We start from the raw sequence: 115343 nt of genomic DNA on the forward strand, positions 1-115343 counted from the left end.
AAGGCGAGCCGGGCGCGGCAGGTGCGCTGGACGATGTAATAGCTCGTCGCGATCAGCACGTTACCGCCGAACGCGAAGATCACCGCCGATGTGTGAAGCGGGCGCAGCCGTCCGAAAGTGGTGAATTCGAAGCCGAGATTGAGCGCCGGAAAGGCCAGTTGCAGGGCGATGAACAGCCCCGCGAAAAAACCGACAACGCCCCAGAAAACGGTGGCCAGGATGCCCCAGCGGACGGGATCGTCATCATATTTGCCCTGATCCTCGGGCATTTTCAGCAAACCGCGCGCGATGCCCGCATAGTCGGCGTGGCGCATGGTGAGCACCGCCAGCAGCAAGGCGACGGCGCAGACGATGCCCATATGGACGGCAAAGCCGAAGTCCACCGCCATCAGCATGGCCGCGAACGCCGCCAGCGCGAGCGCGAACCACCCGCCCGTCCTGAAAACCAGTCTTTCCATGGTCATTCCCCATCAAAGGCTGTGCGGTGCCCTCTCGGACGGGCGCCGCCCCCTTGCGATGTCCTCTGTCAAAGCAGGGGTGCGGGGTCTTTACGGGATAATCCTTAGGCGGTTTGTCCGGGGGCGGAGCGCCGTCCTGAACCTGTTCGGCATGACGGCCGAGGCAATGGTTCTCCGGCTTCTTCTGCTGGAAAACAGCTATCGGGCCCGCAGGCTTGCAGGATCGGGCGGGGTCGTGAAAAAGGCTCCCGTACATGAAGCACGGGAGCCTTGAAGGGCGTAGCGCGAGGCCAGGAAGGTCAGCTTCCCTCCGCCATGTTTTCCAGCCGGCGGGCATCGCGGACGCATACGCCGCGCCGGCCTTCCAGCGCGATGACGCCACGCCGCTTGAGGTCGGTCATCTGCCGCGACACCGTTTCGATGGTGAGGCCAAGGACATCGGCGATCTGCTGGCGGGAAAGAGGCAGGTCGATCACGCCGTTTCCGTCGGCGGGCAGTCGCCGGGCCATGTCGAGCAGGAAGGTCGCCACCTTCTCCCGCGCATTCTTGCGGCCCAGCAGCAGCATCCATGCCCGCGTGCGGTCCAGATCGTTGAGCGTGCGTTGCAGCAGCCGATGCTCGAGCCGGGAATGTTCGCGCGCGAAATTGTCGAAGGCGGCGCGGGGATAAAGGCACAGCCGCGCATCGGTGAGGGCGGTCACGCTGTGCGGCGTGCGCGCGCCGAAAGGACGGCCGATGAAGTCGGAGGCATAGACGACGCCCACAATCTGTTCGCGGCCATCCCCGGTGGAGGTGGACAGTTTCAGCGTGCCCTCGATGACATTGGCGACCAGGGTGGAACTGTCCCCTTCCCACATCACGGTTTGCCCCGCTTGCAGGTGGACCCTGCGTCCGATGCGGCTCAGCGCCGCGCGATCCTCGCACGCCAGATCGGCGCAGATCGCATTGCCGCGCACTTCGCAGCGGTCGCAGCCATGGCTTGCGCAGTCGCGGGCCGGCTTGGTCATGGCCATCATGATGTCGGCGTCGCCTCGCGCGTTTTTCGCTCGATCAATTTGCAGGGTCATGCGCGCTGCATGCCGGTCCGCGCGGGACAGACCTATCCGTAATGATCCCTATGCGGAGCGGCCGGGCTACTCCAGCCCCGCGTGGAAAGCGATGCGCAGCGCTTCGGCCAGGCTCTTCACGTCCAGCTTCTGCATCAGGTTGGCGCGGTGGATCTCCACCGTGCGCGGGCTGATGCCCAGATCATAGGCGATCGTCTTGTTGGGCAGCCCTTCGACCAGGCCGTTCAGCACATCGCGTTCCCGGTCGGTCAGCACATTGAGCCGCGATCGCGCTTCGTCCGCCCGGGCATTCGCGCCGCGATCGGAAAGGGACTGCTGGCGCGCCGATTCCAGGCAGCGGATGAGAACGGTCTTTTCGAACGGCTTTTCGATGAAATCGGCCGCGCCCGCCTTCATCGCCTGCACCGCCATGTCGATGTCGCCATGGCCCGTCATGATGACGACCGGCAGCATGATGCCCTGCGCCCGCAATTCGCGCTGCACCGCCAGCCCGTCAATATCGGGCATCCGCACGTCCAGCAGCACGCATCCGGGCGCCAGGCCGGGGGCTTCCTTGAGGAAGGGCGCGCCGCCTTCGAACAATTGCACCGCATAGCCGCTGGTTTTCAGCATGAAGGACAGCGAGCGCCGGATCGCCTCGTCATCGTCCACGACATAGATGGGATAGGGTTCGCTCATCCTGTTTCCGCCCCTGCTCAGTCCGCGCTGTCCAATGTGAAGTGAAAGGCCGTTCCGCCCCATGGGGACGGCGTTGCCCAGATGCGTCCGCCATGCCCTTCGATGATCGTCTGGCTAATGGAGAGGCCCAGTCCCATGCCCGACGCCTTCGTCGTCGCGAACGGCATGAAGAGCGTGCGCGACATATCGGGGTCCAGCCCCGGCCCGCTGTCGGCGATGACGACCTCCACCCGGCCTTCGTCGGCGGGGGCGGCGGAAAGGCGCAGGATGCGGACGGGGGAATCGGCCATCGCCTCCACGGCGTTCTTGGTCAGGTTGATGACGACCTGCTGCAACTGCACGCGGTTGACCAGCACCTTGTCCACCGCCTTGTCGACGCTGATGTCCATGTCGATGCCGCGGCTGTCCATGCCGATGAAGGCCAGCGCCGCGCCTTCGGCCAGGAGGCCGCGCAGCGGTTCGGGCTGGCGCATCGTTTCGCCGCGTTTGATGAACTCCCGCAACGACCGGATGATTTCTCCCGCGCGAAGCGCCTGCGCCGCGCTTTCGGCCATCGCCTCGCGCAGCATCTCGCGATCCACCGGCCCGTCCATGTCCAGCAGGTCGCGTCCCGCCTCCAGATAATTGGCGATGGCGGTCAGCGGCTGGTTGAGTTCATGGGCGAGGGTCGAGGCCAATGTCCCCATCGCCGTGACGCGGGAGGCATGGGCCAGTTCGGCCTGCAAATCCGCGACGCGCCGTTCGGCCTGCTGTCGTTCGGTCAGGTCGCGGATGAAGCCGGTGAACAGGCGCCTGCGCCCGTCATGGACTTCGCCCACGGACAGTTCGATGGGAAAGGTCGACCCGTCCCGCCGCCGCGCGCTGGTCAGGCGGCCGATGCCGATGATGCGCTTTTCGCCGGTCTTGAGATAGCGGTCGATATAGCCGTCATGCCTTTCCCGGTCGGGAGAGGGCATCAGCATCGAGATATTCTCGCCCAGAACGTCGCTTTCGGCATATTGGAACATGCGCTGGGCCGCGGCGCTGAAGGATATGATATGGCCGGCCATGTCGATCACGATCAGCGCGTCGGGCACCGTCGCCAGGATCGATCCCAGCAACGCCTGTTCCAGGCTATGCTCGCGCGCGCTCAAGCCTTCGGTTTCGTCGTCCGTGACAGCCATCATGCCTTCATGCCGTTTCCCGCCCATGCCAGCAAGACCGGCAAGATGTCCCATGCGTCGGATACCCTCCCATGGCTATGCTCGCGCGCGGGGCCGGGCCATCCGGGATAGTCCGTATAGCCTTTTCCGTCGGGGAATCGGATGGGAGGGGGATGACGTGGACGACGATACGCCTTGAACTTGCCCGCACTCCCGCGTTTCCCAGAGGATCAGCCGCCCGCAGCTATGTGCTGCGCTTGCCGCTCACTGGGGATGGCGTGGTGGACGAGAAGGAATATCGCAGTCATCCCGAACTCGCGACCGTGCGGCGGTTCTGGCCGAACGAGCCGGACAAGCGCGGGAGCCTGTTGCGCACCGCCGAAGGATGGGTGCTTTCCTATGAACCCGGCGAGGAGGATGACGAACGGATATTCCGGCTCGATAGCCATCCGATCCTGCCCGGCAGCTATCTGACCCTGACGGAAGCGGATGGCGAGCGGCTGCCCTTCATGGTGAAGGCCCTGGCCGCGATGTGAAGCGGCCGGGCGCGGCAAACAAGATGGCATAACGCACGCTTCTGGAGAGGGAAGGCGCCTATCCGCGCCTTCCCCGCCCTGTTCTCAGAATTTCATCCCGAGGCCGACGCCGAACACCAGCGGGTCGAGATGCAGCTTCACCCGCTGGACGCCGGCCGCCGTGGTCGACAGGCGCGCGGTGGTGTCGATGTCCAGATATTTGACATCCAGGTTCAGGAAGACCTTGTCGGTCAGGTCGATGTCCACGCCCGCCTGCGCGGCCCAGCCGAAACTGTCGGACATGCGGACCTTCGTCGCCCCCACCGCGCCCTCCAGAGCGTTCGATGCCTTTTCATCGTAGAACAGCGTATAGTTGATCCCCGCGCCGACATAGGGGCGCAGATGGCCCGCGGGCAGGAAATGATATTGGGCCGTCAGCGTCGGCGGCAGCACCCAGGTGGAAGCGAGCTTGCCGATGCCGCCGGTGGTGCCGGTCCGTCCGCTCGCGCTATGTTTGGTGGTCGCGGCGATCAGCTCGAAGCCGATATGGTCGCTTGCCATATAGGTGAAGTCGATTTCCGGCGTCACGGCATTGTCCACCTTCGCCTTTTCGCCGGGGAAGGCGGGCAGGATGCTGCCGCTCTTTTCATTGGGCGCGACCATGATGCCGCGCACCCTGATCAGCACATCGCCTTGCGCCGCCTGAGCGGGAATCGCGAACAGGGCGCTGGCGGCCGCCGCGCCGAGCAGGATCGTCTTGATGGTCATCGGAATGTCTCCGTCCCTTTTGTTGTCGGTGACGCTCCTTTGCCGCGATGCGACGGCGCGGGCATTGAGTGTGCTCAAGGGAAAAATTGACCTGCCTCAATGTGCGCTGGCGGGCGTCATGCGATGGCGCGCGCATGTGGACCTATCACCATGACCTGCTCGCCCGGCCCGTGCCGCGCTACACCAGCTATCCCACCGCCGCGCAATTCCATGACGGGGTGGGCGCCGACCATCTCGCCGCCCGGCTGGAAGCGCTGGACAGGGAAGAGGACATGTCGCTCTATATCCACATCCCCTATTGTCATGACATCTGCTGGTATTGCGGCTGCAATACGGGCGCGGCGAACCGGTCCCAGCGGCTTGTGGCCTATGTCATGGCGCTGGAGCAGGAAATCGCCGCGATGGCGCAACGGCTGGGCGGTCGGGGCAGGGTGCGGCGCATAGCCTTTGGCGGAGGCAGTCCCAATTCCCTGCCGCTGGTCGATTTCATCCGCCTGTTGCAGCAGATATTGCTGTGCTTCGACGCGCACCAGGCGGAAATCTCGGTGGAACTGGACCCGCGACGGCTGGACGGCCAGTGGATTTCCGCGATGGGGGCCGTGGGGGTGGATCGCGTCAATCTGGGCGTGCAGACCTTCGCCCCGCATGTGCAGACCCGTATCGGCCGCGTCCAGCCGCTCGACATGGTGGAGCGTGCGGTGGAGCAGCTGCACGGCGCGGGCATCGCGACGGGCTTCGACCTCATGTACGGACTGCCGGGCCAAGGCCTCGACGATCTGGCTGCGACGATCGAGGCCGGCATCCGGCTGAATCCCGCGCGCGTGGCCTTGTTCGGCTATGCCCATATGCCCCATCTCCTGCCCCGCCAGCGGCGCATCGACGTCAGCGGCATGCCGGACATCGCTGCACGGTTCGACATGGCGGCGACGGGATACCGGATGCTGACGGAGGCGGGCTATGTGGCGGTCGGTTTCGACCATTTCGCGCGGCCCGGGGACGGCCTTGCCCTGGCGCTCGGCGAAGGGCGGTTGCGGCGCAATTTCCAGGGCTTCACCGATGATCCGGCGGAGGTGCTGATCGGTCTGGGCGCCAGCGCCATCAGCCAGTTTCCCGATCTGATCGTCCAGAATGAGAAGCGGGCCGGCATCTGGCGCCAACTGGTGGAGGACGAGAAACTGTCCGCCGTGCGCGGGACGGTGAGGACCGCCGACGACCGGGAACGAGGCCGCATCATCGAAGCCCTCCTGTGCCGGGGCGAAGCGGATGCCGGGCTTTGTCCGATGCCCGACCTGTCGCGATTCGAGGAACTGGGATTGGTGGAGGTGGCGCAGAAGCGCATGGCACTGACGCCGCAGGCGCTTCCCTATGCCCGCAGCATCGCGGCTTGTTTCGACGCCTGGCTGCAACCGGCGGAAAAGCGGTTCAGCCATGCGGTATAGCGCATGGCTGGCGGCAGCGGCGCTTTGTCTGAAATTGCCGCCGGTATATGCGCCGGACCACGCCGTTCCGGCTGCTTTCGCCTGCGGTTCCTTGCCGGTGGGCTGGGTGCCGCCGTGGCAGCGGAAACCCACCATGCCCTCCCGCACCGATGTGTCCTGCCACCTTATGCCGTGCGACAGGAAAAAGCCCGGCGTCAAAGCAGGACGCGGCCCGTTTCCCGCCTGAACCCCGCGCCATATTGGCCGTTGCATCCGCCCGGCGGATCGCCCTAATGCGGAGGATCAGGTTCCTTCGGGGGTGATGATCGCCCGGAGGGAAAGATCATTCTTTCAGCAGGCTATCCTTGTTCATGCCCATCCTTCCGCAGTCCAGCATCGACCGGCGCAGCCTGATCCGGGGAACGGCGGCCCTGACCGGCGCGCTGGCGCTGGCGCGCGCCTTTCCGGCATGGGCGCGCAGCGGCACGGTGGGAGGCACCGTCGCGCCGGACGTGCTGAGCGGCGACCTGATCCGCCTGACGGTGGGCGAGAGCCATTTCGCGACCGGCGGGCGATCGGCCCATGCGGTGACGGTGAACGGCGTGCTGCCCGCGCCGCTCATCCGCCTCAAGGAAGGGCAGAATGTCCGTCTGGCCGTCACCAACAGGCTGAAGGAAGATACGTCGATCCACTGGCATGGCCTGATCCTGCCCTTCCAGATGGATGGCGTGCCGGGGGTGAGCTTTCCCGGCATCCGGCCCGGCGAAACCTTCACCTATGAATTTCCGGTGCGGCAGGCGGGCACCTATTGGTATCACAGCCATTCGGGGATGCAGGAGGCGATGGGTCATTATGGGCCCATCGTCATCGATCCGGCTGGCCCCGACCCCGTGCGGAGCGATCGCGAGCATGTGGTCGTGCTGTCCGACTGGAGCCCGGTTCATCCGCATGTGCTGTTGAAACGTCTCAAGCAGATGGGCGGCTATTTCAACATGCAGAAGCAGACGCTGGCCGGCCTGCTCGCGGGGAAGGACCAGAGCGCGAAGGAACGCCTCCAGTGGGGGGCGATGCGGATGGACCCCACCGATATTTCGGACGTGACGGGCGCCACCTACAGCTTTCTGGTGAACGGCCACGGCACGGCGGAGAACTGGACCGGCCTGTTTACGCCGGGCGAGCGTGTGAGGTTCCGTATCATCAACGCTTCGGCGATGACCAATTTCAATGTCCGCCTGCCGGGGCTGCCGATGACGGTGGTCCAGTGCGACGGGCAGGATGTGCAGCCGGTCGACACCGACGAGTTCCAGATCGGCATCGCGGAGACCTATGACGTCATCGTCCAGCCCGGCGAGGCGAAGCCCTATGCGCTGGTGGCGGAGGCGATCGACCGCTCTGGCCTCGTCCGCGCGACGCTCGCCCCGCGCATCGGCATGGCGGCGGAAGTGCCCGCGCTTCGCGAGCGTCCGCTGCTGGGCATGAAGGATATGGGCATGGACATGCCGGATATGCCCATGCCGGATATGCATGGCGGCCATGACGGGGCGATGGGCGGCCATTCGATGAAGATGCGGGACAAGTCGGCCGCGCCCCAGGTGAAGATGGGGCCGGGGGTCGCCACCCTTTCGCCCATGCCCGTCGACCGGATCGCCGACCGTCCGACGGGCCTTGAGGATGTGGGGCATCGGGTGCTGACCTATGCCGACCTCAAATCCCTCACGCCCAATCCGGACCAGCGGACGCCCACGCGCTCGCTCGACATCCACCTGACCGCCAACATGGAACGCTATATGTGGTCCTTCGACGGGGTGAAGCTGTCCGACGGGGCGGAACCCATCGCCTTCCGTCATGGGGAGCGGGTGCGGGTGACCCTCATCAACGACACGATGATGCCGCATCCCATCCACCTGCACGGCCATTTCTTCGAACTGGTGACGGGGGCGGGCGGCCACCATCCGCGCAAGCATACGGTGAACGTGCTGCCGGGAGGAAAGCTGAGTTTCGACCTCACCGCCGATGCCCTCGGCGATTGGGCGTTCCATTGCCATATGCTGATGCACATGCACTCCGGCATGATGCGGGTCGTGACGGTGCGGCATGAGGGGGAGGGGGCATGAAAATGCTTGCGTCCGCCGCGGCATTGGTTTTCGCTTTCGCGCCGCCGGCCCTGCTGGCGCAGGACAGTCACGGCCAGATGGACCACGGCCAGATGGACCACGGCCAGATGGACCACGGCCAGATGGACCACGGCCAGATGGACCACGGCCAGATGGACCACGGCCAGATGGACCACGGCCAGATGGACCACGGCCAGATGGACCACGGCCAGATGGACCACGGCCAGATGGACCACGGCCAGATGGACCACGGCCAGATGGACCACGGGCCGGGGCAGGATCATCCGGCCCATCCCATGCCTGCCCCGCCTCCCTCGTCCAGCCATCCGCATGCCGGACATGGGGCGGGCGTTCCCGTGGACGCGATCCCGAAAGGAAGCGCGCCCATGCCGCCCGCCGATCATGCCGCCGAAGCCTATTACGATCGCGCCGACATGCAGCGCGCCCGTGCGGCGATGCTGCGGGAAAGCGGCGGGATGGTCTTTTCCCAGTTCATGCTGGACCGGATGGAATATCAGGCGCGCAAGGGGGCGGACGGCTATCACTGGGAAGGAGAGGGCTGGATCGGCGGCGACATCAACCGCTTCGCCTTCAAGAGCGAGGGGGAAGGGGAAATCGGCGGCCCGCTGGAGCGCGCGGAGATGCAGGCCCTCTACAGCCGCGCCATTGGTCCATGGTTCAACCTGGAGGCCGGCATACGTCATGACATCCGCCCGCAACCACAGCGAACCTATGCGGTTATCGGGTTGGAAGGATTGGCGCCTTATTGGTTCGAGATCGGCGTGCAGGCTTTTCTTTCCGACAAGGGCGACGCCCATCTTCGGCTGGAAGGAAGTTACGACCAGCGCATCACCCAGCGGGTGATCCTGCAACCTGCGGCCAAAGTGAATATCGCGGCGCAGGATGTCCCGGAACTGGGTATCGGATCGGGCTTTTCCGACATCGAACTGGGCTTGCGCCTGCGCTATGAATTCGCCCGCGAATTCGCGCCCTATATCGGCATCAACTGGGAACGCAAACTGGGCGACAGCGCCGCCTATGCACGGGCCGGGGGAGAGCGGGTGTCGTCAACCAGCATGGTCATGGGGGTGCGGTTCTGGTTTTGACGATGGCGCGCAGGAGCCGCTGGGGAAACCGTTCATGCCCGGGAGCAGGTCCATGACGGGACATGCCTGATGCAGGGTGCAGGCGTTTGCATCAGTCGCTCTTCCGGTCTCGTCCGTTCCCCACATCCTTACGCGCCTCGCCCTTGCTGGTCCGCTGAGCGACAGCGCGCGCGCCTGCCAGCACGGGACCGCAGGCGGCCGATCTGGCGTCGCCCACATCCACGAATGCAAGCAGCCCCACCAAAGGGGCGGCCACGGTGGCGAGGCCCAGGCCAGCGCCTGCCCGGCCGAGCAGCTGGGGGCTGATAACCTGTAGCGACGGATCGGCGAAATGCCCGCCGATGCCCACGGGCGATTGGCCGGAGAAAAGGCTGAACTTCTTTCCATCGGCGCGGATGGCGATGTCGATGGCCTCCGTGTCGAAGCGGAAACCGCCCCGGCCCGTGACGACATTCTTGCTCGTGTCGATCAGGATCGGATCGGTCGTGGCGATGCCGTTGCGCACGGTGAAGGCGACAAGCCCGCAGTTGACCTCGATCGGCTTTTTCAGCTTGCCCTGGAACATCTTGGAGATGAAGGTCCCGATGTCCAGCTCCGAAAGCTGCGCGTTCCGCGTCCACACGGTCCCCTGCGGCATGACGAAGGCGATCCGTCCGGAGGATGTCGCGAGCGAATCGTGGATGGTGTCGCCCCGGCCATCCAGCCTGATGCGTCCATGGATCGTGCCGGTGGTGCCGGAATCCGCCACGCCATATCCCGCGAGCAGGCGGCCCATCGGCGTCGAGGCGAGGCGGATGTCATAACGGATCGCCGATGGTCGCGGGCGCGTGTCGAAGACGAGGTCGGATATCACGTCGCCGCGCGCCATCGAGAAAGTGAGCGGCGAAAGCTCCAGTCGGCCGTTTTCGAGAGCGAGCTTCATGGCGATATTCGACACCGGCACATTCTTCGAGCGCACCATGGCGATCTTCCAGTCGAGACCGGCATCGAAGCTCTGCATCGTTGCGACCGGCAATTCCGCGTCGGGCAGCACGCGGCGCGCGCTTGCGCCGGTGGCGGCCGCGGCGGCCACGGCGCCTTTCGCGGCAACGATGTCGGGGTTGTAACCGATGAAGGGCGCGGCATCGATGATGTCGAGCCGTCGTGTCGTCAGCGCCGCGTCGATGCGCAGGCGCCCGGCGTTCCTGATGGTGAAGCGACCGGCAAGATCGGATTGCCCGAAGCTGCCCGTCATGCCGGTGAAACGATAGACCTCTCCATCCTTCACCAGCCGGGCATCGAGCGCATAGCGGCGCGTGTGCGGAATGGCGACGCCGATCACGGCCAACAGGTCGGACAGGTCGCGGCCTTGCGCGCGGACTTGCAGCGGAACGCCTTCAAACTCCGTCAGGGTGGGAAGGGTTCCTGCGACATCGATCACGTTCCGGGCCGTGGAGGCGCGCAGGGCGAGCTTGTTCTCGCCTCCGCTGACGCTCGCATCGGGTGAAAGCAGGCGCGCGGCGACCCGGAACGGCGTGTCGCGGAACCGGCCGTCGCCATGAACGCCGATCGTGCGCCCGATCCGCGCATCGCTCGATGTAACCGGGGCGATCCGGAGATGGGCGAGCAAGGGCGTCTTGGGATCGACATAGCGGACCACCAGGCCTGAAACGTTGGCGCGGCCTATGCGCGGCAGTTCGAACGGCTTGCCTGCCGTCCCGTCGCCGAAGGTCCATGTATTGCGTTCACGCCGGGCGTCCCACTCCAGGTCCGCCTTTCCTTCCACCAGATGCAGCGTATGGAAACGCTTGCGACCGAAAATCAGGGAGAAGGGGGCGATGTACGCTTCGATACGCTTTGCGCTGAAGAGGCTGGCCTGCTTCGCCCATCGGGGATTGGAGACATCGAGGTCTTCAGCCACGAATTTGACGCGCAGCGGAGCGAAATAGAGCTGGAAGTCGCCACCCACGCGGACCGTGCGCTCCGTGATCGAACTGGCGATGCTTTCGAATGGATGCTTGAGAAAACGGCCTTTGGTGATGAAGAGGATCAGCCAAATCGCCACCACCACACCCAGAAAGATCAGGATGGCATTGCGCAGGCCATGAAGACGCCGCCGATGGCGGGAGGCCGCCGGATCAGCATCCCGACGGGCGGTTGTCATGGTTGCGTCCATAATCATGCCAATCGCATGAGACGGGCTTTGGTTTCAAAAGCGGGTTTGTCTCCGAGGCGGCTGCCGAGCGGCGGTCCGGCACGATCCATGGCCGTTCCGGATCGTCATTCCATGACTGCGCGCGCCATGTCGGTTTGCTGGCTGGCGAAGTGGATTGTGAGAGCCGGCGCGTCCCGCCAACCCCATGAACGGGATTGGCGGGACATGCCGCTTCAGAAACGCGCGCTCAGGCTGACCCAATAGCTGCGCGCCTTGTCCTTGTTATTATAATGATCGATATAGGTGGGCGTGTATTCGCCATTGACCGGATCGCCGAAGTCGACGTCATAGGCGCGGAAATCGCGGTTCAGCAGGTTGTTCACGCGCGCGCCCAGGGTCAGGTGATCGTTGAGCCGATATTGCGCGCCCAGGTTCAGCACCTGATAGCTCTTGTAGTAGAGGTGGTTGCCGTTCGTATCGAGGCCGCGATAGCGCCGCGATCGGTGTTCGGCCGAAAGCTGCGCCGACAGGCCATCCATGACCTGCCAGTCCAGCGTGGCGTTCGCCATATGCTTCGCCGTCTGGGTCAGGGGCTGGCCCGCTGATGCGCCCGTCAACTGCTTGCTGTCGGTATAGGTGTAGTTGGCCCGGATCGAGAGGCCGGGGAAGAACTGGTAGCGGCCCGCGATTTCGGCGCCCTTGATGCGCGCCTTGTCGACGTTGATCGGCACGCTGATCGTGCGGCCCAGGCCCAGAACCGCCCAATAGTCGCCCAGGTTGGCGCAGGGCCGCACGAAATTGGTGATGGCGCAAGGCTCGACGATGGTGGAGTCGATCTTGTCCTTGAACTTGTTGTGGAACAGCGTGACGTTGATGCCGCTGTCCGGCGTCGGGTTCCAGTAGAGCGCCACCTCGCTGTTGACGCTGGTTTCCGGCTTCAGGTCGGGATTGCCGATGAACGGACTGGTCCCCTGTCCGCCGAAGCCGCGAATGCCGTCGTAAAGATCGGTGGTCTTGGGCGTCTTGTAGCCCGTGCTGACCCCGCCCTTCAGCGTCAGGGTCGGATTGATCTCGAAATTGGCATAGATGCGCGGGCTGAAATGGCCGCCGAACAGATTATGATGGTCATAGCGCAGGCCGCCAGTGACGGTCAGCCCTTCGACGATAGTCCAGTTGTCCTCGGCAAAGAGCGACCAGATCTTGTGATCCTGCACGGCTTCGGTGCCGCCGGTGGAGGCTTCGAGGCCGAAAACGCCATCGTCGAGCTTGCCGTCTATATATTGGCCGCCGATCACGAGATGATGCCGCCCGGCGAGATTTTCGAGCGGAATGTCGAGCCGCGCGTCGAGCGTATATTGCGCGCTCTCCAGCTTGCGGAGCGGACGCGGCAGAAAGGTTTCCGCGGCGATTTCGCGGCGTTCCGCGGTCGTCAGGCCCGCATAGTCGCCCGTCCCGTTCCACATCTGCTGAAGGAGCAGGCGCTCGGCGACCGAAAAGGGCATGGTGCGGCCCTTATTGTTGGTCTTCACATAGGCGAGCGAGACGAAGCTGCGCCCGAAGCCCCAATCGCCATTGTGGGTGATCGCCCAGTTCAGGCGGTCGAAAACCTGATTGTCGGTATAGCCCACGCGCGGCTGCACCACGCCGCCGCTCGCGCGCCAGATGCTTTCGATGCCGTCGAGCGTACCCAGCGGATAGGTGATGACGCCCGTGTCGGGATCGACGATGGGCGTGTTGTCATAGACCTGCTTCGAATAGTCGATGTCGAAGATGAAGCTGTGGTCGGGCGACGGGGTGAAGCTGATCGATCCGCCATAGCTGCGGTTGGTGTTCTTCACCGTCTTGCCGCCGCCGCCAAAGCCCAGCCCGCGCACATGCGACACGCCCGCCGGATCGACCACCGGCGCGAAATCGGGTTCGGACGGATAGCGCTTGTAATAGGAACCGCGCAGCTTCAGGCCGATGAGGCCGGGAACCAGCGGACCGCCGACATTGGCGTCGAAGGTCATGTCGTCGCCGAAATCGCTGTCCTCCTGGATGCTGCGGCCAAAGGTGGCCGACCCGCTCCAGCGATCCGGCACCTTCTTGGTGATGATGTTGATGACCCCGCCCAGTGCGTCGGCGCCATAAAGGGTCGAGGCGGGACCGCGAATGACCTCGATCCGTTCGATCGAATCGAGCGGCGGGATATGGTTGAACTGGTTGCCGCCAAAGCTGTTCGGATAGATGTCGCCATGGTTGTTCTGGCGGCGGCCGTCGATCATGACGAGCGTATAGTCGGACCCCATGCCGCGAATGCTGATCGTCCGTTGTCCCGTCTTGTCGGAGGTTTCGCCGACATCGACGCCCTCTATGTCGCGAACCGCGTCTATCAGGGTCATATAGGGGCGCTGGCGCAGTTCTTCCTCGGTCACGACGGTGATGCTGGCGGGCGCGTCGGTGATCTTCTGCTCGAAGCCCGCGGCGGTGACGACGATGGAACTGGACTGGCTTTCCGCCTCGCTTGCCGATGCCGGAGCGGCGAAAAGGGCGGCGAGCACGGACAGGGCCGCGCCCTGGCCCAGACGGAGCTTGCGAGTGCGAACGACTCTGGTCATTGTAATCCCCCACTATTGCGAATAATTAGCAATTGAATGTCGGGGCGCGGCCTGATGCCAATCGGGCATCCGGTCAATCGAATCAGAGGCAGGAGCAAAGATTTGTTACAATCCGCGACAAGGGACCGATCCGCGTCGGCAAGGCGGGCTCCGCCGGCGGCGCCTCATATCGTCATTGTCGAGGACGATGCGGGCGTTCGCACGCTGCTGGCCCGCATCCTACGCGAATGCGGTTATCATGTGACGGGCGCCGCCGACAGCCGCGAACTGGAAGCTGCCATGGGCGAGCGGCAGGTCGATCTGATCCTGCTCGACATCATGCTGCCGGGCAGGAACGGCCTCGACATCTGCCGCGCCGTCCGGGAACGCAGCCGGGTTCCGATCATCATGATCAGCGCGCGGGGGCAGGAAAGCGACCGGGTGGCGGGTCTGGACCTGGGGGCCGACGATTATATCGCCAAGCCTTTCGGTCGCGCGGAAGTCCTGGCGCGGGTGCGCGCGATGCTCCGCCGGGCCAGCGATCCGCATGTGCCGCTCGACATTCCGATCCCGGCACAATTCGATTTTGCGGGCTGGCGCTACCATGCGCGGCGTTGCGAACTGATTTCGCCGACGGGGGCCGAAGTCGCTCTCACGGCGGCGGAGCATGACCTGTTGCTGGTGCTGCTGCGCCACCCGCAGCGGATGATCGGCCGCGAGCGTCTGATCGAAATGACGCGCAGCCGCATAGCCACGCCGACCGATCGCAGCATCGACGTGCTGATCAGCCGCCTGCGCCGCAAATTGGGAGACGGCCGGCAATCGCGGTCGATCATCCGCACGATACGCGGGGTCGGCTATATGTTCGCGGCTGACGTGCACGTCACTTGAGGATGGGGCGCCTAAGGATGCGGCCCCTGCGTTCGATCGGGATGGTCGGGCGGATCGCGCTGGTCGTGGCGGCGGCGGTCCTGCTGGAGCTATGCGGCAATATCGCCCTGCATCGCTGGCAGGAAGCCGAACTGGTGCCGGCCAGCCAGATCCGGCGGATTTCCGCTCGGCTGGTGGAAGCCGAACGCGCGGCGATCGTCCATCATCCGCGCGACCGGGGCCGGACGATGCACGAACTGGCAGGCGACGGCATGACGCTCAATTGGGTGGCGCGAACCGTCATCACCGACTTCGGCGCCTACACCACCCGGCTCGGCCAGTTGCGCGAGGCGATGATCGGCGGCGAGCCGGGCCTTGCCGCGCGGGAATTGCGGCTGACGCTGATTCCCTCCGCCGAGCCGGGGAAACGCGATCTTCTGGGTGCGCGGCAACTTGTCGACGGGTCTTTCGTGACGTTCCGCATCGGCCCCTATCTCGACGCGCCGCCGCACCCGGCCACGGTCGTCGCGATGCATCTGCTGCTGACGTTGGGCGTGCTGCTGATCGCCGTGCTCATGGTCCGGGCGCTGGTACAGCCGCTCCGCAACCTTGCGGAGGCGGCGGACGCGACCGGGCATGGCCGCAAGGGATCGTTCCGGATCGAAGGGCCGCCCGAAGTCCGGCGCGTCGCCGCTGCCTTTTCGGCCATGCAGGCCCGGCTCGTTCAGACGATGGAGGATCATACCCAATCGCTGATCTCCGTGTCGCATGACTTGCGCACGCCGATCCAGCGCCTGCATCTGCGCGCCGCGCTGATCGACGATCCCGAAGCGCGGGAGGCGCTGGCGGTGGACCTGGGGGAAATGGAGCATTTCATCGAATCGACCCTCTCCTATTTCCGCAGCGGCGACGAGGAACCGCTCCGGCGGATCGATCTGGCGGCCATCGCGATGACGGCGGTGGACACCGCGTCGGATCTGGGCGCGGACATCCGCTACGAAGGGCCCGATGCGTTCGAGACCATGGCGCGACCGCTGGCGATGAAGCGGGTCATCGCGAACCTGATCGACAATGCCCGCCGCCATGCGGACCGGATCGTCCTGACGCTCCGGTCCGTGGATCATGGCGGCTTCGAGATGGACGTGGACGACGATGGCCCCGGCATCCCCGCCGATTTGCGGGCGGAGGCGGTCCTGCCATTCCGGCGGCTGGAGCAGGCGCCGGGGCAGGGGCATGGCGGCGCGGGCCTGGGCCTGGCCGCCGTCGACCGCGCGATGGCGGCCATGGGCGGAAGGCTGATCCTGACGGACAGTCCGCTCGGGGGCCTGAAGGCGCGGCTTGTCGTGCAGGCAAGCTGAGGCGTCGGCGGGCGGGGAAAGCCGCTCGCTGCGCCCGCAAACGGCCTTCAGTACAGGTTCGACTTATAATCCTTTTCCAACCCCTTGCGCATCAACCCCGGCACCGACATGACCGCCCCGGCCAGTCTTGCGCCCAGACCCTTGTCCCGATTGAGTTTGACGTGCGCGACGAACATCGCCGCCGGATCGATCCGTTCCGCTTTCTGTCCCATGGGCCACAACCGCGCCCGCGCGAGCGCGCCGCTCTCCCGCAGGTCCAGCGCGGCGCCATCGACCCGGACCGCGAGCAGGGGCGTTTTGCCCTGCACGGCAAAGCGAGCCCGCGTTTCCGCATCCGCAGTCAGGCTCGCGGTGCCGGAAAGGGTCGCGACGCGGGTCGATCCGGGCAGCAGCAGGGTCATCGCAATGCGAGGCTGGGAAAGGATGTTGCGAAAGCTGTCGACGCGCCGGTTGCCCGGCCGGTCGGCGAACCATAACGTTCCTTCTTCGACCCGCGCCATGAGGCCAGCCGGATCGCCCTTGGGACTGAGATCCGCCCGTCCTTGCTTATCGACGGTCGCGAGCGCCATGAAGCGACTGGCTGCCACGAAGGTCGCCGCATCCTCCGGCGGACCGGCGATCGGTTCGGCTTCCCAAAAGGCCGATCGGATCAACGCCTTGGCGCAGTGGACATAGCACTCCTCCACCGCGACATGGACCTGATCCGCGTCCACATGCGCGACCCGTCCATTGACGCGCAGCGTTTCCCCGATCCCCGGCGCGAGGAACAGGGAGCCGAAACCCCTGCCCGGCTTCAGGCCTTCCGCATCGTCCATGGCGATCAGCGGGATGTGCAGCATGGCCCGGTCCCCTCCGGCAAAGCCTGGACCGCCACCGGCCATCGTCACGCGCGCCCCCCGTCCATCGCCCATGGAAATGAATGCGAAAGGAGAGGCGGACAGCCAGCGCAGGGCGCTTTCGTCCAGATGGTCGATCACCTTGAGATGAATGGCTGGCGGTGTCCGGCCGACGATCGCCTCCAGCGCGGCAGTCGTATCGACTGGGCTCGTCATTCCGCCTGCCATCCGCGTCCTATCACGGCCGCAACGATCGGCGATGGATCATGTGTGGTCGGGGCGGGGCCGGCCCATCTGCGAACCAGATGCCGCGGCTCGATGCGCGTCGCGAGAAATGTCATGCCCAGTCTCCTCTGATCGCGGTCGGATGACGTAGCGATGCGTTTCGCCCTATTGCACCTGGGGTTATATTGATAACAATAATGACTTGCAATATAAGTTGGTAAACGATAGCGGCGCGCTGAATTTTCCAAGAGGGGTGTATATGAGACTCGGATATTGGGGGGCGTCCTTGATGGCATTGGCGATGCCGATGGTTTCCACGATGGCGGCCGCCGCCGAAGCGGATTCATCGAGCGCGACGGCGCCGGCGGAAGACGATCGCAAGGCGACGATCATCGTCAACGGCCAGTCGACCTCCCTTGCCTCGGTCAGCGGCACCAAGACTCAGGCGCCGCTGATCGAAACGCCGCAGAGCATCACGATCATCGACAGGGAAGAACTGGTCCTGCGCAACGCGCTGTCGATCAACCAGGCGCTGACCTATGTCGCGGGCGTCGGTCCCAACCAGCGGGGGAATGTCGCCGTCCGCTATGACCAACTGACGATACGCGGCTTCTCTCCCGCGAGCTTTCTCGACGGCATGCGGCTCCAAGGGGGCGTCTATTCCTCGCCGCAGATCGACTTCCATCGCATCGAAAGCGTCGATGTCATCAAGGGGCCGGCCTCCGTTCTCTACGGCAATTCCACGCCGGGCGGTCTTGTCAACATGACGAGCAAGGTTCCGCGGGCCGAAGCGGGCGGCTCGGTGGAAGTGGCGGCGGGCAATTTCTCCCTGCTGCGCGGCGCGGTGGACAGCACCGGGCCGATCGACAGCCAGGGCCGCTTTCTCTATCGCATCGTCGGCGGCGCGGAAAAGAGCGACGGTTTCGTCGATTATGTCAAGAATGAGCGTTATTATATCAGCCCGATGGTCAGCTTCGTCCCTGACGAGGCGACTTCCCTGACGCTGATCGCCGCCTACCAGCGCGATCCCAAGGGCGGTTCCTATGGTTCGGTGCCGCCCATCGGCTCGGCCGTGCCCAATCCCAACGGCAAGATCCGCTGGGCATTCTACGATGGCGAACCGGGCTATGAGGCGTTCGACCGCAAGCAATATTCCTTGTCCGCCCTGTTCCGCCGCGACTTCAACGAGGTGGTCCGCTATCGCGCCAATGCGCGCTACATCAAGGTGAAGCAGCATTACCGCTCGGTCTACAATTCCAGCATGCTGCCGGACCTGCGGACGATCGAACGCGGCGGGGGCGGGTCTGACGAGGTGTTCCAGACCTTCACCATCGACAATAATATCGCGGCGACATTTGCGACCGGCCCGTTTGAGCATCAGTTGCTGGTAGGTCTCGACTTCCTCCATAATGAGGGCACGGGCTATCAGCGCTTCGTGCGCGGGGCCGCCAATGGCATCCCCAATCTGGACATCTATGAGCCGGTCTACGGGGTCGTCATTCCCGACGTGCTTGCGGGCGTGCCGCCGACCGACAGCCGCCGCAACCAGACCGGCCTATACGCGCAGGATCAGGTGCATCTGGGCGGCCTCAATCTGATCGGCAGCATCCGCAAGGACTGGTATTGGCAGCGGTCGACCACTTCGGGCGTCAGCACGACCATGGAACAGTCCAAGACGACCTATCGGGCGGGTGCGCTATACGCGTTTGAATTCGGCCTTTCGCCCTATTTCAGCTATTCGACCTCGTTCGAACCGCAAAGCGGCACGACCGTGACGGGCAAGCCTTTCGTGCCCGCCACCGGACGACAATATGAGGCGGGCCTGAAGTTCCAGCCGCCCGGCACCGACACGATCCTCACCCTGTCCGTCTATGACCTGGCGCGCCAGAACGTGCCCGTTTCCGATCCTGACAATCCGGGCTATTCCATTCAGGTGGGCGAGACCGGGACAAGGGGCATCGAACTGGAAGGGCGCGGATCGATCCGCCCCGGCCTGGAGTTCAGCCTTGCGGGCACCTACATGGATTCCGAGTTGAAACGCGGCAATCCGCCTTCCACGACCGTCATCAACGGCGCGCAGCAATCGGGCGTCACGGGCACCAGGCCGCTCGCCATTCCGTCATGGACCGCTTCGTCCTTCCTCTCCTACGACCTGACGAAGAATGAGGCGATCGCCGGTCCTCTTGGCGGGCTGACCATCGGCGCGGGCATACGCTATGTCGGTGGATCGGACGGCATCTATACGCTGGCGACCAATACGACGCCCGCCACGACGCTGACCCGGTTCCGCACCCGGGGCTATACGCTGGTCGACGCCGTGCTGGGTTATGATCTGGGCCGTCTGGACGGCGGGATGGAGGGGTTCAACCTGATGGTCAACGCCAGCAACCTGTTCGACAAGCGGCATGTGACCAGTTGCCTTTCCACCAACTGGTGCTGGTTCGGCGCGCCGCGCACGGTCGTCGCCTCTCTCCGTTATAAATGGTGATGGGATGAAACCGGGACGCATGAGCAGGCTGGCCGTATGGGGACGGATCGTGACCGCCGTCCCCCTGGGCTATGCGGCGACCAGCCTCCTGGTGATGGCGCTCGCGCGCCTGATTCCGGGTGACCGCGCGCAGGCGACCGTGCTGGCGACGCTGCTGTCTTTCGCCATCTATGCCGCGCTGATCGTCTATGTCTTCGCGGCCTCCAGCGCGCGCAAGGCATTTGCGGTCACGCTCGCCCTCGCGGTTCTGGGCGGCGGCATCGCATGGCTTTCCATCTCCACCGGAGGCCGCTTGTGAACGCCGGGTTCCGCCAATCGCAATCCTCGCTCCACACATGGTCCGGCCTGATCGTCGGCTGGGTCCTGTTCACGATCTTCCTCATGGGAACGGTCAGCTACTGGCGGGAGGACATCGATCGCTGGATGCGGCCCGAACTTGCGGGCGGCGAGCAGCCCGAGCAGGTCGTCGCGGGCGCGGTCGCCTATCTGCGCGACAAGGCGCCCGACGCGAAAAGCTGGTTCATATCCGTGCCGGGCAAGCATGAGACGGGCGCCACGCTGTTCTGGCAGCCCCGCCCGGTCGAGGGGCAGCCGCCCAGGCGCGGCCGCCGCGACACGCGGGCGCTGGTGGGCGCCGACGGCCAGCCGATCCACGCGCGCGACACGCGCGGCGGCGAGTTCTTCTATCGCTTTCATTTCGACCTGCATTATGTGCCGGTGATCTGGGCGCGCTGGTTCGTCGGATTCTGCGCGATGGCGATGCTGGTCGCGATCATATCCGGCGTCATCACCCACAAGAAGATCTTCAAGGACTTCTTCACCTTCCGCCGGGGAAAAGGGCAGAGGACCTGGCTCGACGGACACAATGCGACGGCGGTGCTCGCCCTGCCGTTCCATCTGATGATCACCTATACCGGGCTGGTCACGCTGATGACGCTCTACATGCCATGGGCGGCGGTGGCCAATTACAGCCAGACCGACAAATTGTTCGATGCGCTTTTCCCGTCGGCCGGGGAGGTCGTCCGCGCCGAAAAGCCCGCCCCGCTGGTCGATCTGGCGCCGCTGATGCGCGACGCGCGCGCGCGCTGGGGCGGACGCGATATCGGCGCGATCCGGGTCGCCGAGCCCGGCGACGCCGCCGCGCGCGTCACTATCACCGCGAGCCAGAATGACGGCATTTCCGTGCGAAAGCCCAGCATTGCCTACTCCGGAGTGACCGGCCGCATGATCTGGCAGTCCTATGGGGCGAAAGGGGCGGCCGAGGCAGCCGGCGTCATGATCGGCCTGCATGCGGGCCGTTATGCGTCCGACCTGCTGCGCTGGCTTTATTTCCTGAGCGGCATCGGCGGGACGGTGATGGTTGGAAGCGGCCTTGTGCTGTGGACCGTCAAGCGCCGGGAGAAGCTGTCCGATCCGATGCGCCCGCATTTCGGGTTCCGGCTGGTCGAGCGGCTGAACATCGGCTTTGTCGCGGGCCTCCCTCTGGCGATGACGGGCTATCTCTGGGCGAACCGCCTGCTGCCCGTGCATATGGCGGGCCGCGCGGACTGGGAAATCCATGCGATGTTCATTGTCTGGGGCATCGCCCTGCTGGCGGGCTTCCTGCGACCGGCCAAGCGGGCCTGGGTGGAACTGTTCGCCTTGGCAGGCGTGGCGTTGATCGCGTTGCCGGTGCATGACCTGATCGGCAGCCGGGGGGTGATCGCCAGCGTCATCGAAGGGGACATGCGGATGGTCGCGATGAATCTCACCTTGCTGCTGCTGGGCGGCGCGTTCCTGACGATGGCGCGGAAGGTGCACCGCCACCAGCCCAAGGCGAAGCGGGCGCGCAAGGCCCCGAGATCGCCCGAAGTCATCACGATGCTGGAGGCGGCCGAATGACTTTCCTCGCGTTTCTCGCTGCCTGCGCGGCCTTTGCGTCGCTGGCGCTCTCGATGGAAAAGCATCATCAGGATCTGTTGAAAAAACGGCCCTCGCGGCGCGATCGCCGCACATTCCGCATCGCGGGTTGGGCCGGGCTGGCCCTGTCCTATGGGTTGACGGTCATGCCCTGGGGTGCCGCGACGGGCAGCATCCTGTGGTTCGGCTTGCTTTCCCTCGCCGCCGCCATGATCCTTCTGTTCCTGAGCCAGCGATCCTCCCGCGCAAAATAGCGGCACGGCAAGCCTTGGCGGCCCCTGCTTCGGCAATGTCGAAGCAGGGGCCAGTGATCCGTCAGGCTCAGAACTCCCGGGAAAGCGTCAGGCGCCAGTTGCGGGGATTGCCCGGCGTCACGCGATCGAACCCGCCGGTATCGGGCCAGTAGCGCTTGTCGAAGATGTTGGCGACGGTCAGTTGCGCGCCCCAGCCGCTCCATTTGTAGGAAAGCCCGGCATCGACCAGCGTATAAGCCGGCAGCCACAGCAGGACCGATCCATCCGGCCGCGTCGAATAGCTGTCGCCGTTCCGCTTGCTGTTATATGTGACGCCCAATGTGGCGCCCAGGCCGGTCAGCGGTCCGCTCTGTACCGCATATTGGGCGAATGCGCCGATATTGTGCTTGGGCACGTTGGCCAGAGGCGTGCCGATCGTGAAGACATTGTCCTTGGTCACCTTTGCGTCGACATAGGTGTAGGCCAGGCTGAGGCTGAAGCCGTCGATCGGCCGCCACTGCATTTCCGCCTCTATTCCCCGTGCGCGCTGTTCGCCGGACACGACCACGAAGTCGAGATAGATCGGGTCCTGCGTCGCGACATTCTGGCGGGTGAGTTGATAGATGGCGAGGCTACCGCTCAGCGGCACGCCCTCCGGCGCGAACTTGACGCCCAGTTCGATATTTTTGCCACGCTCGGGCGGGATGGGGCCGCCGATGGGGTTGCCATCGCCATCGAATCCCACCACCTGCTGGCTGCCCAGTTGCGGCAGGAAGGATTTCGACCAGCTGGCATAAGCATTGACGCCGGGGACGAGTTCCACCGTGGCGCCGATACGGGGGCTGAACGCGCTGTCCTTTTGGCTGGGCGCCACCGCCCAGTCATAGCGGCCGCCCAGCGTCAATGTGACCCGATCGCCGAACTTTATATGGTCCTGAAGATAGATGCCGGTTTGATGCCCTTTACGGCTGCCGGGCGCTCCCTGGACGAAACGGGTGTCCAGAATGGCGTCATAATCGGGATGGGCGATGTTCAGCGGGAAGTGCGTGGATTCATAGTCGCCCGCGCTGAAATATGTCCCCCGGTTCTGGCGATAATCGACGCCGCCCAGCCATTCATGCGTGATGCCGCCGGTCTGGAACGCGCCTTTCAACCGGCTGTCGACCGCGAAATCCTTGTCGTTGGCGCGGTAGGGGCCATAGAACATGCGGCCGATCCTGTCAGTGGGCGCGTCCGAATAATTGCCGTTGGCGTCGACGAACCCCGCAGCGAACATCCAGCGGTTCCAATATTCCTTGCGGCGGGTGTAGCGCAGCGTCTGCGAGAAGGCGAGCGCATCGCTGAAGCGATGATCGAAGACATAGCCGATCTGGACGCGATTGCGATTGTTGACGACGCGCTGGCGGCCGGCGTTGTTGATGCCGAAATCTTCCGGAATATCCACCACGCCGGGCAGGACGGTGCCATAAGCGGGAAGCGGCGAGATCGGATTGTCATGGTCGCGCTGATAGCGTCCCAGGACGGTCAGCGATGTATCGGGACCGGCCCGCCAGGTGATGGCGGGCGCGACGAAAATCCGGTTGATCCCGGCGTTGCGCACGAAGCTGTCGGCATCGCGATAGGTCAGGTTCAGCCGCCCGAGCAAGGTGCCGGCACTATTGAGCGGCGCGTTCGCATCGACCGTGCCCTCCACAAGATCCCAGGAGCCGGTCGAGATGTTCGCCTTGAGAAAGGCATCGTCACGCGGCCGCTTGCTGACGAGGTTGATGAGGCCGCCAAGCGGCGCCTGTCCGAAAAGCATCGACGCCGGACCTTTGAGCACCTCGATCTGTTCAAGCGCGGAAAGTTCCTGATTGAAGCCGACGCCGGCCTCGTTGACCAGTCCGTCGAGATAGACGCTGCCATAGGCGGCGTCGAAACCCCGGATCGTATAGGCATCGTAAAAGCCGTAGGTCGTGCTGCGCGATACCCCGGCAACGGTGCGCAGCGCTTCGGAAAGACGCGTGACCCCGCGCGCCTCGATGTCCTCGGAGGAAACGACCGAGATCGCCTGCGGTGTTTCGATCAGCGGAACGTCGGATTTGCCCGCGACGATCGATTCCTTGAGGTGGACGCCCGTCACGATGATGTCCGAGCGATCGTTCGCGTCGGTTTTCTCGGCATGGGCGGGCGCGGCGGCGGCAGCCATCGCGGTCAACGACAGGCCGGTCAGAAGAAATGCTCTCATCAATGATCCCCCAATATTTTGAGGGGCGCCTATATATAATGATAATAAATTTCAATAGCGACTTTTTGTTTCAGGATGGATCGCGCACGGATCATGACGAAACGCTTCCGGCAGGGCTGTCTCGCGCCCTTCTCAGTCGGCCTTATCGACCCGTGGAAGGCGGGGATTGCCTGTTCGTCTCTTGGTGAATCCAGCCGCCGCCGAGCCCCTGTTGGAGGGATATGGACGCCGCCAGACGATCTCCCTGCGCCTGGGCGAGTCGTCCACGCGCTGCATAAAGCGTCCGCTGCGCATCGAGGCTGGCGATGATCTCGTCCACTCCCGCGCGATAGCGGGCCTCGGCCGCGTCCGCCGCTCGGGAGGCCTCGCGAACCTGCGATTCCAAAGCCGCGATCGAGCGCTCCAGGCTCTCCATCGCCTTGAGGTCGCGCTCCACCTCCGAAAGCGCCAGAAGGATGGTCTTGCGGTAAGCGCCTTCGCGCTCGATCCGTACGCCCTCGGCCGTGTCGCGTTCGCCCGCGAGGCGGCCATGGTCGAGGATCGGCTGGGTCAGGCCGGCCAGAAGATTGTAGAAGGCCGCGCTGGGGCCTGTCCCGCCTTCGACGCCGCGTGCCGCCGTCAGTGATATACCGGGCAGCATGGCCGCGCGCGCCGCGCGAACATCCGCGCTGGCGGCGGCGAGCGTTGCCTCGGCCGAGGCGATGTCGGGGCGGCGGAGCAACAGTTCCGAGGGCAGGCCGGGGGAGACGGCAGGCAGGCGGGCCATGGCGGCCAATCCGTAGCCTGCGACGGCGAAGCTCCGCGCCGGCTGGCCGGCCAGCAGGGCCAGCGCCGCAAGATATTCTCCTTCCGCTTGACCGAGCGCGGCGAGATCGGCCTCTTCGCCTGCAACCAGCGCCCGTTGCGCGGCCAGATCGCCCGCCAGCGCCAATCCCAGCCGGTCCATCGCCTCCACCCGCGCCAGCAGGCGGCGTGCCGCCTCCAGGTTGAGACGGCCGATGGCCTGTCGCTCACGCACGGTCATGAGGGCTGCGTAATGGCGCGCGACATCGCCGATCACCATGAGCCGCGCCGCTTCATGATCGAGGCGCGAGGCGATCAGCGAGAAACGCGCCGCATTGCGTCCCGCCCGATAGCGTCCCCAAAGATCGGCTTCATAGGCGAACGAAAGCTGCGCGCCCCGGCGTTCCATCACGACTGCCGAACTGCCGTCGCTCCGCTGGGCCGAGGCATCGAACCCCACGGCGGGAAGAAGGAGGGCACCGGCGCTCCGCGCGCGGCCTCGCGCCTGCTCGATCCGGCCCAGCGCCATGGCAAGGTCCATATTGGCCCGCTGCGCCTCCGCCACCAGCCGGTCGAGTTCGGCGCTGCCATAGGCGCGCCACCACTCCTCCCGCGGCCAACGTGCCTCGCTTTCGCCGAGCGGCGCATTGTCCTGCGCCATGACCGTCATCGGCGACAGGCGGCTGTCGTCCGCCTGCGATCCGGCGCATCCCGGCAGAAGCCCGGTGAGCGCGATCAAGGTGGCGAAGCGCCGGGTTTGTAATAAAGGGCGTAATTGTCCGCGCAAAACGATCGTTCCGCTTGCCTGAATGGAAATGTCCATTATTGCTAATGAAAATCATTTCGTAAATGGGGTTTCAGTGGCGGATTCGGAACGGGACGGTGTTACGGCGCGCTGGCGGCCGGAGCGATGGCGGGTCGTGCTGGGCGTCGCCGCGCTGCTGGCGATCACGGCTGGTCTATGGTGGTTCGGGCGCGCGGATGGCGAGGGGGAGGGCGGTCCGCCCGCCGCCGCCGTCCGCGTCGAGGCGGCCCGCTCCGGTCCTTTGGACGTGGAGCTCAAGGCGCTGGGCACCGTCACGCCGCTGGCGAGCGTGACGGTCCGCAGCCGGGTCGAAGGCGAACTGATTCGGGTGCATTTCCGCGAAGGGCAGCAGGTGAGCCGCGGCCAACTCCTCGCCGAGATCGATCCGCGCCCCTACCGCGCCAGTCTCGCGCAGGCGGCGGGCGAACGTCGGCAGAGCGAGGCCCAACTCATTCAGGCTCGGCGGGAACTGGCGCAGCACCGCCAACTCGCCCGCGAAGGTTTCACGACCCAGACCAAGCTGGATCAACAGGAAGCGCTGGTCGGGCAATATGGCGGCGCGATCGCGGCGAGCGACGGCCGCATCGCCGACGCACGGCTGCAACTGGAATATGCCAGCATCCGCGCGCCGATCGCCGGGCGCATCGGCCTGCGCGGGGTCGACGCCGGAAATCTGGTGCGAGCAGGCGACACCACCGAGATCGCCACGATCACGCAGATGCAGCCGATCTCGGTCATCTTCACCGTTCCTGAAGTCCAGATCGATGTGCTGCGCGAGGCGATGCGGAGTGGGGCGCTCGCTGTCGAAGCCTGGGATCGCGGCGAACGCGCGCTGCTGGCGAGCGGCAAGCTGGAGACGATCGACAACCGCATCGATCCGGGTTCGGGCACGCTTCGCCTGCGCGGTACGTTCGCCAATGGCGATGAGCGGCTGTTTCCCAATCAGTTCGTCAATGTCCGGCTGAAGCTGCGGACTATCGCCGATGCGGTGACCGTCGCGGCGGCGGCAGTGCAGCAGGGCACGAAAGGGCCGTTCGTCTATATCGTGGACAAGGATGGCCTGGCCCGTCGCCGGGACATCGCCCCCGGCGCGAGCGATGGCGAGCGGACGCAGGTGCTGCGCGGCGTCAGGCCGGGCGAGCGCGTCGTGCTGGAAGGTTTCGACCGCGTGAAGGATGGCGGCAAGGTGGACATCGTGGCCGCTTCGGCCGGGACGCCGGCCGCAAAATGATGGTCCGGGCATGAACATTTCGCGCGGTTTCATCCTGCGCCCGGTCGCCACCGGGCTGCTCATGGCGGCATTGCTGCTGTCAGGCCTGATCGCCTGGCGCCTGTTGCCCGTCGCGGCGCTGCCGCAGGTCGATTATCCGGTGATTCAGGTTTTTACCTTCTATCCCGGCGCTAGCCCCGACGTTTCCTCGAGCGCCGTCACCGCGCCCCTTGAGCGCCGCTTCGGGCAGATTCCGGGGTTGCGGCAAATGTCCTCGACCAGTTCGGGCGGGGCGTCGGTCATCACAATGCAGTTCGCACTGGAAGTGCCGATGAGCATCGCCGAACAGGAGGTGCAGGCCGCCATCGCCGCCTCCGCGACGCTGCTGCCGGACGACCTGCCGACACCTCCGGTCTATCGCAAGGTGAACCCCGCCGACGTGCCGATCATGACGCTGGCGGTCAGTTCCTCCGCGCTGCCTCTTCCCGATGTGTACGACATGGTGGACACGCGCGTGGCGCAAAAGCTTTCTCAGACGCCGGGCGTCGGCATGGTCAGCCTGGCTGGCGGCCAGCGCCCGGCCGTGCGCTTGCAGGTCGATCCGGCCGCGCTCGCCGCCAGAGGCCTTGTCATGGAGGACGTGCGCGAGGCGATCGGCGCCGCCTCGGTCAACCAGCCCAAGGGCAGTTTCGACAGTCCCACCCGTTCGATCATGATGGACGCCAATGACCAGCTTTCCTCGGCGGAGGAATATCGTTCGCTGGTGATCGGCTGGTCCAACGGCGCGCCTTTGACACTGGGCGAGGTGGCGCGGGTCGAAAACGGGGCCGAGGATCGCCGCCTTGCCGCATGGTCGGGGCCGGTGCCTGCCGTGCTCGTCAATATCCAGCGCCAGCCGGGCGCCAATGTGATCGAGGTGGTCGACCGCGTGCGCGCGACGTTGCCCGCGCTCACCGCCGGGCTGCCGGCTTCGGTCAAGGTCGATATCCTGACCGACCGTACCGAAACCATCCGCGCCTCGGTCCGTGGCGTGCAGATCGAGATGGTCTTCGCCATCGGCCTGGTGGTGCTGGTCACCTTCCTGTTCCTGCGCAACCTGCCCGCGACCATCATCCCCGGCGTGGCGGTGCCGCTTTCGTTGGTCGGCACGTTCGGCGTCATGTATCTGCTGGGCTTCAGCCTCAACAATCTGACGCTGATGGCGCTGACCATCGCGACCGGCTTCGTCGTCGACGACGCCATCGTCATGCTGGAGAATATCGCCCGCCATCTGGAAAAGGGCGAAAGCCCCATGCAGGCCGCGCTCAAGGGGGCGGGGGAGATCGGCTTCACGCTCGTTTCGCTGACCGTCAGCCTAATCGCGGTGTTGATCCCGCTGCTGTTCATGGGCGATGTCGTCGGACGGCTGTTCCGCGAGTTCGCGGTCACGCTGGCGGTGGCCATTGGCATATCACTGCTGGTGTCGCTGACGCTGACGCCGATGATGTGCGCGCGCATGTTGACGCCCCATGCCGCGCCGGAACGCAAGGGGCTGCTCGACCGCGTGGTGGAACGCTATGCAGGCCTGCTCGACAGGGCGTTGGAGCGTCAGCCATTGATGCTGGGCCTGATGCTCGGCACGCTGGCCCTGACCGCGCTGCTTTATATCGTGGTGCCCAAGGGCTTCTTTCCGGTGCAGGACGCGGGCGCGATCCAGATCGTGACGCAGGCGCCGGAGGATGTGTCCTTCGCCGCCATGGCCGAGCGCCAGCAAAAGCTGGTCGATACCATCCGCGCCGATCCCGCCGTGGCCACGGTGTCCTCCTTCATCGGCGTGGATGCCAGCAACGCCACGCTCAACAGCGGCCGGATGCTGGTGAACCTGAAGCCCTATGGCGAGCGCCCCGGCGCGCTCGACGTGATCGACCGGATTGCGGCGGAAGCGTCCCGCATCTCCGGCATTCGCGCCTATATGCAGCCGGTCCAGGAGCTCAATGTCGACGATCAGGTGAGCCGTACGCAATATCGCTTCAGCCTTTCGTCGCCCGACGCCCGGCAGCTTGCCGAATGGACGCCCCGTCTGGTCGAGCGGCTGCGCGCGCGGGAGGAACTGGCCGACGTCAGCGACGATCTTCAGGCGGGCGGGTTGCAGGCGCATGTCGAGATCGATCGGGCGGCCGCCAGCCGGCTGGGCATCAACGCCGCCGACATCAACGCCGCGCTCTACAACGCCTTCGGCCAGCGCCAGATCACCACGCTTTTCACCCAGGCCAACCAGTATCGCGTCGTGATCGAGGCCGACCCGCGCCTGCAACAGGGGCCCGAGGACCTTGGCCGGATATTCGTGAAGGCGGCGGACGGCACGCCGGTCCCGCTGGCGGGTCTCGTCCGGGTCGACATGCGCCCGGTTCCTCTGGTGCTGAGCCGCATCGGCCAGTTTCCGGCGGTGGCGGTTTCCTTCAATCTTGCCCAGGGCGCATCGCTGAGCAGTGCGGTTTCCGCCATCGACGCCGTTTGGGCGGAGCTTGGCGCCCCGCCATCGGTCACGCTCGTCTATCAGGGCGCGGCGCGGGCTTTCGAGGCGTCGCTCGACAGCACGCTCCTGCTGATCCTGGCGGCGGTGGTCGTCATGTATCTGATCCTCGGCATGCTCTATGAAAGCACCGTCCATCCGGTGACGATCCTCTCCACCCTGCCTTCGGCCACGGTCGGCGCGCTGCTGGCCTTGCTGATCGCGCGCGAGCCGCTGGACCTGATCGCGGTGATCGGGATCATCCTGCTGATCGGCCTCGTCAAGAAGAACGGCATCATGATGGTCGACTTCGCGCTGGAGGCGCAGCGGCGCGAGGGACTGTCCCCGCGTGAGGCGATCCGCCGCGCGGCGCTGCTGCGCTTCCGCCCGATCCTGATGACGACGCTGGCCGCCTTGTTCGGCGCATTGCCGCTGATGTTCGCGCAGGGCGCGGGGGCCGAACTGCGCCATCCGCTCGGCCTCGTCATGGTGGGCGGACTGATCGTCAGCCAGATGCTGACGCTGTTCACCACGCCGGTCGTCTATCTCTGGTTCGACCGCATGGCGCAACGGTCGCGCCGCAGGTCGACCGATCCCCGTCCGGCGCTGTGATCGCGCGCTTCTTCATCGCGCGGCCGGTAGCGGCCGCGCTGCTTGCCGTCGCGATGATGCTGACGGGCTTGCTCGCATGGCGTCTCCTGCCCACCGCGCCCCTGCCGGAGGTCGATTTCCCCGCCATCGCGGTGGAAGCCAGCCTGCCTGGCGCCAATCCGCGCACCATGGCGGCGGCGGTGGCGGTGCCGCTGCAACGCTCGCTCGGCAGCATCGCCGGTGTGCGGCTGATGGAGGCCACCAGCGGGCAGGGCACGGTGGAGATCGTCATGATCTTCGAACTGGGCCGCGACATCAACGACGCCGCGCGCGACGTGCAGGCGGCGATCAACGCGGCGCGCGGCCAGTTGCCGTCGGGCATGCCGTCCGAGCCGGTCTATCGCAAGCTCAACCCCAGCCAGGCGCCCATCATGGCGCTGGCGCTGTCGTCCGACACATTGCCGCCTGAACGGCTTTATGACGACGCCTCCGCCATATTGGCGCAGAAATTGTCGCAGGTGCCGGGCGTGGGCGAGGTTTCGCTGGGCGGAGCCTCTCTGCCCGCGATGCGCGTGCAGCTCAACCCGCATGCGCTGGCCGCGCACGGCATCGCGCTCGACGAAGTGCGGCAGGCGATCGCCAATGCCAATGCGCTGACGCCGCTGGGTGCGACGGAGCGTGAGGGGAGAAGCTGGCAGATCGGCAGCAACGCGCAGCTTAGGCAGGTAGCCGACTATGAAATGCTGGTGGTTGCCCGCCGCGCCAACGGGCTGGTCCGCCTCGCCGACGTGGCGACGGTGAGCGAGTCCACCGAGAACCGTTATGCGATGGGCTTTCACAATGACCGCCCGGCGGTGCTGCTCACCGTGCGCCGCCAGCCCGGAGCCAATATCGTCGCGACCATCGACGCGATCCGGGAAGATTTGCCCGCGCTGCGCGCCCTGCTTCCCGCCGAGGCGCGGCTGGAAGTCGTGCTTGACCGCTCGCCCGGCATCCGCGCGACGATCCGGGAGGCGCAGCTTGCGCTCGCGCTTTCGGTGGGGCTGGTCATCCTCGTCGTCGGTCTGTTCCTGCGGCGCTGGCGCGCGGCGGTGATCCCCAGCCTTGCCATCCCCGTCGCCCTTGTCACCAGCTTCGCGGCAATGTGGGCGCTGGGGTTCAGCCTCAACAACCTCTCCCTCACCGCGCTGATCGTGGCCGCCGGGCTGGTGGTCGACGACGCCATCGTCATCCTCGAAAACATCTCCCGCCATATCGAGGCCGGCCTCTCTCCCCGTCGCGCCGCGCTGCGCGGCACACGGGAAGTGGGCTTCACGCTCATCGCCATGAACCTGTCGCTGCTGGTCGTCTTCGTCGCGATCCTGTTCATGGGCGGAGTCATCACGCTCCTGTTCCGCGAATTTTCGCTGACGCTGGCGGCGGCGATGCTGATCTCGCTCCTCGTGTCCCTCACCCTGACGCCCGCGCTCTGCGCGCGGCTGTTGAAGCCGGGAAGCGGGGATGCGCGTCCGGGCGGCTTCCCCGCGAAGGTCGCCGCCTTCTACGAGCGCACGCTGGACGCAGCGCTGCGGCACCGCCGGATCACATTGGGCCTGCTGGTAGCGGTGACGGCGATCAATGTCGGCCTCTATATCGTCATTCCCAAGGGTTTTCTGCCGGAACAGGATACCGGCCAGCTCACGGCCTTCGCGCGCGGGGACGACGGCATGTCGTTTCAGCTCATGCAGCCCAAGATCGAGACCTATCGCCGCTATCTGCTGGCCGATCCGGCGGTCGCCGATGTCGTTGGCCAGGCGGGCGGCGATACCGGCATCAACAACGCCCTCATGCTGGTCCGGCTGAAGCCGATGGCGGAAAGACGCGAGACCGTCGGCGCCGTGCTCGCGCGTCTGCGCGCGGGCATGCCCAAGGTGCCGGGCGGCGTGCTGTGGGTGAACGTCGATCAGGATATCCAGCTTGAGCCGCCGGGCCAGCAGGGCCAGGAATATGAACTGCATCTGCTGTCGCCGAAGCTGGAAGGCCTGAAGGACTGGCAGCGCAAGGCTGCGGCCGCCCTGGAGAAGCTGCCGGAGCTGACCGATGTCGATGGTCGCGCCGGCGGCGGCAACCTTCAGATCGACCTCGATATCGATCGCGATGCGGCGACGCGGCTGGGCATCGACATGCGGACGGTCACCAGCGTTCTGAACAACAGTTTCAGCCAAAGGCAGATCGCGACGATCTATGGCGACCTCAACCAGTATCGGGTGATCCTGGAACTGGAGCCGCGCTATACGTCCGATCCCGGCGTGCTCGATCTGGTGCAGGTGATCGCCAAGGATGGACGCAGGGTGCCGCTGGCCGCCTTCACCTCCCGGACGCAGAGCCTAGCGGATGATTGGGTTCCCCATCGCGACCAGTTCGCCGCGCGGCGCGTCACCTTTTCGCTGGCGCAGGGCGTATCGCTGGAAAAGGCGAGCGCCGCGATCGACCGGGCCTTGGCGCCGCTGATGTTTCCCACCGACGTGCAGGCGAAGCTGTCCGGGGAACTGGATCTCGCCGGAAGCAACAGCCGCAACCAGCCGCTGCTGCTGCTCGGCGTGGTGCTGGCCGTCTATATCGTGCTCGGCATCCTCTATGAAAGCCTGGCGCATCCGCTGACGATCCTTTCCACCCTGCCATCGGCCGGAGTGGGGGCCTTTCTGGCCCTGTGGCTGACGGGGTTCGAGTTTTCGCTGATCGCGCTGCTCGGCCTGTTCCTGTTGATCGGCATGGTGATGAAGAATGCGATCCTGATGATCGACTTCGCCCTGGCCCGGCAACGCAAGGAGGGGCTGGAACCGTTGGAGGCGATCCGCCAGGCAGCCCGGCTGCGCCTGCGGCCGATCCTGATGACCAACATGGCGGCGATCCTCGGCGCGGTGCCGCTGGTGCTGGGCGTGGGAGAGGGCGCGGAGATGCGCCAACCGCTCGGCATTTGCATTGTAGGCGGTTTGCTCGTGAGCCAGATCCTGACGCTCTATACCACGCCTGTCGTCTATGTCGCCATCGACGCGCTGCAATCGTTTGTCAGGCAGTGGAAGCCATTCCCCATCCAGCCGATCGAGGCCGGTTCGTAAGTGACGCCGCCGTGGTCCGATGCCCCCTGATCCCGAAGCGGTAGCTTGAGGGTTCCAACCACAGCGGAGCCAGCCTAAAGCGGTCGGTTCAATGACGAGACGACACCGTTCGCATGATATGAGGAGCAGGCATATTGACCGGGGAAGGCGGAAACGATGATTTCTGGCTTGATGGCGAGACCAAGGTCGCGGAATCGCCGGGCGATCATGGGGAGGAGACACGATTGTGGCTTCGCCTGCTGACCTGCTCCACCCTGGTCGAGACGGAGGTGCGCCGCCGTTTGCGGGACGAATTCGGCTTTACTCTCCCGCGCTTCGATTTGCTGGCGCAGCTGGAACGCGCGCATGACGGGATGGTGCTGGGGGAGATTTCCAAGCGCATGATGGTTTCACCCGGAAACCTGACGGCTCTTGTGGAGCGGTTGGTCGAAAGCGGTCATGTCACGCGATCGCCTTCGACCGAAGACCGGCGGGTGCAGATCGTCGCGCTGACCCCCTATGGCCGCGACGCGTTCCGGAGCATGGCGGAACGGCACGGAGAATGGATCGGCGATTTCTTTGGCGATCTGTCGACACGCGACAGGCAGCGTTTGATCACGGCCCTCGGCAAGCTGAAACAATCGGTGCGCAAGGCGCTCGCCAATAGAGGATGAACGATTCGGCGCTGCCAATACCCCCATTTTGTTCTGGGCAATTGTGATGGGCGGCTCATCGTCCGTAATGAATATCGACGGAAAATCAGGTGCTTGAAAGTATGTGGCGCCCGGCTCGATGGGCAGGTATGAGGGCAAAATAACTTTAAGCTTGAAATATTATTGAGTGCGGTTCACGTTAAGGCATCGGGTCTGATTTCGCCGCAAGGGGTGGCCCATCAACCGTAAGGAGCGAACTCCCATGCGCATCGTCTGCGTCGGCGGCGGCCCTGCCGGACTCTATTTTGCGTTGTTGATGAAGCGTCAGCATCCCGATCATCACATTACCGTCGTGGAGCGTAACCGCCCTTTCGATACGTTCGGATGGGGCGTGGTATTTTCGGACGCGACGATGGTGTCGATGCGCGAATGGGATCCGCAAACGGCCCGGACCATCGAAGATGCCTTCAATCATTGGGATGACATCGAACTTGTCTTCAAGGGCCGCAAGATCAGAACCACCGGTCACGGCTTTGTCGGAATCGGACGCAAGAAACTGTTGAACATTTTGCAGGAGCGGTGCCTTGAGCTCGGGGTCGAACTGGTGTTCGAGCATGAGGTGCAAAGCGACGATGAATTTCCGGACGCCGACCTGATCATTGCTTCGGACGGCGTCAACTCAAGGCTGCGCGAAAGATATTCGGATATCTTCCAGCCCGATATGCAGATGCGCCCCAATCGCTATATCTGGCTCGGCACCGACAAGCAGTTCGAAGCCTTTACTTTCGACTTCCGCAGGACCGATCATGGCTGGTTCCAGGCGCATATCTACCGTTTCGACGCCAACACGTCGACGTTCATCGTCGAGACCACCGATGAGGTTTTCAAGGCGCATGGGCTGGATGCGATGGATCAGGACGAGTCCATCGCTTTTTGCGAAAAGCTGTTTGCCGAGACTCTGGACGGTCACCGCCTCATGACCAACGCGCGCCACCTTCGCGGCTCGGCATGGCTGAATTTTGGCCGGCTGATCTGCGGGAAGTGGAGCCATTTCAACGGCCGCAACCATGTCGTCCTGATGGGCGACACCGCACATACCGCGCATTTCGCGATCGGTTCGGGAACCAAGCTGGCCATTGACGATGCCATCGAATTGACGCGTCAGTTCGACATAGCCGGCCATCAGGCGGACAAAATCCCCCAGGTGCTCGACGCCTATGAGGAGGTGCGGCGCGTGGACGTGGCCCGCATCCAGAATGCGGCGCGCAATGCCATGGAGTGGTTCGAGGTGGTCGGCGAACGCTATGCCGACCAGTTGGAGCCGGAGCAGTTCATGTATTCCATGCTGACCCGGTCCCAGCGTATCAGCCATGAGAATCTGCGCCTGCGCGACAAGGATTGGCTGGAAGGCTATGAACGGTGGTTCGCGCGCCGGTCAGGAGTCGAGGTGACGGCCAATGACGCCGTGCCGCCTCCCATGTTCACGCCCTATCAGGTGCGTGGATTGACGTTGCATAACCGCATCATGATGTCGCCCATGGCGATGTATTCGGCCAAGGACGGCTTGCCGGACGATTTTCATCTGGTCCATCTCGGTTCGCGCGCGATGGGCGGGGCGGCCCTTGTCTTTCCCGAGATGACCTGCGTGTCGCCGGACGCGCGCATCACGCCGGGGTGCCTGGGTCTCTGGAACGACGAGCAGGCGGCAGCCTTCCAACGCATCGTTGATTTCGTCCATGACGAGACGCCGGCCAAGATCGGCGTGCAATTAGGTCATGCCGGACGAAAGGGCGCGACCAGGCTGGCCTGGGAGGGTATCGACGAGCCGCTGGAGGCCGGGGCGTGGCCGCTCATTTCGGCGTCGGCGATTCCTTATCTGAAGCATTCGGCCGTGCCGCGGGCCATGACGCGCGAGGATATGGATCGAGTCATCGCCGATTTTATCTCCGCGACGGAGCGCGCGGCCGCGATCGGCTTCGATATACTGGAACTGCATGCCGCGCATGGCTATCTCCTGTCCAGCTTCCTGTCGCCGCTCACCAATCTGCGCGACGACGAATATGGCGGTGACCATGAAGCGCGCGCCCGCTTCCCGCTGGAAGTTTTCCGGGCGGTTCGAGCAGCATGGCCGGAAGATCGGCCTATTTCCGTTCGTCTGTCCACCCATGACTGGTCCGACGGCGGCAACACGCCGGAGGATGCGGCCATATTCGCCAGAATGTTCAAGGAGGCGGGAGCGGATTTGATCGACTGCTCGTCCGGGCAGGTGGTGAAGGAAGAAAAGCCGGTCTATGGACGCCTGTTCCAGACCCCGTTTTCCGACAAGATCCGCAATGAGATTGCCGTCCCGACGATCGCCGTCGGTGCGATTTCGGAAGCGGATCACGCCAATTCCATCATAGCCGCCGGTCGGGCCGATCTTTGCGCGGTCGCGCGGCCGCATTTGGCCGATCCGGCGTTCGTCATCCACGAGGCGGCGAAAGTCCATTATCAAGGACAGCAATGGCCAAAACAATATCTTTCCGCACGTTACCAATATGAAAGCAACCTGGCCCGCGCCGAGGCGCAGGCTTTCGGGAAGCCGCGATGACACGGGGACGGCACGCGCTTGTCGTGGGGGCGGGGAGCGGCATCGGCCGAACAGTCGCCAAGCGGCTGGCGAACGAAGGGCATGTCGTTTCGCTTGCCGGTCGTCGCGCGGCTCCGTTGGAGACGGTGGCGTCGGAGATCGCGTCGGAAGGCGGCGAGGCGTTTGTCCTTGCCGACTTCGATGTAGCCGATGACGGGTCCGCGCTGGGCGATGGTATCGACCGCGCCGTCGCGCATTTTGGCGAGATCGCCGTGCTGATCAATTCTGCCGGAGAGGCTCCATCAGCGCCGTTCGAGAAGACAAGCCTGGAGGTGTGGAACCATGTGATCGGTCTCAACCTCACCGGGACCTTCCTGACGATCCAGGCGGCTTTGCCTTCGCTTCTGCGAGCCGGTAATGGCCGCATCGTCAACATTGCCAGCACGGCAGGCCTGATCGGTTATCCATATGTGGCGGCTTACTGCGCTTCCAAGCACGGCGTGGTCGGGCTGACAAGGGCGCTGGCGTTGGAACTCGCGCGGACGGATGTTACGGTGAACGCCGTTTGCCCGGGGTTCACGGACACGCCACTGCTGGAAAATGCGGTCGAGACCATCACCGGCAAGACCGGACGGACGACCGATGAGGCGCGCGCCAGCCTCGCCCGCAGCAATCCTCAGGGTCGACTGGTATCAGCGGAAGAAGTGGCGGACACGGTGCTCTGGCTTGTGGGCACGCAGGCGACAGCCATCACGGGACAGGCGATCGCGGTGGCCGGCGGCGAGGTCATGGTCGGCTGACGGGTTGATCGCGGGGCGAGGAATGCCCCTCGCCACGAGACGGGAATGGGAAGACGATGAGCAACGCGATGCAGGACAAGAAGCGCCCGTTCAAGGGATATCAGGCAACGCATTTTCGGTTCGAGACCGACGAGGATGGTCGTGTCGCCACCATCACGCTCGATCGGCCGCAGAAGAAAAACCCGCTCACTTTCGAGAGCTATGAGGAACTGGGCGATCTGTTCCGGGCGCTCCACAAGGCGAGCGACGTGCGGGCCGTTGTGATAACCGGCGCGGAAGATAATTTCTCGTCGGGCGGTGACGTCTTCGACATCATCGAGCCGCTGACCAACATGAAGATGCCGGACCTTCTGGCCTTCACGCGAATGACCGGCGATCTGGTGCGACAGATTCGCGCCTGCCCGCAGCCGATCATTGCCGCGGTCGACGGTATTTGCGCCGGTGCCGGCGCCATTCTGGCGATGGCCGCCGACTATCGTCTGGCAACACCAGAGGCGAAGACGGCGTTCCTGTTCACGCGGGTCGGGCTCGCAGGAGCGGATATGGGGGCTTGCGGCATCCTCCCGCGCATCATCGGGCAGGGCCGCGCCGCCGAACTGCTCTTCACGGGCCGGGTGTTGACGGCGACGGAAGGCCATGCGTGGGGGTTCTACAATGCGCTGCATGAGCGCGCGGCGCTGCTAGGCGAAGCACAGGATTTCGCGCGCAGCCTCGCCGACGGACCTTGGTTCGCCCATTCGATGACGAAGAAGATGCTGGATCAGGAATGGTCGATGGGCATCGAGGAAATCATAGAGTCGGAGGCTCAGGCGCAGGCGATCTGCATGGTGACGGGTGATTTCCGTCGCGCCTTCGACGCGTTCGCCGCCAAGTCCAGACCCGTGTTCGAGGGAAATTGAGCCGTGGCCCCCTATAACCACGCGGGACAGGGCCTGTCCCGCGAACATCTGGAGTGGCCGTTCCTGGCGCATGAGCATCGGGAACTCGCCCAGGCACTCGATGCATTCGTCGCCGGCAATGGCCTTGGCGAAATCGATCATCATGATGCGGAGGCGGCCACCAAAGGCCTGGTCGCCCGGCTGGGCGCCGCCGGTTTCCTGCGCCATTGCGTGCCCGCAGCCTATGGGGGAGCCTGGGAGGAGATCGACAGCCGCGCACTGTGCGTGGTTCGCGAAACGCTCGCCTATCATGACGGGCTGGCCGATTTCGCCTTCGCGATGCAGGGTCTCGGGACTGGCGCGATCAGTCTCTCTGGTCCGCAGGAGCTCAAGGTTCGCATCCTGCCGAAGATCGCGTCGGGCGAACTGATTTCGGCTTTCGCGCTGACCGAGCCGGAGGCGGGATCGGATGTCGCGGCGATGTCGACCGCGGCGCGGCGCGATGGCGATGATTATGTGCTGGAGGGCGAAAAGACCTTCATTTCGAATGGCGGTATCGCCGATGTCTACACCGTCTTCGCGCGCACGGGTGAAGGAGAAGGCACGCGGGGCATCTCGGCGTTCGTGGTCTATGCCGACACGCCCGGTTTCGTGATCGCGGAACGGATCGACACCATGGCGCCCCATCCCCTGGCCCGCATTCGCTTCGAAGGCGTGCGTGTGCCCGCCACGCAGATGCTGGGATCGCCCGGCGAGGGCTTCAAGATCGCCATGCGGACACTGGATATCTTCCGTCCTTCGGTGGCGGCCGCGGCGCTTGGCTTTGCGCGGCGCGCGCTGGATGAAGCCGTGGGTCATGCGAGATCGAGGCGGATGTTCGGCGGAACGCTGGCAGATTTGCCGACGGCGCAGAGCATATTGGGCGACATGGCCACGGCGATCGACGCGGCATCGCTGCTGACCATGCGCACCGCATGGCGGCGCGATGTGCAGAAGCTGCCGACGACTCGCGAGGCGGCCATGGCGAAGCTGACAGCCACCGAGAACGCGCAATGGGTGATCGATCAGGCGCTCCAGTTGTTCGGCGGGCGCGGCGTGCGCGTGGGCGAAATCCCGGAACGCCTCTATCGCGAGATTCGCGCATTGCGTATCTATGAGGGCGCCACCGAGGTCCAGAAACTGATCATCGGACGCGAGCTCATGAAGGCTGCGGCAAGGTAGGAAAAAGAGAATGCATGAGATGAAAGCGCATTTCGATTGGCAGGACCCGTTCGGACTCGACGCGCAACTGAGCGATGAAGAGCGCATGGTGCGTGATACCGCCCAGGCCTTTGCGCGGGACAGGCTGTTGCCGCGCGTGCAGGAGGCCTTCCGGCATGAGAAGACGGACCCGGCCATTTTCGCCGAGATGGGCGAGTTGGGGCTGCTTGGTCCCACGGTTTCGGCGGAATATGGCGGCGCGGGGCTGAACTATGTTTCCTATGGCCTGATCGCGCGCGAGATCGAGCGTATCGATTCGGGATACCGTTCGATGATGAGCGTGCAATCGTCGCTGGTGATCGTGCCGATCTACACATTCGGAACCGAAGAGCAGAAGCGGAAATATCTGCCTGGCCTCATCGCCGGGACCAAGATCGGCTGCTTCGGTCTGACTGAACCGGACCATGGATCGGACCCCGGCTCCATGGTGACGCGGGCGCGCAAGGTCGATGGGGGTTACCTGCTGACGGGATCGAAGACCTGGATATCGAATTCGCCGATCGCGGATGTGTTCATCGTCTGGGCGAAGACCGAAGATGGCAAGATTCGGGGCTTCATCCTGGAGAAGGGATGGAGCGGGCTGTCCGCTCCCGCGATCCACGGCAAGGTCGGTTTGCGCGCCTCCATCACCGGCCAGGTGGTCATGGACGACGTTTTTGTGCCGGAAGAAAATATGCTGCCGGACGTAACGGGTCTGAAAGGTCCGTTTACCTGCCTTAACTCCGCGCGCTACGGCATCGCCTGGGGGGCCCTGGGCGCGGCGGAATCCTGTTACGAAACGGCACGGCAATATGTGCTGGATCGCAAGCAGTTTGGCCGCCCGCTTGCCGCCAACCAACTCATCCAGAAGAAACTGGCCGACATACTGACCGAAATTTCGCTCGGTCTCCAAGGCTGCCTGCGCCTCGGCCGGCTGAAGGACGAGGGGCATCCGCCGGTTGAGTTGACCTCGATCCTGAAGCGCAATTCCTGCGGCAAGGCTCTGGAGATTGCCCGCGTCGCTCGTGACATGCTCGGCGGCAACGGGATTTCCGACGAGTTTCCGATCGCGCGTCATCTCGTCAATCTCGAGGTCGTCAATACCTATGAAGGGACGCATGACGTGCATGCCTTGATCCTTGGCCGCGCCATCACCGGCATCCCCGCTTTCGCCAACTGAAGCTCGATATGGCTTTCGCGCCGGTCGGCCATTGTGTTCCCGGGGCCTGCGATCCTTCGAATATCGCCTGTCTCCCGCTCTATCTGGCGGCCATGCGCGTGGCCGTCCCGGAAGATTTCCTTGCTTCGCCTGGCGCATTCGTGCGCCGCGCGGCAATCCTGTCAGGAGAATGAAGATGCATAAGACCCTGCTGCCGGAAGGCTGGAGCCAGCCCAAGGGCTATGCCAACGGCGTGGCGGCGAACAAGGGCCAGACCATCTATGTCGGCGGCCAGATCGGCTGGAATGGACAGTGTAAATTCGAGGCGCGGGATTTGCCCGGGCAGGTGCGTCAGGCGCTCGAAAACATCGTCGCCATTCTGGCCGAGGCGGGAGCCGGTCCGGAGCATATCACGACGATGACCTGGTACGTGCTTGACCGGAAAGCCTATTCATCGTCCCTCAAGGAGATTGGTGCGGCATATAGAGAGGTGATCGGCCGCAACTTTCCGGCCATGGCCGTGGTGGAAATTTCCGGTTTGGTCGAGGACGAGGCGCTGGTCGAGATCCAGGCGGTTGCGGTCATTCCCGAGTAAAAGCGACAGGCCGGTTTCCTCCGACTGGCCTGCCGGTTTTGTGGATGCCGAGATAAGATACTGAAGAGCGAGGAACCAAAGGAAGACCCTGCACAACCTGTCGCCTGTGCCGCAGCCACTGCGCGGCACACTGGCCACGATTCCCGCGAACGTCTCGGACCCGAATATTGGGCCGGGACATCGTCAGAACCTCGGCCTGTCCATGAACGTGCCGCGTTCCTTCACGATTTTCGCAACATTCGGTTGCTAAGACGAGCGATGCTCTTTCGCCGCACGATGGTCGTCAGGGTGTGATGGCAGCGGGCGGCCTCCGGATTGACGGCTTTGGCCTCCATCACCCTTCCGGCTGGCGCGGACCTGCCACGCAGTGAAGCGGTGGCGCTCAGTTCGATGCTGGCGTTCACGATCGATCTCACCATTTTGATCTGGCTATTCGCCGAATGGAAAGAGGCCCGCATCTGTATCGTGCCCTCGGCTGATGGCCTCGCTTCCCGGGGGCGTCCGGCGGGGGCAACTGGCGAGCGCGGCCAACCTCTATCGAGTGCTCAGCGGAGGCGTCGATACCCGCGAAGCCTTCCGGCGTGAAGGAGCATTCGCGGACCCGTAATGATGGCGATAGGAATCGTTACGAAAGAACAACTTTATGAAATGGCATCCCCGTTTCGCGTATCTACCCAAATCACCGGGAACCATCTGTTTGAAACTGCGTTGCTGACTCCAATAATATCTAGAAATCCCCTGAATCTGAAGTGTTTCATGGGGCAGGGAAATAGCAAGAGGGGAAGGATATATGAGTATCCGGGGCAGACTGACTTCCACCACCGCTTTCTTCACTATCATGGGATTGCCGGCTTCTGCGCTGATCTTTGCCACGCCGGCTTATGCAAATTGCGTAACATCGGGATCCACGACGACTTGCGATACATCCGCACCTGATCCTTATACGAGCAGGGTTGGCTCCGGACGTACGGATAATGGCCGCATCGTGAACGTCGGCGCCGGAGCAACGATCAGCACGAACAACAACAACGCCATCAGCGTAGGCAGCAATGCCCAGATCACCATCGACGGGACGGTGACCAATATAGCCAATAATGGCGGCGGCTCCGGCACGTTCGGCATGGGCAACAATTCGATCGAATTTCTGAACAACACCACGCTCACCATCTCGGAAACCGGCCGGGTCATAGCGACGGGGTCATCGGGCAATTCGGAAGCGATCAATCCCGCCGGTTTCGGCAACAGCATCATCAACCGCGGCCTCATCCAGGCGACCAACAGCAATGCCATCTGGTTTGAGGATCAGGTCACCGGATCGAAGAACGTCATCGACAATTACGGCACGATAGAGCGTGTCGGCGGCGGGTCCGTGATGGGCAGCACGCGTGGCGCAGGCATCACCTTCTACAATCGCACCGGCGCGCAGATCATCGGCAGCCTTTCCTTCGGAGCGGGCGGCGACGACCTTATTTTCGAAGCGGGTTCCAGTGTCACCGGCAGCATCAATGGCGGCGGCGGCACCAACAATCTGACGCTGCAAGGCGCGGCGGGAAATAATGACGTCCTTTCCGGTAACATCACCAATTTCTCGACTTTGACAAAGGACGGCGAGGGCAAGTGGACATTGCCCGGCAGTCTTTCCGGATTCACCATCGTGACGGTCAATGACGGCACATTGGCGCTGACCGGCAACAACAGCAATTATACCGGCAACCTCATCATCAATCCCGACGGCACATTGGAAGCGCGGGCGCAGAGCCTGCCGACGAAGGTTCCGGCCTCCAGCAATCTCAACAATGTGCAGAATGACGGGCTCCTGCGCTTCGTTCAAACGGACGATGGCGCTTATGTCGGACAGATCACCGGAACCGGCGCGGTCGAGAAGACGGGGAGCGGGGTTCTGACGCTCGCGCCTTCGGTAGGAGCGGGTAACCTGTTTTCCGGCGGATTGCTGTTCAAGGAAGGCACGGTCGCGGTCGGTGCTGACAATGCGCTGGGAGCTGCGGGCGGCAGCCTGACTTTCGACGGAGGCGTGCTGCGGCTGACCGACAGCTTCGATATCGGTGCCGCGCGCGCCATCACGCTGGACGCGGGCGGCGGCACGATCGACATGGTGGCCGGCGTCACGTCTACCTTGAGTCAGGTCATGACCGGCTCCGGCGCATTGACCAAGGATGGCGCGGGCACCTTGATCCTGACCGGCCAGAACGCTTTCGCGGGCGGGACCTCCATCGCGAATGGCACGCTGCAACTGGGAGACGGGGGAACATCGGGGTCGGTGTTGGGGGATATCGCCAATGACGGCGTTCTGTCCTTCAACCGTTCCGATGACGTGACTTTCGGCAATGTGATTTCAGGCTCTGGTAGCGTCGAGCAGAACGGGAGCGGCAAGACGATCTTCACCGCCGCCAACAGCTATAGCGGCGGCACGACGATCTCCGCGGGCGTTCTGCAACTCGGCAATGGCGGCGCCAGCGGCAGCATCACCGGCGAAATCCTGAACAATGCCTCGCTCATCGTCGACCGCAGCGACACCTATGCGTTGGGCGGCGAGATTTCCGGCAGCGGCACCTTTGACCAGAACGGAACGGGCGTCACGGTCCTGACCGGCGCGAACAGCTATGCCGGCGCGACCAATGTCAATGCCGGAACATTGATCGTCAATGGCGATCAGTCGGCGGCGACCGGCATGACGACTGTTCAGAGCGGTGCGACCCTTGGCGGCATGGGATTGATCGGCGGCGATGTGGTGGTGGACAATGGCGGTACCATCAATCCTGGAGATGTCGGCGCCGCACCGGGAGCGCTGGGGATCGGCGGCAACCTCAATCTTGCCGCGGGATCGATCCTCGATTTTAATTTCGGACAGGCCAATGTGGCGGGAGGGGCGCTCAACGACCTGATCGACGTGGGCGGCGATCTGGTGCTAGACGGCACGCTCAATGTGCAGACCACCGCGGGGGGCAGCTTCGATCCCGGGGTCTATCGGGTCATCAACTATGGCGGGGCGCTCACGAATAACGGCCTGACGCTGGGCACCATTCCCTCGCCGGATTTCTATGTACAGACCTCGGTTCCGGGGCAGGTCAACCTCGTCAACACGACGGGCGTCACGCTGCGCTATTGGGATGGCGCCACCATACCGTCCAAGAACAACGACCTGATCGACGGTGGCGATGGGCTGTGGCAGAATTTTTCCGGCAACGACAACTGGACCGACCAGGCCGGCGATCTGAACGCGCCTTTCAGTGACGGAGCATTCGCGGTCTTCATGGGCGCTGCGGGCAATGTAACCGTGGACGAAAGCCTCGGCGCGATCAACGCTTCGGGCATGCAGTTCCTGACGGATGGCTATGAGATCGCGGGCGACAAGATCAATCTGGTCGGCGCGCCTTCCATCATCCGGGTGGGCGATGGCACCACTGCGGGAGCGGGCATCATCGCCACGATCGATTCAGAACTGGCGGGAACGTCGCAACTCGTCAAATCGGACCTGGGCACGCTGATCCTGACCGGCACGAACAGCTACAGCGGCGGCACGGCGGTGAATGGCGGGACGTTGCAGGTGGCGAGCGACGCCAATCTGGGCGATGCGGCCGGGGCGCTGAGCTTTGACGGCGGCGCGCTCAACACGACCGTCGACATGACGAGCGGCCGTGCGGTGCAGTTCGGGGGCGATGGCACATTGCTGACCGATGCGGGCACCACCCTGACCCTGACCGGCGCGCTTTCGGGCGCGGGCACCCTCAGCAAGACAGGCGACGGCACGTTGGTGCTGGCAGGCGCCAGCAGCCAGAGCGGCGCGACCAGCGTCGAGGCGGGCCGCCTGCTCGTGAACGGCGATCTGTCGGGCGCAAGCGGGGCGACGACTATAGCGTCGGGCGCGACCCTGGGCGGCAACGGCACCATCGGCGGCGACGTCACGCTGGCGGACGGCGCGATCCTGACCCCGGGCGCGGATGGCACCGGCACGCTGACGGTCAACGGCAATATGGCCCTGTCCTCCGGTTCGCTGCTGAACTTCGAGTTCGGGCAGGCCAACATACCGGGCGGCTCCCTCAACGACCTCGTCAATGTGGGCGGAGACCTGCTGCTGGACGGCACGATCAACGTGACGGTCTCGACCGGCGGCACCTTCGGTCCGGGCGTCTATCGCGTGTTCAACTATGGCGGCGCGCTCACCGACCGCGGACTGGCGCTGGGGAGCCTGCCGGGCGGGAGCGACCTGTTCGTCCAGACTTCGGTCGCGGGTCAGGTCAATCTCGTCAACACGCAGGGGCTGACGCTCAGCTTCTGGGACGGGAATGCCGGACCCAGGAATAACGGGCAGGTCAATGGCGGCGACGGCGTGTGGCGCGTGGGCGGCGGCGCGAACCGGTGGACCGAAAGCAGCGGCATGGTCAATGCGGACTATACGCAGGACAGCTTCGCGATCTTCATGGGCGATCCGGGGATGGTAAGCGTCGACAATGTAGGCGGCGACGTGCGCGCCATAGGGATGCAGTTCGCCAGCGACGGCTATGTGATCGCAGGCGGTCCTCTGACGTTGAGCGCGGCGCGATCGATCATCCAGGTGGGCGATTCCAGCGCGGCGGGCGCGGGCTATACCGCGCGGATCGATGCCGAGCTTACGGGCGCGGCGCAACTCGTCAAATCGGACCTGGGCACGCTGATCCTGACCGGCACGAACAGCTACAGCGGCGGCACGGCGGTGAATGGCGGGACGTTGCAGGTGGCGAGCGACGCCAATCTGGGCGATGCGGCCGGGGCGCTGAGCTTTGACGGCGGCGCGCTCAACACGACCGTCGACATGACGAGCGGCCGTGCGGTGCAGTTCGGGGGCGATGGCACATTGCTGACCGATGCGGGCACCACCCTGACCCTGACCGGCGCGCTTTCGGGCGCGGGCACCCTCAGCAAGACAGGCGACGGCACGTTGGTGCTGACGCAGGACAGCGGCGGCTATGGCGGCGCGGCGCGAGTGGATGCGGGAACGCTTGCGGTGAATGGCCTGCTTGGCGGTTCCATGAGCGTGAACCAGAACGGGCGGCTTGAAGGTACGGGCCGGGTCGGACCGACAGTCAACAGCGGCACGATCGCACCCGGCTTTGACGGCCAGATGGGTACGCTCGCTATTCAGGGAAACTATAGCGGCAATAATGGCCGCCTTGAAATCGCGACGGTGTTGGGTGGCGACGATTCACCCACCAGCCGACTGATCGTGAATGGCGCAACGGCGGGGTCGACCGAAGTCAAGGTGACCAATCGCGGCGGCCTTGGCGCAAGGACGCAGGAAGGCATCAAGATCGTCGAAGTGACAGGTGCTTCGAATGGCGCTTTCGTGCTGGACGGCGATTATGTGTTCCAGGGATCTCAGGCCATCATCGCGGGTGCCTATGGCTATCGCCTGTATCAGGGCGGTGTCGCCCATCCCGAAGATGGCGACTGGTATCTGCGCTCGTCCCTGCTGGACGATGGAGGAAGTCCGGACCCCGATCCCGATCCCGATCCGGAGCCGCCCCTCTACCAGCCGGGCGTGCCGATCTATGAAGCCTATGGAGCCAATCTGCTGGCTTTGAATGGATTGCCTACCTTGCAGCAGCGTGTCGGCAATCGGAGTTGGGCAGCGGGCGTCCATCCCGAAGGCGCAGGCATATGGGGACGGATGGAGGGCACCCGGGACCGCGCCAATGCCCGGCGGTCCACCAGCCTCAGCGACCAGAACATCAACGGCTGGAAAGCGCAGATCGGTATCGATCAGGTGCTGGCCGGAACGGAAAAGGGCGAACGTCTGGTGCTGGGCTTTACCGGCCATTATGGCGAGGCGAACAGCCATGTGCGCTCGCCCTTTGGCGATGGATCGATCAAGACGGACGGCTATGGGCTGGGCGCGACCTTGACATGGTATGGCATCAAGGGGTTCTATGTTGACGCGCAGGCCCAGTTCAGCTGGTATGAAAGCGATCTGAAATCCGCCATTCTCGGCAATCTGGCCCGGAACAACGACGGTAAAGGCGAATCCTTCAGCGTGGAGGCGGGCAAACGCACCGCCATCGGCGGGAAGCTCAGCATCACGCCGCAAATGCAGATGATCTATTCCAACGTCCGGTTCGACCGTTTCACCGATCCGGCGGGCGCCATCGTATCGCGCGGCAAGGCTGACAGTCTGCGGTCCCGCTGGGGCATCTCGCTGGATCGGCAGAGCGAATGGGACGGCGGCCGCAGCCATGTCTACGGTATCGTCAATCTCAACTATGAGTGGCTCGACGGCACGCGCGCCATGGTGTCCGGCACGGCCCTGGATTACGCCAAGGATCGGCTGTGGGGCGAACTGGGGCTGGGGGCCAGCCTTGCCTGGCGGAGCGGAGTGACACTTTATGGCGAGGTATCGGGAAGCAGCGCCTTCAAGAGCTTCACCGACAGCTATACGCTCAAGGCCAATGCGGGCGTGCGCATAGCTTTTTGATGCCGTCGCTCCGCCCTGAAACTCTGGGCTGAGCTCGCGGAGATGATAACGGGCGCGCGGGATCGCGATCCGATCCCCGTCGCATCGCAGGAGGAAATCTGGCGGAAATCAGCCTCAGAGCGCCGTGAAGAAGGCGGTCGCGCCCAGCATGATGCCCGGCGCGTTGGCGATCACGATCGGCCAGTCCCGTCTTTCGCGCAGAAAGCCGTAAGATACCCACAGGGCGCAATTGATGAACGTCGCAGCGGGTTGGACCAGCGATCCCTTCTGTCCGTCGAGATTGAGGCGGATCTGGTCGAGATAGGACATGTACATCGCCACTGCCGTCGCCGAAGCGATCCAACCGCGATCTGGGAAACGACCATTGCGGTTGCGCGGATTCTCGGCCTTTCCGTCGAAGAGGTAGCGACAGCTGTCGAGCAGTTCCTGGAGCTTGCCGGCATCGAAGTTGTTGCGGTCGATCCCGCCATTCGTTATATCGCGGTCAGCGCCTTTGACAGATATGGCAAGTCAAGACATCCGGCGGGACTGAACTTCGGCGATTGCTTCGCTTATGCCTGCGCCCGCCACGCCCGTGTTCCCCTTCTCTACAAGGGTGACGATTTTCCACAGACGGATATCGAAACGGCGTAGCCGTTCCCGGCGCAACGGCGCGCCGTACGGCATAGACGGGATCAAGAGCAATACCGGCCATGTTGCGTCCGGATCGCGGCTTTTATCGAGGGAACCGGGCAGCGGATCGTCAAGCTGATCGGCTATGATGGCGGCAGTACGCGACAGGCGCCGCGCATCTTCTTCAGCGGCTTCTCCTCGCAGGGCGACGGCGCCTGTTTCGAAGCAAACTATCGTTATGCGCGTGGCGCGCACCGTGAAATTCGCGCCTATGCGCCGCTGGACATCGAACTCCATGGGATAGCGGATGCCCTGTACGACATTCAACGCCGGACCTTCTATCAGCTCTCCGCCGATGTGACCCGCCAGGGCCATTATTATCATGAATATGCAATGACGATATCCGTTGGTCGGGCCGACACGTGCGCCGGAGATGCCAGTGAAGCCGCCGAAGAGGCGATCAGCGAAGCCCTGCGCGGCCTTGCCAGATGGCTTTATCGAACTCTTGAGCGTGAATATGAATATCTCTGACTTCCGATGAGGCCCTCGACGAAGCGATCGCTATCAATGACTACAGTTTTACCGAAGCAGATCGTCGATCCGTGCGGCTATAAAATACCACTCTTCCTGCGCCCATAAGGCTCAGCTGCCTTGTTTCAACGCACATCTTGCAGTTCACGACATTTCTGACTAGTTTACTGACTAGTCATTTTTATGGAGATTCCCATGAAGAGCTGGCCGGTCCAGGACGCGAAAGCGCGGTTCAGTGAATTGCTCGATGCCTGCCTTCGCGATGGCCCGCAGCTTGTCACCAGGCGCGGAAATGACGCAGCGGTGCTCGTTCCCGCAAGCGAATGGCGCCGTCTGCAAGACGCCGCGAAGCCCACGCTTAAGGAGCTTCTTCTTGCTGATGCGGCGCGGATCGATCTTCCGCTACCCGCTCGCGGCCGTATGCGCCGTCGGCCGCCGGTCGGACTGGCCTGACTGGCATGTATCTTCTCGACACGAATATTGTCTCCGAGTTGCGGCGCCCACGTCCGCACGGGGCGGTTCTTGCTTGGCTTGAGAGCGTTCCAGATCAGGATCTTCATCTCGCAGCCGTCACGCTTGCAGAAATCCAGGCCGGGATCGAGATAACCCGCGAACAGGACACCGCCAAAGCAGCCGAGATCGAAAGCTGGCTCGACCAGGTGGCGGTGACCTACAATATCCTCGATACCGATGGATCCGTATTCCGGGCATGGGCGAGGCTCATGCACCGCCAGCAGGATCATCTCATCGAAGATGCTCTGATCGCGGCCACCGCGCAGGTCCACGATCTTACCGTCGTAACCCGCAACATCGCCGATTTCGAGAGGTTCGACGTCCGCATCTTCAACCCGTTCGCGCCGCGCTGACGGGAAACGCCCGCGCGTTTCGTTTCGTCCATCGCCAAGGAATTATGATGAGTGGTGGCCGCTGGCGTTGCACGGATATCGGTACCCGAACCGTGAGTGTCATCAAGCTTGCTGCCCTACGTTGAGAACCTATACACCTGTTTGATATTATGAGATAAATATCCTGTCTCTGTGAGTTTGTGCAGGAGAGAGTATGTCACGCCATCTGTTTTGGCTGTCGGATGAGGCATGGTTAGCGATTGAGCCACATCTGCCGCATGGCAAAGCTGGCAAGCCGAGAGTTGACGATCGAACGGTGATTTCGGGCATCCTGCACGTGCTCAAGACAGGCTGCCGCTGGCGCGACGTACCCGCCGCTTATGGGCCGCCCACAACGATCTATAACCGCTACAACCGCTGGTCTCAGCGGCGCATCTGGCAGCGCCTTTTCGAGAAGGTCGCGGCATCGGGGCCTGTGCCGAAAGAACTGTCGATAGATAGCAGCCACGTCAAAGCCCACCGTTCGGCGGCAGGCTCAAAAAGGGGGAGTATGAAGAAGCGGTCGGTCGCTCACGGGGCGGCAGGACGTGCAAGATCCACTGCCTGGCCGACGATCGCGGCCGACCGGTCGCCATCACCCTGACACCCGGCAACATCGCAGACATCAGCATCGCCATTCCGCTACTCGGTACGGTCGCTCCACCAAGGCGTCTCCTCGCCGACAAAGCCTATGACGCCGACAGCTTGCGCAACTGGCTGACCGCCCGAAACGTCAAAGCCGTGATCCCTTCAACTGCTTCGCGCCGAACACCATATCCTCTCGACCGGCGTATCTATCGAAGGAGAAACGTCATCGAGAGGCTCTTCGGACGCCTCAAAAACTGGCGGCGCATCGCCACCAGATATGACCGACACGCCCAAAACTATCTCGCCGCTATCGCTCTCGTCGCCGTCGTCGCAGAGTGGAGCAAATGAGTCCCCAACCTAGTTGTTTGATCCCACGGTTTGATGGTGCGATCCTTTCGTTGGAATGGAAGGAAGCCTTATGGGACAGGTACGTCACGGGAGCGCCACGACCACGCACGCCGTCCGAGCAGCAATACAGCGATCGCAAGCTTCGCTCGCGACGCTGAGCCGGGATTTGGGGATCAACCCGAAGACGGTGGCGAAGTGGCGCAAGCGGGCGACGGTCGAGGATTTGAAGACCGGGCCGAAGGCCCCTCATTCCACCACCCTGTCCGAGGCCGAGGAGGCAATGGTTGTGGCGTTCCGTCGACACACGTTGCTGCCGCTCGATGACTGTCTTTATGCCCTGCAACCATCGATCCCGCACCTGACACGATCGGCGCTGCATCGGTGCCTGCAGCGACACGGCATCTCTCGCCTGCCCGACATCGAAGGTGACAAGCCAAAGCGACAACGCTTCAAACGCTATCCGATCGGCTTCTTCCACATCGATATTGCCGAAGTGCAAACTGCAGAAGGCAAGCTGTACCTGTTCGTCGGCATCGACCGCACCAGCAAGTTCGCCGTCACGCAACTCGTCGACAAGGCGGATCGCCGAACGGCGTGGGAGTTCCTCGAACACCTGCTGAAAGCGGTGCCCTACCGCATCCACACGATCCTGACGGACAATGGCATCCAGTTCGCCGAGCAGCCGCGCAACCGTAACACCGCATGGTCACGCCAGATGCGCTTCGACATGATCTGCGAGGCAAACGACATCGAGCATCGTCTCACCAAACCGAACCACCCGTGGACCAACGGCCAGGTCGAGCGGATGAACCGGACCATCAAGGAGGCGACCGTCAAACGCTTCCACTACGACAGCCATCAGCAACTCCGGACGCACCTCGCTGACTTCATGGCCGCCTACAACTTCGCCCGAAGGCTCAAAACGCTCAGCGGGCTCACACCCTACGAATACATCGCCAAGATCTGGACGTCAGAGCCAGAACGGTTCATCGTCAACCCAATCCACCAGATGCCGGGACTGAACACTTAGACAACGGCAGCTCTGCCCCATTCCTGTCCGAAAAGCTGTCGGGCCTCATTCGGCCACAAGCAGAACGGCGACCAAGCTGAACTTGGCCAAGAGCCGGTAATGAATTTCCCGGCCGTCGCTTTCGGTGCCTATTCGGTATTTGTCGAAATGAATGTCAAAACAAAACACCCCTCATCATATAAAAATATAATATTTTCAATGCGTTATGTGGTGAGCCCTGCTGGGTTCGAACCAGCGACCTACTGATTAAAAGTCAGTTGCTCTACCGACTGAGCTAAGGGCCCCGAAAGAGGTTGGCCCGCCCTAATGAGGCTGATGCGGATGGTCAACCTTTTGCGGCATCTTTTGTCTTGGCCTTCATGAGGCGGCGGCCAAGATGCCGGACAGTCCATCCCGACCGGGGATCGCGCCACTGCGGCGCGACGCTCAGAAGCGGTTTCAGAACGAAGTCGCGGGTCCGAAACGCAGGGTGAGGAATCAGAAGGGAGCGGCTCGCCCAGCGGCCGCCCGACCACAGGATGATATCGATATCGATGGTCCGCGCGCCCCATCGGCGGAAACGGCGGCGGCCCATGGCTTGCTCCAGCTCCTGCAATGCCCTCAGCAATTCTTCTGGCGCCAGCGACGTTTCCAGCAAAAGGGCGGCATTGGTGAAAAGACGGCGCGACGGGCCGAGCGGAGGCGTCGTGAAAAGGGGAGAGGCATGGCTGACCCGCCCGAGTTCCCCCATTCGTTCCATCGCCTCGCGCAGCAGGCGCGCCGGAGGAAGGCTGGCGGACAACGCCCGGTTGGACCCCAGCGACAGGGCATAGGCATAAGGATGGCTTGTGCCCGGCATCCTCAAGCGCCTATCTGCTTCCCGAGATGTCGGAAAGCCCCCTGCCTGAAACCGAGCCGCCCCATGATTGCCCACGCTGTCCCCGGCTCGTGGATCTGCGTGAGGCGTGCCGCGCGGAACATCCCGATTGGTGGAATGCGCCGGTCCCCGCCTTTGGCGATCCCGATGGACGAATCGCGATTATCGGTCTTGCGCCGGGCAAGCAGGGGGCAAACCGCACGGGGCGCCCCTTCACGGGGGATTATGCGGGCGACCTCCTGTTCGCCACTCTGAAGAAATTCGGTCTGGCCGAAGGGCGTTATGAGGCGCGCCCCGATGACGGACTGGTCCTGCGCGACATCATCATCGTCAATTCGGTCAAATGCCTGCCGCCCCAGAACAAGCCCTTGCCGGACGAAATCCGCAATTGCCGCCCGTTCCTTGCCCAGGCGGTGGCGCGATTGCCCAGGGCGCGCACCTTCATCGCCATGGGCCAGATCGCCCATCAATCGGCGGTCAAGGTGCTGGGCGGCAAGCTTCCCAAGGCGCGCTTCGGCCATCTGGCGGAACACAGGATGCCCGACGGGCGGATGTTGATCGATAGCTATCACTGTTCCCGATATAATCAGAATACCGGACGACTGACGGCGCCCATGTTCGAAGCGGTGTTCGCGCGGGCGGTGGAACTGGCCCGCATGCAGGGGAAGGGCGTCGGAACATCCTGAGACAATCGAGATAGGCTCCTTCGGGCGGCTCATCCAGAGGAGCGGCCATCTGACCGAACAGGCTTTGTCCAGCAGGGCGTTCCCGGCCTTCTCCTTCAGATGTCCTGAGCGATGCGGGCATAAAGCTCCGGACGGCGGTCCCGGAAGAAGCCCATTCCCGCCCGATGCATCCGCGCCTTGCCAAGGTCCAGCGTCGCCACCAGCGCGCCGTTGTCCCGCGCATCCGCCTCGGCGGCGAAATCGCCCCATTCGTCGGCGATGAAACTGTGGCCGTAGAATTTCTGCCCATCCTCCTCGCCGATCCGGTTGGCGGCGATCACCGGCATGCAGTTGCTGACGGCATGGCCGATCATCGCGCGCCGCCACATGCGGCTGGTGTCGAGATCGGCGTCATAGGGCTCCGATCCGATGGCGGTGGGATAGAGCAGCATCTCCGCGCCCATCAGCGCCATGACCCGCGCCGTTTCGGGATACCATTGGTCCCAGCAGATGCCGACGCCGACGGTGCCGTATCGCGTTTCCCACACCTTGAAGCCGCTATTGCCGGGGCGGAAATAATATTTCTCCTCATATCCCGGCCCGTCGGGAATATGGCTCTTGCGATAGACGCCCATCACTTCGCCCTCGTCGTCGATCATGGCGAGGGAATTATAATAATGCTGCCCGTCCCGCTCGAAGAAGCTGGCGGGGATGTAGACGCTTTCCGCCTTCGCCACCTTGCGCATCTCTTGCACGGCCGGATGGCTCTCCACCGGCTGGGCGTTGGCGAACAGGGCTTCGTCCTCGACCTTGCAGAAATAGGGGCCTTCGAACAGTTCGGGCGGCAGGACGATCCTTGCCCCGCGCGCGGCGGCCTTTACCACATGGTCCGCCACCATGGCGATATTGTCGGCCATATCCTCCGAAAAGGAGAGTTGCAGGGCTGCGACCGTAACTTGTGTCAATTTGAGGCTCCGTCAGAAGGGGCGGGACAGCGCCGCGCATATAGGGGGCTTCCCCGCCGCGCGCTACCGCGCCTTCACAGGAAGTCCCGCGCATGTTTGAGGACAAGTCCGCACATTCTGCTCTTCAGCTTGCCCTTGAGGCTGCCCAGCGGCAGCGCGCCGCCCTCGGTCTGGAGCGTGCCCTGTTCGCCAAGCTCGAACTCGTCGGAAGAAGCGACGCCCGGCTGACCGGTCAGCCTGCCCAGCACCGACGCGGCATTGGCGCCGCCCAGCACCCTGTTCTTCACGCAGTAGCTCAGCACCCCCGCCGCATTACCCGCGCCCACGGATGCGACGTCAGGCAGGATTCCGCCCAGCAAGCCTCCCAGGCCTCCCGCGGCCGACACTGGCAGCGGCGTCGCGGCGACGCTGAGCGACAGGGCGATGGCAAGGCCGCGAGATCCGGCGAGAATCATCATTTTCGTTCCCCCTCACAATGGACGGAGGCGAGAATGACCCGGCTGCTTCCCTCGTGCAAGTCCGGGCGGTTCAGGCGGACGGCATCTGCTGGCTGGTGCAGTGGAAGCTGCCCCCGCCCGACAATATGGCGTCGCTGGGCAGCCCCACGATGTCGCGTCCGGGAAAGAAGGGTTTCAATGCCTCCAGCGCCGCCCGATCGTTCGGGCGGCCATAGACAGGCACGATGACGGCCGCGTTCCCGATGTAGAAATTCATGTAGCTCGCCGGAATCGGTTCGCCCTCCACCAGCACCGGGCCGGGGGAGGGCATGGAAACCACCTCTATTCCCTGCGCCTTTGCCCGCGTCCTGGCGTCGGCATAGAGGGCGGCGTTGGGATCGTCTTTCCCCGCCGCCTCGGGCAACGCCAGCAGCCCCGGTCCGACGAAGCGGGCCAGGTTGTCGACATGCCCGTCGGTATGATCGTTGAGCAGTCCGTCGCCCAGCCAGAGCATATCCGAAAGCCCGAGGCTCCCGGCCAGCAGCGTCTCGATCTTCCCCCGGTCCAGATCGGGGTTGCGATTGGGGTTCAGCAGGCATTGCTCGGTCGTGACGAACAGGCCGGTGCCATCCGTGTCGACCGCGCCGCCTTCGAAGACCCAGTGCTGCGTGTCGGTGGGCAGGCCGGTGGTGGCGGCCAGCCGCGCGCCGATGTCTTCATCCCCCGGCATCCGATATTTGCCGCCCCAGCCGTTGAAGCCGAAATCGACCAGCGCCCGCTCGGCCCCGTTGAGCACCGCAATGGGAGCGGTGTCGCGCAGCCAGACATCGCCCAGCTTCTGCACGATGATCTTCACGCCCGCATGGACCAGCCTGGCGGCATCCTCCGCATCGGCATCGCTGGCGACGACCAGGCGGACTTCCTCGCCGCGCCCTTCTGCATGGACGGCGTTGGCGAAGTCCGCGATTTGTCGCCGCGCGCGGTCGAACGCGTCCGGCCATTCGTCGGGATTGGCCGGAAAGCCGATCCAGACCCAATCATGCGGCGCCCATTCGGCGGGCATACGGAAAGTCATCGCGATCCTTTCAGGAGGAAACCGCGCGCCCTTTAACAGCAGCGGCGGGGAAGGGGGAGGGCATTTCGCCACTCGCCCCGTTCATTCATAGCCCGGCGCGGCTCTTGTCGCGGATGGCGCGGAACTCGTCGCCTTCCACCCAGTTGGGCCAGTCCGTCGTGTCCGCCAGCGCCCGACCCACGTCGAAATAGAGTTGCAGGTCGGCCTTTACCCCGCTCCAGTCCCAGTTGGGATCATATTCATCCTTCGGCCCATGATAGCGATGCTCGGTATAATCCGCCGCCGCGGCCATGCCTGCGGCAGTCCCGCCCTTCACCAGATCCTCGCCGCCTTCGAAATAGAGCATCGGCACGCCATGCTTGGCGAAACTGAAATGGTCCGAGCGATAATAGAATCCCTTTTCCGGCGTCGGCTCGACGCTGGCGACGCGGCCCTGCGCCGCCAGCGCCCGTTCCAGATAGGCGTCGAGCTGCGACTTGCCCTTGCCGATCACGACGACATTCCTCGCCGGCCCCGCCATGCTCAGCGCATCCATATTGACGCCGCCCACCGTGCGGCCCAGCGGAAAGACGGGATGGTCGCCATAATAGGCCGATCCCAGTAGCCCCGACTCCTCGGCGGTCACGGCCAGGAACACCTGGCTGCGGTCCGTCGGCCCCGCCTTCACATTGGCTTCGGCCAGAGCGACCAGCGCCGCCGTGCCCGTGGCATTATCCACCGCTCCGTTGCAGATGTCGTCGCCGTCCGGAGCTGCCTGACACCGGCCCAGATGATCCCAATGCGCGCTGTAGAGCACATATTCGTCGGGCCGCGTCCTGCCGGGCAGCAGAGCGACGACATTCTTCGACATATGCTTGCGAAGATCATTGTCGAAGGAGACGGACGCCTTCACGTCCTTGAGCGGCACCCCCTTGAACCCCGCCTTCTTCGCCTGCGCCATCAGCGTATCGAGATCAAGGCCCGCGCTGGCCACCAGCGCCGCCGCCTTGTCCTTCTGAATCCAGCCGATCGCGGCGGACTGGCCTGCATTGCCGTCCGCGCTGTCGGCGACCTGCTGCGCGCCGGTCCAGCTCGACTGCACGACATTCCAGCCATAGGCGGCGGGCACCGTGTCATGCACGATGATCGCGGCGGCCGCGCCCTGCCGCGCGGCTTCCTCGAACTTGTAGGTCCAGCGGCCATAATAGGTCATCGCCCGGCCGTTGAACGGCCCTTCCAGCCCCGCCGCCTCATAGTCCGGGTCATTAACCAGGATAAGGACGGTCTTGCCCTTCACGTCCAGCCCGGCATAGTCGTTCCAGCCCTTCTCCGGGGCGTTGATGCCATAGCCGACGAAGATGACGGGGCTGTCCTTCACCGCGATATGCGGCTGCGTCGTGCGATAGGTGGCGATCACCATTTCCGGCCCGTAACCCGCCTGCACCTTCGCCTTCCCGCCGGAAAAGGTGAGGGGCGATACATTCTTCGCCACGATTTCGACCAGCGGCACGTCCTGGAACCAGCTTCCCCTGTTGCCGGGTTTCAGGCCCAGCCTTTCGAACTCGCCCGACAGCAAGGCCAGCGTCTTTTCCTCCCCCATAGTGCCCGGGGCGCGGCCTTCGAATGCGTCGGAGGACAGTTGCTTCACCAGCCGCTTCATCGTGTCGATGGAGGGAGTGGCCTTCGCGGAGGCCGTCGTCCCATTGCCGGCGGAAGCGGGCGGAGGCGCGCCGTCGGAGGCGCAAGCGGAAAGAGCAAGGGCGGCGGCAAGCGCCACGACGGAACTACGCATGACAGGAACCCTCGAAAAGGACGATAGTCCCGTGATGCCAGCCGCTTTCGCACCGCGCAAGATTATGTCGTGCCGAAAAGGGCAATGGACTTGCGCGCTTCCGCTTTTCTCCCGCCCAAGCCCCTTGCAACCGCCGTCCCCCGGTGCCACGGAGCGCGAAACGAAGGATGTGATTGGACGCCAGTGACAATCTCCAAGGAAATCGTGCGGCTTCGTCTGTATCTGCTCTGCTTGTTGGGCGACATGGCGGCGCTGTTCCTGTCCTTCCTCGTCGCGAATTTCCTCGTTCTGGGCGCCTGGGCGGGCGAGCCGGGCAAGCCTCATGGCCTCGTCATGTTCGCCATGGTCGCGCCGCTTTATGCGCTGCTGGCGGTGCAGGGCGGGGCCTATGGCATCCATATGCTTCAGGATCTGAAGCGCGGCATCTTCCGCGCCCTTTTGGCCCTGGCGCAAGCGGCGCTGCTGATGCTGCTGATCGTCTATCTGGGCAAGATCGCCGAGCAGCTTTCGCGCCTGACCTTCCTCACCGGCCTGTTGCTGTCGGCGGTGGGGGTGGCGATGGTCCGCCTCGCCATCGGCCGCCTTGGCGACCGGCTGCTGGGCCAGGTGCCGCATCTGACCGCCGTCATCATGGATGGCGTGGCCATCGACACCGGGCCGCATATGCTGGTCATCCCGGCCGACGCCGCCGATCTCCGCCCCGAACGGCACGATGCCGACATGGCCGCCCGTCTCGCCGCGCTGGTCGGCATGGCGGAGCGGGTGATCGTCGCCTGTCCGCTCGAACGCATGGACGACTGGTCGGCGGCGCTCAAGTCCCTGTCGGCGCGGGGCGAGATCGTCGTGCCGGAACTGCTCCGGTTCGCCCCCGCGCGCGTCGACGAGTTCGCCGGGCAGCCCACCATCATCGTCGCGGGCGGTCCGTTCCAGTTCCGCGACCGCATCGTCAAGCGGCTGTTCGACGTGACGGTGGCCAGCGCCGCGACCATCATCCTGTCGCCCGTGCTGATCGCGGCGGCGCTGGCGGTGAAGCTGACCAGCCCCGGCCCGGTCCTGTTCCGCCAGCCCCGCATCGGGCGCGACGCGCGGCCCTTCAACATCTACAAGTTCCGGTCCATGCGGATCGAGGCCAGCGATCGCAAGGCCGACAGGCTCACCGCCCGCGACGACGATCGCGTGACGCCGCTGGGCCGTTTCCTGCGCCGCACCAGCATCGATGAACTTCCCCAGCTTTTCAACGTCCTGCGCGGTGACATGAGCATCGTGGGGCCACGCCCGCACGCCGCCGCCGCCAAGGCGGGCGACAGCCTCTACTGGGAAGTCGACGCCCGCTATTGGGAAAGGCATTGCATCAAGCCCGGCATGACCGGCTTGGCGCAGGTGCGCGGGCATCGGGGATCGACCGACCATCATCAGGACCTGATCGACCGGCTCCAGTCGGACCTCGAATATGTGACCGAATGGTCGATCCTGCGCGACATCCGCATCATCGTGATGACGCTGGGCGTGCTCGTGCATCACAAGGCCTATTGATCCGGTGGCGACGCTCGACCTGGTCCTTGCGCTGGTCCTGTTGCTGTCGCTGGCGGCGGTCGCCTGGCCGTTCCTGCCCTATCCGCTGATCCTGCGCGCCTTGCCGACGAAGCCGGAGCATCCCGCGCCCGGCCCGCAACCTTCCGCCTCGCTGCTGTTCTGCGCCTATAATGAAGCGGCCGCCATGCCGGAGAAGCTCGCCAATCTCGCGATGTTGAAGGCGCGCCATCCCGACCTGGAACTCCTCGCCTTCGATGATGGTTCGTCCGACGCCACCGCCGCGCTGATCGAAGGGCAGGGCGACCTCGTCGCGCTGATCCGCGGGCCGGGCCGCAGCGGCAAGGCGCATGGCATGAAGCAACTCGCCGCCCGCGCGCGCGGAGACGTGCTGATCTTCACCGACGCCAATGTGCTGTTGGATGCCGACGCCATCGGCAATCTGCTCGCCCGCTATGCCGACCCGGAAATCGGCGGTGTGCTGGGCTCGCTGCATTATATCGGCGAGGGCGAGAGCGCCACCGCTTCGGTCGGCTCGCTCTATTGGCGGATCGAGGAGCGGCTCAAGGACGAGGAATCGCGCACCGGCAACGTGCTGGGCGCGGATGGATCGATATTCTCCATCCGCCGGTCGCTTTATCCCGATTTCCCCGACAGCGTGCTGGACGACCTCACCGTGTCCATGGCCGTGGTCTTCGCGGGCAAGCGGCTGGTGAAGGCGAAGGAGGTGATCGCCCGCGAACGGCTCGTCGCGGCGCGAGGCGACGAATATCGGCGCAAGGTCCGCATCGCCGCCCGCGCCTGGCACACCCACCGCCATCTGCGCCCGCAACTGCGCCGCATGAGGGCGCTCGACCGCTTCAAATATGCCTCGCGCAAGATCGTGCGCTGGTTCGGCGGTCTCTTCATCCTGACGGGCGCGCTCGCGGCGTCGGCTTTGGCGTGGCGGATTTCGCCATGGCTTTTGGGCGCGGGAATGTTGGGCGCGGCTCTACTGGCGGGCATCGCCGCCCGCGCCAAAAGCGGCCCCGTCGCCGCGCTGGCCGACATCCTCATCGCCTATGCCGCCACCTTGCAGGGCGTCGCAAAGGCCATGCGGGGCCGCACCGTCACCGTCTGGAATCCCGCCCAATCACGCTGATCCCCCTCGCCAAAGCCGGTGCATATTGTATAGGCCGGTCCCTGTCCTCATGCGGAGAATGGCGTGATTACTGTTCAGCGGGTGGTCAAAGCCGCCGGCAAACATCTGACCAAGGCGGGCCTCAAGCTCCGCAAATCGCTGGGCGCGCGCACGACCCGATCCTGCCCGGCTTGCGGCAGGGCGGTCGTCGGCTTCTTCCGCTATGGTGACAATGGCGAATGGGGCTGCCCCGAATGCGGCGCCTCGCCGCGCGAAAGGCTGATGAACCATCTGATCGCGCAGGGCGTGCTGAGCGTTCCCACCGATGGTGCGATCCTCCACATGGCGCCCAATGAAGCCAGCCTCGTCCGCCGTTTTTCCGCCGCGAAGGATTATGCGCCTGCCGACCTCGATCCTTCCCGCTACACGGTGCCGGACATGCGGCGCGTCGACCTCATGGAACTGGACGAAGCGGACCGCTACGACCTGTTCTACGCCAGTCACGTCATGGAGCATGTGCCCGACGATCGCGCCGTGCTCGGCAACATCCTGCGCGCGCTGAAGCCCGGCGGAGAGGCATGGCTGATCGTGCCCCTCTGGGACAGGCCGACAGAAGACGGCAGTTTCGACATCCCCCCGCGCGAACGGGAACGGCGCTTCGGCCAATGGGACCATGTGCGCCAATATGGCCCCGACTTCGCTGACCGCATCAGGGAAGCGGGCTTCGATCTGGAAGAGATCGGCGCGGCCTCCATCGACGCGGGGACGCGCTATCTCCACGCACTCGACGACCGGCTGTTCCGCGCCCGCAAGCCTGGCGGAGCCATGCGCCGGTGAGCAGGCAGGCAGCCGGGGGGCTGCTCGCCCGCGTGGAGGGATCGGCGCGTATCCTCGCGCTGGTGAAGCTCGCCAATGTCGGACTGGTGCTGATCTGGGGCTTTGCCGTCACCTATGTCTTCGTCCGGGTGTTGCCGCTGACGGAGTTTCAGGCGTTCCTTCTGCTCGTCGCGTTCGGCAATTTCACCATCTCGGCGGAGTTCGGCCTCACCAGCATCATCTATGCCCGGTTGCGGCGGCACTGGCTGGGGAGCGGCGCGGAAGCCGATGACGGCGGCTTCCGGCGGGAGGAGATGGGCGTCCTGTTCCTCTTCCTTGCCCTGCTGGTCGCGGGCGGGGTGGCGGTCCTGCTGGTCGCGCTGGCGGCGGGCGGCCTCAGGACGGGGATGCCGCTGCTCTTCATCCTCTTCTTCCTCTCGGCCTGCCTCAACCTGCCGGGCCTGCTCGCCAAGCGGGCGTTGGCGGCGGTGGACGGCAATTTCATCTGGGAGGCGCTCGATTGTTTGCGCCGGGTGATGACCATCGCGCTTCTGCTGGCGATCCTGCGCGGGATGGACCCGCGTTTGTCGGTGGCGCTGCAACTGGGCGTCAGCATCGCGGTGATCGGCTATGCCATCGCGTTGGTGCATCGGCGGCTGGGCATGGGCGCGGGGCACTGGCTGGCTTTCCGCGTCGGCGGCGGTCATGTGCGGCGGCATTATCTGCGCGACATCGGCGCGTCGGCCGCGTTCACCCTGTCCGACATCCTGGCCTATAACGCGCCCTATTTCACCATCGCCGCCGCCACCCATGACGCGCGGCCGATGCTGTTGTTCGATTTCTTCTTCAAGATGTCGCGGGCGCTTTCGATGCTGGTGCGGGCGGCGGTGGAGGCCGCGCTGCCCCGCATCACCCGCGCCTTCCACGCCGGCGACGGACCGCGCCTGCGGCAGTTGATGGGAAGAGCGCTGGGCGTTGCGCTGTTCTTCGCGGCGGTAGCGTCGGTATCGCTGCTGCTGGTGGGCCGCTGGCTGTTCGACCGGCTGTTCGACGGGCGGGCGGCCATCGGCCTGCCCGAACTGTTGCTGATCGACCTGGCCCTGCTGTCGCTCGCCGTCATTGGCGTGTCGGTCTATGTGCAGGGCGCCCTGGGGCGTTTCCCGCTGCTCTTGCGGCGATCGCTGCCGTTCCTCGCAGGATCGCTGCTCAGCGTTCCGCTCGCTCTCCTGCTGTGGCCGGGGCACTTCGACACCGCTTTTCTGGCCCTCTATGCCGCGACGCTGGCCGGAGCCGCCTTGCTGCATGCCTTCTCGCTGCGCCGCCTCGCAAGAGAAGCGCGGCCGTGAAGATCGCCATGGTCGATCCCTCGCTCTTCACCGGGCGCTACGACGACAGCCTTTGCGCGGCCCTGGGCGCGGAGGGGCAGGAGGTGACGCTCTTCGGCCGCCCCTTGCGCGCGACGGATGCCTTCGCCCCTCGCCATTATCGCCATGTCGCGCGTTTCTTCCGCCGCAGCGAAGCCGTGCGCGAGCGGCTGGGGGAGGGCCGCGCCTTCCGCCTGCTGAAAGCCGCCGAATATGGATGGACCTGCGCGCTGGGCGGCCTCGGCGATCTGGCCGATGCCGATGTGCTCCATTTCCAGTGGCTCCCGCTGGCGTCCGTCGACCGCATGATGCTGCGCCGTTTGCGGCAGCGCGCCGCGCTGGTCCACACGGTCCATAACGCGGACGCCTATCATGCCGATGCGGGCTTTCAGGGGCGGGGCTATCGTGCGCTGCTCGATCTGTTCGACGCGCTGATCGTCCATGGCGACACGACGCGGGAGGCGCTGATCGGCCAAGGCGTCTGTGCCAGCCGCATCCATGTCACCCCGCATCCGCCCATGCGCCTCGCCCCGGCCGCGCCCGAAGACCTGGCCGCCATCGCCGATCCGGTCCGCCCACGCCTGCTCTTCTTCGGCACGATCCGTCCCTATAAGGGCGTGGATCTGCTGATCGAAGCCTGCCTGTCGCTCTGGCAGGCCGGACAGGATTTCGAACTGGTTCTGGCCGGAAAGCCCTTTATGGACGTCGCGCCCCTGATCGAAGCCGTGCGCCGTGCGGGCTTTGCCGACCGGCTGCTGTGCGATTTCGGTTTCCTGCGCGAACAGAGGCTGGACGCGCATATGGCCAAGGCGGACATCCTCGTCTTCCCCTATCGCCATATCGATTCGAGCGGCGCGTTCCTGTCCGCGCTCCACCACGGCAAGGCGATGGTGACGTCCGACGCAGGCATGTTCGCTGCTTTGCCAGAGCCGGCGGCGGCTCGCTTCCCGGCGGGAAATGCGCCCGCTCTTGCACAAGCCCTCTTGCCGCTGCTGCAAAGCCCCGCCATCAGGCAGGCGAGCGGTGGGCAGGCGCGCGCTTACGGGAAAGACATGGGCGATTGGAAGGACATGGCCTTGGCGACGATCGGCATCTACCGCAAAGCCATGGATGCCCGCCCGTGAACCGCTATGGGCGCGAACTGTCGGATCGCTGGCGCGCGATGCGGCTGGCCATGGGCGGACGTGTCCATCAATATCCCGAAATTCAGGCGTTGCGGCGCTTTCTGGCCGCGTTCAAGGTGGATTGCGTGTTCGACGTAGGCGCCAATCGCGGCCAATATGCCACCATGCTGCGAAAGGATGCGGCCTTCACCGGCACCATCCTCTCCTTCGAGCCGAACCCGGATATTTTCGCCGAACTTTCCCGCCATGCCGCATCGGACCGGCGCTGGCATGTCTTCAACATGGCCTTGTCCGACTTCGACGGCACGGCCGGTTTCAACATCATGGCCGCCGACCAATTCAGTTCCCTCAAGAAACCGGCCGCCGGGCAAGATGCCATCTTCGCGGAGCGCAACAAGGTCACACGTACCGTCGAGATGGAGTGCCGGAGGCTGGAAAACCTGCTGCCGCAATTGCAGGCTGCTCATGGCTTCGCGCGTCCCTTCCTGAAAATGGACACGCAGGGCCATGACCTTTCCGTCTGCGAAGGGGCGGGCGGGGCGCTGGGCATGATGACAGGCGTCCAGACGGAACTGGGCGTCCGCCCGATCTATGAAGGCGGGACTGGCTATCGCGCCATGATCGACTGGCTGGCGGAGCATGGCTTCGTCCCCTCGGCCTTCTTCGCCAACAACAAGGGGCATTTTCCCCTGCTGGTCGAAATGGACGGCATCTTCGTCAATCAAGCCTTGTTGGCGGCGGCGGATTGATGCGGCCGGGCGACCCTTCCCGGATCGGCGCGGCCAGGCTGTTCCAGGCAGGCGCATTGGGGCTGGCCTGCTGGCTGATCGCGACATTCTTTTGGCACATTACCTTCGGGCAGGGCGCAAGCCTGCCGGTGATCCTGTTCCTGGATCAGGATTTCCCCGCGCTGCTGACCGGTCTGTTGCTGTTCGCGCTGGCCGTGCCTTTCGCGGAAGGCAGGGGATTCAGCCTGCCGGCCCCCAAGGCGCGGATCGTCATTCCTCTCGTCGTGCTGTTCGGTCTCGTCGCGTGGGCCGGTCATTATCTTCTGTTCCAGAATTACGCCATCTCCCGCGATGAGGAAGTGGCCCGCTTCGCCGCCGCCTATATTCGCGAAGGATTGTTCGCGCGCCCCATCCCGGCGGAATGGGAGCCTTATCGCCGTGCGATCATGCCGGAATTCTTCTCCCCCTTCGGCGCGGCGGATTATTGGACGGCCGCCTATCTGCCGGTGAACAGCGCCATACAGGCCCTGTTCTGGCAACTGGGCGACCCCAATCTGGCCGGGCCGGTGCTGCTGGTCGCGGGGCTGATCGCGCTCTGGCGCGTGGCGCTCCATCTTTTCCCGGATCGGCCCGACGCCGTCTGGGTGACGATGCTGCTGGCGCTGTCTTCGGCGCAGCTCTGGATCACGGCGATGACGCCCTATGCCATGACCGGCCATTTCGCGCTCAACATGATCTGGCTGGCGCTGGTGCTGCGCGGCGGGTGGCTGTCCCATCTGGTCGCGGGGCTGGTGGCGCTGGTCGCGGCGGGCCTGCACCAGTGGCATTTCCCGCCGATCTTCATCGCGCCCTTCATCCTCTGGATGCTGCTCGGGCGGCGATGGGCGGTCGCGGTCTTTCATATCCTGATCCTGATCCTGATCGTCATCGTCTGGGCGAAGCTGTGGCCCGGTTTCCTGACGCATGTGCTGGGGCCGCCCATGGACGTGCGCCCGTCGGCGGGCGTGGCCGACAAGGTCGGCAGCCTCTTCGAACGGCTGGGCGACCGTTGGCAGCCGCTGGTCAACATCACCCGCTTCATCGCGTGGAACAATATCCTGATGGTGCCGCTGGCGGTGCTGGGCGTGGCCGCGATGCACTGGCGCAAGGCTCTTCGGGGGCAGGAGATCGCTTTGCCGCTGGCTCTGGGCTGCGTGGCGGGCTGCGGGCTGGCGCTCGCGCAGGGTTATGGCTGGGGCTATCGCTATGCCCATGGCTTCATCGGGCCTTTCTGCCTGCTGGCGGGGTTGGGCTGGGCGCGCTTCCGCCCGGCGGAAAGGATGCGGCCGGTCTTCATCGCGGTGGCGATCACGCTGGCGACGGCGGGATTCCTCGCATGGCGGACGCATCTTTTCGTCGCGCCCTACGCCGCCAGTCACCGGATGATCGACGCTTCGCAGGCCGATGTGGTGCTGGTCGACCCGCGCGGCGGGCTGTTCGTCACCGATCTGGTGCGCGGGCGCAATGGCGTTCCGGGGCGGCCTATGGTGATGAATCTGGGCATGTTGACGCTGGATCAGGTCGACACGCTCTGCGCCGACTATGTGGTCGAGCTGTTCGACCGCGCGGAGTTCCGCCCGCTCGGCGTGCCGCTGGCGCGTTGGAATCTGGGACGGATGGACGCGCTAAGAGCGCATATGAAGGCGGTGGGCTGCGACAAGCCCGTCCAACCACCGCTCCCGTCCACGCTGGAAGACGCCTTCAAGGCCGCAGGCGATGTCTTGTGAGGCAAGATTTGCGATAGAGCGGACGGTCTGCCTTCTAAACTCCGCTCTCCCGAAGGGCATGGCCGACCGCTTCGCCCCGCTCAGGGGAGGGGCCTTCGACAAGCCCAGCCCCAAAAAGAAAGGGCGCCCCTTGAGGCCGCCCTTCCCAAATCCTGAACTGCCGGAAACCGATCAGCGCGAATAGAATTCGACGACCAGATTGGGTTCCATCTTCACCGGATAGGGCACTTCGTCCAGCGTCGGAACGCGGACATAGGTGACCTTCGTGGCGCCGTCGGGCGACACATAATCGGGAATGTCGCGCTCGGGCAGGCTCTGCGCTTCGAGGACCAGCGCCATTTCCTGCGCCTTCTTGCCCAGCGTGATTTCGTCGCCCGGCTTCACCAGACGCGATGCGATGTTGCACTTCACGCCGTTCACATAGATGTGGCCGTGCGAAACGATCTGACGGGCCGAGAAGATGGTCGGCGCGAACTTGGCGCGATAGACCACCGCGTCCAGACGGCGCTCCAGCAGGCCGATCAGGTTCTGGCCGGTGTCGCCCTTCATGCGCGCCGCTTCGATATAGTTCTTCTTGAACTGCTTTTCGGTGATGTCGCCATAATAGCCCTTCAGCTTCTGCTTGGCGCGAAGCTGGATGCCATAATCGGACATCTTGCCCTTGCGGCGCTGGCCGTGCTGGCCGGGGCCATATTCCCGCTTGTTGACCGGGCTCTTGGGGCGGCCCCAGATATTCTCGCCCATGCGGCGGTCGAGCTTGTACTTGGCGCTGGTGCGCTTCGTCATGATGAATTCCTTACAATCGCTAACTACGTTATCCCCGGTCATCGCCTGCTGGCCTCGAACGAGGGGCAGGGCCACCGCTTCACCGGGATGCGGGGCCAATCGCGAAGGCGCGCCTATGGAGAAAGGGGCGGATCATGTCAACCCTCGACAGGGCGGCGCGATGGGCCTAGTCAGCCAGCCCATGAACCCCGAAAGCTATACGACCATGGCGCAGGTCCGCGCCGGCGTGGACGAGATCGACCGGCAGATCGTGGCGCTGCTGGCGGACCGTTTCGCCCATATGCGCGCCGCCGCCCGGATCAAGCCCGAACGCGCCCATGTCCGCGACGAGGAACGCAAGGCGCTGGTCATCGCCAACGCCCGCGCGGAAGCGGAGAAGCTGGGCGCGCCGGGCGATGCCATTGCGATGCTGTGGGACCAGCTTGTCGAAGCCTCCATCGCCTATGAGATGGAAGAATTCGACCGTCTGAAAGGCTAGATTCTGCGAGCCGCCGGCTGAAACAGCCGGCTTCAGAATGCTCTAACGCACCCGCGGATTGCTGAGCGCGGACAACACGCCGCGCAGCGTCCGCACCTCCAGATGATTCCAGCCCGGCTTGGTCAGCAAATTGCGCAGCGTCCGCTTGGTCGCGGGCGCGCGGTCGGGCGGGAAGAAATAGCCTGCCCCCTCCAGCAGCGTCTCGAACTGCGCAATCATCCCTTCCAGCTCCGTCTGCGGGGCGGGGGGGAGCAATTCCTCGGTCGTGGGCTGTTCCAGCGCCGCGCCCTTCGACCATTCATAGGCGCACAGGATCACCGCCTGCGCCAGGTTGAGCGATCCGAATTCCGGATTGATCGGCACGGTCAGGATCTTGCGGGCCAGAGCCACATCCTCCGTCTCCAGCCCCGACCGCTCCGGTCCGAAGACATAGGCGGATCGTCCCTGCGCGCCATGGATTTCCCGTGCCGCTTCCTCTGGCGTCACGACCGGCTTGGTGACGCCGCGCTTGCGCACCGTGGTCGCATAGACATGCGCGCAGTCCGCCACGGCATCGGCCAGCGTCTCGAACAGTTCGGCCTTCTCCAGCACGACATCCGCCCCCGCCGCCGAAGGCCCCGCATCGGGATTGGGCCAGCCATCGCGCGGAGACACCAGCCGCATCTCGGTCAACCCGAAATTCATCATGGCCCGCGCCGCCTTGCCGATATTCTGGCCCAGCTGAGGGCGGACGAGGACGATGACGGGGGGGCGAGTTTTTTCCTCCGCACCGTTCGTCCCGAGCAGGGGCTCACTAGCCTCCCCCGTTCGCCCTGGGCGAAGTCGAAGGGCGCCGCTGAGCGAAGGCGAAGCATGTGAAACGGAAGCCTTCTTCAACTTCTCCCAATTCTCCGCAATCAACGCTTCCTTCCTCTTGCGCGACCAGCCCTTGATCTGAAGTTCGCTGGCGAGCGCTTCCGCCCGCGTGCCGAATTCCGCAGACCACATAAGCTCGACGGGACGGCGATCCAGGGTATAACCCTTGATTTCACCGGCCTGATGCTGACCCAGGCGCTTCTCAAGATCGTCGGTATGGCCCGTATAATAAGAGCCGTCCGAACATCGCAGGATATACGCGTAAAATTCCATCGCGGTTCAACGGTCTCGCTTCGCTCGACAAAGCCCTTCGACTTCGCGCAGGGCGAACGGGGAGGAAAGGGGAGAAACCTCACTCACTCCCCACCTCCTTCACCGTGCTTGCGAAATCCTCGAAATCGCGTGCGTCGGTGAAGTCCTTATAGACGCTGGCGAAGCGGATATAGGCCACGCTGTCCAGCCGTTTCAGCCCCTCCATCACCATTTCGCCTATGGAACGCGCGGGGATTTCGCTGTCGCCGCTGGTTTCCAGTTGCCGCTGGATGCCGGAGATCAGCTTTTCCAGACGGCTGGGGTCGATGGGCCGCTTGCGGCAGGCGATGTCGATGGAGCGGGCCAGCTTGTCGCGGTCGAACGCTTCCTTGCGCCCCTCGCTCTTCATCACCCAGATGTCGCGAAGCTGTATCCGCTCGAAGGTGGTGAAGCGCGCGCCGCACGCTTCGCACTGCCGCCGGCGGCGAATGGCGTTGCCATCCTCCGTCGGGCGGCTGTCCTTGACCTGGCTGTCCTCGTGCGAGCAGAAGGGGCAACGCAATGCTGCTTATCCTTCGTAGATCGGAAAGCGTGCCGTAAGCGCCGATACCCGCTCGCGAACATTGGCCTCGACCGCCGGATCGCCGGCCTCGCCCTTGTCGCGCAGCCCTTGCAGCACGTCCGCGATCATGTCGCCAATGGCCTCGAACTCCGCCACGCCGAAGCCGCGCGTCGTGCCCGCCGGGGAGCCCACGCGGATGCCGCTGGTCTTGGTCGGCGGCAGGGGATCGCCCGGCACGCCATTCTTGTTGCAGGTGATGAAGCTGCGCTCCAGCGCCTCGTCCGCGTCCTTGCCCGAAATGCCGTAGGGGCGAAGGTCGATCAGCGCCAGATGCGTGTCCGTGCCGCCCGAAACGACCGCCAGCCCGCGCTGCTCCAGCTTGCCGGCCAGCGCTTTGGCATTGGTGACGATGGCCCGCGCGTAGGTCTTGAACTCCGGCTGCAACGCTTCGCCGAAAGCGACAGCCTTGGCGGCGATGACGTGCATCAGTGGTCCGCCCTGAAGGCCGGGGAACACCGCCGAGTTGATCTTCTTCGCGATGGCTTCGTCGTCGGTCAGGATCATGCCGCCGCGCGGACCGCGCAGCGTCTTGTGCGTGGTGGTGGTGACGATATGGGCGTGGCCGAAGGGCGTCGGGTGCGCCCCGCCCGCGACGAGGCCCGCGAAATGCGCCATGTCCACCATGAACAGCGCGCCCACCTTGTCCGCGATCGCCCGGAAGCGCGCGAAGTCGATATGGCGCGGATAGGCGCTGCCGCCCGCGATGATGAGCGTCGGCTTCGCCTCGATGGCCTGCGCTTCCAGCGCGTCATAATCGATGAGATGCGTGTCCTCGCGCACGCCATATTGGACGGCATTATACCATTTGCCCGACAGGGCAGGTCGCGCGCCATGGGTCAGGTGTCCGCCCGCGTCCAGCGACAGGCCCATGATCGTGTCGCCCGGCTTGGTCAGCGCCAGCATCACCGCGCCGTTCGCCTGCGCGCCCGAATGCGGCTGCACATTGACGAATCCGCAATTGAAAAGCTGCTTGGCGCGGTCGATGGCCAGTTGCTCCACCTCGTCCGAAGGGGCGCAGCCCTGATAGTAGCGCTTGCCCGGATAGCCTTCCGCATATTTGTTGGTGAAGACCGATCCCTGCGCCTCCAGCACCGCCTTGCTGACGATATTTTCCGACGCGATCAGTTCGATCTGGTTCTGCTCGCGCTTCAGTTCCTTCGTGACGCCCGCGAAGACCGCCGGATCGGCATCGGCCAGACTGCGCGTGAAATAGCCTTCCGAACGGATGGCGGCATGATCGAGGGTGGCAGTGCTCATAGGGCAGGCTCCTTAAAGCGCGGGCTGGGACAGTTTCTCGACGCGGCCGGCATGGCGGCCTCCGCCGAAATCGGTGGAGAGGAAGGCGGCGACGCAGGCTTTCGCCATGTCCACGCCCGTCAGGCGCGCGCCCAGGGCAAGGACGTTGGCGTCGTTATGCTCGCGGGAGAGGGCGGCGGACAGCGGCTCGCCCACCAGCGCGCAGCGGCAGGCCGGGTTGCGGTTGACCGCGATGGAAATGCCGATGCCCGACCCGCAAAGCGCGATGCCTCGTTCGGCCGCGCCCGACGCCACGGCTGACGCGAGCTTGTAACCATAATCGGGATAATCCACCCGATCGGCGGTCGCGGGGCCCAGATCGGCGACATCATGCCCTTCGCCGCGCAGCCATTGCGCAAGCTCCGCCTTCAGATCGACGGCGGCATGATCGGAAGCGATGGCGATTTTCATCGGATATGTCCCTTCACCGCTGGGGTGATTCGTTTCACGCGCCTCTTAGGCGGAGCGGCGGCGGATTGCCACAGTCCACCGCCATGCTTATGGCCTGATCCATGGCAGGGACGATTTTATCCATATTGATGCTGGCGGGCGTTCTGCTCACCGGCGGCGGCATCTACGCTCTTGTGAGGAAAAGGGACCGCAAGCGCGGCATCCTCATGATCGTGGCGGGTCTCGTCATGTTCGCTAATGTCGCGATCTCCGCCATTCCGGGACCGGACCTGCCCGCTCTGGAAAATGCCAGCCGCTGATTTTTCGCTAAGGGTGGAGAGGGGGCGTTCTGCTTAGGTGCACTTCAATGTTAAGTGATTCCAGCACTCGCCTCCGTTCGCCCTGAGCTTGTCGAAGGCTGTGCACCTCACTTCATTCGGCGGAAAAAAGGCCACCTTCCGGCAGCCCTTTTTCTCCACCACTCCACCGGCCTCAGCGGATCGGGGAATCCGGCGACAGGCGCATGTCGAGATAATTGTCGACCGACTTCATGAGCTGATCCAGTTCATGTTCGAAAAAATGGTTCGCGCCACGGATTTCGTCATGGTGGATGGTGATGCCCTTTTGCGTGCGCAGCTTGTCGACCAGCTTCTGCACGGCGCTGGCGGTGACCACCTCGTCCGCCGTTCCCTGCACGATGATGCCGGAAGCCGGGCAGGGCGCCAGGAAGGAGAAGTCATACATGTTGGCGGGCGGCGCCACCGAGATGAAGCCGCGAATCTCCGGGCGGCGCATCAGCAACTGCATCCCGATCCACGCGCCGAAGGAGAAACCGGCGATCCAAGTCGTCTGCGCTTCGGGATGGAAGCTCTGCACCCAGTCGAGCGCGGCGGCGGCGTCGGAAAGCTCGCCGATCCCGTTGTCGAACGTCCCCTGGCTGCGGCCCACGCCCCGGAAGTTGAAGCGCAGCACGGCAAAGCCCCGCTTGACGAACGTCTTGTAGAGCGCCTGCGTGATGCGGTCGTTCATCGTGCCGCCGCCCTGCGGATGGGGATGCAGGATCATCGCGACGGGCGCGCGCGGGCGGGGCGGGGGGCTGAAACGGCCCTCGAGGCGACCTTCGGGTCCGGGGAAAATTACGTCGGGCATGGCACCTGTTATCGTTATGGCCGCCGGGCGGCAGAAGGAATGCGTGGGGCGCGGACAAGCCTTTGCTGGCGCTGCGCCGCAGACCGCCTATATAGAGGGCGCGACCATTTCCGCAATCAATGAGTGTCCCCTTTGGCCGCCGACCGTCTCTATCTGGACCATGCCGCAACCACGCCGATGCTGGCGCAGGCGAAGGCCGCCCTGATCGAAGGCATGGAGCGATGGGCCAATCCGTCCAGCCCCCATGCGGACGGCCGCGCCGCCCGCGCCGCGCTGGAGGACGCCCGGCGGCGGATCGCGGCGGCGCTGGGCTGGGCCGGCCATGTGATCCTCACCTCGGGCGCGAGCGAGGCCATCGCCCTCGCCCTGACCCGCCCAAGAGCGACGCATATCGTCACTTCCCCGGTCGAACATGATTCGGTGCTGCGCGTGACGCCGGAAGCCGGGCGGCTGCGTGTCACGTCCGATGGCCTGGTCGATCCGGCATCCCTTCCCGCCGAACCTTCCCTTGCGGCCATCCAGCATGTCAACAATGAAACCGGCGTGATCCAGCCGCTCGACCGGATCGGGCGGGAAGGCGTCCTGCTCTTCGCCGACTGCGCCCAGAGCGCGGGCAAGCTCCCGCTGCCCGACGCCGACATGATCGCGATCAGCGCGCATAAGTTCGGCGGACCTCCGGGCGTGGGGGCGTTGCTGGTCCGCGATCTGGCCCTGCTGGCGCCGACCGGAGGACAGGAGCAAGGCTACAGGGCGGGGACGGAAAACCTTCCCGGCATCCTCGCCATGGCCGCCGCGCTGGAGGCGCGCTCCGATTGGCTCCCCCCCGCCGCGAAATTGCGCGCCCGGCTGGACACGGGGATAGAAGCGGCGGGCGGGCAGGTCATCGCCCGCGCCGCCCCGCGCATCGCCTCCATCGCCAGCTACCGGATGCCGGGCATGTCCGCCCGCGCCCAGCTTATCCAGTTCGACCTCGCCGGCATTTCCGTGTCGGCGGGCAGCGCCTGTTCGTCCGGATCGCTCAGGACCAGCCACGTCCTGCGCGCCATGGACCATGACGAAACGGCAGCGGGCGAAGTGGTGCGCGTCAGCTTCGGCGCCGCGACCAAGGAGCCGGACATCGACCGCTTCCTCGCCATATGGACCGCGATGGCGGAGCGAGCCCGGCCATGACCATCTATCTCGATTATCAGGCGACCACGCCGCTCGCGCCCGAAGTCTTCGATGTCATGGCGCCGTTGCTGCGAGACCAGTTCGCCAATCCGCACAGCGCCCATCGCCCCGGCCGCGCCGCCGCCGCGCAGGTGGAGGTGGCTCGCGAGGAAATATCCCAACTCCTGCCCGCCGACGGCCGTCTGCTCTTCACCTCCGGCGCGACCGAGGCGCTCAATATGGCCATTCAGGGCATGGGCGCGGGCCGCATCGTCACGATCGCGACGGAACATGCCGCCGTGCTCGACACGGTGGAGGCACTGGCGCGGGAAGGGCGCGAGGTCACGGTCCTGCCGATCGGCCCGGACGGGCTGGTCGACATGGAGGCCGCGCGGCAGGCCATCGTCCCCGGCGTCGCCCTGGTCGCGGCGATGCTGGTCAATAACGAGATCGGCGTCATCCAGCCCGTCGAAGCCCTTGCCGACCTCGCCCACGCCGCCGGGGCCTCGTTCCTCTGCGATGCCGTGCAGGGCTATGGCCGCGTGCCCATCCCCCCAACCAGCGACATCGTCGCCATCAGCGGCCACAAGATCCACGGGCCCAAGGGCATAGGCGCGCTCTGGATCAGGGACGGCGTGATCCTCCGCCCCCTCATCCATGGCGGCGGGCAGGAAGGCGGATTGCGCTCCGGCACCCTTTCGCCGGCTCTCTGCGCCGGTTTCGGCATGGCTGCCCGGCTGATGCGCGAACGGGCCGAAGCCGATCGCGCCCATGTCGAATCGCTCTGGACCCTGGCGCGTGGTCTGTTCCGCGGCTGGACGCTCAACGGCGACGCGGACCGCCGCTATCACGGCAATCTCAACCTGCGTCGCGAGGGGATCGATGGCGGCCGGTTGCTTTCCGACTGTCGCCATATCGCATTTTCGCTCGGCAGCGCTTGCGCGAGCGGGTCGGGTCGGCCTAGCCATGTGCTGCGCGCGCTCGGCCTTTCGGACGGGCAGGCGCGGGGATCGGTGCGGATCGGCTTCGGCCGCTACACGACGCCGGCCGAACTGGAGGATGCTGCACAGGCGATCGATAAGGCGGCGGCCATGCAAGGCGCGCCGCGATAAGGGAGCGTCGCATAATGACCAGGGTCGTCTTCATCAGCGCCGATGGCGAAAACAGGCAGGAGGTGGATGCGCCTGCCGGTTCGGTTCTTCTGGAGGTCGCGCAGGCGGCCGGGCAGCCGCTGGAGGGCACGTGCGAGGGGCAGATGGCCTGTTCCACCTGTCATGTCATCGTCGACGCCGCCGATTTCTCCAGCCTCCCGCTTGCGAGCGAGGAGGAGGAGGACATGCTGGACCTCGCCGCCGCCGCGACGCGCACCAGCCGCCTGGCCTGCCAGATCGTGCTGGGCGGCGCGCTGGAAAGCCTGACGGTCCGCATCCCGTCCGAAACATATAATATGCAGGGTATGTGAGAGTTTCCATGAAGAATCCGATCCGGCTCGCGCTTTTGGCCGCCTGCGCGCTGATGGCGTCCGCTCCGTCCCTCGCGCAGGAAAGCGAACGCCAGTCCCTGATGCCGCCCGCGCCGCGCTATGTGGTCCCCGAATCCGCGCTGAAATCCGTCCGCAATCCCAAGGAGATCGAGCAGGAAACCGGCGGTCGCCTGGGCGTCGCGCTGGTCGACGGTTCGGGCGCGCTGATCCTGGGCTTCAACCGTGACGAGCGGTTCGCCATGTGCTCGACCTTCAAGGCGCCTCTGGCCGCCGCCGTCCTGCTGGGCGCGGAAAGCGGGAAATTCGGGCTGGAGGGGCAGGTGCCCTTCACCAAGGACGACATTTTGTCTCACGCCCCGGTCGTGAAGCAGAATCTGAAGCGCGGCCGCCTCTCGATGGGGGAACTGGCGGAGGCTGCGGTCGAAGTCAGCGACAATAGCGCGGCCAATCTCCTCTTGCCCATGATCGGCGGGCCGGAGGGGCTGACCGCCTTCTTCCGCGCCCATGGCGACAGCATCTCCCGTCTCGACCGCAGGGAACCGGACCTCAACGAAAATGCGCAGGGCGATCCCCGCGACACCACCAGCCCGGCGGCGATGGCGGGCTTGATGGCGCGCCTCCTCTTCAAGGACATGAAGCCCGAAAGCGCGGAAAAGCTGCGCGGCTGGCTGAACGGCAGCAAGACCGGCGACCGCCGCATCAAGGCGGGCCTGCCCGAAGGCTGGACTTCGGGCGGCAAGACGGGAAGCTGCGGCACCGCCTATAATGACGTGGCGCTCGTCAAATCGCCGTCCGGCGCCGAATATCTGCTGGCGGTCTATCTCGACCGTCCCACGGTGGACGAAAGGAAGGCCGAGGCCGCTATCGCCGAAACGGCGGCGTCCGCGCTGGATTTCCTGGCGCAGGCGAAGCGCGACGGACCGGAATGATCCTGCATGCCCCCTTGCCATCCCCGGCGCGCTTCGCCATATGCCGCGCCGGGAGTCGGGCGGACGTGATCGTCGCCAACCTGGTCAGGTCCTGACGGAAGCAGCCACAACGATTTCGTCACGGGTCGTTCCGGCTCCCACCTTCCTCCATGGTCAGGCGATCATCATCCCAAGAGGTTTTTGCGGCTTCGACAGCATCGTTCCAAGCCGCTAGATTGCGCCCCATGTCCGATTCCCCCCAGCCCTATCGCGTCCTCGCGCGCAAATATCGCCCGCGCAGCTTCCATGAGCTGATCGGGCAGGACGCGATGGTCCAGACGCTGGGCAACGCCATCCGGCGCGGGCGGCTGGCCCATGCCTTCCTGATGACCGGCGTGCGGGGGGTGGGCAAGACCTCCACCGCGCGCCTCATCGCCAAGGCGTTGAATTGCATCGGCCCGGACGGGCAGGGCGGTCCCACCATCGATCCCTGCGGCGTGTGCGAACCGTGCAAGGCCATCGCCGAGGGCCGCCATATCGACGTCATCGAAATGGACGCCGCCAGCCACACCGGCGTCGACGACGTGCGCGAGATCATCGAGGCGGTGCGTTATTCCGCCGTCTCCGCGCGCTACAAGGTCTATATCATCGACGAAGTGCACATGCTCTCCAAGAACGCGTTCAACGCGCTTCTCAAGACGCTGGAGGAGCCCCCGGCGCATGTGAAATTCCTCTTCGCCACGACCGAAGTGAACAAGGTGCCGGTGACGGTCCTGTCCCGCTGCCAGCGGTTCGACCTGCGCCGCATCCCCGCCGAACTGCTCGCCAGCCATTTCACCCATGTGGTGGAGGCGGAGGATGTCGCCGCCGAACCCGACGCGCTCGCCCTCATCGCGCAGGCGGCGGAGGGCTCCGCGCGCGACGGCCTCTCGATCCTGGATCAAGCCATAGCCCATGCCGAAATGGGGGAGGGCGCCCCGCTCGTCACCGCCGCGCAGGTGCGGGAGATGCTCGGCCTCTCCGACCGCGGATCGGTGCGCCGCCTGCTGGGCCTGTTGCTCGAAGGACAGACCGCCCCGCTGCTCGCCGCCGTGCGCGATCAATATGCGCTGGGCGTCGAGCCGCTGTCCCTGATGCGCGGATTGCTGGAACTGGTCCACGCCGTCACGCTGGTGAAGGCGGGCCGCGACATCGCCACCCCCGGCCAGTCCGCCGAGGAGCGGGAAGCCATCGCCGACTGGGCCAGCCAACTGGGCTTCGCGCCGCTCCATCGCCTCTGGCAGCTTCTGCTCAAGGGGCATGACGAGGTGGCGAACGCCATACTCCCCATCGAAAGCTGCGAAATGGCGCTGCTGCGCGTGATGCATGCGGCGACCATGCCCGATCCCGGCGAGATCGCGCGGATGCTCCGCGAAGGCGCGCCCGCCGCCGCCAGCGCGCCCGCCGCTCCGTCCGAATCGCCCTCCGGCCCGTCGGCCAGCCTGCCCGCGAGCTTCGAGGATCTGATCGAAGCCTTCTGGCAGCGCGGCAAGGGGCAATTGGCGCAGGAACTCCACGATTGCGTCGGCCTCGTCCGCTACGCGCCGCCCGAACTGGACTACAGGGCCGCGCCTTCGCTCGCATCCGATTTCGCCGCCCGCCTGACGCCCGCCCTGCGCGAAGTCACCGGCGTTGCCTGGCGGGTCGCGCAGGCGGACGGCCCCGCCGCCCCCACGCTGCTGGAGCAGGAACAGCGAAAGGCGGCGGAGGAGCGCGCCCGCATATTGGAAACCCCGGTGGTAAAGGCCGCGATGGAGGCCTTCCCCGAAGCCGATCTGGACGACCGGCTCGAACAATGGAGTGCATGAGGCATGAAGGATCTCAACGAAATATTGGGCATGGCCAACCGCGTGCAGGAGGAATTGCAGCGCGCGCAGGAAAATCTCGACAAGATCGAGGTTGAGGGTGCGGCGGGCGGCGGTCTCGTCAAGGTCCGCGCTTCGGCCAAGGGACGCATCGTCGGCGTGTCGATCGACGACAGCCTGCTCGCCCCTTCCGAAAAGCAGATGCTCGAAGACCTTGTGGCCGCCGCCTTCAACGACGCGCGCAAGAAAGCGGATGAAGTCAGTTCTTCCGAAATGGCGAAGATGACCAGCGGCCTTTCGCTTCCCCCGGGCTTCAAGCTGCCCTTCTGATAATCAAGGGGCGGCCTTTATTTGCTCCCGACTTTGCCTTGCCCCCGTTAGAGGTGATTGATTGGCGCGGCAGTCATCCCCATAAAGGCGGTGAATCGCATATGGGCCTGGAAAGCAGGTCCCGGAGAATGAATGACTACGCAATATCCGCTTCTGCCCCTGCGCGACATCGTCGTCTTTCCGCAGATGATCGTTCCCCTGTTCGTCGGCCGCGACAAGAGCGTCGCCGCGCTCGAAGCGGCGATGGAGGGCGGCAAGGAGATTTTCCTCGTTTCCCAGCTCGATCCGGCGGAGGACGATCCGGGTCGGGACGCGCTGTATGACACGGGCGTGGTGGCGGTGGTGCTTCAGCTTCTGAAGCTCCCCGACGGCACCGTCCGCGTTCTGGTGGAAGGCAAACACCGCGCTCAGCTTCAATCGATGGAATCGATCGACGGCTATCTCGCCGCCGTCATCCTGCCGGTGGAAGAAGCGGTGGCGGAGGGGCCGGAGGCGGCCGCCCTGATGCGCTCGGTCGCCGAACAGTTCGAAAATTACGCGAAACTCAACAAGAAGCTGCCCGCCGAAACCCCGGTCCAGCTTCGCGAGATCGAGGATGCGGGCCGTCTGGCCGATGCGGTCGCCGCCAACATCAACGTCAAGGTGTCGGACAAGCAATCGCTGCTGGTCGAGCCCGATCCGGTCAAGCGCCTCGAAATGGTGTTCGCCTTCATGGAAGGCGAGCTGGGCGTGCTCCAGGTCGAAAAGAAGATTCGCGGCCGCGTGAAGCGGCAGATGGAAAAGACCCAGCGCGAATATTATCTCAACGAGCAGTTGAAGGCGATCCAGCGCGAACTGGGCAATGCCGATGGCGAGGAAGGCGACGAGCTGGCCGAACTGGCCGAAAAGATCGCCAAGACCAAGCTCAGCAAGGAAGCCCGGACCAAGGCCAATGCCGAGTTGAAGAAGCTCAAGGCCATGCAGCCCATGTCGGCGGAGGCCACGGTCGTCCGCAACTATCTCGACGTGCTGCTGGGCCTGCCCTGGGGCAAGAAGGGCAAGGTCAAGACCGACCTCAAGCGCGCGCAGACGATTCTGGACGAGGATCATTTCGCGCTGGAGAAGGTCAAGGACCGGATCATCGAATATCTCGCCGTGCAGGCGCGCACCAACAAGCTGAAGGGGCCGATCCTGTGCCTGGTCGGTCCGCCGGGCGTCGGCAAGACCTCGCTCGGCCGCTCCATCGCCAAGGCGACGGGGCGCGAGTTCGTGCGCCAGTCGCTGGGCGGCGTGCGCGACGAGGCGGAAATCCGCGGCCACCGCCGTACCTATATCGGCTCGCTGCCGGGCAAGGTCGTGACCAACCTCAAGAAGGCGGGCACGATGAACCCGCTCTTCCTGCTGGATGAGATCGACAAGCTGGGGCAGGATTTCCGGGGCGATCCCGCATCCGCCCTGCTGGAGGTGCTGGACCCCGAACAGAACAGCAAGTTCCAGGATCATTATCTGGAGATCGACGTCGATCTTTCAGACGTGATGTTCGTGACGACCGCCAACTCCCTGAATTTGCCTCAACCTTTGCTCGACCGCATGGAGATCATCCGGCTGGAGGGCTATACCGAGGATGAAAAGGTGGAGATCGCCCAGCGCCATCTGGTGCCCAAGCAGATCGACGCCCATGGCCTGAAGGAAGGCGAGTTCGAGGTGACGGAGGACGCCATCCGCGACCTCATCCGCTATTACACGCGCGAAGCGGGCGTCCGCACGCTGGAACGCGAAGTGGCGCGCCTCGCCCGCAAGGCGCTGCGCAAGATATTGGAAGGCGCCTATGACAGGATCGTCATCACGCCGGAAAATCTGTCGGACTATGCGGGCGTCCGCAAATTCCGCCATGGCGTAGGCGAGGAAGAGCATCAGATCGGGGCCGTCACCGGCCTCGCCTGGACCGAAGTGGGCGGCGAACTGCTGACCATCGAAGCCGTGACCGTGCCCGGCAAGGGCGCGATCAAGACGACCGGCAAGCTGGGCGACGTCATGAACGAATCGGTTCAGGCGGCCTTCTCCTATGTGAAGGCGCGCTCGCCCGGCTACGGGATCAAGCCCAGCCTCTTCAACCGCAAGGACATCCATATCCACCTTCCCGAAGGCGCGGTGCCCAAGGACGGCCCTTCGGCGGGCATCGGCATGGTGACGACCATCGTCTCCACCCTGACGGGCATCCCGGTGCACAAGGACGTGGCGATGACCGGGGAGGTCACGCTGCGCGGCCGGGTGCTGCCCATCGGCGGCCTCAAGGAAAAGCTGCTCGCGGCCCTGCGCGGCGGCATCAAGACAGTGCTGATCCCGCAGGAAAATGAGAAGGATCTGGCCGAAATCCCCGCCAATATCCGCGAGGGCCTTGAAATCGTGCCGGTTTCCCATGTGGACGAGGTGCTGGCGCGTGCCCTGGTGGCCCTGCCCGAAGCCATCGCCTGGACCGAGGAGGACGATCTTGCGGCTCAGCCTTCCACCGCTTCGGGCCGGGACGGGGACGCCACGCTGCGACACTGACAGGGCTTTGCGGCATTTGGAGCACTGATTTCCCTGCTTTTTGTCCCGAAACGGGCAAAAGTACGGTGAACTGCGCTCGTTTGTCGCTTTCCCTTTGACAGCCGCGAAAAGCTGGGCCTTATTGCCGCGCCTACGCCGCGATTCCTAAGTCACCATACAGCTACAAGGGGGTTCCCAAGGCATGAACAAGCAGGATCTTATCAGTGCGGTTGCCGAAAGCAGCGGTCTTAGCAAGAACGACGCCAGCAAGGCTGTCGAAGGCGTATTCGATGCCATCACGGGCGCACTGAAGAAGGGCGACGAAGTGCGCCTGGTCGGTTTTGGCACTTTTTCGGTTTCGCAGCGCAAGGCTTCGACCGGCCGCAATCCGCGCACCGGCGAAACCATGACCATCAAGGCATCGGCCCAGCCCAAGTTCAAGGCGGGCAAGGGTCTGAAGGACGCGGTCAACTGACGGCCGGGGCGTTTCCTTCGGGAAGCGCCCGGTTCTCAAATATATATTGCCGGCGTCGCGGTCGGAAGCATTTCAGGAGAGTGAGTTCGCGCCGGACTTCCCGGATGCGGACATAGGCCGAAAGTGGAAAGGGGAGGGGCCTCGCGCCGACCTCCCTTTTTCTTTGGCGCTTTCGGTCGGGCATGAACATTTGCAACGGAAGCGAGTGTCCGAAACACATCCGATCCTTCCTCCGGCGCACCCCCTCGCAAACCCCGGCATCGCCTTTCTTCCGCCCGGACGGATTGCCCGCTTGACGAGGGGAAACAGGGCGCATATGTGCCCCTTCTCAACGCCGAAAGGCGCTGTGGCGATCGTAGCTCAGTTGGTTAGAGCGCCGGTTTGTGGTACCGGAGGTCGCGGGTTCGGATCCCGTCGATCGCCCCATTTTCTCGCCCATGTCGCGCGATAGGGACTTCGCATCCGTTGCTTCCCCTTTTATAGCGCAGGCATGGACGAAGCGCGCGACCGGGGGCTGACCCTCAATCCCAGATATGACGACAACGGCCTCATCACCGCGGTGGTGACGGATGTGGCCACGGGCGACCTGCTGATGGTGGCCCATATGAACGCGCAGGCGCTGGCGCTCACCATCGAAACCGGGTTCGCGCATTTCTGGTCCCGCAGCCGCCGGTCGCTGTGGAAGAAGGGGGAAACGTCCGGGCACATGTTGCAGGTCCGCGACCTGCGCATCGATTGCGATCAGGACGCGCTATGGATCAAGGCCGTGCCCGCCGGTCCCACCTGTCACACCGGCGCGCGCTCCTGCTTCTTCCGCCGCATCGGCCCGGACGGGCTCAGCCGGGTCGATGAAGCGGGCTAGCCTTCTTCTCTCCCTGCTGCTGGTCGCCTGTCAGCGGGATGCGGCTCCCGCGCCCGCCGAGGGAGGGGCAACTCCGTCCGCTTCCGGGCTGGAACGCGCCGCGATCGAGACCGGCGTGATCGCCGACGTCCGCAAGGTGCCCCCGGTCGGCCTTTACCAGCGCACGCATGAGGCGGGGCGCGACATCCTCTGCATAGCCCCGGACCGGAGCGGCCATTTGCGGTTCGGTCTGGAGGCCGTTTTCGGCCGGCAGGAAGGCTGTCGGGGGCAGGGCACGGCCCGCAATGCCGGCGACAAGCTGATCCTGCGCTTTCAGGGCGGCGACCAATGCCTGATCGTCGCCCAATATGACGGCGACCAGATCATGATGCCCGGCGTGGTCGACGTGAACTGCGCGTCGCTTTGCGAGGGCAAGGGCTCGCTGGAGGGGGTCAGTTTCCCGCGCATCGCCAGCATGGCCCGCGCGGCCCTCGACGCGCGGGACCGTTCCGGCGCGGCGCTGTGCGGCGGCGGTTGATATAAGGCCTGCCCGCCGTCGCGTGCTGCACGACGTAACCGCAAGGATGGGTCAGGCCCCGACCTGCGCCTTGCTCACGTCCAGCATCCGCCCGTTGGTGATGATTGCGACATCGCCCAGCTTCGTCACGCCGAACAGCTTCTTCGCAAAGGGCGTGGGCACGCCGATGCAGCCATGGGTGGCGTTGCCCCATTGCACGTCGCTGCCATGGATCGCCACGCCGTCATTGGTGAGCCGCAGCATATAGGGCATCGGCGCGTCATACAGGTTCGACACATGATCGGCGTCCTTTTCCGTGATCGGGAAAGCGCCGAGCGGGCTGGGCTTGTCGTCCGCGCCGTAAAGGATGACCGCCGCCCCGATCTCATAGCCCGCGCGGAACACGGACAGGGTCTGCGCCTTGAGGTCTATGGTGATGATGACCGGCCCGGTGGCGGGCGCGCCGCTTTCGTCCCAGACATAATCGCCATGCCGGAAAGGCCCGTCGATCTTGAGCACGCGCTTCACGGCGAGCGCATGGGGATCGACCGCCATAGGCTGGGATCGGGAGCGTTCGACGGGATGAGGTTCGGCGGGCGCGGCGGCCACCGCCTCGCCCGGCTCAGGCGCGGGCCGGATCGCCTCGCCGCCCTTTCCCGCCGGGCGGTCGATCATGCCCGCGACCAGCAGGCCGATGCCGCCCAGTCCGGCCCCGATCGCCAGTTTCGGTCCGGCGCTTTTGAACAATCCCGTCAGAAAATCCGCCATGATCCGCTCGGTCCGCTCCACTTCCACGCCATCGTCAGGCGGCATTGTAGCAGGGAAAGGTTAGGAATTGATGGAGGGCGCGGTCATGCGCGCCCAGCACCCATCCCCGATCGCCCCGAGCCAAGTGGAAGGGCCCGGCCGACCATAGGGAGGTCCCGTCGCTCAGGCCGAACGGAGGGTGGGAAAACGGCAACAACTGCCCGAAACCCCCGCCGCTCGATCCGCCGGAATCACTCCCCCCGCGCCACCTCCGCCGCCGCGATGGCGGTCAGGTTCAGGATGCCGCGAGAGGTCACCCCCGGCGTCAGCACATGGATCGGCTGCGACAGCCCCATCAGCATCGGCCCCACCGTGGGCGAACTGGACGAAGCCGCCAGCGCCGTCAAAGCGATATTCGCCGAATCCAGATTGGGCATGACCAGCAGGTTCGCCGACCCCTCGAAGCGCGAATCGGGGATCAGCCTTTCGCGCAGAGGCTGGCTCAGCGCCGCGTCGGCATGCATTTCGCCATCCACGTTCAGGTCGGGCGCCGCCTGCCGCACCAGTTTCAGCGCCGCCCGCATCTTGCGCGCGCTGGGACTGTGCGAGGAACCGAAATTGGAATGGGACAGCAGCGCCGCGCGCGGCTTCAACCCGAAATGGCGCAGCTCCGTCGCCGCCAGCAGGGTCATCTCCGCCACCTGTTCCGGCGTCGGATCGGGCACCATATGGCTGTCCGTGATGAACAGCGCGCCTGCGTCGAGGATCAGCCCCGACAGGGCGTAGACCCGCCCATAGCCCTGCTGCCGGTCGATGACCCGCAGCACATGTTCGACCTGGCTCCAATATTCCGAATTGCCGCCGACCAGCGCCGCGTCGACCTTGCCCATCCGCAGCAGCATGGCGGCGGTCACCGATGGGCGTCGATAGACATGGCGCGCGATCTCGGCGGCGGAAACGCCCTTGCGCGCCGCGACCGCGCGATAGCCTTCGACCAGTTCCTGCATGACGCCATGGTCGGTTTCGGGGTCGATCACCTCGACATCGCGATCCAGTTCGAAACGCAGGCCCAGGTCAGGCAGCTTCTGCTCCAATATCCGCCGCCGGGCGATGATGACGGGGCGCGCGATGCCTTCGTCCAGCGCGTCCTGAATGGCTCGCAGCACCCGGCTGTCCTCGCCCTCGCCATAGACGATGCGGCGATGCGTGCCCCGCGCCGCTTCGAACACGGGCAGCATCAGTTGGCCCGATCGCGTATTCTGCCGCGCCAGCCCCCGCCGATATTCGTCGATGTCGAGCATGCGCTTCGCCACGCCGCTGTCCATCGCCGCCTTCGCCACGGCGGGCGCGATCTCCGCGATCAGGCGCGGGTCGAACGGGGTGGGGATGATATAGTCCGGCCCGAAAGCCAGCTTGCGCCCGCCATAGGCCTGCGCCACGTCGTCATGCGCGGGCAGGCGGGCCAGGGCGGCGATGGCTTCGGCCGCCGCCGCCTTCATCGCCTCGTTGATCTGCGTCGCGCCCGCGTCCAGCGCCCCCCGGAAGATATAGGGGAAACACAGAACATTGTTGACCTGGTTGGGAAAGTCCGACCGCCCCGTCGCCACGATGGCGTCGGGCCGCGCCGCGCGCGCCACGTCGGGCAGGATTTCCGGCTCCGGGTTGGCGAGCGCGAAGATCAGCGGATTGTCCGCCAGCAGCGGCAGCCATTCGGGCTTCAGCACGCCCGGCGCGGACAGGCCCAGGAAGACGTTTGCGCCCGGCAGCACGTCGGGCAGCGTCCGCGCATTGGTGACGCGGGCATAGCGCGCCATGTTGGGCAGCATCCCCTCGCGCCCCGAATGGATCACGCCGTCCTTGTCGGTCATGGTCACATTTTCGACGGGCAGGCCCATCGACACCAGCAGGTCGACGCAGGCCAGCGCCGCCGCGCCCGCGCCCGACGTCACCAGTCGCGCCTCGGCCAGCGTCTTGCCCTGCAACACCAGCGCGTTGCGCACCGCCGCCGCGACGACGATGGCCGTGCCATGCTGGTCGTCATGGAAGACGGGGATGTTCATCCGTTCCTTCAGCCGCGCCTCGATGGCGAAACATTCGGGGGCCTTGATGTCCTCCAGGTTGATGCCGCCGAAGGTCGGCTCCAGCAGGGCGACGGCCTCCACGAACCTGTCGGGGTCGGTCGTGTCCACTTCGATGTCGAACACGTCGATATCGGCGAATTTCTTGAAGAGGACGGCCTTGCCCTCCATCACCGGCTTGGACGCCAGCGCGCCGATGGCGCCCAGCCCCAGCACGGCCGTGCCGTTGGAGATCACCGCGACCAGGTTGCCGCGCGCGGTATAGTCCAGCGCCTTGTCCGGGTCCGCCGCGATCTCCAGGCAGGGCGCGGCGACGCCGGGCGAATAGGCCAGCGCCAGGTCGCGCTGGTTGACCATCCGCTTGGTCGGTTCGATGCGCAGTTTGCCCGGTTGGGGAAACCGATGATAGTCGAGCGCGTTGCGGCGGGTATTGTCGTCCATGCGGTGAGCCCTAGAGCGATTTCAGCCGAAAGGGAACATGGAAGCGCCTGTCCGGCACGCTCCTTTTCTCGATTCCGTCACGCCGGACCGGGTCCGGCCTCCATCCCGGTCCGTTCCCAGGGCGGCACGGGCTGGTACAATCCCGCCAGGAAATCGATGAAGGCGCTCAGCGCCAGAGGCGGGTGGGGCTGGGGCAGGTGCACCGCGAACAGGCCGACATCGGCCGACCCCTCCCATTTGGGCAGGATTTGCCGCACATGTCCCGCCGCCAGCGCGTCGCTCACGTCCCACAGCGACCGCAGCGCGATCCCCACGCCCGCCATCGCCAGTTCGCGCACGACTTCGCTGCTGTTCGTGCGGACATGGCTCGTCCCGTCCACCGTGACGGGGCCGTCCGGGCCGGCCAGCCGCCATGGCAGCTGGCCTTCCGCCGCCAGCAGGCGGTGCTTCCGCAGGTCGGCCAGCTTCCGGGGAACGCCGAACCGCTCCAGATAGGCGGGCGCGGCGCATAAAATCCGCCGGTTGGTCGCCAGCCGCCGCGCCGCGAGGCCCTGTCCCGGATCGACGGTGATGCGGATGGCAAGGTCCACTCGCGCGGCCAGCAGGTCGGCATAATCGTCCGACAGGTCGATATGCACGGCGACGCGCGGATGCTCGTCCAGAAAGCGGCCGAGCCACGGCGCGACATGCATCCGTCCGAAGGAGGTGGGCGCGGTGATCCGGATCGTGCCCGAAGCCTGTGCTCCCGCGCCCGACACCCGCCGCTCCGCCGCGTCCAGCGCCGTCATGATCTCCCGCAGGTCGTCATGCAGCCGCTCGCCCGCCGCCGTCAGCGCCAGCCGCCGCGTCGTGCGATGGATCAGCCGCGCGCCCAGCCTTTCCTCCAGCCGCGCCAGCCGCTTCGACACCATGGCGGGCGAAATCCGCATCCGCCGTCCCGCCGCCGCCAGTCCTCCCTCCGCCACGATGGCGGCGAAGAGGTCGTAATCCGGGTCCATCATCATTTCACCAGGGGAAATTCTGAATTTGAATAATGCCCTCTACTGCACATAATGCCGACCGTCTATGGTGCGCCGCAAAAGGAGCATCCGATGACCGACATGATCGACAGAGCGGGCCTTCAGGTCGCGCGTCCCCTCGCCACCTTCATAGAGGAGCGCGCGCTTCCCGGAACGGGCATCGACGCCGCCGCCTTCTGGTCCGGCACGGCGGCGATCTTCGCCCGCTTCGCCCCGGAAAACCGGGCTTTGTTGGAAAAGCGGGACCTCCTCCAAAGCCGGATCGACGCCTGGTACCAGGACCGCCAGGGCCGCCCTCCCGAAACCGCGACACTTCGCCATTTCCTTCTTGAGATTGGCTATCTCGTCCCCGAACCCGCGCCCTTCACGATCGCCAGCGAGAATGTCGACGACGAAATCGCCCGCCTCGCCGGACCGCAGCTCGTCGTGCCGATCCTCAACGCCCGCTTCCTCCTCAACGCCGCCAATGCGCGATGGGGAAGCCTCTACGACGCGCTCTACGGCACCGACGCAATTCCCGGCGCTCCCGCCGGAAAGGGATACGACCCCGAACGCGGCGCGCAGGTCATTGCGTGGGCAAAGGCGTTTCTCGACAAGGCCGTGCCGCTGGCAAGCGGAAGCTGGACCGAGCTTGCCAGCGACGACATGGCGCTCGCCGATCCCGCACAATATGTGGGCCGGAGCGAGAAGGGCCGCCTCTTCCGCCACCACGGCCTCCACATCGAAGTCGTCTTCGACCGCGCCCATCCCATCGGCCGGGACGATCCGGCGGGCATCTGCGACGTCATCCTGGAATCCGCGCTGACCACCATCTGCGACCTGGAGGACTCCGTCGCCGCCGTCGATGCGGAGGACAAGGTGGCGGCCTATGCCAACTGGCTGGGCCTGATGCGGGGCGACCTGACCGACACCTTCGAGAAGAACGGCGCGATGATGACCCGCGCCCTCAACCCGGATCGCAGCTATACCGCATCGGATGGGAACAGCTTCACCCTGCCGGGCCGCAGCCTTCTCCTCGTCCGCAATGTCGGCCATTTGATGACGACCCCTGCCATCCGCTTGGCCGATGGCGGCGAAGCGCCCGAAGGCCTATTGGACGGCATCGTCACCAGCCTGATCGCGATGCACGACCTCAAGAAACCGGGCGGCAACAGCCGCACCGGCAGCGTCTACATCGTCAAACCCAAGATGCACGGTCCGGAGGAGGCCGCCTTCACCAACCGCCTGTTCGACGCGATCGAGGATATGCTCGGCCTTTCCCGCCATACGCTGAAGGTCGGGGTCATGGACGAGGAACGCCGCACCTCCGCCAATCTCGCCGCCTGCATCGAAGCGGTGAAGGATCGCATCATCTTCATCAATACCGGCTTCCTCGACCGCACGGGCGATGAAATGCACACGTCGATGCAGGCCGGTCCCATGATCCGCAAGGGCGAGATGAAGGCAAGCGACTGGATTGCCGCCTATGAGGACCGCAACGTCCAGATCGGCCTCGCCTGCGGACTTTCCGGCAAGGCGCAGATCGGCAAGGGCATGTGGGCCGCGCCCGACCGGATGGCGGACATGCTGGAACAGAAGGTCGGCCACCCCGGGAGCGGCGCCAACACCGCCTGGGTGCCTTCCCCCACGGCCGCTACGCTCCACGCGACCCACTATCATCAGGTGGACGTGTTCGCCCGCCAGGCAGAACGCCGCGCCGAACCCGTCGCATCACTCGAACGCCTGCTGACCGTTCCCGTCGCCACCGGCCGCAATTGGTCGGCGGAGGAGATCGCCGAGGAACTGGACAACAATGCACAGGGCATATTGGGCTATGTCGTCCGCTGGGTCGATCAGGGCGTCGGTTGCTCGAAGGTGCCGGACATCCACGACATCGGCCTGATGGAGGACCGGGCGACGCTTCGCATTTCGTCCCAGCATATGGCGAACTGGCTGTTGCACGGCGTCTGCACGGCGCAGCAGGTCGACGCCGCTTTCCAGCGCATGGCCGCCAAGGTCGATGCGCAGAATGCGGGCGATCCGCTCTACCGTCCGATGAGCGGGAATGAAGAGGGCAGCCTGGCCTATCAAGCCGCCCGTGCGCTGGTCTTCGAAGGCGTCGCGCAACCCAACGGCTATACCGAGCCATTGCTCCATCAGTACCGCTCCCGCGTGAAGGCGCGGGGCTGAAAGCGGCGGCGGGCGGCTGATGCAAAAGCCGCCCGTCCCGCCAGATCGTCCAATCGACGTTGCGATGAAAAGCCCCGCTTGTGCGCCGGGGCGCTTCCCACTAAATCGCCCCCATGACCTCGACCAACGACATTCGCCGCTCCTTCCTCGAATATTTCGGGGCGAACGGCCACGCCATCGTCCCTTCCGCGCCTCTGGTGCCGCACAACGACCCGACGCTGATGTTCGTCAATGCGGGCATGGTGCCGTTCAAGAATGTCTTCACGGGCCTCGAGACCCGTCCCTATACGCGGGCGACGTCCAGCCAGAAGTCGGTTCGGGCGGGCGGCAAGCATAATGACCTCGACAATGTCGGCTATACCGCGCGTCATCATACCTTTTTCGAGATGTTGGGGAATTTCAGCTTCGGCGATTATTTCAAGGAGCAGGCGATCCTCCATGCCTGGACGCTGCTGACGAAGGAATGGGGCCTTCCGGCGGAGAAGCTGACGGCGACGGTCTATCATACCGACGACGAAGCTTTCGACCTGTGGAAGAAGATCGGCGGCCTGCCCGACCACAAGATCATTCGCATTCCGACCAAGGACAATTTCTGGGCGATGGGCGACAGCGGCCCTTGCGGTCCCTGTTCGGAAATCTTCTACGATCATGGCGAGCATATCTGGGGTGGCCCTCCGGGCAGCCCGGAAGAGGATGGCGACCGCTTCGTCGAAATCTGGAACCTGGTCTTCATGCAATATGAGCAGGAAGCGAACGAGATCGTTTCCGAACTGCCCAAGCCCAGCATCGACACCGGCATGGGGCTGGAGCGCATCGCCGCCGTGATGCAGGGCGTCCACGACAATTACGACACGGATACCTTCAGGGCGCTGATCGCCGAAAGCGGCGCGCTGACCCGCACCGCCACCGATGGGGAATATAAGGCCAGTCATCGCGTCATCGCGGATCACCTGCGTTCCACCAGTTTCCTGATTGCCGATGGCGTGCTGCCCGCGAATGAAGGGCGTGGCTATGTTCTCCGCCGCATCATGCGTCGCGCCATGCGTCATGCCCACATCATCGGCGCCAAGGAGCCGTTGATGTATCGACTGGTCGGCAGCCTCGTCTCCGAAATGGGCGGCGCTTATCCCGAACTGGTCCGCGCCCAGCCGCTGATCGAAGAAACGCTGCTCCGGGAGGAAACCCGCTTCCGCAAGACGCTGGAAAATGGCCTCAGGTTATTGGACGAGGCGACCTCCGGTCTCGGCGAAGGCGGCACACTGCCCGGCGAGACAGCGTTCAAGCTCTACGACACCTATGGCTTCCCTTATGACCTGACCGAAGATGCGCTGCGCTCACGCGGTCTTGGCGTCGACCGCGATGGTTTCGACAAGGCGATGGCGGAGCAGAAGTCCGCAGCCCGTGCCGCGTGGAAGGGATCGGGCGAAAAGGCGTCGGACGAAATCTGGTTCGACATCGCGGAAAACGCCGGCAGCACCGAATTTATCGGCTATACGTCGACGGAAGGCGAAGGCGAAGTTCTCGCGCTGGTCAAGGATGGCGCGCGCGTCGATAGCGCGGGGCCGGGCGATGAAGTTGCTATCATCACCAACCAGACCCCTTTCTATGGCGAAAGCGGCGGCCAGATGGGCGATGCGGGCACCATATCCTCGCAGGCCGGGCTGGTTGCGGATGTGGAGGACACCGCCAAGCCGCTGGGCCGCCTGCACGCCCATCGCGCGAAGGTAGGCACGGGCAGCATCAAGGTCGGCGATACCGTCCACCTCAGCGTCGACGTGAAGCGCCGCGACCGCATCCGCGCCAATCACAGCGCCACTCATTTGCTGCATGCCGCTCTCCGCAAGGAATTGGGCGCGCATGTCACGCAGAAAGGCAGCCTCGTCGCGCCGGATCGTCTGCGTTTCGACTTTTCGCATCCCGAAGCGCTGACCCACAGCCAGATCGCTGCGATCGAGGCGGACGTGAACGAACAGATCCGCCATAATGAGGAAGTGACCACGCGCCTCATGACGCCGGATGACGCTATCGCGGCGGGCGCCATGGCGCTGTTCGGCGAGAAATATGGCGACGAGGTTCGCGTTCTTTCCATGGGACGGGGCGATGAGCACAGCTATTCCGTCGAACTGTGCGGCGGCACCCATGTCCGCGCGACCGGTGACATCGCGCTCTTCAAGATCGTCTCGGAAAGCGCCGTGTCTTCGGGCGTTCGCCGGATCGAGGCGCTGACCGGGGAATCCGCGCGCCTGTGGCTTTCGGACCGGGAAGACCGGTTGCGTCAGTCCGCCGCAACGCTCAAGACCACGCCGGAGGAGGTGCCCGCCCGCATCGCCGCGCTGGTCGAGCAGAGCCGCAAGCTTGAACGCGAACTGGCCGACGCGAAAAAGGCGCTGGCGCTGGGCGGTGGCGGTTCGGCGCAGGCGGCCGGACCGGAGCAGGTCGGCCGTATCAACTTCATCGGTCAGGTGATCGAAGGGCTGGACCCCAAGGAACTGCGCGGCATCGTCGATCAGAACAAGGCGACGCTGGGTAGCGGCGTTTCCGCCGTTCTCGCCGTCACGGACGGACGCGCCAGCATCGCCGTGGGCGTCACCGATGACCTGACCGGCAGCGTCAGCGCAGTCGATCTGGTCCGGGCGGGCGTGGAGACCTTGGGCGGGAAGGGAGGCGGCGGCCGTCCCGACATGGCGCAAGGGGGCGGCCCGGACGGCGACAGGGCGGAAGCGGCCATAGAAGCGGTGAAGACGGCATTGGCGAAGGTTCCGGCCTAGAAGCGGCCTGCTCGCGCTGCTGCATTGGCTCGCGACATGCTTCGGGTCGCCGGAGCGTGATCGGATCCATCCGATCAGGGCACCTCATCGGCCCGCAGGCGGCGCAGCTTGGGCGCATTTTCAAGCTGGGCAGCATCCTTGATCCCGATGCGAAGGTCTTCCCGCATCTGGTGGATGGACGCGATCACCGGCCCCATCGCGACGCCCAGATCGACGAGTGCGGTCTCCGCCAATTGCAGCGAGCTTTCGAGCGTTTCGGGAACCGCGTCGCTCGCGCCGGCCCGGTAAAGCTGGGCCGCATGTTCGGTATCGCGGGCGCGGGCGATGATGGGCAGGTCCGGCACCCACCCGCGCACTCGCTTGGTCACGCGCACCGACAGGACCGGATCGTCCATCGTCAGGATCAGCGCGCGGGCATGGCCCAGCCGCAGCCGGTCCAGCATTTCCGTCCGCGCCACGTCTCCGAACAGGATCGGATAGCCGTCGCGGCGGGCCTCGGCGACCACATCGGGATCGGATTCCACGATGATGAAACGCTGCTTGTGTGTACCCAGCAGGTCGCAGACCATACGCCCGACGCGGCCGAATCCGATCACCACGGCCGCCGCCTCGATCTGTTCCTCCTTCACTTCCACCACCTCTTCGCCCAGCGCCATTTCAAGACGGCGGGCGATGTCGTGGCCGATGCGGGCGAGCAGCGGCGTGATGGTAAGTCCGATGGCGGTCACGATCTGCCAGAAGGCAGCGGTCGAAGGCAGGATCAGCTTGGCCGCCGCCGCCGCCGACAGCACGATCAGCGTGGTTTCGGATGGGCTGGACATCAGCACGCCCACCTCCAGCGCCACGCCCTTGCGCGCGCCGGAAAAATAGAGGAGCGCCGCCGTCACCAGCGTCTTGGCGAGGATCACGCCGGCCACCGCCAACACCAGACTCGGCCAGTTGGCCAGGATGACGCGCAGGTCGAGGCTCATGCCCACGGTGATGAGGAAAACGCCGAGCGCCAGTCCCTTGAACGGCGCGGTCATCACTTCGACCTCGCCATGATATTCGGTTTCCGCGATCAGCAGGCCCGCCAGCAGCGCGCCGACGATGGGCGAAAGGCCCGCGATGGATGTGGAGAGGCTGGAGACGATCACCACCAGCAGGCTGGCCGCCAGGAACACTTCGGGGCTCTTGGTGCGGGCGGCCTGGCTGAAGACATGAGGCAGGAAGAAGCGCCCGAGCACCAGCATGACGGCGATGGTGAGTCCGCCCTTGAGCAGTGTGTTCGCCAACTCGCTCCATGCGCCGTCCGGACTGGCGGCGACCGATGGAGCGAGCGCACCCAGCATGAAGATGATGGGGACGAGAGCCAGATCCTCGAACAACAGCATCGAGAAGGCTGCGCGTCCCACCGCGCTCTGCGTCCCCACCATGGGAAGCACGACGGCGGTCGAGGACAGGGCGAGCGCAAGGCCGAGGCCGATGGCTCCCGCCGTCGGCTGGCCCAATATGTAGAGACCCGCGGCGATCAGCAGGCCGCTGCCGATCAGTTCGGTCGCGCCGACGCCGAACACCTGCGCCCGCATCGTCCACAGGCGGCGGAAGCTCAATTCCAACCCTATGGAAAACAGCAATAATATGACGCCCAGTTCCGCGAAGGGCTCTATCGCCTGCTGGTTGGAAATGGTGAAATGATAGAGCCAGGGATATTCGCCCACCAGCGATCCCAGACCCGCCGGCCCCACCGCAAGGCCGACCAGGATGAACCCGATCACCGGGCTGATGCGGAAACGAGCGAAGCCGGGGATGACCAGACCGGCCGCGCCGAGGATGACGAGGGAATCGCTGAAGCTTTGAGGATTGATCGCACCGGCCATGCCATCATCATTGCGGCGCGGCGCATGAATATCCAGAGTTTTTCAGTAGAAAATGCAAAGACCGTCTTCAGTCGTCCCGGCTGAAGATGAAGGCCGTCGATTTGACAAGGCCGTTGGAAATGGTGGCGAGCGCATGATGCGCGCCGGGTACCTGCCTTTCGCCCGCGCGGTCCGTGACCTGCATCACCGCTTCGGCGAGTTGGGTCATGCCGTGCAATCGCCCTTCGCCCAGCGCGCCTCCGCCCGTGTTGATAGGCAGGCATCCGGTCAGGGTGCCATGTCCTTTGCGCAGGAAGGCGAGCGCTTCGCCTTGTTTGCAAAAACCCATGCCCTCCAGCCATGTCAGCACCAGCGGGCTGAAACCGTCATAAAGCTGTGCCGTGCTCATGTCGGCGGGCGAGAGGCCGGTCGTGGTCCAGAGACGCCCCGCGGTTTCGCGCGCGCCTTCCCACATATCCTCCAGATTCATTGGCGTTCCGCCCGCGCCATGGCGAGTGGACGCGGCAAAACCGGTGAGCAGGGCAGGCGGCTGCCGCAAATCGCGGGCGCGGTCGGTGGAGGTCAGGATGAGCGCGCAGCAGCCGTCCACCGGAATGTCGCAATCGAGGATGGACATGGGATCGGCAATCATGCGGGCGTTCAGATAATCCTCTGGCGCGATCGGCTTGCCGCGCCAGAAGGCGTTGGGGTTCAACTGGGCATTGGCGCGGTTGTCGGCGATATATCGGGCGAAATCGGCTCGTTCATAACCGTAGAGCTCGAAATAGCGGCGCATCACGATGGCGGCCCATGCGGGCGGCATGTTGAAGCCATATGGCGCGAGATACTGGTCCGTCCCCACCGCATGGACGGTATCGAAATTGACATAGCGGCCATCGGGCACATGCAGCGCGCGATAGACGATGACATGGTGGCACAGGCCCGCCGCGATCGCCAGCGCGCCGTCGATCAGGCTTTGCGTCACCATGCTGTTGGTCGATCCCGTCCACGCCACGTGGCCGGAAATGCCGAGCAGGTCGGACAGATACCATGGCGTCACGACGTCGATGCCTTCATCCACGCCCTTCTTCCCGCCATAGCGCGGCATGGTGGGGCTGGTGGCGATGCCGTCCAGATCGGCGCGGATGAGGCCCGCATCGGTCAGCGCCGCGTCGCAAGCCTGAACCGTGAGGGCCGCGAGGGATTTCCCCGAACGTCGCTCCAGTGGACTATAGCCGACTCCAGCGACGGCGACCTTGCCACTATGCGCCCACATCGTCATGCTTCCCTGACGCGGAATTGGATGAGAGCGCAGTCGTTTCCTACATCCTCGAACCACGCCTCCAGAGGAAGGTTGATGCGAAGCGTTTCCAACGCGGCGTCAATCAGGTTGGTGCTGAGCAGCAGGCCTTTCTGTTCCTCCAGTTCCACCACCGCGAGGATGACAGGGAGCCGATCCTGAAAACCCGGAGACGGCGGATCGTGTAGCACGGTCCAGCTATGTAGCGTCGCGCGGCCCGATACGTCCCGAAAATGCAGATCGCTGCCGCCGCATTTCCGGCATGCGGCTTCAGGCGGATAAGCGAGATGATTGCACTGCAGGCAGGCCTGAACGCAGAGCCGATGCGCCCGCGCGGCATCCCAGAAAGGCTGCGAGAGAGGGTCGGGCAAGGGAAGCGGTCGTTCGGTTGCCGGGGCCATTTTCCATCCTGCTCCCTATGCCGGCCGGATCGGCGCGAGAATTATGGTCTATGGTGCAATGTTATGAAGCGGGCGATTGCCATGTCAATGCGAGATCGCATTTGACATGAGATCAATACTGCACCAATGTGCAATAAATTGGAACGCCGTCGCAGGTTTCAGGAGAGGGACGCATGAAGAGGAAATGGCTTGTATTCACGGCAGGCGTGGCGCTGACGGGCGGCCTTTGGGGGTGCGGCGCGCTGACGGCCGGGGCAGGCAAGGACGCCAACTGGTCCAGCTATGGCGGCGACGATAATGAACAGCATTATAGCAGGCTGGAAGACGTCAACGAACAGAATGTCGGCAAGCTGGGGCTTGCATGGTCCTATGACATCGACACGTTCGATTCCTATTCCCAGCCGCTCCAGGTGGACGGCGTCCTCTATTTCGCGGTCGGGCTGAGCGTCGTTCATGCGCTGGACGCGCGCACCGGCAAGCTGCTCTGGCAATATGATCCCGATGTCGCGAGCCAGCCGGAAGCGAAAACACGCCAGCGGGCAGGATGGGGCACGCGCGGCATCGCCTATAAGGACGGGCTGGTCTTCACCGCGACCCGCGAAGGACGCCTGATCGCTGTCGATGCCAAGACCGGCAAGCCGCGCTGGTCCGTGCAGACGCTGGATGAGGCGGAAAACGGCTATATCACGGGTCCGCCATGGATAGCGGGCGACAAGGTCGTGATCGGTTTCGGCGGAGCGGATTACAGCCCCACGCGCGGCTATGTGACGGCTTATGATGTCAAGACGGGCAAGAAGGCGTGGCGCTGGTATGTCGTGCCCGGCGATCCGGCCAAGGGTTTCGAGAACAAGGCCATGGAAATGGCGGCCAAGACCTGGACCGGCGAATGGTGGAAATATGGCGGCGGCGGCACCGTGTGGCACGCCATGGCCTATGACGCCAAATATGACCGCATCTATATCGGCACCGGCAATGGCTGGCCGTGGAACCAGAAGATCCGCAGCCCCGGCGGCGGCGATAATCTGTTCCTTGGCTCCATCGTTGCGCTGGACGCCAAGACGGGCGAATATGTCTGGCATTATCAGACCAATCCCGGCGACAGCTACGACTTCAACAATGCGATGGACATCGAACTGGCCGATATCGAAATCGGCGGCAAGAAGCGTTCCGTGCTGATGCACGCGCCGAAGAACGGTTTCTTCTATGCGATCGACCGGGAGAATGGGAAGCTGATCTCCGCCGGCGAGTTCGCCAAGCAGACCTGGGCCAAGCGCATCGACCCCGAAACGGGAAGGCCGGAAACCAATCCGGATTCGCTCTATCCCAACGGCAAGACGTTCCTCATGTATCCCTTCGCCAATGGGGCGCATGGCGTGCAGGCCATGTCGTTCAGCCCCAAGACGGGCTACAGCTATATCCCGGTCATGGAAGGCGGTCGCTATGTCACCGACCCCGCCAATGTGAAAGACTGGCAGTATAAGCCCGGCATGTTCGTGAATACGGGCCTCGGCGCAGCTTCGGCCGACCTGCCGCCTCCGCCCCCCGCGACGAGCAAGCTGGTTGCCTGGGACGTGGCGAACAACAAGATCGCATGGTCTATCCCCCAGCCGCAGGTGTTCAATGGGGGAACGCTGGCGACGGGAGGCAATCTGGTCTTCCAGGGGACGAATGACGGCAATTTCAACGCATTTTCCGCCACGACAGGACGCAAGCTCTGGTCCTTCCCGGCGCAGAACGGCATATTGTCCGCGCCGATCAGCTATTCGGTCGACGGCAAGCAATATATCACTGTCCTCACCGGCTTCCGCAGCAGCTTTCCTAATTCGCCTAACTGGGATTATGCCCAGCAGTCGCGTCGGGTGCTGACTTTCACCATCGGCGGGACGAAGGTGCTGCCCAAGGTCGAGATGGCCGATATGCCCATCCAGGACGACCCCGCCTTCGTCGTCGATCCCGCCAAGGCGAAGATCGGCGCGGGCATCTACAACACGTCCTGCGTCATCTGTCATGGCGTGGGCATGATGGCGGGCGGCGCGGCGCCGGACCTACGGAAATCCGGCGTCCCGCTCGACGCGGACACCTTCCGTTCGGTTGTGCATGACGGAGCGCTGATGGCGCGCGGCATGGGGGCGTTCGGGCAGTTGACCGATGCGGAACTGGAAGGGCTGCGCCACTATATCCGTCTGCAAGCGCGTGAAACCGCCAAGAAGGGGAAATAGGCAAAAGAAAAGGCTCAGCCCTTCGTACGATTTTTCGTGCCGCTTCGGTTCTGTGGCGTCTTGCCTTACGCGGCGGACTGGAAGAAGGCGAAACCGGACCGGATGATTTGCGCTGCCATGTATATTCTTTATCATGGCGCCGCAAATCTTCGGCAGCCATATGGGCGCGAGAACTTGAGGGCGAAGAATTGGAAGGCAAGGACAACGCATCGGTCAGGGAAACGGGCGACAGGCCGCAGACCTACTCCAGTCCGGCGATCATCGAGCGCAGGCGCAGAATCCTGGAGGAAACCCGCAAGGTCATCGCCGAGCAGGGCATAGCCGCGCTCAGCATGAACGAGATCGGCCAGCGTGCGGGTGTGGCCAAGCGCACGCTCTATAACGCGTTCCAGACGCGCGAACGCATGATCGCGGCGGCCATTCAGGAATATTTCGACGATTTCGTCAGCCGGATCTCCTATTCCAGCGAACCCGGCACGTTGCAGCATAATCTGGAGCGGATGATTTCCGTGGTCCAGCGCAACCGCAAGATTCGCAACTATATCCGTGCGATCATGTCGCTCTATTTCAGTTCGGATGTCGATCATGACATCTGGGCCGCGATGCATTCGCCCGCCATGCACCATAATCGGCAGTGGATCAGCGCGCTGGAAGCGAAGAGGCATCTTCAGCCCTGGGTGAAGGTGGATAGTCTGGTCGACGATATCGTCCGGTTCGAATATGCGACGATCAACGACTGGGCGCAGGACCGCATCCCCGATGACGAGATCATCGTCCGCCTGGTGAGCGGGTATCTGTCCTGCATGCTGGGATCGCTCCGTGGCGCGGCGCGCAAGGAGGTGGACGCGTTGATCAAGGACATAGGGGAGCGCGGAATGGAAGCCTTGCCCGTACCCCGAAAATTGCGCGAGCAAAAAGAAGCGGCGTAAAATATATACCGATATGCAATTTTACTTGCGCCCTCCCGTCCGATTGATCTAGTCCCTTCCTGTGTCCCCGTCTGCTGTGGGGAAAGGAGAGTGAATATGGCTGAAACAAGCCCTGAACCCGAGCTTTTGTTCGAGCTGCGGGACAATGACATAGCGGTCATCACGTTCAACCGTTCCCGCTATCGCAACACCGTGTCCTTTGGCATGTGGGAGCAATTTTCCGCCGCGCTCGACCGTCTGGAAAATGCGACGCCCGTGCGCATGTTGATCCTTTGCGGTGCGGAAGGTTATTTCGGCAATGGCGGCGACGTGAAAGTGCCGCCCGCGCGGGGGCATGGGGCGCTGGCATTGGCATCGCGGCTGGAAATGGGGCAGCGGATCATTCGCCGGCTGCGCGCCCTTCCGATCCCTACGGTGGCAGCGGTCGAAGGCGGCGCATTCGGCATGTCGTGGAGCATCGCCATGGCCTGCGACATGATCTTCGCGGCGGAGGATGCGCGTTTCGGCGCGCCCTTCATCGATTATGGCGTGGTTCCCGATGGCGGGTCCGCATGGTTCCTGACGCGCCTGCTTGGCCGCGCACGTGCGGCGGAAATCCTCTTTTCGGGGCGGACTGTCAGTGCGGCGGAGGCATTGTCTCTGGACATCGTCAGCCGCATTGTGCCGCCCGGCACCGCCGTCGCCGAGGCAGAGGCGATGGGCGCGTCCATGGGGCAGGGTAACCGGCATACCATCGAATTGAGCAAAAGGCTGCTGGCGGAAGCCGAAACCGGCGACCTCGCGTCCGCGCATGCGCTGGAACTCGCCTATGGCCATATGTGTCAGGCCGGCGAGGAAGCGGAACGGGCGCGCGCAGCGTTCAAGACGCGATCCGCCGCGAAGAAGAAAGTGGCGGAATAAGGAGGCATCGCATGCAGTTCGATATGCGTTCGTTGCCGATGGCGACGCGCTACAAGATCATCAATTCGACGATCACACCCCGCCCGATCGCCTGGATCACTACCAGATCGGAGGCGGGCATCATCAACGCCGCGCCCTACAGCTTCTTCAATGCGGTCGGCACCGAGCCGCCCCTCATCGTATTGGGGTTGCTCAAGGAACCGGCTTCGCGCGGACTGAAAAATACCGCCACGAACATCATCGCCACCGGCGAGTTCGTCGTCAACCTTGTCTGCGAAGCGGATGCGGACAAGATGAACCAGTGCAGCGTCGATACGCCCGCTGACGTCAGCGAGATCGATTATGCAGGAATCGCGGTGGAGCCTTCCGTCCTGGTCGCGCCGCCCCGGATCGCCACCAGCCCGGTGAGTTTCGAATGCCGCAAGGTGGCGGCGCTCGACATTGGCTCTTTTCAGACGGTGATGATCGGCGAGATCGTGATGACGCACATCCAGGACGAGTTCATCAGCGATCGGGAGCGCGTCTATCTGGACACGCCGGCCATGAAGCTCATCGGGCGCACCCATGGCAGCGGCTGGTACGTCCGCAACAGCGACAGCTTCCAGATGGAGCGTCCGCGTTACGACCCATCCCGCCTGGCTGGCGGAGAAGATGCAACAGACGAATGAAATTGAACCTATAGTGCAATATTACTTGCGCTCCGGTTCAAAGTCGTGTCTCTTTCCGTTCGAGAATTCGATGGCCTTCCGGCTGGAAGGTCATCAGGGGAAAGTCGCGCGAAACAGCGGCGCAGACCGCATAGGAGATTGTGATGCCAGGTCCGCTGGATCATTTGACGGTAATCGAACTCGCCACGGAAATGCCAGTCGCCATTGCCGGCATGCTGCTCAGCGATCATGGCGCGGATGTCGTGAAGGTGGAGCCGCGTGGCGGCGCCTGTTTCGTGCATGAACTGAGCCGCAAAAGCTGGGACCGTTCCAAGCGCAGCGTGGAACTGGACGTGAACGATGCGGCGGACCTCGCTTCGCTGCGTGGCTTGTTGCAAGGCGCGGATATCTTCATCCACGCGCTGGAGGAGAGAGAAGCCGAAGCGCTGGGCCTCGATGCGGCGAGCCTTGGCCGGGATTTCCCCGAACTGGTCGTCTGCGTGCTGACGGCCTATGGGGCGGACACGCCCTTTGCCGATCGCCCGCGTGGGGAATCGCTGGCGGCGGCGCTGCTCGGCACGATGGTCGACCGGAGCAGTTCCTTCCGTCCCGGCCCCGTCTATCTGGGGCATCCGGCGCTGCATTATGGCCAGGCTTTCCTCGGCGTGATCGGTGCGTTGGCGGCGGTCCGCGTGAGGCGGCACAACGGGACAGGGCAAAAGGTCGAAGCGTCGCTCTTGGACGCCATGCTGGCCCAGTCGCCCATGAACAACTGGTGGCAGGAAGAGGGTATTTCCTACATCAAGGCCGGGGATTCCGGCGCGATGGACCGTTTCGGCAAAACCCGGCTCGTGACCGGCATGTTCGAATGCGCCGATGGCCTGTTCCTGCAAATCCATACGGGCGGGCAGGGCGGCTTCAAGGGGGCCATGGACATATTGGGCTTTGGCGACCGGGTTCAGCGGGTGACCGCGCCGGAAATGTCGGTCCCGCTCTCCGACGATGAATATAACATTGCCCGCGTCGAGATTTTCGATGCGTTCAAGAGCAAGACCCGCGCCGAATGGATCGCGCTGTTCCAGGCGGCGGACGTGGCGGCGCTGCCTGTGCTGGAGCCGGCCGAAGTGCTGCTGGATGATCAGGTCGAGTTCGTGGGACAGCGCATCGCCATGCCGGATCCGGACTTCGGCACCATCTATCAGGCCGCACCAGCCGTTCGTTTCAGCAATGCCCCCTGCGCAACACCGCGCCCGGCCCCCGCGGTGGGCGCGGACAATGGAGCGCTCGGCGACCTGATCGCGCGTCGCCGGGCCGAACTGGTGAAGCAGGGCGAGCCGGTCGGACGGCCCCTGGAAGGGGTCAGGGTTGTCGACTTTTCCTCTTTCTTCGCGGTGGGTTATGGGGGGAGGTTGCTATCCGATCTCGGTGCGGACGTCATCAAGGTCGAAACGCCCGATGGGGACCAGATGCGCCCGCTGCCCGACTGTTTCGACGCTGCGCAGCGCGGCAAGCGAGACATGGTGCTGAACCTCAAGACGCCCGAGGCGCTGGAAGCGGCGCTCAAGCTGGTGGCGCAGGCCGATGTTGTCACCCATAATCTGCGCCCCGGAAAGGCGGACAAGCTGGGCATCGGCTATGAAGCGCTCTCAAAGATCAATCCGCGCCTGATTTACTGCTATCTGCCCGGTTACGGGTCGAAGGGGCCGAAGTCGCTGCTGAAGAGCTTCGCGCCGCTGGTATCGGGCTGGACCGGCCTGCTCTACGAGGGCGGCGGCGAAGGCAATCCGCCGACCCGCGCCGTGTTCGGGAACGAGGATTATAACAACGGCTTCCTCGGCGCTGCGGGCATATTGATGGGGTTGGAGCATCGCTCCGTCACTGGCAAGGGCGACTATCTGGAAATCCCGCAGCTTCATTCGAGCTTGTGGACCACGTCCGAGCATTTCCTCGATGCCGACAAGAAGGTCGTCTATGGTTTCCGGCTCGACAAGGAACAGGCCGGTTACAATGCGCTGGACCGGATTTACCAGACGAGCGACGGCTGGGTGTGCGTCTGCTGCCGTCAGGACGACCGCTTCGCCGCGCTGGCCAAGGCGGTTGGCCATCCCGAATGGCTGGGCGATCCCCGCTTCGCCACGCCACGCGGCCGTGCGGATCATGATGCGGTGCTGCTCGACGCGCTCAAGTCTTTCTTCGCAGGCAGGACGAGCGCAGATGCCTTCGCCTTGCTCGACGCGGCGCGCGCTTCTTGCGAGATCGTGCGGGAAACGAGCTGGGTGCGCGAGGCGTTGTGGCAGGACTGGGCCGTGAACAGCAACCGCGTGATCGAGAATCTCGATTCCATGTACGGCCACGTCCGCCAATTCGGCAGCTTCATGCATTTCAGCGCGACGCCGGGCTTCGCCAAAGGCTCCGCGCCCCGTCTGGGCGAGCATACGCGGCAGATACTGGCCGAGATCGGCTATTCGGAAAGCGAGATCGACGCGCTGATCGACAGCGGCAAGGCGATGCAGGCGGCGGACGTCAAGGGCCGCATCCAGTCGCGCGTGTCCGCCGCCTGACCGGCCATGAACGCATTGAGATGAGAGGAGCCTTCGGGTGCAACTGAACCTTCGCTACGACATGAACCGCCCCGATTTCGGTGCACCCCATCCGGAGCTTTACCGGACCGCGATCGAACAGTCGAAATGGGCCGACAAGCTGGGCTTCACGCAGGTGTTCCTCGCCGAACATCATGGCGCGGAGGGAGGCTATTGTCCGTCCTCCATGGTGCAGGCGGCCTCGATCCTCGGCGCGACCGACCGGATCGTTACGCACCTGTCGGCGCTGGTCGTCACCATGCACGACCCTCTGCGTCTGGCGGAGGATCTGGCGGTGCTCGACAATATCGCGCCGGGCCGGGTCTGGCTGACGGCGGGCATGGGTTATCGTCCGCACGAGTTCGAGATGTTCGGCCGCGACATCACCAAGCGGCTGGCGATCATGAACGAAGCGATGGCGACGCTCAAAAGCGCATGGACAGGCGAGCCGTTCGAGTTTCGGGGCCGCACCGTCCGCGTGACCCCCGCGCCCGCGACGCAGGGCGGGCCGAAAATCTATATGGGCGGATCGACCGACAAGTCGGCCATCCGCGCGGCCAAGGGCGGCTATCAATATTTCCCCGGCCATCCCGACCTGTTCACCCTCTACAAGGAAGAGCGGGAGAAGGCCGGTTTTCCGCCGCCGGAGGAGCTTCGCAAGCCCGCCGCCAGTTTCCTCTACGTGTCGGACGACCCGGATCGCGACTGGCCTCTGGTGGCGCCGCACGTCGCTCACGCGACCAACCTCTATGCCGAATGGGCGAAGGAGCGTGGCACGGGCCAGACCCGCTACAACGCCGCCGAAACGGTCGAAGCGTTGAAAGCCATGCCTAATATCAAGGTGGTGACGCCGGACGAATGCTTTGCCTATCTCAAGGGGCTGGGGCGTGGCACGGCCGTGACATTCCATGCGTTGCTCGGCGGGCTGGCCCCCGAACTGTCGTGGAAGAGCCTGAAGCTGTTCGAAGCGGAAGTCTTGCCGCGCCTGCGGGCCGAACCCGGCTTGCTGGAAGATGTGGTCTGAGCGGAGAAGCAGGATGGAAGAACGCAATCGTCGCGTAGCGCTGGCTGCCATGCTGGCCGTCCCCTTCGGCATGGCGGCCGCGAGCGGAGCCTCCGCCGCCGCCCCGAAGCGCAAGGGAGAGGGGAGCATGGCCGACCGTCTCGACATGTTGGAGTCGCGCGGGCAGATCACGGAGCTTCTCTACGCCTATGCGCGGGCGAATGACCGGGCGGACGAGGCGCTGCTGCGATCCTGCTTCTGGCCGGAATCGACGCACAAACATGGGCGGTTCGAGGGCAAATCCTCCGATTTCGTGGGCTTCGCGTTCAAGATCGTGGCGACACTGAAATATGCCTGCCACCATATCTCGAACGTATCGATCGAGGTGAAGGGCGATAAGGCCTTCTCGGAATGCTATTATTTCGCCCAGCACCGTCGCGATCGAAAAGACGGGACGGGCGAGGAGGATCAGTTCTTCCAGGGCCGCTATCTGGACGATCTGGAACGCCGTAATGGCGAGTGGAAGATCATCCGTCGCCGGGGACTTTCCGACTACACCTCGCCCGCTTTTCCTGCTGAAATGCCCTATGCGCAGTGGCCCGCCGGGCAGCATAGCGAGAAATATCCGAATGACGATTATTACAGCATGCGGAAGCAGTTTCTGGAGGGATAAAGATGCGGGCTTTGATGTGCGAACATTTTGGCCCGCCTGAGGAACTGGTCATGCGGGACGTGCCTTCGCCCCAACCGGGGAAAGGCGAAATCCGCATCCGCATCATGGCGGCGAGCGTCAATTTTCCTGACAGCCTCATCATCCGCAACCTCTATCAGGCCAAGCCACCACTGCCTTTCAGTCCCGGCAGCGAGGCGGCGGGGATCGTCGAGGCGGTGGGCGAAGGCGTCACCGGCTTCAAGATCGGCGACCGGGTGGCGGCGATGACCACCTGGGGCGCCTTTGCCGAGGAGGTGGTCGTCCCGGCCAGCCATTGCGTGCCGGTACCGGCCTCCATGCCGTTCGACATCGCATCCAGCTTCACGCTGGTCTATGGCACGGCGATCCATGCCCTCAAGCAACGCGGCCGGTTGCAGCCGGGCGAAACGCTGCTGGTGCTGGGCGCGGGTGGCGGCGTCGGCCTTGCGGCGGTGGAAGTCGGCAAGAGGATGGGCGCGCGCGTGATCGCGGCCGCCTCTTCGGAGGAGAAACTGACGCTCGCGAAGGCGCATGGCGCGGACGAATTCGTCAATTATGCGGACGTCGACCTCAAGGCGACGATCAAGGAGCTGACCGGCGGCAAGGGTGTCGACGTGATCTGCGATCCGGTGGGCGGCGCGCTGGCCGAACCTGCTTTCCGTTCGATCGGCTGGGATGGGCGCTATCTGGTGATCGGCTTTGCCGCGGGGGATATTCCCTCGATCCCGCTCAACCTGGCGCTGGTGAAGGGTGCGGCCATTGTCGGCGTGTTCTGGGGATCGTTCCTGGTGCGGGAGCCGGCATTGCACCTGGCCAACGTGGCCGAGCTTTATGAATGGTATGAGGAAGGTGCTTTAAGGCCTTCTATCAGCAAGCGCTTTTCCTTTGGGGAGAGTGCGGCAGCGATCCGCTGGATCATGGACCGCAAGGCGCTGGGCAAGGTGGTGGTGGAGATGGCGTCGGCCTGATCCGTCAGGCGGGCGACCAATTGGCAAGCGGCAGGCCCGCGACCTCCGTCCGGGCCTTCACGATACTGCCATTGCCTCGCGAGACGACATAGAGGTCGCGCCGGTCCGCGCCGCCCCAGCAGAGATTGGTCGGCATCACGATGCGTTTGCCTTCCGGATCGTGGATGATGTCGATTTTCCGCCCGTCCGGCGTGAGTGCGACGATGCGGTTGGCGAAGGGCAGCGTCACCCACAAATTGCCCACCATATCAAACGCGATGCCGTCGCAATAGCCGAGTGTAGCGCGTTCTTCCGCAGGCATAGCGCGGATGGCCTGCACCTTCTGATCCGGGAAGACCATGCCCAATTGCGGCCCATAATCCTCCGGATCGGTTAGCGACCCGTCAGCCTGCCGCCTCCAGCGCCGGATGCGCCCCTCCGCCGTGATGGAGGCATAGACATGGCGGTCATCCCGGTCGAGGCAAAGGCCATTCACGCCCCGCAGGTCACGGACGACGATGGAAGCCTTGCCGTCCGGCGCGACCCGATAGATGAAGCCGGCCGGGACCGTGGTGCCGATATTGGCAACCGGCCCCCAACTGCTATGCGTGCAGTAAATGGTGCCGTCCCGCGTCACGGCGGGATTATTGGAGGCGGCCAGCGCGCGGCCCTCCAGTTCGGAAACCAGCGTTTCGACCGTGCCGCTGCCCACATCGACACGCTGCAACGATCCGGGTCCGTTGTTGAGCAAACCCATATTGGCGACGATGACGCGGCCCTGTGGATCGACGGCCACCCCGGTGGGCATCAGCGGCTGGCCGATCTGCCGCAGAGTGCCGTCCGTTTCCAGCACGCCGATCACGCCACCGGCGTTCGACAGGAACAGTCGTCCGTCCGGACTGGCGGCGATCCCTTCGGCATGATCCAGACCGCCGATGACGAGAGAGAAGTCAGCGGGCGTGAGTGGGGGGAGGGCGTTACGGTTTCGCCCCATCGTCGCGCCGCCAGCGCATCCCGCCAGCGTCGCCGCCAATCCGCCCAACAGGATTTCGCGCCGTCCCGCTATCATGCCATTCTCCTCAACCGGCGGGAGCGAATCCCGCAATCTTGTGGTCGCCTGCCTGTACCGGGCTGAAACGCAGGCGCATCTCGCAGCGCGGCTCCACGCCATCGGCATCGACCAATATGCCCGGCACACGCACGCCAGGCGCGTCGTCCGGTTCGAAAAGGACCACGGTGAAGGGCACCTCTGCCTTATGATCGCCCGGAAGCAGGCTGCGCGTCACGGTGGTGAAGGTATAGGCGCGGCCTTCCGGCGACACCTTGCGCCATGCCAGAACGGCGTCGGGCCTTCCGGGCACCACCTCGGGCGGATACCAGATCCACTCGCCGGTTTCCGCGTTGGCGGTGATGCGAAGCTCGCCCGCTTCCAGCCCGTCATAATAGCCCTGCATCAGCGGCTCTTCGATGGTGGGGGAATAGATCGGAATGCCCATGATGTCAGTCCCGCGCCAAAATGGTGGTGGAATGGGAATTGCCGCCAAGTCCGGCCACGGCGCAGAGGCGCGCGTCGGCCACTTGCCGCTCGCCTTCCTGCCCGCGCAGCTGGCGGACGGCTTCGATGATGAGGTTCATGCCCGGCACATAGCCGCCCGACATATGGCCGCCGCTGGTGTTCACCGGCATCCGCCCGCCCGGCCTGGCATGACCGGCGGCGTAAAAGCGGGACGCTTCTCCCTTCCCGCACAGGCCCAGCATTTCCGTCTGGACCAGCGCCGAGATGGTGAAACCGTCATAGACCTGAGCGAGGTCCAGATCCTTCGCGTCGCAGCCCGCCATTTCATAGGCGCGCCGGGCCGATGCTTCTCCGGGAAAGGCGAAGGTGCAGGGCGTCTGCGTGAAAAGAACGCCCTGCGGCCAGTTGGTGAAGCCAAGGCCCATGCCTCGCACCGACACCACCGGATGCGGCATGTCGCGTGCTTCCTCGGCCGCGCTCACCACATAGGCGCCCCCGCCATCGGTGGTGAGGCAGCAATCGGCCGCGCGCAGGGGTGTCGCGATCATTGGCGACCGGCGATAGGCGTCCAGGTCCATCGGCTCGCGCCGCTGCGCGCTGGGCGTCAGCGCCGCCCATGCGCGATAGGTCATCGGCACGGCGGCCTGCTCTTCCTCCGTCATGCCATATTCATGCGCATAGCGGTTGGCCATGCTCGCGAAATAGGTGGGCTGGCCGAAGAAGCCGACTGGCATCTCTATGCCCGCCTTTTGCGGCTCGCGCGCATGGACGCCATACACGCCCCCTGGCTTGGTCGAACGGATCGCATAGGGGACCAGCACATGCCGGGCCAGCCCTGCCTCGATCGCCATCTGCGCCATTTGCAGTGCCTGCCCGGTGGTCGCCGTGCCTCCCGCGCTGTCGGCAATGGCGCAGAAGCGTTTTTCCCCCGCGCTGATGGCATGGGCGACCTCGTCCGATCCATGACCCGCATATCTGTTGCAGATATAGCCGTCGATGTCCGAGGGTTTCAGGCCTGCGTCGGCAATGGCCGACAGGCTGGCGCGCGCCATCATCTTGAGCACGCCTTCCTCGCCCTTGCGGAGGAAGGGGGTTTCGCCGACCCCCGTTATCGCGACGCGATTGCCCTTCATCATGCGTCCCTGAACCCCTTTCCTTCGGAAACCAGACGTTCGATCAGCGGCGAGGGCGCAAAGGCGTCGCTATATTCATCCTGCAAGGATTTCAGTTTTTCAAGCACTTGTGGAAGTCCTTGAAGATCGGCCCAGAACATTGGCCCGCCTTCATATTGCGGCCAGCCATAGCCCGTGACCCAGACCACATCGATGTCGGACGCGCGCGAGGCGATGCCTTCGTCCAGCAGCTTCGCGCCTTCATTGACCATGGCATAGAGGATGCGGTCGCGGATTTCCGCCTCGCCGATTTCCCGGTGGGCGATGCCCTGCTTCGCAGCGAAATCCTCGATCACCTTCTGCGCGACAGGCGAAGGCGTCCGATTGCGGTTCTCGTCATAGTCGTAGAAGCCGCCGACCGTCTTTTGCCCGTGCCGGCCCATCTCATTGAGAATTTCCCGCACGGTCGAGGAACTGCTCTTTTCCCGGTTCCAGCCCACGTCCAGCCCCGCCAGATCGCGCATCTGGAAATGGCCCATTGGAAAGCCGAAGTCGTAGAGCACCTTGTCCACGGCCTCAGGCGTCGCGCCTTCCAGGATCAGCCGGTTCGCCTGCGCGTCGCGGGCGGCGAGGATGCGGTTGCCGACGAAACCATAAGCGTTTCCGACCAGCACCCCGACCTTGCCCAGCGTCTTGGCGAGCTTCATCGACGTGGCGATGATGTCGGCGCGGGTATTCTTGCCGCGCACGATCTCCAGCAGCTTCATGATATGGGCTGGCGAGAAGAAATGCAGACCGATGACGCTCGCCGGGCGGCTGGTGGCCGATCCGATCTCGTCAATGTCCAGATAGCTGGTGTTGGTGGCGAGAATGGCGTCTGGCTTCGCGATCCCGTCCAGTTTCGCGAAGACTTCCTTCTTGATCTCCATCAGTTCGAACACGGCTTCGATGATGAGGTCGCAGTCGGACAGATCCTCCATCGACACCGATCCGGTGAGAATACCCATGCGCGCGTCCACATCCTCGGCCTTCATCCGGCCTTTCCGGGCGGTCGCTTCATAATTGCCGCGGATGACGCGCAGGCCACGGAACAGCGCATCCTCGCTGCTGTCCACCAGAGTGACCGGGATGCCCGCATTGGCGAAGCTCATGGCGATGCCGCCGCCCATGGTGCCCGCGCCGATCACGCCGACCTTGCGGATCGGCAGGATGGGCGTATCGGCCGGAATGCCGTCGATCTTGGCGGCCTGCCGCTCGGCGAAGAAAATGTGGCGCTGCGCGGCGGACTGGCTGCCTGCCTGCAATTCGCGGAAGAGCGTGGCTTCAAAGGCGAGGCCTTCGTCGAAAGGCTTTTCCAACGTGGCCTCGATACAGCGGATGATGGATTCAGGTGCCTTGTAACCCCGGAATTTGCGCGCATGCGCCTTGCGGAAATCGGCGAAGATGTCCGGCTTGCCGCGCGCTTCGCTCAACTTGTCCGTGCGGTCGCGGACCTTGAGCAGCGGGCGGTTCTCGTCGATCACCCGGTTGGCGAACGTGAGGGCGTCGGCGCGCAGATTGCCCTCCGTCGCCAATTCGTCGACCAGACCCATCTTCTTCGCCGCCTTGGCAGAGACGGGCTTGCCCGATGTGATGAGGTCGAGCGCCTTGGCAATGCCCACTATGCGCGGCAGCCTTTGCGTGCCGCCCGCGCCGGGGAGCAGGCCCAGATTGACTTCCGGCAAACCGCATTTGGCCGAAGGGACGGCGATGCGATAATGTGCTGTCAGCGCGATTTCCAGCCCGCCGCCCAGCGCCGTGCCATGAATGGCGGCGATGACGGGCTTGGTGGCGTTTTCAAGCATCAACTGTACATCGCGCAGCACCGGTTCGACAGGCGGCTTGCCGAATTCTGTGATGTCGGCTCCGGCGAAGAAGGTGCGGCCCTCGCAGATCAGCAGCATGGCGCGGACGGCATCGTCCTCCAGCGCCATCTTCAGGCCACCGGCGATGCCTTGTCGCACGGCAGCGGACAATGCGTTCACCGGCGGGGAGTTCAGGGTGACGACCGCGACCGCGCCTTCCACCTCATAGGTGGCGACATCATTGACCTTCATTCAAGCCTCTATGCGTTTGAGCGCCCGGCTGTCCGGCCTTTTGCAGGGCCAGCACTTCATGCGCGCGTTGACGGAAATAATGCTGGAGACCGGCGATTTCGGCGTCGGTCAGTTCTTCGAAGCGAGGCATGCCCCGTTCGCGAAGAATACCGTCATGCAATATGCTCCGGAAGCTATCCATATCGAGTGGCACGCCCGATTGCAGCAGATCGGGTGCTGCCCCGCCCGAAACCACCTTCGCGCCATGGCAGATCGAGCAGCGCTCAGCGTAAACACGCGCGCCTATGGCCGCTTTGGCGGGATCGACGGCGAAATCGGGCATGTCGATCACCGGTGTTTCCACCTGCTGCACGGGCGGCAGCTTCGCCTTGCCGTCGAGCGAGAAGGTAAGGACGCGCCATTGCTGGGTGCGGTAATTCCACTCGCGCGGCAGGCCCACGGCGCTGGGGAAGCGCGATCCGGCGATCACGGTCACATATTGCCTGCCGCGCGCCCGATAGGTGATGGGCTGCGCCATGACTGCGGTCTGCGCGTCGAAAGACCAGAGCGGACGGCCGCTATTGGCTGCATAGGCCACGAACTTCCCGGTCGCATTGCCCTGAAACAGCAGGTTACCCGCTGTCGTCGCGGTGCCCCCGCCGCCGCGCAGGCCGGTCATGGGAATACGCCATGCCTCGCTCTGCGTCACCGGATTCCATGCGAGAAGAAAGCTGGTGGCCGCGCGGTCAGGCGCTACGCCGGGTGGCGGCGCGCCGGTGCCGACGCTGGCGCGCTGGCCGTCCAGATGCTTCCATCCCTTGAGCGGCTCGGCAGGATCGATATAGACCCGTCCCTGGTCCATCGCCGGAATATAGGCCAGTCCCGTACCGGGGTTGAACGACATCGCCTCGATATTATGCGCCCCGAAGGGGGAGGGGTAGACGATGGCGGGTTTGCCGTCGGGATAGCGGGCCGCCGGATTTTCGATGGGCCGGCCGCTCTCGATGTCGATGCCGCTCGCCCAGTTGACCGGCACGATGTTCTTCGCGGAGATCAGCTTCCCGCTTTCCCGGTCGATGACGTAGAAGAAACCGTTTTTGGGTGCGTGCATCAGCACGTCCCTTTCCCGGCCGTCGATCTCCAACCGCGCCAGTTCGATGTCCATCGCCGAATTGAAATCCCAGGTTTCGCCAGGATTGGTCTGATAATGCCAGACATATTCGCCCGTATCGGCGTCCAGCGCGACGATGGAGCAAAGGAACAGATTATCCCCGCCTTGAGGAGAGCGGATCTTCTGGTTCCATGGGCTACCGTTGCCGATCCCGATATAGATGCGGTTATATTTGGGGTCATAGGCCGTGGCGTTCCACGCCGTGCCCCCGCCGCCATATTTCCACCACTCGCCGGTCCAGGTTTTGGCCGCCATCTCCATGGCCTTGTTCTCGAAGCCCAGCCTGGGATCGCCCGGCACGGTGTAGAAACGCCAGAGCTGCTTGCCCGTCTTCTGGTCATAAGCGGTCACATAGCCCCGCACCGGCGCGAAATCCGCGCCGCCGTGGCCGATGATGACCTTGCCGTCGAACACCCATGGCGCGCCGGTGACGTAACGCTCATCATCCTTGCCGATGGTCTGCGCTGTCCAGACGGGATGGCCGGAGCGCGCGTTGATAGCGATCAGCCGCCCGTCGATGGTCCCGGTAAAAACCATCCCATTGTCATAGGCGATGCCGCGAATGCCCCAGGCGGCGCGCATCTTCTGCCCCGCCACCTTCCAGCTTTGCGGGTCGTAAGTCCACAATTCCTGCCCCGTCGCCGCATCCAGCGCGTGGATGACGCTATAACCCGACGCATAATAGAGAACGCCATTGACCGCGATGGGCGCGGACAGGCTCGATCCACCTGTCTGGATGTCCTCAAACCATGCGAGTTTCAGCCCCGCGACGTTGCGGTCGTTGATCTCCGTCAGCGGGCTGTAATGATTATCATCGATTCCGCCATAGCTCGGCCAGTCGCTCCCGTCGCGCCGCGCTTCGCCTGAAGGTGCACAGGCCGCCAGCAGCGAAAGCAGCGGCAGCACAAGACAAGAAAACCGCATTCCGCCTAGCCCCCGATGGTCCGGTCGGATGGCCAGAAACGCTGGCGCAGCGCCTTCTTGTTGACCTTCCCCATAATGGTGCGGCCGATATCGTCCACCATCTCATAGCCGCGTGGGCATTTGTACCCGGCGAGGGATTCCCGGCAGAAGGCGTTGAGTTCCTCCGCTGTGGGCGGGTCGTTCGGGTCCTTGGGAATGACGAGCGCCCGCGCTTCCTCGCCCATTTCCGCATTGGGCGCGCCGACCACGGCGACGTCCGCGACCTTGGGATGGCGCAGCAGCACATGCTCGGCTTCGGCGGGATAGATGTTGACCCCGCCGCTCACAATCATGTCGGACACGCGATCGGTGATGAAGAGATAGCCCTCATCATCCACATAACCCATCTCGCCCAGCGTGAAGACGCCCGGCGCGATATGGACGGCGGCGGTCTTTTCCGGGTCGCCGCGATAGACGATGCCATGGCCGCTCGTGTCACGGAAATAGACCTGCCCGACCTCATTGGGGCCAAGCACTTGCCCGTTCTCGCCATAGATCACCGTCTCGAACGGCGGCAGCGCCTTGCCCACGGAACCCGGCCGTTCCAGCCATTCCTGCGACGTGATGAAGGTGGTCGATCCCGCCTCCGTCCCGCCATAGGCTTCCACCAGAACCGGGCCGAACCAGTCGATCATGGCCTGCTTGACGGCACGCGGGCAGGCCGCGCCCGTATGCGCGAGCCGCTGGATGCTGGACACGTCATATTTGCGGCGGATGTCCTCCGGCAAGGCGAGCATCCGCTGGAAATGGGTGGGCACCATGACGGACCCGGCTACCTTATATTTCTCGATCAGGGCGAGAGCTTGCTCAGCATCGAAATGCTCGACCGTGATAAGGCTCATGCCGCCAAAGACGTTGCGCGCCATGCCGAGCGGGCCGGTATGATAAAGCGGGCCGACCGCGATCCCCGGCGAAGGGGTGATCCGAGCCCGGACCGCTTCTGCCAGAGCCTTCACGGTTGGCAGGCGGGGGAAATATTGCGGCGGTGTTTCGGTGGCCTTGGGGCGGCCCGTGGTGCCGGACGTATAGTGCAAATGTGGCAAGGGCGGGACGTCATGATCCGGCTCGTCGGCCGAAGCCGCCGCGATCCAGCTTTCCCACGCGATCACGCCCTCCCGCTCCGGGCAGCGCCAGCCGATCACCGTCCCGACGCCCGCTTCGGCGGCAGCGGCCAAGCCCGCCTCCATTGTCTCCGGCCCGACGAACAGGGCGACCGCGCCCGAATCCTTGAGGATATAGGCGGCTTCCGAAGGCGTGAGGTGGAAACTCACCGGGACGCTCGATATGCCCGCTTCCAGACAGGCGACATAGGCGATCACCGTCTCGGCGCTGTTGGGCGCGAACACGGCCACGCGCCGTTCCGTCAGATCGAGCGAATTGAGCGCATTGGCGGCCCGGTTCAGCAGTTCGTCAAGCTGGTTCCAGTTATAGGTCACGCGCTCGTCGATCAGCGCGAAGTCGCTCCGGCGCGCGGGATCGACGCCACCGATGGTCAGGGACATGGGCAATCCTTTCTGAAAGAGGGGCGCGCGGCTCAGCCATGAATGGTGGCTCGCGCGGCGATGGCGGGCGCGAGGTAGCGCAGCGCCATGCGGAAGGAGAGGAGGGCGACGACCGAGCAGACCGTCACGACGATGGCAAGCGAGTGGCCCAGCGCCCCTTCGTCATGGAACAGATATTGCGTCAGCGCGGCGACGATGGCCGGACCCGCGCCCAAACCCAGGATCGTGAAAACGAACAGGAAGAAGGCGAGCATCCGCGCCCGGATCGTCGCGGGCGCGATCAGCCCCATGACCGACGACACATAGACCATGAACGGCACGGTGATGAACTGCGCCACGCAATAGCAGGCAAGGAACACGTAAACGTCGGTCGCAAAGAACATATAGGCGACGACCGGCAGGAAAGCGAGGATCAGCCAGCCATAGAAGCGCAGATGCGCATCCTTCATGCCCCGCATGAACAGCCGGTCGACGATCCATCCGTTGATGACCAGCGACACCGCCGACACGATGTTCATCAGGCTGAGCGCCACGCCATATTGCACAGGCTTCCAGCCGAAATGCCGCTCGATATAGGCGGGCACCCAGTTGGTCATGGAATAGCCGCACATGGCAAGGCAGGACGTGCCCACCAGCATCAGCGCCAGCAACTGCCAGTTATCCGACACGAAGGCGCGGATTTCACCCTTTTGCGCCGTGGGGGAGGAGGATGCTCCCGCCCCGCGCCGCCGTCCCGGATCGGGAAAGGTGAAGAGCAGCAGCGCGATGAGGATGCCCGGAACGCCGACCATCATCATGACGAGCTGCCAGGGTTCGACCGGACCATGGAAGGGAATGTGAATCCCGGTATGCGCCGTGGCGAAGGCGATGGCGACCCCGCCCAGCGCAAAAGCCATCGCCGACCCGACCTTGCCCGCCATCTGGAAGGTGGAGGTGGCCCGCGTCAGCAGGCGGGAGGGGAAAGCGTCGGAGATCAGCGAATAGGCGGCGGGCAGCAGGGCCGCTTCGCCCACGCCCACGAAGATGCGGCCCACCAGCAACTGCTCATAGGTTCGGGCAAAGCCGCAGGCGGTGGTCGCCATCGCCCAGATCACCACGCCGCCGAAGATGATCCAGCGCCGCGAAAAACGGTCCGCCGCCCAGCCGAGCGGCAGGCCGAACACCGCATAGAAGATCGCGAAGGACGTGGACGTGATCATGCTGATCTCCACGTCCGACAGCAGCAGGTCCTGCTTGATCAGCGTGACCAGCATGGCGACGATCAGCCGGTCGATCCACGCCAGCACGTAGAGGCCGAACAGGACCGCGACCATCCACCAAGCCGTGCCCAGCCGGGCGGCGGCGGGATCGTCCATGGTCTGAACCTGTGCGGTCATGCCCTCATCCTCTCGCAGCTTAGCCCTTAGCGCACCGGCAGTTCGTTCAGCTCCGCGATCTTGAGCTTGCCGAGCTGGGCCAGATGCACTTCATCCGGACCGTCGGCAAAGCGCAGATAGCGCGCGTTCATGAAGGCTCCGGCAGGCGGGAAGTCGGTGGACATGCCGATACCGCCGAACACCTGCATCGCACGGTCGGCAACCGTCTGCGTCATACGCGGCGCGACGATCTTGATGGCGGCGATCAAATCCTTGGCGACCTTGTTGCCATGGCGGTCCATGGCGTCGGCGGCCTTCAGCGTCAACAGCCGGGCTTGCTCGATCTCGCAGAAGGAAAGGGCAATGTCCTGCCGGATGCTACCCTGATCGGCGAGCTTGCGTCCGAAGGCGACGCGGTTCTCCACGCGGCGGGCCATATATTCCAGCGACCGCTGCGCCTGTCCGATCAGGCGCATGCAATGATGGATGCGGCCCGGCCCAAGGCGTCCTTGCGCGATCTCGAAACCGCGCCCTTCGCCGAGGATCAGATTGGCCTTGGGCACGCGCACGTCCTTGAAGACCATTTCCGCATGGCCGCCGGGCGAATGGACCGAATGCATGACGTCAAGCGGACGGACGATCTCTATCCCCGGCGTGTCGGCGGGGATCAGGATTTGCGAATGCTGCCTGTGGCGAGGCCCGTCATTGGGCGTTCTCCCCAGCAGGATGAAGATTTTCGTGTTGGGGTCGAGCGCGCCCGAAATCCACCATTTGCGGCCATTGACGACATAATCGTCACCATCCGCGATGACGGTCGTTTCGATGTTCGTCGCGTCGGAAGATGCGACCTCCGGCTCCGTCATCACATAAGAGGAACGGATCTTGCCGTCGAGCAGGGGCCTTAGCCATTGCTCCTGCTGCTCCGGCGTGCCGTAGCGCGCCAGCACCTCCATATTGCCGGTGTCCGGCGCGGAGCAGTTGAAATATTCCGAAGCGCCGATCACGCGCCCCATCAGTTCGGCGAGCGGCGCATATTCCAGATTGGTGAGGCCGGGGCTCCATTCGCCATATTCATGCGGCATGAACAGGTTCCACAGGCCCGCTTCCTTGGCTTTCGTCTTGATCTCTTCGGTGCCCGGCCAACGCTTCCAGAGGTTCGCGGGATCATTGTGGAAATGATCGCGCTCCTTCTCTGTCGGATAGACATGGGCGTCCATGAAATCATTGAATTGCGCCCGCAGCGCCTTCACCTTGTCGGAATATTCGAAGTCCATGAGGGGATCGTCCTTGTGGAAATGGCGGAAAGGAAAGTCAGGTCAGCGTCAGGCCGCCATCGACGACCAGCGTTTGCCCGCAAATATAGGCGGAGAGGGAAGAGGCGAGGAAAAGCGCCACCCCCGCCATTTCCTCGACCGATCCGAAGCGGCCCAGCGGGATGCGGGAAAGGGCGCG

95 protein-coding genes, 2 tRNA genes and 1 other RNA gene (2 of these 98 running past the window's edge) are annotated in these 115343 nt (G+C 64.4%); 59 read left to right on the forward strand and 39 right to left on the reverse strand.

Annotated features, from left to right (window positions below; translation table 11 throughout):
- The 4 genes from ccoN to SCLO_RS03170 all read right to left on the reverse strand — a co-directional run.
- On the reverse strand, positions 1–458 hold the beginning of the coding sequence (gene ccoN, locus SCLO_RS03150) for a cytochrome-c oxidase, cbb3-type subunit I (RefSeq protein WP_066518589.1). 1207 nt of this gene lie to the left of the window's left edge; 458 of the gene's 1665 nt are visible here — the first part of the coding sequence; its start codon is at positions 456–458; its stop codon lies beyond the left edge, outside the window.
- A 299-nt stretch (positions 459–757) separates the two neighbouring features.
- Positions 758–1465 (reverse strand): Crp/Fnr family transcriptional regulator, encoded by a 708-nt coding sequence (locus SCLO_RS03160; protein ID WP_231923333.1) that lies wholly within the window; start codon positions 1463–1465, stop codon positions 758–760.
- A gap of 126 nt (positions 1466–1591) precedes the next feature.
- The gene (gene fixJ / locus SCLO_RS03165; RefSeq protein ID WP_066518579.1) at positions 1592–2203 is read right to left on the reverse strand and encodes a response regulator FixJ; all 612 of its coding nucleotides are present in this window, start codon (positions 2201–2203) and stop codon (positions 1592–1594) included.
- 17 nt (positions 2204–2220) lie between these two features.
- Positions 2221–3366, reverse strand: coding sequence for a sensor histidine kinase (locus tag SCLO_RS03170; protein ID WP_066518685.1), 1146 nt, complete (start codon positions 3364–3366; stop codon positions 2221–2223).
- A gap of 152 nt (positions 3367–3518) precedes the next feature.
- Between SCLO_RS03170 and SCLO_RS03175 the strand changes: the two genes are divergently transcribed.
- On the forward strand, positions 3519–3881 hold the full coding sequence (locus SCLO_RS03175; protein ID WP_066518578.1) for a hypothetical protein: 363 nt from the start codon (positions 3519–3521) through the stop codon (positions 3879–3881).
- Between the two features lie 84 nt (positions 3882–3965).
- Here SCLO_RS03175 and SCLO_RS03180 read toward each other — a convergent pair whose 3' ends face one another.
- Complete coding sequence (locus tag SCLO_RS03180; RefSeq protein WP_066518577.1) at positions 3966–4628, reverse strand: OmpW/AlkL family protein; 663 nt, start codon at positions 4626–4628, stop codon at positions 3966–3968.
- A gap of 134 nt (positions 4629–4762) precedes the next feature.
- Between SCLO_RS03180 and SCLO_RS03185 the strand changes: the two genes are divergently transcribed.
- From SCLO_RS03185 to SCLO_RS03200, 3 genes are all read left to right on the forward strand, one after another.
- Positions 4763–6067: a radical SAM protein gene (locus tag SCLO_RS03185; RefSeq protein WP_066518684.1), complete on the forward strand. Its 1305-nt coding sequence runs from the start codon at positions 4763–4765 to the stop codon at positions 6065–6067.
- Between the two features lie 350 nt (positions 6068–6417).
- Positions 6418–8160: a copper resistance system multicopper oxidase gene (locus SCLO_RS03195; protein ID WP_066518571.1), complete on the forward strand. Its 1743-nt coding sequence runs from the start codon at positions 6418–6420 to the stop codon at positions 8158–8160.
- A gap of 182 nt (positions 8161–8342) precedes the next feature.
- On the forward strand, positions 8343–9266 hold the full coding sequence (locus SCLO_RS03200) for a copper resistance protein B (RefSeq protein ID WP_231923434.1): 924 nt from the start codon (positions 8343–8345) through the stop codon (positions 9264–9266).
- A 91-nt stretch (positions 9267–9357) separates the two neighbouring features.
- Here the strand turns inward: SCLO_RS03200 and SCLO_RS03205 are convergent, their stop codons facing one another.
- Together SCLO_RS03205 and SCLO_RS03210 are read right to left on the reverse strand one after the other, a co-directional pair.
- Complete coding sequence (locus tag SCLO_RS03205) at positions 9358–11409, reverse strand: AsmA family protein (protein WP_231923334.1); 2052 nt, start codon at positions 11407–11409, stop codon at positions 9358–9360.
- Between the two features lie 224 nt (positions 11410–11633).
- A complete protein-coding gene (locus SCLO_RS03210) occupies positions 11634–13997 on the reverse strand; it encodes a TonB-dependent receptor domain-containing protein (protein ID WP_066520064.1) in 2364 nt (787 codons plus the stop codon).
- Between the two features lie 102 nt (positions 13998–14099).
- Between SCLO_RS03210 and SCLO_RS03215 the strand changes: the two genes are divergently transcribed.
- Together SCLO_RS03215 and SCLO_RS03220 are read left to right on the forward strand one after the other, a co-directional pair.
- The gene (locus SCLO_RS03215; RefSeq protein WP_231923335.1) at positions 14100–14867 is read left to right on the forward strand and encodes a response regulator transcription factor; all 768 of its coding nucleotides are present in this window, start codon (positions 14100–14102) and stop codon (positions 14865–14867) included.
- A 17-nt stretch (positions 14868–14884) separates the two neighbouring features.
- The gene (locus SCLO_RS03220; RefSeq protein ID WP_066520066.1) at positions 14885–16204 is read left to right on the forward strand and encodes an ATP-binding protein; all 1320 of its coding nucleotides are present in this window, start codon (positions 14885–14887) and stop codon (positions 16202–16204) included.
- A gap of 47 nt (positions 16205–16251) precedes the next feature.
- Here SCLO_RS03220 and SCLO_RS03225 read toward each other — a convergent pair whose 3' ends face one another.
- Positions 16252–17256 (reverse strand): pyridoxamine 5'-phosphate oxidase family protein, encoded by a 1005-nt coding sequence (locus tag SCLO_RS03225; RefSeq protein ID WP_066520069.1) that lies wholly within the window; start codon positions 17254–17256, stop codon positions 16252–16254.
- Between the two features lie 310 nt (positions 17257–17566).
- Between SCLO_RS03225 and SCLO_RS03230 the strand changes: the two genes are divergently transcribed.
- Genes SCLO_RS03230 through SCLO_RS03245 form a run of 4 tightly spaced genes read left to right on the forward strand, consistent with a single transcriptional unit; the run spans position 17567 to position 21906 of the window.
- On the forward strand, positions 17567–19753 hold the full coding sequence (locus SCLO_RS03230) for a TonB-dependent siderophore receptor (RefSeq protein ID WP_066520072.1): 2187 nt from the start codon (positions 17567–17569) through the stop codon (positions 19751–19753).
- A gap of 19 nt (positions 19754–19772) precedes the next feature.
- The gene (locus tag SCLO_RS03235) at positions 19773–20051 is read left to right on the forward strand and encodes a hypothetical protein (RefSeq protein ID WP_066520074.1); all 279 of its coding nucleotides are present in this window, start codon (positions 19773–19775) and stop codon (positions 20049–20051) included.
- Positions 20048–21634 carry a PepSY-associated TM helix domain-containing protein gene (locus SCLO_RS03240; protein ID WP_066520077.1) on the forward strand — a complete coding sequence of 529 codons (1587 nt, stop codon included), beginning with the start codon at positions 20048–20050 and terminating at the stop codon, positions 21632–21634. Before SCLO_RS03235 ends, SCLO_RS03240 begins: the two co-directional genes overlap by 4 nt.
- Entirely contained in the window at positions 21631–21906 is a 276-nt protein-coding gene (locus SCLO_RS03245; RefSeq protein WP_066520081.1) for a DUF3325 domain-containing protein, read from the forward strand. Before SCLO_RS03240 ends, SCLO_RS03245 begins: the two co-directional genes overlap by 4 nt.
- Positions 21907–21973: 67 nt before the next feature.
- Here the strand turns inward: SCLO_RS03245 and SCLO_RS03250 are convergent, their stop codons facing one another.
- Positions 21974–24112 (reverse strand): TonB-dependent siderophore receptor, encoded by a 2139-nt coding sequence (locus SCLO_RS03250; protein ID WP_066520082.1) that lies wholly within the window; start codon positions 24110–24112, stop codon positions 21974–21976.
- 142 nt (positions 24113–24254) lie between these two features.
- Positions 24255–25634 carry an efflux transporter outer membrane subunit gene (locus SCLO_RS03255; protein ID WP_066520084.1) on the reverse strand — a complete coding sequence of 460 codons (1380 nt, stop codon included), beginning with the start codon at positions 25632–25634 and terminating at the stop codon, positions 24255–24257.
- A 121-nt stretch (positions 25635–25755) separates the two neighbouring features.
- Here SCLO_RS03255 and SCLO_RS03260 point away from each other — a divergent pair, with 121 nt between their 5' ends.
- From SCLO_RS03260 to SCLO_RS03305, 10 genes are all read left to right on the forward strand, one after another.
- Positions 25756–26931, forward strand: a complete 1176-nt coding sequence (locus tag SCLO_RS03260; RefSeq protein WP_066520091.1) for an efflux RND transporter periplasmic adaptor subunit — start codon at positions 25756–25758, stop codon at positions 26929–26931.
- Positions 26932–26941: 10 nt separating this feature from the next.
- Positions 26942–30013, forward strand: coding sequence for a multidrug efflux RND transporter permease subunit (locus SCLO_RS03265; RefSeq protein ID WP_066520094.1), 3072 nt, complete (start codon positions 26942–26944; stop codon positions 30011–30013).
- Entirely contained in the window at positions 30010–33090 is a 3081-nt protein-coding gene (locus SCLO_RS03270; RefSeq protein WP_197705125.1) for an efflux RND transporter permease subunit, read from the forward strand. The genes SCLO_RS03265 and SCLO_RS03270 overlap by 4 nt, the downstream gene beginning before the upstream one ends.
- 134 nt (positions 33091–33224) lie before the next feature.
- Entirely contained in the window at positions 33225–33743 is a 519-nt protein-coding gene (locus tag SCLO_RS03275; RefSeq protein WP_066520095.1) for a MarR family winged helix-turn-helix transcriptional regulator, read from the forward strand.
- A gap of 241 nt (positions 33744–33984) precedes the next feature.
- Positions 33985–36312 (forward strand): bifunctional salicylyl-CoA 5-hydroxylase/oxidoreductase, encoded by a 2328-nt coding sequence (locus SCLO_RS03280; RefSeq protein WP_066520098.1) that lies wholly within the window; start codon positions 33985–33987, stop codon positions 36310–36312.
- Positions 36309–37091, forward strand: coding sequence for an SDR family NAD(P)-dependent oxidoreductase (locus SCLO_RS03285; protein WP_066520099.1), 783 nt, complete (start codon positions 36309–36311; stop codon positions 37089–37091). Before SCLO_RS03280 ends, SCLO_RS03285 begins: the two co-directional genes overlap by 4 nt.
- A gap of 56 nt (positions 37092–37147) precedes the next feature.
- Positions 37148–37990, forward strand: coding sequence for an enoyl-CoA hydratase family protein (locus SCLO_RS03290; protein WP_066520101.1), 843 nt, complete (start codon positions 37148–37150; stop codon positions 37988–37990).
- Between the two features lie 3 nt (positions 37991–37993).
- Positions 37994–39190 carry an acyl-CoA dehydrogenase family protein gene (locus SCLO_RS03295; protein WP_231923336.1) on the forward strand — a complete coding sequence of 399 codons (1197 nt, stop codon included), beginning with the start codon at positions 37994–37996 and terminating at the stop codon, positions 39188–39190.
- Positions 39191–39200: 10 nt separating this feature from the next.
- Entirely contained in the window at positions 39201–40388 is a 1188-nt protein-coding gene (locus tag SCLO_RS03300) for an acyl-CoA dehydrogenase (protein ID WP_066520105.1), read from the forward strand.
- Positions 40389–40563: 175 nt separating this feature from the next.
- Complete coding sequence (locus SCLO_RS03305; protein WP_066520108.1) at positions 40564–40962, forward strand: RidA family protein; 399 nt, start codon at positions 40564–40566, stop codon at positions 40960–40962.
- A 221-nt stretch (positions 40963–41183) separates the two neighbouring features.
- On the opposite strand, the gene SCLO_RS23765 is transcribed toward SCLO_RS03305, so the two are convergent.
- The gene (locus SCLO_RS23765) at positions 41184–41381 is read right to left on the reverse strand and encodes a hypothetical protein (protein ID WP_231923337.1); all 198 of its coding nucleotides are present in this window, start codon (positions 41379–41381) and stop codon (positions 41184–41186) included.
- 566 nt (positions 41382–41947) lie between these two features.
- On the opposite strand from SCLO_RS23765, the gene SCLO_RS03315 reads away from it, so the two are divergent.
- Positions 41948–47428, forward strand: a complete 5481-nt coding sequence (locus SCLO_RS03315) for an autotransporter outer membrane beta-barrel domain-containing protein (RefSeq protein WP_169925549.1) — start codon at positions 41948–41950, stop codon at positions 47426–47428.
- A gap of 114 nt (positions 47429–47542) precedes the next feature.
- On the opposite strand, the gene SCLO_RS23770 is transcribed toward SCLO_RS03315, so the two are convergent.
- The gene (locus SCLO_RS23770; RefSeq protein ID WP_255210262.1) at positions 47543–47737 is read right to left on the reverse strand and encodes a PQ-loop repeat-containing protein; all 195 of its coding nucleotides are present in this window, start codon (positions 47735–47737) and stop codon (positions 47543–47545) included.
- Here SCLO_RS23770 and SCLO_RS23775 point away from each other — a divergent pair.
- The 6 genes from SCLO_RS23775 to SCLO_RS03340 all read left to right on the forward strand — a co-directional run bounded on the left by SCLO_RS23775 (position 47678) and on the right by SCLO_RS03340 (position 51421).
- Positions 47678–48061, forward strand: a complete 384-nt coding sequence (locus SCLO_RS23775) for a type II toxin-antitoxin system VapC family toxin (RefSeq protein WP_123905438.1) — start codon at positions 47678–47680, stop codon at positions 48059–48061. The two genes, SCLO_RS23770 and SCLO_RS23775, sit on opposite strands and share 60 nt — an antisense overlap.
- Before the next feature lie 336 nt (positions 48062–48397).
- Positions 48398–48571, forward strand: a complete 174-nt coding sequence (locus SCLO_RS24375; protein ID WP_269459037.1) for a hypothetical protein — start codon at positions 48398–48400, stop codon at positions 48569–48571.
- Between the two features lie 195 nt (positions 48572–48766).
- Positions 48767–49024, forward strand: a complete 258-nt coding sequence (locus SCLO_RS03325) for a type II toxin-antitoxin system Phd/YefM family antitoxin (protein ID WP_066520127.1) — start codon at positions 48767–48769, stop codon at positions 49022–49024.
- A 5-nt stretch (positions 49025–49029) separates the two neighbouring features.
- Complete coding sequence (locus tag SCLO_RS03330) at positions 49030–49437, forward strand: type II toxin-antitoxin system VapC family toxin (RefSeq protein ID WP_066520130.1); 408 nt, start codon at positions 49030–49032, stop codon at positions 49435–49437.
- Positions 49438–49630: 193 nt separating this feature from the next.
- A protein-coding gene (locus tag SCLO_RS03335) for an IS5 family transposase (RefSeq protein WP_407695314.1) occupies positions 49631–50391 on the forward strand; the annotation gives its coding sequence in 2 pieces (ribosomal slippage) (positions 49631–49954 and positions 49957–50391; 759 coding nt in all).
- Between the two features lie 70 nt (positions 50392–50461).
- On the forward strand, positions 50462–51421 hold the full coding sequence (locus SCLO_RS03340) for an IS481 family transposase (protein WP_096362086.1): 960 nt from the start codon (positions 50462–50464) through the stop codon (positions 51419–51421).
- 208 nt (positions 51422–51629) lie between these two features.
- Here SCLO_RS03340 and SCLO_RS03345 read toward each other — a convergent pair.
- Positions 51630–51705, reverse strand: a tRNA-Lys gene (locus SCLO_RS03345).
- A 41-nt stretch (positions 51706–51746) separates the two neighbouring features.
- The gene (folK, locus tag SCLO_RS03350) at positions 51747–52259 is read right to left on the reverse strand and encodes a 2-amino-4-hydroxy-6-hydroxymethyldihydropteridine diphosphokinase (RefSeq protein WP_066515760.1); all 513 of its coding nucleotides are present in this window, start codon (positions 52257–52259) and stop codon (positions 51747–51749) included.
- 26 nt (positions 52260–52285) lie between these two features.
- Here folK and SCLO_RS03355 point away from each other — a divergent pair, with 26 nt between their 5' ends.
- Positions 52286–52963, forward strand: a complete 678-nt coding sequence (locus SCLO_RS03355; protein WP_066516012.1) for a uracil-DNA glycosylase — start codon at positions 52286–52288, stop codon at positions 52961–52963.
- Between the two features lie 95 nt (positions 52964–53058).
- Here the strand turns inward: SCLO_RS03355 and aguB are convergent, their stop codons facing one another.
- The 4 genes from aguB to SCLO_RS03375 form a co-directional block, all read right to left on the reverse strand.
- Positions 53059–53907, reverse strand: coding sequence for an N-carbamoylputrescine amidase (aguB, locus tag SCLO_RS03360; RefSeq protein ID WP_066515762.1), 849 nt, complete (start codon positions 53905–53907; stop codon positions 53059–53061).
- Positions 53908–53981: 74 nt separating this feature from the next.
- The gene (locus SCLO_RS03365) at positions 53982–54365 is read right to left on the reverse strand and encodes a DUF2501 domain-containing protein (protein ID WP_066515764.1); all 384 of its coding nucleotides are present in this window, start codon (positions 54363–54365) and stop codon (positions 53982–53984) included.
- Between the two features lie 70 nt (positions 54366–54435).
- A complete protein-coding gene (locus SCLO_RS03370; RefSeq protein ID WP_066515767.1) occupies positions 54436–55419 on the reverse strand; it encodes an agmatine deiminase family protein in 984 nt (327 codons plus the stop codon).
- A gap of 85 nt (positions 55420–55504) precedes the next feature.
- Positions 55505–57190, reverse strand: coding sequence for a M28 family peptidase (locus SCLO_RS03375; protein WP_066515769.1), 1686 nt, complete (start codon positions 57188–57190; stop codon positions 55505–55507).
- A gap of 183 nt (positions 57191–57373) precedes the next feature.
- On the opposite strand from SCLO_RS03375, the gene SCLO_RS03380 reads away from it, so the two are divergent.
- The 7 genes from SCLO_RS03380 to SCLO_RS03410 all read left to right on the forward strand — a co-directional run bounded on the left by SCLO_RS03380 (position 57374) and on the right by SCLO_RS03410 (position 65638).
- Positions 57374–58723 carry a sugar transferase gene (locus SCLO_RS03380; protein ID WP_066515770.1) on the forward strand — a complete coding sequence of 450 codons (1350 nt, stop codon included), beginning with the start codon at positions 57374–57376 and terminating at the stop codon, positions 58721–58723.
- 4 nt (positions 58724–58727) lie between these two features.
- Positions 58728–59861, forward strand: coding sequence for a glycosyltransferase family 2 protein (locus SCLO_RS03385; RefSeq protein WP_066515771.1), 1134 nt, complete (start codon positions 58728–58730; stop codon positions 59859–59861).
- 63 nt (positions 59862–59924) lie between these two features.
- Positions 59925–60677, forward strand: coding sequence for a class I SAM-dependent methyltransferase (locus SCLO_RS03390; protein ID WP_066515772.1), 753 nt, complete (start codon positions 59925–59927; stop codon positions 60675–60677).
- 32 nt (positions 60678–60709) lie between these two features.
- Entirely contained in the window at positions 60710–62002 is a 1293-nt protein-coding gene (locus tag SCLO_RS03395; protein ID WP_066516013.1) for a hypothetical protein, read from the forward strand.
- Positions 61999–63144, forward strand: a complete 1146-nt coding sequence (locus tag SCLO_RS03400) for a glycosyltransferase family 4 protein (RefSeq protein ID WP_066515775.1) — start codon at positions 61999–62001, stop codon at positions 63142–63144. The genes SCLO_RS03395 and SCLO_RS03400 overlap by 4 nt, the downstream gene beginning before the upstream one ends.
- Positions 63141–63893, forward strand: a complete 753-nt coding sequence (locus SCLO_RS03405) for an FkbM family methyltransferase (RefSeq protein ID WP_066515778.1) — start codon at positions 63141–63143, stop codon at positions 63891–63893. Before SCLO_RS03400 ends, SCLO_RS03405 begins: the two co-directional genes overlap by 4 nt.
- A complete protein-coding gene (locus tag SCLO_RS03410; RefSeq protein WP_066515780.1) occupies positions 63893–65638 on the forward strand; it encodes an MFS transporter in 1746 nt (581 codons plus the stop codon). Before SCLO_RS03405 ends, SCLO_RS03410 begins: the two co-directional genes overlap by 1 nt.
- A 171-nt stretch (positions 65639–65809) precedes the next feature.
- Here SCLO_RS03410 and rpsD read toward each other — a convergent pair whose 3' ends face one another.
- Complete coding sequence (gene rpsD / locus SCLO_RS03415; RefSeq protein WP_066515783.1) at positions 65810–66424, reverse strand: 30S ribosomal protein S4; 615 nt, start codon at positions 66422–66424, stop codon at positions 65810–65812.
- A 181-nt stretch (positions 66425–66605) separates the two neighbouring features.
- On the opposite strand from rpsD, the gene SCLO_RS03420 reads away from it, so the two are divergent.
- The gene (locus tag SCLO_RS03420) at positions 66606–66902 is read left to right on the forward strand and encodes a chorismate mutase (RefSeq protein WP_066516016.1); all 297 of its coding nucleotides are present in this window, start codon (positions 66606–66608) and stop codon (positions 66900–66902) included.
- Between the two features lie 42 nt (positions 66903–66944).
- Here SCLO_RS03420 and SCLO_RS03425 read toward each other — a convergent pair whose 3' ends face one another.
- The 4 genes from SCLO_RS03425 to rpiB all read right to left on the reverse strand — a co-directional run bounded on the left by SCLO_RS03425 (position 66945) and on the right by rpiB (position 70338).
- Positions 66945–68030, reverse strand: coding sequence for a TrmH family RNA methyltransferase (locus SCLO_RS03425; RefSeq protein ID WP_083949027.1), 1086 nt, complete (start codon positions 68028–68030; stop codon positions 66945–66947).
- Between the two features lie 79 nt (positions 68031–68109).
- Positions 68110–68571, reverse strand: coding sequence for a transcriptional regulator NrdR (gene nrdR / locus SCLO_RS03430; RefSeq protein WP_066515785.1), 462 nt, complete (start codon positions 68569–68571; stop codon positions 68110–68112).
- Positions 68572–68577: 6 nt separating this feature from the next.
- A complete protein-coding gene (gene glyA / locus SCLO_RS03435; RefSeq protein WP_066515788.1) occupies positions 68578–69888 on the reverse strand; it encodes a serine hydroxymethyltransferase in 1311 nt (436 codons plus the stop codon).
- A gap of 12 nt (positions 69889–69900) precedes the next feature.
- On the reverse strand, positions 69901–70338 hold the full coding sequence (gene rpiB, locus SCLO_RS03440) for a ribose 5-phosphate isomerase B (protein WP_066515794.1): 438 nt from the start codon (positions 70336–70338) through the stop codon (positions 69901–69903).
- A 101-nt stretch (positions 70339–70439) separates the two neighbouring features.
- On the opposite strand from rpiB, the gene SCLO_RS03445 reads away from it, so the two are divergent.
- Complete coding sequence (locus tag SCLO_RS03445) at positions 70440–70637, forward strand: hypothetical protein (protein WP_066515796.1); 198 nt, start codon at positions 70440–70442, stop codon at positions 70635–70637.
- 172 nt (positions 70638–70809) lie between these two features.
- Here the strand turns inward: SCLO_RS03445 and SCLO_RS03450 are convergent, their stop codons facing one another.
- Complete coding sequence (locus tag SCLO_RS03450) at positions 70810–71466, reverse strand: alpha/beta hydrolase (protein ID WP_062065446.1); 657 nt, start codon at positions 71464–71466, stop codon at positions 70810–70812.
- 132 nt (positions 71467–71598) lie between these two features.
- On the opposite strand from SCLO_RS03450, the gene SCLO_RS03455 reads away from it, so the two are divergent.
- The 12 genes from SCLO_RS03455 (at position 71599) to SCLO_RS03510 (ending at position 81542) form a co-directional block, all read left to right on the forward strand.
- Complete coding sequence (locus SCLO_RS03455; RefSeq protein ID WP_066515798.1) at positions 71599–72636, forward strand: cysteine desulfurase family protein; 1038 nt, start codon at positions 71599–71601, stop codon at positions 72634–72636.
- Positions 72603–73727: a cysteine desulfurase family protein gene (locus tag SCLO_RS03460; protein ID WP_066515801.1), complete on the forward strand. Its 1125-nt coding sequence runs from the start codon at positions 72603–72605 to the stop codon at positions 73725–73727. Before SCLO_RS03455 ends, SCLO_RS03460 begins: the two co-directional genes overlap by 34 nt.
- A gap of 14 nt (positions 73728–73741) precedes the next feature.
- Complete coding sequence (locus SCLO_RS03465; protein ID WP_066515803.1) at positions 73742–74077, forward strand: 2Fe-2S iron-sulfur cluster-binding protein; 336 nt, start codon at positions 73742–73744, stop codon at positions 74075–74077.
- A 53-nt stretch (positions 74078–74130) separates the two neighbouring features.
- Positions 74131–75027 carry an SGM family class A beta-lactamase gene (gene blaSGM, locus SCLO_RS03470; protein ID WP_231923437.1) on the forward strand — a complete coding sequence of 299 codons (897 nt, stop codon included), beginning with the start codon at positions 74131–74133 and terminating at the stop codon, positions 75025–75027.
- 47 nt (positions 75028–75074) lie between these two features.
- Positions 75075–75172: signal recognition particle sRNA small type (gene ffs, locus SCLO_RS03475), an RNA gene on the forward strand.
- Between the two features lie 79 nt (positions 75173–75251).
- The gene (locus SCLO_RS03480; protein WP_066515809.1) at positions 75252–76853 is read left to right on the forward strand and encodes a DNA polymerase III subunit gamma/tau; all 1602 of its coding nucleotides are present in this window, start codon (positions 75252–75254) and stop codon (positions 76851–76853) included.
- Between the two features lie 3 nt (positions 76854–76856).
- Positions 76857–77180: a YbaB/EbfC family nucleoid-associated protein gene (locus tag SCLO_RS03485; protein WP_066515812.1), complete on the forward strand. Its 324-nt coding sequence runs from the start codon at positions 76857–76859 to the stop codon at positions 77178–77180.
- 132 nt (positions 77181–77312) lie between these two features.
- Positions 77313–79709 (forward strand): endopeptidase La, encoded by a 2397-nt coding sequence (gene lon, locus SCLO_RS03490; RefSeq protein ID WP_066515814.1) that lies wholly within the window; start codon positions 77313–77315, stop codon positions 79707–79709.
- A 181-nt stretch (positions 79710–79890) separates the two neighbouring features.
- Complete coding sequence (locus tag SCLO_RS03495) at positions 79891–80163, forward strand: HU family DNA-binding protein (protein WP_062065469.1); 273 nt, start codon at positions 79891–79893, stop codon at positions 80161–80163.
- A 349-nt stretch (positions 80164–80512) separates the two neighbouring features.
- Positions 80513–80589 (forward strand) — tRNA-His (locus SCLO_RS03500).
- A gap of 64 nt (positions 80590–80653) precedes the next feature.
- Positions 80654–81025 (forward strand): phosphoribosyl-AMP cyclohydrolase, encoded by a 372-nt coding sequence (gene hisI, locus SCLO_RS03505; RefSeq protein WP_066515816.1) that lies wholly within the window; start codon positions 80654–80656, stop codon positions 81023–81025.
- A complete protein-coding gene (locus tag SCLO_RS03510; protein ID WP_066515818.1) occupies positions 81012–81542 on the forward strand; it encodes a hypothetical protein in 531 nt (176 codons plus the stop codon). The genes hisI and SCLO_RS03510 overlap by 14 nt, the downstream gene beginning before the upstream one ends.
- Positions 81543–81593: 51 nt before the next feature.
- Here the strand turns inward: SCLO_RS03510 and SCLO_RS03515 are convergent, their stop codons facing one another.
- From SCLO_RS03515 to SCLO_RS03525, 3 genes are all read right to left on the reverse strand, one after another.
- Positions 81594–82289 carry a L,D-transpeptidase family protein gene (locus SCLO_RS03515; RefSeq protein WP_066516021.1) on the reverse strand — a complete coding sequence of 232 codons (696 nt, stop codon included), beginning with the start codon at positions 82287–82289 and terminating at the stop codon, positions 81594–81596.
- Positions 82290–82519: 230 nt separating this feature from the next.
- The gene (locus tag SCLO_RS03520) at positions 82520–84787 is read right to left on the reverse strand and encodes an NADP-dependent malic enzyme (protein ID WP_066515820.1); all 2268 of its coding nucleotides are present in this window, start codon (positions 84785–84787) and stop codon (positions 82520–82522) included.
- Positions 84788–84864: 77 nt separating this feature from the next.
- Entirely contained in the window at positions 84865–85788 is a 924-nt protein-coding gene (locus SCLO_RS03525) for a LysR family transcriptional regulator (protein WP_066516025.1), read from the reverse strand.
- 90 nt (positions 85789–85878) lie between these two features.
- Here SCLO_RS03525 and SCLO_RS03530 point away from each other — a divergent pair, with 90 nt between their 5' ends.
- Entirely contained in the window at positions 85879–87975 is a 2097-nt protein-coding gene (locus SCLO_RS03530; RefSeq protein WP_066516027.1) for a malate synthase G, read from the forward strand.
- A 113-nt stretch (positions 87976–88088) separates the two neighbouring features.
- A complete protein-coding gene (gene alaS / locus SCLO_RS03535; protein WP_066515822.1) occupies positions 88089–90743 on the forward strand; it encodes an alanine--tRNA ligase in 2655 nt (884 codons plus the stop codon).
- 74 nt (positions 90744–90817) lie between these two features.
- Here alaS and SCLO_RS03540 read toward each other — a convergent pair whose 3' ends face one another.
- The 3 genes from SCLO_RS03540 to SCLO_RS03550 all read right to left on the reverse strand — a co-directional run bounded on the left by SCLO_RS03540 (position 90818) and on the right by SCLO_RS03550 (position 94282).
- Positions 90818–92602: a cation:proton antiporter domain-containing protein gene (locus SCLO_RS03540; protein ID WP_066515825.1), complete on the reverse strand. Its 1785-nt coding sequence runs from the start codon at positions 92600–92602 to the stop codon at positions 90818–90820.
- A gap of 67 nt (positions 92603–92669) precedes the next feature.
- Positions 92670–93863 carry a thiolase C-terminal domain-containing protein gene (locus tag SCLO_RS03545; protein WP_096362087.1) on the reverse strand — a complete coding sequence of 398 codons (1194 nt, stop codon included), beginning with the start codon at positions 93861–93863 and terminating at the stop codon, positions 92670–92672.
- Entirely contained in the window at positions 93860–94282 is a 423-nt protein-coding gene (locus tag SCLO_RS03550; protein WP_066515828.1) for a Zn-ribbon domain-containing OB-fold protein, read from the reverse strand. Before SCLO_RS03550 ends, SCLO_RS03545 begins: the two co-directional genes overlap by 4 nt.
- A 173-nt stretch (positions 94283–94455) precedes the next feature.
- Here SCLO_RS03550 and SCLO_RS03555 point away from each other — a divergent pair, with 173 nt between their 5' ends.
- The 8 genes from SCLO_RS03555 (at position 94456) to SCLO_RS03590 (ending at position 104218) form a co-directional block, all read left to right on the forward strand.
- Entirely contained in the window at positions 94456–96501 is a 2046-nt protein-coding gene (locus SCLO_RS03555) for a PQQ-dependent dehydrogenase, methanol/ethanol family (RefSeq protein ID WP_066515829.1), read from the forward strand.
- A gap of 188 nt (positions 96502–96689) precedes the next feature.
- Entirely contained in the window at positions 96690–97430 is a 741-nt protein-coding gene (locus SCLO_RS03560; protein WP_066515831.1) for a TetR/AcrR family transcriptional regulator, read from the forward strand.
- 96 nt (positions 97431–97526) lie between these two features.
- Positions 97527–98330, forward strand: coding sequence for an enoyl-CoA hydratase/isomerase family protein (locus tag SCLO_RS03565; protein ID WP_066515833.1), 804 nt, complete (start codon positions 97527–97529; stop codon positions 98328–98330).
- A gap of 11 nt (positions 98331–98341) precedes the next feature.
- Complete coding sequence (locus tag SCLO_RS03570) at positions 98342–98998, forward strand: flavin reductase family protein (RefSeq protein ID WP_066515836.1); 657 nt, start codon at positions 98342–98344, stop codon at positions 98996–98998.
- Between the two features lie 143 nt (positions 98999–99141).
- Complete coding sequence (locus tag SCLO_RS03575; RefSeq protein ID WP_066515838.1) at positions 99142–101538, forward strand: CaiB/BaiF CoA transferase family protein; 2397 nt, start codon at positions 99142–99144, stop codon at positions 101536–101538.
- Positions 101539–101575: 37 nt separating this feature from the next.
- Positions 101576–102580, forward strand: a complete 1005-nt coding sequence (locus SCLO_RS03580) for an LLM class flavin-dependent oxidoreductase (RefSeq protein ID WP_066515839.1) — start codon at positions 101576–101578, stop codon at positions 102578–102580.
- Between the two features lie 13 nt (positions 102581–102593).
- Positions 102594–103232, forward strand: coding sequence for a nuclear transport factor 2 family protein (locus SCLO_RS03585; RefSeq protein ID WP_066515841.1), 639 nt, complete (start codon positions 102594–102596; stop codon positions 103230–103232).
- Between the two features lie 14 nt (positions 103233–103246).
- Complete coding sequence (locus SCLO_RS03590) at positions 103247–104218, forward strand: NADPH:quinone oxidoreductase family protein (protein ID WP_197705127.1); 972 nt, start codon at positions 103247–103249, stop codon at positions 104216–104218.
- 4 nt (positions 104219–104222) lie between these two features.
- On the opposite strand, the gene SCLO_RS03595 is transcribed toward SCLO_RS03590, so the two are convergent.
- The 9 genes in view from SCLO_RS03595 to SCLO_RS03635 are tightly spaced (at most 37 nt apart) and all read right to left on the reverse strand, a layout consistent with a single transcriptional unit that may run on beyond the window.
- Entirely contained in the window at positions 104223–105266 is a 1044-nt protein-coding gene (locus SCLO_RS03595) for an SMP-30/gluconolactonase/LRE family protein (protein ID WP_066515846.1), read from the reverse strand.
- 10 nt (positions 105267–105276) lie between these two features.
- On the reverse strand, positions 105277–105693 hold the full coding sequence (locus SCLO_RS03600; protein WP_066515847.1) for a Zn-ribbon domain-containing OB-fold protein: 417 nt from the start codon (positions 105691–105693) through the stop codon (positions 105277–105279).
- A gap of 4 nt (positions 105694–105697) precedes the next feature.
- Complete coding sequence (locus tag SCLO_RS03605; RefSeq protein WP_231923338.1) at positions 105698–106849, reverse strand: thiolase family protein; 1152 nt, start codon at positions 106847–106849, stop codon at positions 105698–105700.
- The gene (locus SCLO_RS03610; protein ID WP_066515855.1) at positions 106846–108921 is read right to left on the reverse strand and encodes a 3-hydroxyacyl-CoA dehydrogenase NAD-binding domain-containing protein; all 2076 of its coding nucleotides are present in this window, start codon (positions 108919–108921) and stop codon (positions 106846–106848) included. The genes SCLO_RS03605 and SCLO_RS03610 overlap by 4 nt, the downstream gene beginning before the upstream one ends.
- Complete coding sequence (locus SCLO_RS03615; RefSeq protein ID WP_066515859.1) at positions 108908–110995, reverse strand: PQQ-dependent dehydrogenase, methanol/ethanol family; 2088 nt, start codon at positions 110993–110995, stop codon at positions 108908–108910. The genes SCLO_RS03610 and SCLO_RS03615 overlap by 14 nt, the downstream gene beginning before the upstream one ends.
- Before the next feature lie 5 nt (positions 110996–111000).
- Positions 111001–112536: an AMP-binding protein gene (locus tag SCLO_RS03620; protein ID WP_066515862.1), complete on the reverse strand. Its 1536-nt coding sequence runs from the start codon at positions 112534–112536 to the stop codon at positions 111001–111003.
- Between the two features lie 32 nt (positions 112537–112568).
- On the reverse strand, positions 112569–113912 hold the full coding sequence (locus SCLO_RS03625) for an MFS transporter (RefSeq protein WP_066515866.1): 1344 nt from the start codon (positions 113910–113912) through the stop codon (positions 112569–112571).
- A 26-nt stretch (positions 113913–113938) separates the two neighbouring features.
- A complete protein-coding gene (locus SCLO_RS03630) occupies positions 113939–115165 on the reverse strand; it encodes an acyl-CoA dehydrogenase family protein (RefSeq protein ID WP_066515869.1) in 1227 nt (408 codons plus the stop codon).
- Between the two features lie 37 nt (positions 115166–115202).
- Positions 115203–115343, reverse strand: partial view of an SDR family NAD(P)-dependent oxidoreductase gene (locus tag SCLO_RS03635; RefSeq protein WP_066515870.1) — the final stretch only. The gene runs 600 nt beyond the window's last position; only the last 141 of its 741 coding nucleotides appear in the window; the start codon falls outside the window, past its right edge; the stop codon is at positions 115203–115205.

The organism is Sphingobium cloacae, assembly GCF_002355855.1.
GTDB classification, from domain to species: domain Bacteria; phylum Pseudomonadota; class Alphaproteobacteria; order Sphingomonadales; family Sphingomonadaceae; genus Sphingobium; species Sphingobium cloacae.

Excerpts from the sequence above, each read along its gene's own strand:
- SCLO_RS03610 (WP_066515855.1), bottom strand. The coding sequence starts at position 108,921 with ATGAAGGTCAATGATGTCGCCACCTATGAGGTGGAAGGCGCGGTCGCG.
- SCLO_RS03265 (WP_066520094.1), top strand. The coding sequence starts at position 26,942 with ATGAACATTTCGCGCGGTTTCATCCTGCGCCCGGTCGCCACCGGGCTG.
- SCLO_RS03280 (WP_066520098.1), top strand. The coding sequence starts at position 33,985 with ATGCGCATCGTCTGCGTCGGCGGCGGCCCTGCCGGACTCTATTTTGCG.
- SCLO_RS03285 (WP_066520099.1), top strand. The coding sequence starts at position 36,309 with ATGACACGGGGACGGCACGCGCTTGTCGTGGGGGCGGGGAGCGGCATC.
- SCLO_RS03550 (WP_066515828.1), bottom strand. The coding sequence starts at position 94,282 with ATGGCCCCGGCAACCGAACGACCGCTTCCCTTGCCCGACCCTCTCTCG.
- SCLO_RS03465 (WP_066515803.1), top strand. The coding sequence starts at position 73,742 with ATGACCAGGGTCGTCTTCATCAGCGCCGATGGCGAAAACAGGCAGGAG.
- SCLO_RS03225 (WP_066520069.1), bottom strand. The coding sequence starts at position 17,256 with ATGACGAGCCCAGTCGATACGACTGCCGCGCTGGAGGCGATCGTCGGC.
- SCLO_RS03525 (WP_066516025.1), bottom strand. The coding sequence starts at position 85,788 with ATGATGGACCCGGATTACGACCTCTTCGCCGCCATCGTGGCGGAGGGA.
- SCLO_RS03630 (WP_066515869.1), bottom strand. The coding sequence starts at position 115,165 with ATGGACTTCGAATATTCCGACAAGGTGAAGGCGCTGCGGGCGCAATTC.
- SCLO_RS03175 (WP_066518578.1), top strand. The coding sequence starts at position 3,519 with ATGACGTGGACGACGATACGCCTTGAACTTGCCCGCACTCCCGCGTTT.
- SCLO_RS03595 (WP_066515846.1), bottom strand. The coding sequence starts at position 105,266 with ATGATAGCGGGACGGCGCGAAATCCTGTTGGGCGGATTGGCGGCGACG.
- SCLO_RS03460 (WP_066515801.1), top strand. The coding sequence starts at position 72,603 with ATGGACCGCGATGGCGGAGCGAGCCCGGCCATGACCATCTATCTCGAT.
- SCLO_RS03170 (WP_066518685.1), bottom strand. The coding sequence starts at position 3,366 with ATGGCTGTCACGGACGACGAAACCGAAGGCTTGAGCGCGCGCGAGCAT.
- hisI (WP_066515816.1), top strand. The coding sequence starts at position 80,654 with ATGGACGAAGCGCGCGACCGGGGGCTGACCCTCAATCCCAGATATGAC.
- SCLO_RS03410 (WP_066515780.1), top strand. The coding sequence starts at position 63,893 with ATGCGGCCGGGCGACCCTTCCCGGATCGGCGCGGCCAGGCTGTTCCAG.
- SCLO_RS03585 (WP_066515841.1), top strand. The coding sequence starts at position 102,594 with ATGGAAGAACGCAATCGTCGCGTAGCGCTGGCTGCCATGCTGGCCGTC.
- SCLO_RS03620 (WP_066515862.1), bottom strand. The coding sequence starts at position 112,536 with ATGTCCCTGACCATCGGTGGCGTCGATCCCGCGCGCCGGAGCGACTTC.
- SCLO_RS03575 (WP_066515838.1), top strand. The coding sequence starts at position 99,142 with ATGCCAGGTCCGCTGGATCATTTGACGGTAATCGAACTCGCCACGGAA.
- SCLO_RS23770 (WP_255210262.1), bottom strand. The coding sequence starts at position 47,737 with ATGTCCTATCTCGACCAGATCCGCCTCAATCTCGACGGACAGAAGGGA.
- SCLO_RS03290 (WP_066520101.1), top strand. The coding sequence starts at position 37,148 with ATGAGCAACGCGATGCAGGACAAGAAGCGCCCGTTCAAGGGATATCAG.
- SCLO_RS03250 (WP_066520082.1), bottom strand. The coding sequence starts at position 24,112 with ATGAGAGCATTTCTTCTGACCGGCCTGTCGTTGACCGCGATGGCTGCC.
- SCLO_RS03245 (WP_066520081.1), top strand. The coding sequence starts at position 21,631 with ATGACTTTCCTCGCGTTTCTCGCTGCCTGCGCGGCCTTTGCGTCGCTG.
- SCLO_RS03570 (WP_066515836.1), top strand. The coding sequence starts at position 98,342 with ATGCAGTTCGATATGCGTTCGTTGCCGATGGCGACGCGCTACAAGATC.
- SCLO_RS03210 (WP_066520064.1), bottom strand. The coding sequence starts at position 13,997 with ATGACCAGAGTCGTTCGCACTCGCAAGCTCCGTCTGGGCCAGGGCGCG.
- SCLO_RS03625 (WP_066515866.1), bottom strand. The coding sequence starts at position 113,912 with ATGACCGCACAGGTTCAGACCATGGACGATCCCGCCGCCGCCCGGCTG.
- SCLO_RS03600 (WP_066515847.1), bottom strand. The coding sequence starts at position 105,693 with ATGGGCATTCCGATCTATTCCCCCACCATCGAAGAGCCGCTGATGCAG.
- blaSGM (WP_231923437.1), top strand. The coding sequence starts at position 74,131 with ATGGCGTCCGCTCCGTCCCTCGCGCAGGAAAGCGAACGCCAGTCCCTG.
- SCLO_RS03300 (WP_066520105.1), top strand. The coding sequence starts at position 39,201 with ATGCATGAGATGAAAGCGCATTTCGATTGGCAGGACCCGTTCGGACTC.
- SCLO_RS03370 (WP_066515767.1), bottom strand. The coding sequence starts at position 55,419 with ATGACTTTCCGTATGCCCGCCGAATGGGCGCCGCATGATTGGGTCTGG.
- SCLO_RS03445 (WP_066515796.1), top strand. The coding sequence starts at position 70,440 with ATGGCAGGGACGATTTTATCCATATTGATGCTGGCGGGCGTTCTGCTC.
- SCLO_RS03555 (WP_066515829.1), top strand. The coding sequence starts at position 94,456 with ATGAAGAGGAAATGGCTTGTATTCACGGCAGGCGTGGCGCTGACGGGC.
- fixJ (WP_066518579.1), bottom strand. The coding sequence starts at position 2,203 with ATGAGCGAACCCTATCCCATCTATGTCGTGGACGATGACGAGGCGATC.
- lon (WP_066515814.1), top strand. The coding sequence starts at position 77,313 with ATGACTACGCAATATCCGCTTCTGCCCCTGCGCGACATCGTCGTCTTT.
- rpiB (WP_066515794.1), bottom strand. The coding sequence starts at position 70,338 with ATGAAAATCGCCATCGCTTCCGATCATGCCGCCGTCGATCTGAAGGCG.
- SCLO_RS03425 (WP_083949027.1), bottom strand. The coding sequence starts at position 68,030 with ATGGAATTTTACGCGTATATCCTGCGATGTTCGGACGGCTCTTATTAT.
- SCLO_RS03325 (WP_066520127.1), top strand. The coding sequence starts at position 48,767 with ATGAAGAGCTGGCCGGTCCAGGACGCGAAAGCGCGGTTCAGTGAATTG.
- SCLO_RS03235 (WP_066520074.1), top strand. The coding sequence starts at position 19,773 with ATGAGCAGGCTGGCCGTATGGGGACGGATCGTGACCGCCGTCCCCCTG.
- SCLO_RS03365 (WP_066515764.1), bottom strand. The coding sequence starts at position 54,365 with ATGATGATTCTCGCCGGATCTCGCGGCCTTGCCATCGCCCTGTCGCTC.
- SCLO_RS03200 (WP_231923434.1), top strand. The coding sequence starts at position 8,343 with ATGGACCACGGCCAGATGGACCACGGCCAGATGGACCACGGCCAGATG.
- SCLO_RS03230 (WP_066520072.1), top strand. The coding sequence starts at position 17,567 with ATGCCGATGGTTTCCACGATGGCGGCCGCCGCCGAAGCGGATTCATCG.
- SCLO_RS03180 (WP_066518577.1), bottom strand. The coding sequence starts at position 4,628 with ATGACCATCAAGACGATCCTGCTCGGCGCGGCGGCCGCCAGCGCCCTG.
- SCLO_RS03480 (WP_066515809.1), top strand. The coding sequence starts at position 75,252 with ATGTCCGATTCCCCCCAGCCCTATCGCGTCCTCGCGCGCAAATATCGC.
- SCLO_RS03375 (WP_066515769.1), bottom strand. The coding sequence starts at position 57,190 with ATGCGTAGTTCCGTCGTGGCGCTTGCCGCCGCCCTTGCTCTTTCCGCT.
- SCLO_RS03160 (WP_231923333.1), bottom strand. The coding sequence starts at position 1,465 with ATGACCAAGCCGGCCCGCGACTGCGCAAGCCATGGCTGCGACCGCTGC.
- SCLO_RS03205 (WP_231923334.1), bottom strand. The coding sequence starts at position 11,409 with ATGACAACCGCCCGTCGGGATGCTGATCCGGCGGCCTCCCGCCATCGG.
- SCLO_RS03515 (WP_066516021.1), bottom strand. The coding sequence starts at position 82,289 with ATGGCGGATTTTCTGACGGGATTGTTCAAAAGCGCCGGACCGAAACTG.
- SCLO_RS03545 (WP_096362087.1), bottom strand. The coding sequence starts at position 93,863 with ATGACGATGTGGGCGCATAGTGGCAAGGTCGCCGTCGCTGGAGTCGGC.
- SCLO_RS03450 (WP_062065446.1), bottom strand. The coding sequence starts at position 71,466 with ATGCCCGACGTAATTTTCCCCGGACCCGAAGGTCGCCTCGAGGGCCGT.
- SCLO_RS03420 (WP_066516016.1), top strand. The coding sequence starts at position 66,606 with ATGAACCCCGAAAGCTATACGACCATGGCGCAGGTCCGCGCCGGCGTG.
- folK (WP_066515760.1), bottom strand. The coding sequence starts at position 52,259 with ATGCCGGGCACAAGCCATCCTTATGCCTATGCCCTGTCGCTGGGGTCC.
- SCLO_RS03605 (WP_231923338.1), bottom strand. The coding sequence starts at position 106,849 with ATGATGAAGGGCAATCGCGTCGCGATAACGGGGGTCGGCGAAACCCCC.
- SCLO_RS03520 (WP_066515820.1), bottom strand. The coding sequence starts at position 84,787 with ATGGACGACAATACCCGCCGCAACGCGCTCGACTATCATCGGTTTCCC.
- SCLO_RS03195 (WP_066518571.1), top strand. The coding sequence starts at position 6,418 with ATGCCCATCCTTCCGCAGTCCAGCATCGACCGGCGCAGCCTGATCCGG.
- SCLO_RS03540 (WP_066515825.1), bottom strand. The coding sequence starts at position 92,602 with ATGGCCGGTGCGATCAATCCTCAAAGCTTCAGCGATTCCCTCGTCATC.
- alaS (WP_066515822.1), top strand. The coding sequence starts at position 88,089 with ATGACCTCGACCAACGACATTCGCCGCTCCTTCCTCGAATATTTCGGG.
- SCLO_RS03565 (WP_066515833.1), top strand. The coding sequence starts at position 97,527 with ATGGCTGAAACAAGCCCTGAACCCGAGCTTTTGTTCGAGCTGCGGGAC.
- SCLO_RS03485 (WP_066515812.1), top strand. The coding sequence starts at position 76,857 with ATGAAGGATCTCAACGAAATATTGGGCATGGCCAACCGCGTGCAGGAG.
- SCLO_RS03305 (WP_066520108.1), top strand. The coding sequence starts at position 40,564 with ATGCATAAGACCCTGCTGCCGGAAGGCTGGAGCCAGCCCAAGGGCTAT.
- SCLO_RS23765 (WP_231923337.1), bottom strand. The coding sequence starts at position 41,381 with ATGGTGAGATCGATCGTGAACGCCAGCATCGAACTGAGCGCCACCGCT.
- SCLO_RS03340 (WP_096362086.1), top strand. The coding sequence starts at position 50,462 with ATGGGACAGGTACGTCACGGGAGCGCCACGACCACGCACGCCGTCCGA.
- rpsD (WP_066515783.1), bottom strand. The coding sequence starts at position 66,424 with ATGACGAAGCGCACCAGCGCCAAGTACAAGCTCGACCGCCGCATGGGC.
- SCLO_RS03495 (WP_062065469.1), top strand. The coding sequence starts at position 79,891 with ATGAACAAGCAGGATCTTATCAGTGCGGTTGCCGAAAGCAGCGGTCTT.
- SCLO_RS03510 (WP_066515818.1), top strand. The coding sequence starts at position 81,012 with ATGAAGCGGGCTAGCCTTCTTCTCTCCCTGCTGCTGGTCGCCTGTCAG.
- SCLO_RS03330 (WP_066520130.1), top strand. The coding sequence starts at position 49,030 with ATGTATCTTCTCGACACGAATATTGTCTCCGAGTTGCGGCGCCCACGT.
- SCLO_RS03220 (WP_066520066.1), top strand. The coding sequence starts at position 14,885 with ATGCGGCCCCTGCGTTCGATCGGGATGGTCGGGCGGATCGCGCTGGTC.
- SCLO_RS03355 (WP_066516012.1), top strand. The coding sequence starts at position 52,286 with ATGTCGGAAAGCCCCCTGCCTGAAACCGAGCCGCCCCATGATTGCCCA.
- glyA (WP_066515788.1), bottom strand. The coding sequence starts at position 69,888 with ATGAGCACTGCCACCCTCGATCATGCCGCCATCCGTTCGGAAGGCTAT.
- SCLO_RS03530 (WP_066516027.1), top strand. The coding sequence starts at position 85,879 with ATGACCGACATGATCGACAGAGCGGGCCTTCAGGTCGCGCGTCCCCTC.
- SCLO_RS03185 (WP_066518684.1), top strand. The coding sequence starts at position 4,763 with ATGTGGACCTATCACCATGACCTGCTCGCCCGGCCCGTGCCGCGCTAC.
- SCLO_RS03615 (WP_066515859.1), bottom strand. The coding sequence starts at position 110,995 with ATGCGGTTTTCTTGTCTTGTGCTGCCGCTGCTTTCGCTGCTGGCGGCC.
- SCLO_RS03590 (WP_197705127.1), top strand. The coding sequence starts at position 103,247 with ATGTGCGAACATTTTGGCCCGCCTGAGGAACTGGTCATGCGGGACGTG.